The sequence below is a fragment of the Xenorhabdus cabanillasii genome, from assembly GCF_003386665.1.
In the GTDB taxonomy this organism is placed as follows: domain Bacteria; phylum Pseudomonadota; class Gammaproteobacteria; order Enterobacterales; family Enterobacteriaceae; genus Xenorhabdus; species Xenorhabdus cabanillasii.
The window spans coordinates 2,708,250-2,823,592 of the sequence record NZ_QTUB01000001.1; the positions used below are offsets into that span (position 1 = coordinate 2,708,250).

At 41.4% G+C, this 115,343-nt stretch carries 98 protein-coding genes, 1 tRNA gene, 2 pseudogenes and 1 riboswitch (2 of these 102 cut by a window edge); of the genes and pseudogenes, 52 read left to right on the forward strand and 49 right to left on the reverse strand.

What is annotated here, in order from left to right:
* On the reverse strand, positions 1 to 114 hold the 5' portion of the coding sequence (locus BDD26_RS12710) for a glycosyltransferase family 25 protein (protein WP_115826729.1). Its footprint begins 636 nt before the window's first position; only the first 114 of its 750 coding nucleotides appear in the window; its start codon is at positions 112 to 114; the stop codon falls past the left edge of the window.
* Positions 115 to 163: 49 nt separating this feature from the next.
* On the reverse strand, positions 164 to 1,246 hold the full coding sequence (locus BDD26_RS12715; protein ID WP_115826730.1) for a glycosyltransferase: 1,083 nt from the start codon (positions 1,244 to 1,246) through the stop codon (positions 164 to 166).
* A 250-nt stretch (positions 1,247 to 1,496) separates the two neighbouring features.
* On the opposite strand from BDD26_RS12715, the gene BDD26_RS12720 reads away from it, so the two are divergent.
* Both BDD26_RS12720 and BDD26_RS12725 read left to right on the forward strand, forming a co-directional pair.
* The gene (locus BDD26_RS12720) at positions 1,497 to 1,973 is read left to right on the forward strand and encodes a helix-turn-helix domain-containing protein (protein ID WP_115826731.1); all 477 of its coding nucleotides are present in this window, start codon (positions 1,497 to 1,499) and stop codon (positions 1,971 to 1,973) included.
* Complete coding sequence (locus tag BDD26_RS12725; protein WP_099119571.1) at positions 1,963 to 2,499, forward strand: IS630 family transposase; 537 nt, start codon at positions 1,963 to 1,965, stop codon at positions 2,497 to 2,499. Before BDD26_RS12720 ends, BDD26_RS12725 begins: the two co-directional genes overlap by 11 nt.
* Positions 2,500 to 2,941: 442 nt before the next feature.
* On the opposite strand, the gene BDD26_RS12730 is transcribed toward BDD26_RS12725, so the two are convergent.
* Positions 2,942 to 4,107 (reverse strand): IS3 family transposase gene (locus BDD26_RS12730; protein ID WP_170140405.1). Its coding sequence is split into 2 segments (ribosomal slippage): positions 2,942 to 3,861 and positions 3,861 to 4,107, totalling 1,167 coding nucleotides; the frame shifts between segments, so codons are not numbered across the junction.
* A gap of 313 nt (positions 4,108 to 4,420) precedes the next feature.
* Here BDD26_RS12730 and BDD26_RS20235 point away from each other — a divergent pair.
* A complete protein-coding gene (locus BDD26_RS20235; protein ID WP_244922732.1) occupies positions 4,421 to 6,319 on the forward strand; it encodes a phage head-binding domain-containing protein in 1,899 nt (632 codons plus the stop codon).
* Positions 6,320 to 6,348: 29 nt separating this feature from the next.
* On the opposite strand, the gene BDD26_RS12740 is transcribed toward BDD26_RS20235, so the two are convergent.
* From BDD26_RS12740 to BDD26_RS12765, 6 genes are all read right to left on the reverse strand, one after another.
* The gene (locus BDD26_RS12740) at positions 6,349 to 7,998 is read right to left on the reverse strand and encodes a DUF6056 family protein (RefSeq protein WP_115826732.1); all 1,650 of its coding nucleotides are present in this window, start codon (positions 7,996 to 7,998) and stop codon (positions 6,349 to 6,351) included.
* Complete coding sequence (locus tag BDD26_RS12745; protein ID WP_115826733.1) at positions 7,995 to 8,918, reverse strand: glycosyltransferase family 2 protein; 924 nt, start codon at positions 8,916 to 8,918, stop codon at positions 7,995 to 7,997. The genes BDD26_RS12740 and BDD26_RS12745 overlap by 4 nt, the downstream gene beginning before the upstream one ends.
* Positions 8,918 to 9,280: a GtrA family protein gene (locus BDD26_RS12750; RefSeq protein ID WP_115826734.1), complete on the reverse strand. Its 363-nt coding sequence runs from the start codon at positions 9,278 to 9,280 to the stop codon at positions 8,918 to 8,920. Before BDD26_RS12750 ends, BDD26_RS12745 begins: the two co-directional genes overlap by 1 nt.
* Positions 9,281 to 9,694: 414 nt before the next feature.
* A tRNA-Pro gene (locus BDD26_RS12755) sits at positions 9,695 to 9,771 on the reverse strand.
* A gap of 75 nt (positions 9,772 to 9,846) precedes the next feature.
* Positions 9,847 to 11,589, reverse strand: coding sequence for an LPS biosynthesis-modulating metalloenzyme YejM (gene yejM, locus BDD26_RS12760; RefSeq protein WP_115826735.1), 1,743 nt, complete (start codon positions 11,587 to 11,589; stop codon positions 9,847 to 9,849).
* A 31-nt stretch (positions 11,590 to 11,620) separates the two neighbouring features.
* Positions 11,621 to 11,848 (reverse strand): YejL family protein, encoded by a 228-nt coding sequence (locus tag BDD26_RS12765; protein ID WP_038260378.1) that lies wholly within the window; start codon positions 11,846 to 11,848, stop codon positions 11,621 to 11,623.
* A 277-nt stretch (positions 11,849 to 12,125) separates the two neighbouring features.
* Here BDD26_RS12765 and yejK point away from each other — a divergent pair, with 277 nt between their 5' ends.
* Entirely contained in the window at positions 12,126 to 13,133 is a 1,008-nt protein-coding gene (yejK, locus tag BDD26_RS12770) for a nucleoid-associated protein YejK (protein ID WP_115826736.1), read from the forward strand.
* A 112-nt stretch (positions 13,134 to 13,245) separates the two neighbouring features.
* Here the strand turns inward: yejK and rplY are convergent, their stop codons facing one another.
* The gene (gene rplY, locus BDD26_RS12775; protein WP_038260376.1) at positions 13,246 to 13,527 is read right to left on the reverse strand and encodes a 50S ribosomal protein L25; all 282 of its coding nucleotides are present in this window, start codon (positions 13,525 to 13,527) and stop codon (positions 13,246 to 13,248) included.
* Positions 13,528 to 13,691: 164 nt separating this feature from the next.
* Positions 13,692 to 15,449, reverse strand: coding sequence for a DNA repair helicase RadD (radD, locus tag BDD26_RS12780; protein ID WP_115826737.1), 1,758 nt, complete (start codon positions 15,447 to 15,449; stop codon positions 13,692 to 13,694).
* Positions 15,450 to 15,730: 281 nt separating this feature from the next.
* Here radD and rsuA point away from each other — a divergent pair, with 281 nt between their 5' ends.
* The 3 genes from rsuA to BDD26_RS12795 all read left to right on the forward strand — a co-directional run bounded on the left by rsuA (position 15,731) and on the right by BDD26_RS12795 (position 18,666).
* A complete protein-coding gene (gene rsuA, locus BDD26_RS12785; protein WP_115826738.1) occupies positions 15,731 to 16,438 on the forward strand; it encodes a 16S rRNA pseudouridine(516) synthase RsuA in 708 nt (235 codons plus the stop codon).
* 36 nt (positions 16,439 to 16,474) lie between these two features.
* Complete coding sequence (locus BDD26_RS12790) at positions 16,475 to 17,662, forward strand: Bcr/CflA family multidrug efflux MFS transporter (RefSeq protein ID WP_038260373.1); 1,188 nt, start codon at positions 16,475 to 16,477, stop codon at positions 17,660 to 17,662.
* Between the two features lie 659 nt (positions 17,663 to 18,321).
* Positions 18,322 to 18,666 (forward strand): YejG family protein, encoded by a 345-nt coding sequence (locus BDD26_RS12795; RefSeq protein ID WP_115826739.1) that lies wholly within the window; start codon positions 18,322 to 18,324, stop codon positions 18,664 to 18,666.
* 89 nt (positions 18,667 to 18,755) lie between these two features.
* Here the strand turns inward: BDD26_RS12795 and mepS are convergent, their stop codons facing one another.
* Positions 18,756 to 19,343 (reverse strand): bifunctional murein DD-endopeptidase/murein LD-carboxypeptidase, encoded by a 588-nt coding sequence (mepS, locus tag BDD26_RS12800; RefSeq protein ID WP_038260371.1) that lies wholly within the window; start codon positions 19,341 to 19,343, stop codon positions 18,756 to 18,758.
* A 341-nt stretch (positions 19,344 to 19,684) separates the two neighbouring features.
* Positions 19,685 to 20,389: a phosphatase PAP2 family protein gene (locus BDD26_RS12805; protein ID WP_115826740.1), complete on the reverse strand. Its 705-nt coding sequence runs from the start codon at positions 20,387 to 20,389 to the stop codon at positions 19,685 to 19,687.
* 927 nt (positions 20,390 to 21,316) lie between these two features.
* Here BDD26_RS12805 and BDD26_RS12810 point away from each other — a divergent pair.
* The gene (locus BDD26_RS12810; RefSeq protein ID WP_038260369.1) at positions 21,317 to 21,634 is read left to right on the forward strand and encodes a type 1 fimbrial protein; all 318 of its coding nucleotides are present in this window, start codon (positions 21,317 to 21,319) and stop codon (positions 21,632 to 21,634) included.
* A 79-nt stretch (positions 21,635 to 21,713) separates the two neighbouring features.
* On the opposite strand, the gene yeiP is transcribed toward BDD26_RS12810, so the two are convergent.
* Positions 21,714 to 22,286 (reverse strand): elongation factor P-like protein YeiP, encoded by a 573-nt coding sequence (yeiP, locus tag BDD26_RS12815; RefSeq protein WP_038260368.1) that lies wholly within the window; start codon positions 22,284 to 22,286, stop codon positions 21,714 to 21,716.
* Positions 22,287 to 22,420: 134 nt separating this feature from the next.
* Positions 22,421 to 23,665: a tryptophan permease gene (gene mtr, locus BDD26_RS12820; RefSeq protein WP_115826741.1), complete on the reverse strand. Its 1,245-nt coding sequence runs from the start codon at positions 23,663 to 23,665 to the stop codon at positions 22,421 to 22,423.
* Positions 23,666 to 24,193: 528 nt separating this feature from the next.
* Between mtr and fruK the strand changes: the two genes are divergently transcribed.
* On the forward strand, positions 24,194 to 25,132 hold the full coding sequence (fruK, locus tag BDD26_RS12830) for a 1-phosphofructokinase (RefSeq protein ID WP_038260364.1): 939 nt from the start codon (positions 24,194 to 24,196) through the stop codon (positions 25,130 to 25,132).
* Here fruK and nfo read toward each other — a convergent pair whose 3' ends face one another.
* Complete coding sequence (gene nfo / locus BDD26_RS12835; RefSeq protein ID WP_038260362.1) at positions 25,133 to 25,975, reverse strand: deoxyribonuclease IV; 843 nt, start codon at positions 25,973 to 25,975, stop codon at positions 25,133 to 25,135. It abuts the gene before it with no gap.
* 125 nt (positions 25,976 to 26,100) lie between these two features.
* Positions 26,101 to 27,183, reverse strand: coding sequence for a YeiH family protein (locus tag BDD26_RS12840; protein ID WP_115826742.1), 1,083 nt, complete (start codon positions 27,181 to 27,183; stop codon positions 26,101 to 26,103).
* A gap of 191 nt (positions 27,184 to 27,374) precedes the next feature.
* Between BDD26_RS12840 and yieE the strand changes: the two genes are divergently transcribed.
* The 8 genes from yieE to dld all read left to right on the forward strand — a co-directional run bounded on the left by yieE (position 27,375) and on the right by dld (position 39,261).
* Positions 27,375 to 28,238 (forward strand): DNA-binding transcriptional regulator YeiE, encoded by an 864-nt coding sequence (gene yieE / locus BDD26_RS12845; RefSeq protein WP_038260360.1) that lies wholly within the window; start codon positions 27,375 to 27,377, stop codon positions 28,236 to 28,238.
* A gap of 157 nt (positions 28,239 to 28,395) precedes the next feature.
* Positions 28,396 to 29,883, forward strand: coding sequence for an amino acid permease (locus tag BDD26_RS12850; protein ID WP_115826743.1), 1,488 nt, complete (start codon positions 28,396 to 28,398; stop codon positions 29,881 to 29,883).
* A gap of 228 nt (positions 29,884 to 30,111) precedes the next feature.
* Positions 30,112 to 31,245, forward strand: coding sequence for an ABC transporter substrate-binding protein (locus BDD26_RS12855; RefSeq protein WP_115826744.1), 1,134 nt, complete (start codon positions 30,112 to 30,114; stop codon positions 31,243 to 31,245).
* A 19-nt stretch (positions 31,246 to 31,264) separates the two neighbouring features.
* Positions 31,265 to 32,347: a FecCD family ABC transporter permease gene (locus tag BDD26_RS12860; RefSeq protein WP_115826745.1), complete on the forward strand. Its 1,083-nt coding sequence runs from the start codon at positions 31,265 to 31,267 to the stop codon at positions 32,345 to 32,347.
* Positions 32,344 to 33,132 carry an ABC transporter ATP-binding protein gene (locus tag BDD26_RS12865; protein WP_115826746.1) on the forward strand — a complete coding sequence of 263 codons (789 nt, stop codon included), beginning with the start codon at positions 32,344 to 32,346 and terminating at the stop codon, positions 33,130 to 33,132. Before BDD26_RS12860 ends, BDD26_RS12865 begins: the two co-directional genes overlap by 4 nt.
* Before the next feature lie 143 nt (positions 33,133 to 33,275).
* Complete coding sequence (locus tag BDD26_RS12870; RefSeq protein WP_115826747.1) at positions 33,276 to 35,270, forward strand: ligand-gated channel protein; 1,995 nt, start codon at positions 33,276 to 33,278, stop codon at positions 35,268 to 35,270.
* Positions 35,271 to 35,940: 670 nt separating this feature from the next.
* On the forward strand, positions 35,941 to 37,323 hold the full coding sequence (locus tag BDD26_RS12880; protein ID WP_115826748.1) for an APC family permease: 1,383 nt from the start codon (positions 35,941 to 35,943) through the stop codon (positions 37,321 to 37,323).
* Between the two features lie 180 nt (positions 37,324 to 37,503).
* Positions 37,504 to 39,261, forward strand: coding sequence for a D-lactate dehydrogenase (gene dld, locus BDD26_RS12885; protein WP_115826749.1), 1,758 nt, complete (start codon positions 37,504 to 37,506; stop codon positions 39,259 to 39,261).
* A gap of 65 nt (positions 39,262 to 39,326) precedes the next feature.
* Here the strand turns inward: dld and sbcB are convergent, their stop codons facing one another.
* A complete protein-coding gene (sbcB, locus tag BDD26_RS12890) occupies positions 39,327 to 40,754 on the reverse strand; it encodes an exodeoxyribonuclease I (protein WP_038260348.1) in 1,428 nt (475 codons plus the stop codon).
* Positions 40,755 to 41,013: 259 nt separating this feature from the next.
* Here sbcB and tmaR point away from each other — a divergent pair, with 259 nt between their 5' ends.
* Positions 41,014 to 41,334: a PTS system regulator TmaR gene (tmaR, locus tag BDD26_RS12895; RefSeq protein WP_038260346.1), complete on the forward strand. Its 321-nt coding sequence runs from the start codon at positions 41,014 to 41,016 to the stop codon at positions 41,332 to 41,334.
* A 35-nt stretch (positions 41,335 to 41,369) separates the two neighbouring features.
* Here tmaR and BDD26_RS12900 read toward each other — a convergent pair whose 3' ends face one another.
* Together BDD26_RS12900 and rne are read right to left on the reverse strand one after the other, a co-directional pair.
* Positions 41,370 to 42,014 (reverse strand): SDR family oxidoreductase, encoded by a 645-nt coding sequence (locus tag BDD26_RS12900; RefSeq protein WP_038260345.1) that lies wholly within the window; start codon positions 42,012 to 42,014, stop codon positions 41,370 to 41,372.
* A gap of 150 nt (positions 42,015 to 42,164) precedes the next feature.
* Positions 42,165 to 45,401 (reverse strand): ribonuclease E, encoded by a 3,237-nt coding sequence (gene rne / locus BDD26_RS12905; protein WP_115826750.1) that lies wholly within the window; start codon positions 45,399 to 45,401, stop codon positions 42,165 to 42,167.
* 569 nt (positions 45,402 to 45,970) lie between these two features.
* Between rne and rluC the strand changes: the two genes are divergently transcribed.
* Positions 45,971 to 46,921 carry a 23S rRNA pseudouridine(955/2504/2580) synthase RluC gene (gene rluC, locus BDD26_RS12915; protein WP_115826752.1) on the forward strand — a complete coding sequence of 317 codons (951 nt, stop codon included), beginning with the start codon at positions 45,971 to 45,973 and terminating at the stop codon, positions 46,919 to 46,921.
* Positions 46,922 to 46,940: 19 nt separating this feature from the next.
* On the opposite strand, the gene BDD26_RS12920 is transcribed toward rluC, so the two are convergent.
* Positions 46,941 to 47,534: a Maf family protein gene (locus BDD26_RS12920; RefSeq protein WP_115826753.1), complete on the reverse strand. Its 594-nt coding sequence runs from the start codon at positions 47,532 to 47,534 to the stop codon at positions 46,941 to 46,943.
* Between the two features lie 144 nt (positions 47,535 to 47,678).
* On the opposite strand from BDD26_RS12920, the gene yceD reads away from it, so the two are divergent.
* From yceD to umoD, 19 genes are all read left to right on the forward strand, one after another.
* Complete coding sequence (yceD, locus tag BDD26_RS12925) at positions 47,679 to 48,203, forward strand: 23S rRNA accumulation protein YceD (protein ID WP_038260339.1); 525 nt, start codon at positions 47,679 to 47,681, stop codon at positions 48,201 to 48,203.
* Between the two features lie 12 nt (positions 48,204 to 48,215).
* Positions 48,216 to 48,386 carry a 50S ribosomal protein L32 gene (rpmF, locus tag BDD26_RS12930; protein WP_038260337.1) on the forward strand — a complete coding sequence of 57 codons (171 nt, stop codon included), beginning with the start codon at positions 48,216 to 48,218 and terminating at the stop codon, positions 48,384 to 48,386.
* Between the two features lie 29 nt (positions 48,387 to 48,415).
* Positions 48,416 to 49,453, forward strand: coding sequence for a phosphate acyltransferase PlsX (gene plsX, locus BDD26_RS12935; protein WP_072021985.1), 1,038 nt, complete (start codon positions 48,416 to 48,418; stop codon positions 49,451 to 49,453).
* A gap of 6 nt (positions 49,454 to 49,459) precedes the next feature.
* Positions 49,460 to 50,413, forward strand: a complete 954-nt coding sequence (locus tag BDD26_RS12940; protein WP_038260335.1) for a beta-ketoacyl-ACP synthase III — start codon at positions 49,460 to 49,462, stop codon at positions 50,411 to 50,413.
* Positions 50,414 to 50,431: 18 nt separating this feature from the next.
* Positions 50,432 to 51,361: an ACP S-malonyltransferase gene (gene fabD, locus BDD26_RS12945; RefSeq protein WP_115826754.1), complete on the forward strand. Its 930-nt coding sequence runs from the start codon at positions 50,432 to 50,434 to the stop codon at positions 51,359 to 51,361.
* Positions 51,362 to 51,372: 11 nt separating this feature from the next.
* A complete protein-coding gene (fabG, locus tag BDD26_RS12950) occupies positions 51,373 to 52,107 on the forward strand; it encodes a 3-oxoacyl-ACP reductase FabG (RefSeq protein ID WP_115826755.1) in 735 nt (244 codons plus the stop codon).
* Between the two features lie 150 nt (positions 52,108 to 52,257).
* Positions 52,258 to 52,494: an acyl carrier protein gene (acpP, locus tag BDD26_RS12955; RefSeq protein ID WP_012989255.1), complete on the forward strand. Its 237-nt coding sequence runs from the start codon at positions 52,258 to 52,260 to the stop codon at positions 52,492 to 52,494.
* A gap of 74 nt (positions 52,495 to 52,568) precedes the next feature.
* On the forward strand, positions 52,569 to 53,810 hold the full coding sequence (fabF, locus tag BDD26_RS12960) for a beta-ketoacyl-ACP synthase II (RefSeq protein WP_115826756.1): 1,242 nt from the start codon (positions 52,569 to 52,571) through the stop codon (positions 53,808 to 53,810).
* A 173-nt stretch (positions 53,811 to 53,983) separates the two neighbouring features.
* Positions 53,984 to 54,808 carry an aminodeoxychorismate lyase gene (gene pabC, locus BDD26_RS12965; RefSeq protein WP_038260331.1) on the forward strand — a complete coding sequence of 275 codons (825 nt, stop codon included), beginning with the start codon at positions 53,984 to 53,986 and terminating at the stop codon, positions 54,806 to 54,808.
* Between the two features lie 72 nt (positions 54,809 to 54,880).
* Entirely contained in the window at positions 54,881 to 55,906 is a 1,026-nt protein-coding gene (gene mltG / locus BDD26_RS12970; protein WP_115826757.1) for an endolytic transglycosylase MltG, read from the forward strand.
* Complete coding sequence (gene tmk, locus BDD26_RS12975; RefSeq protein WP_115826758.1) at positions 55,903 to 56,544, forward strand: dTMP kinase; 642 nt, start codon at positions 55,903 to 55,905, stop codon at positions 56,542 to 56,544. The genes mltG and tmk overlap by 4 nt, the downstream gene beginning before the upstream one ends.
* Positions 56,541 to 57,530: a DNA polymerase III subunit delta' gene (gene holB, locus BDD26_RS12980; protein ID WP_038260328.1), complete on the forward strand. Its 990-nt coding sequence runs from the start codon at positions 56,541 to 56,543 to the stop codon at positions 57,528 to 57,530. Before tmk ends, holB begins: the two co-directional genes overlap by 4 nt.
* 22 nt (positions 57,531 to 57,552) lie before the next feature.
* Positions 57,553 to 58,329, forward strand: coding sequence for a metal-dependent hydrolase (locus tag BDD26_RS12985; RefSeq protein ID WP_038260327.1), 777 nt, complete (start codon positions 57,553 to 57,555; stop codon positions 58,327 to 58,329).
* Positions 58,330 to 58,360: 31 nt separating this feature from the next.
* Entirely contained in the window at positions 58,361 to 58,711 is a 351-nt protein-coding gene (gene hinT / locus BDD26_RS12990; RefSeq protein WP_038260326.1) for a purine nucleoside phosphoramidase, read from the forward strand.
* A 142-nt stretch (positions 58,712 to 58,853) separates the two neighbouring features.
* A complete protein-coding gene (gene lpoB, locus BDD26_RS12995) occupies positions 58,854 to 59,423 on the forward strand; it encodes a penicillin-binding protein activator LpoB (RefSeq protein WP_115826759.1) in 570 nt (189 codons plus the stop codon).
* The gene (locus BDD26_RS13000) at positions 59,410 to 60,273 is read left to right on the forward strand and encodes a phosphotransferase (RefSeq protein ID WP_115826760.1); all 864 of its coding nucleotides are present in this window, start codon (positions 59,410 to 59,412) and stop codon (positions 60,271 to 60,273) included. Before lpoB ends, BDD26_RS13000 begins: the two co-directional genes overlap by 14 nt.
* Before the next feature lie 56 nt (positions 60,274 to 60,329).
* Complete coding sequence (gene nagZ, locus BDD26_RS13005) at positions 60,330 to 61,349, forward strand: beta-N-acetylhexosaminidase (RefSeq protein ID WP_115826761.1); 1,020 nt, start codon at positions 60,330 to 60,332, stop codon at positions 61,347 to 61,349.
* Positions 61,350 to 61,758: 409 nt separating this feature from the next.
* On the forward strand, positions 61,759 to 63,060 hold the full coding sequence (locus BDD26_RS13010; RefSeq protein WP_115826762.1) for an NAD(P)/FAD-dependent oxidoreductase: 1,302 nt from the start codon (positions 61,759 to 61,761) through the stop codon (positions 63,058 to 63,060).
* A 471-nt stretch (positions 63,061 to 63,531) separates the two neighbouring features.
* Complete coding sequence (umoD, locus tag BDD26_RS13015; RefSeq protein WP_038269887.1) at positions 63,532 to 63,999, forward strand: UmoD family flagellar biogenesis regulator; 468 nt, start codon at positions 63,532 to 63,534, stop codon at positions 63,997 to 63,999.
* 114 nt (positions 64,000 to 64,113) lie between these two features.
* Here umoD and mfd read toward each other — a convergent pair whose 3' ends face one another.
* Complete coding sequence (gene mfd, locus BDD26_RS13020; protein WP_115826763.1) at positions 64,114 to 67,554, reverse strand: transcription-repair coupling factor; 3,441 nt, start codon at positions 67,552 to 67,554, stop codon at positions 64,114 to 64,116.
* 563 nt (positions 67,555 to 68,117) lie between these two features.
* Between mfd and lolC the strand changes: the two genes are divergently transcribed.
* From lolC to lolE, 3 genes are read left to right on the forward strand one after another with little or no spacing between them, the layout of a single operon-like run.
* The gene (gene lolC / locus BDD26_RS13025) at positions 68,118 to 69,320 is read left to right on the forward strand and encodes a lipoprotein-releasing ABC transporter permease subunit LolC (RefSeq protein ID WP_038269882.1); all 1,203 of its coding nucleotides are present in this window, start codon (positions 68,118 to 68,120) and stop codon (positions 69,318 to 69,320) included.
* Positions 69,313 to 70,014 (forward strand): lipoprotein-releasing ABC transporter ATP-binding protein LolD, encoded by a 702-nt coding sequence (gene lolD, locus BDD26_RS13030; protein ID WP_115826764.1) that lies wholly within the window; start codon positions 69,313 to 69,315, stop codon positions 70,012 to 70,014. The genes lolC and lolD overlap by 8 nt, the downstream gene beginning before the upstream one ends.
* Positions 70,014 to 71,261 carry a lipoprotein-releasing ABC transporter permease subunit LolE gene (gene lolE / locus BDD26_RS13035; RefSeq protein WP_115826765.1) on the forward strand — a complete coding sequence of 416 codons (1,248 nt, stop codon included), beginning with the start codon at positions 70,014 to 70,016 and terminating at the stop codon, positions 71,259 to 71,261. Before lolD ends, lolE begins: the two co-directional genes overlap by 1 nt.
* 37 nt (positions 71,262 to 71,298) lie before the next feature.
* Here lolE and BDD26_RS19575 read toward each other — a convergent pair whose 3' ends face one another.
* Complete coding sequence (locus BDD26_RS19575; RefSeq protein WP_170140349.1) at positions 71,299 to 71,514, reverse strand: hypothetical protein; 216 nt, start codon at positions 71,512 to 71,514, stop codon at positions 71,299 to 71,301.
* Between BDD26_RS19575 and cobB the strand changes: the two genes are divergently transcribed.
* Positions 71,449 to 72,267: a Sir2 family NAD+-dependent deacetylase gene (gene cobB / locus BDD26_RS13040; RefSeq protein ID WP_115826766.1), complete on the forward strand. Its 819-nt coding sequence runs from the start codon at positions 71,449 to 71,451 to the stop codon at positions 72,265 to 72,267. The two genes, BDD26_RS19575 and cobB, sit on opposite strands and share 66 nt — an antisense overlap.
* A gap of 148 nt (positions 72,268 to 72,415) precedes the next feature.
* On the opposite strand, the gene BDD26_RS13045 is transcribed toward cobB, so the two are convergent.
* From BDD26_RS13045 to rluE, 8 genes are all read right to left on the reverse strand, one after another.
* Positions 72,416 to 73,537: a ribosomal protein uL16 3-hydroxylase gene (locus BDD26_RS13045; protein ID WP_115826767.1), complete on the reverse strand. Its 1,122-nt coding sequence runs from the start codon at positions 73,535 to 73,537 to the stop codon at positions 72,416 to 72,418.
* A 122-nt stretch (positions 73,538 to 73,659) separates the two neighbouring features.
* On the reverse strand, positions 73,660 to 75,189 hold the full coding sequence (gene phoQ, locus BDD26_RS13050) for a two-component system sensor histidine kinase PhoQ (protein WP_115826768.1): 1,530 nt from the start codon (positions 75,187 to 75,189) through the stop codon (positions 73,660 to 73,662).
* 4 nt (positions 75,190 to 75,193) lie between these two features.
* Positions 75,194 to 75,865, reverse strand: a complete 672-nt coding sequence (gene phoP, locus BDD26_RS13055; protein ID WP_115826769.1) for a two-component system response regulator PhoP — start codon at positions 75,863 to 75,865, stop codon at positions 75,194 to 75,196.
* Positions 75,866 to 76,156: 291 nt separating this feature from the next.
* A complete protein-coding gene (purB, locus tag BDD26_RS13060) occupies positions 76,157 to 77,527 on the reverse strand; it encodes an adenylosuccinate lyase (protein WP_115826770.1) in 1,371 nt (456 codons plus the stop codon).
* Between the two features lie 35 nt (positions 77,528 to 77,562).
* Entirely contained in the window at positions 77,563 to 78,189 is a 627-nt protein-coding gene (gene hflD / locus BDD26_RS13065; RefSeq protein WP_038269864.1) for a high frequency lysogenization protein HflD, read from the reverse strand.
* Positions 78,190 to 78,191: 2 nt separating this feature from the next.
* Complete coding sequence (gene mnmA, locus BDD26_RS13070; protein WP_115826771.1) at positions 78,192 to 79,295, reverse strand: tRNA 2-thiouridine(34) synthase MnmA; 1,104 nt, start codon at positions 79,293 to 79,295, stop codon at positions 78,192 to 78,194.
* Positions 79,296 to 79,406: 111 nt separating this feature from the next.
* Positions 79,407 to 79,859, reverse strand: a complete 453-nt coding sequence (locus BDD26_RS13075) for an NUDIX hydrolase (protein ID WP_038269898.1) — start codon at positions 79,857 to 79,859, stop codon at positions 79,407 to 79,409.
* A complete protein-coding gene (rluE, locus tag BDD26_RS13080; RefSeq protein ID WP_038269859.1) occupies positions 79,852 to 80,481 on the reverse strand; it encodes a 23S rRNA pseudouridine(2457) synthase RluE in 630 nt (209 codons plus the stop codon). Before rluE ends, BDD26_RS13075 begins: the two co-directional genes overlap by 8 nt.
* Before the next feature lie 139 nt (positions 80,482 to 80,620).
* On the opposite strand from rluE, the gene icd reads away from it, so the two are divergent.
* Both icd and BDD26_RS13090 read left to right on the forward strand, forming a co-directional pair.
* Positions 80,621 to 81,874 carry an NADP-dependent isocitrate dehydrogenase gene (icd, locus tag BDD26_RS13085; RefSeq protein WP_115826772.1) on the forward strand — a complete coding sequence of 418 codons (1,254 nt, stop codon included), beginning with the start codon at positions 80,621 to 80,623 and terminating at the stop codon, positions 81,872 to 81,874.
* Positions 81,875 to 82,201: 327 nt separating this feature from the next.
* Positions 82,202 to 82,600, forward strand: coding sequence for a VOC family protein (locus tag BDD26_RS13090; RefSeq protein WP_115826773.1), 399 nt, complete (start codon positions 82,202 to 82,204; stop codon positions 82,598 to 82,600).
* A 204-nt stretch (positions 82,601 to 82,804) separates the two neighbouring features.
* On the opposite strand, the gene BDD26_RS13095 is transcribed toward BDD26_RS13090, so the two are convergent.
* Complete coding sequence (locus BDD26_RS13095) at positions 82,805 to 83,182, reverse strand: hypothetical protein (protein ID WP_038269852.1); 378 nt, start codon at positions 83,180 to 83,182, stop codon at positions 82,805 to 82,807.
* A gap of 113 nt (positions 83,183 to 83,295) precedes the next feature.
* Entirely contained in the window at positions 83,296 to 83,775 is a 480-nt protein-coding gene (locus BDD26_RS13100) for a PliI family lysozyme inhibitor of I-type lysozyme (protein WP_115827561.1), read from the reverse strand.
* A 58-nt stretch (positions 83,776 to 83,833) separates the two neighbouring features.
* Between BDD26_RS13100 and BDD26_RS19580 the strand changes: the two genes are divergently transcribed.
* Complete coding sequence (locus BDD26_RS19580) at positions 83,834 to 83,989, forward strand: hypothetical protein (RefSeq protein WP_170140406.1); 156 nt, start codon at positions 83,834 to 83,836, stop codon at positions 83,987 to 83,989.
* Positions 83,990 to 84,176: 187 nt separating this feature from the next.
* Here BDD26_RS19580 and BDD26_RS19585 read toward each other — a convergent pair whose 3' ends face one another.
* Entirely contained in the window at positions 84,177 to 84,392 is a 216-nt protein-coding gene (locus tag BDD26_RS19585; RefSeq protein WP_170140350.1) for a hypothetical protein, read from the reverse strand.
* 782 nt (positions 84,393 to 85,174) lie between these two features.
* Here BDD26_RS19585 and BDD26_RS13105 point away from each other — a divergent pair.
* Positions 85,175 to 86,647 (forward strand): alanine/glycine:cation symporter family protein, encoded by a 1,473-nt coding sequence (locus BDD26_RS13105; RefSeq protein WP_115826774.1) that lies wholly within the window; start codon positions 85,175 to 85,177, stop codon positions 86,645 to 86,647.
* A gap of 180 nt (positions 86,648 to 86,827) precedes the next feature.
* A pseudogene (locus BDD26_RS13110) lies at positions 86,828 to 87,659 on the forward strand (N-acetylmuramoyl-L-alanine amidase).
* Positions 87,660 to 87,766: 107 nt separating this feature from the next.
* Here BDD26_RS13110 and BDD26_RS13115 read toward each other — a convergent pair.
* The gene (locus BDD26_RS13115; protein ID WP_038269896.1) at positions 87,767 to 88,153 is read right to left on the reverse strand and encodes a helix-turn-helix domain-containing protein; all 387 of its coding nucleotides are present in this window, start codon (positions 88,151 to 88,153) and stop codon (positions 87,767 to 87,769) included.
* A 464-nt stretch (positions 88,154 to 88,617) separates the two neighbouring features.
* Between BDD26_RS13115 and BDD26_RS13120 the strand changes: the two genes are divergently transcribed.
* The 3 genes from BDD26_RS13120 (at position 88,618) to thiD (ending at position 92,036) form a co-directional block, all read left to right on the forward strand.
* A complete protein-coding gene (locus BDD26_RS13120) occupies positions 88,618 to 89,979 on the forward strand; it encodes an amino acid permease (RefSeq protein ID WP_038269843.1) in 1,362 nt (453 codons plus the stop codon).
* A 779-nt stretch (positions 89,980 to 90,758) separates the two neighbouring features.
* On the forward strand, positions 90,759 to 90,968 hold the full coding sequence (cspE, locus tag BDD26_RS13125; protein WP_038269841.1) for a transcription antiterminator/RNA stability regulator CspE: 210 nt from the start codon (positions 90,759 to 90,761) through the stop codon (positions 90,966 to 90,968).
* A gap of 134 nt (positions 90,969 to 91,102) precedes the next feature.
* Positions 91,103 to 91,195: riboswitch (TPP riboswitch) on the forward strand.
* A gap of 40 nt (positions 91,196 to 91,235) precedes the next feature.
* Entirely contained in the window at positions 91,236 to 92,036 is an 801-nt protein-coding gene (gene thiD, locus BDD26_RS13130) for a bifunctional hydroxymethylpyrimidine kinase/phosphomethylpyrimidine kinase (protein WP_176551308.1), read from the forward strand.
* Positions 92,037 to 92,136: 100 nt separating this feature from the next.
* Here thiD and fbaB read toward each other — a convergent pair whose 3' ends face one another.
* The 8 genes from fbaB to BDD26_RS13170 all read right to left on the reverse strand — a co-directional run bounded on the left by fbaB (position 92,137) and on the right by BDD26_RS13170 (position 105,428).
* Positions 92,137 to 93,186, reverse strand: a complete 1,050-nt coding sequence (fbaB, locus tag BDD26_RS13135; RefSeq protein ID WP_038269837.1) for a class I fructose-bisphosphate aldolase — start codon at positions 93,184 to 93,186, stop codon at positions 92,137 to 92,139.
* Between the two features lie 608 nt (positions 93,187 to 93,794).
* Complete coding sequence (gene trhP / locus BDD26_RS13140; protein ID WP_115826775.1) at positions 93,795 to 95,186, reverse strand: prephenate-dependent tRNA uridine(34) hydroxylase TrhP; 1,392 nt, start codon at positions 95,184 to 95,186, stop codon at positions 93,795 to 93,797.
* Between the two features lie 182 nt (positions 95,187 to 95,368).
* Positions 95,369 to 95,713 (reverse strand): YegP family protein, encoded by a 345-nt coding sequence (locus BDD26_RS13145; RefSeq protein ID WP_038269833.1) that lies wholly within the window; start codon positions 95,711 to 95,713, stop codon positions 95,369 to 95,371.
* 86 nt (positions 95,714 to 95,799) lie between these two features.
* A complete protein-coding gene (baeR, locus tag BDD26_RS13150) occupies positions 95,800 to 96,498 on the reverse strand; it encodes an envelope stress response regulator BaeR (protein ID WP_115826776.1) in 699 nt (232 codons plus the stop codon).
* An 11-nt stretch (positions 96,499 to 96,509) separates the two neighbouring features.
* Complete coding sequence (baeS, locus tag BDD26_RS13155) at positions 96,510 to 97,910, reverse strand: envelope stress sensor histidine kinase BaeS (protein ID WP_115826777.1); 1,401 nt, start codon at positions 97,908 to 97,910, stop codon at positions 96,510 to 96,512.
* A gap of 8 nt (positions 97,911 to 97,918) precedes the next feature.
* The gene (gene mdtC, locus BDD26_RS13160) at positions 97,919 to 101,014 is read right to left on the reverse strand and encodes a multidrug efflux RND transporter permease subunit MdtC (protein WP_115826778.1); all 3,096 of its coding nucleotides are present in this window, start codon (positions 101,012 to 101,014) and stop codon (positions 97,919 to 97,921) included.
* Entirely contained in the window at positions 101,011 to 104,193 is a 3,183-nt protein-coding gene (locus BDD26_RS13165) for an MdtB/MuxB family multidrug efflux RND transporter permease subunit (protein ID WP_115826779.1), read from the reverse strand. Before BDD26_RS13165 ends, mdtC begins: the two co-directional genes overlap by 4 nt.
* Positions 104,193 to 105,428, reverse strand: coding sequence for an MdtA/MuxA family multidrug efflux RND transporter periplasmic adaptor subunit (locus BDD26_RS13170; RefSeq protein ID WP_115826780.1), 1,236 nt, complete (start codon positions 105,426 to 105,428; stop codon positions 104,193 to 104,195). Before BDD26_RS13170 ends, BDD26_RS13165 begins: the two co-directional genes overlap by 1 nt.
* A gap of 657 nt (positions 105,429 to 106,085) precedes the next feature.
* Here BDD26_RS13170 and BDD26_RS13175 point away from each other — a divergent pair.
* A complete protein-coding gene (locus BDD26_RS13175) occupies positions 106,086 to 106,565 on the forward strand; it encodes an Hcp family type VI secretion system effector (protein ID WP_038269821.1) in 480 nt (159 codons plus the stop codon).
* A 72-nt stretch (positions 106,566 to 106,637) separates the two neighbouring features.
* On the opposite strand, the pseudogene mgtE reads toward BDD26_RS13175, so the two are convergent.
* The 6 genes and pseudogenes from mgtE to purM all read right to left on the reverse strand — a co-directional run bounded on the left by mgtE (position 106,638) and on the right by purM (position 114,517).
* Positions 106,638 to 108,102 (reverse strand): annotated as a pseudogene (gene mgtE / locus BDD26_RS13180) (magnesium transporter).
* Between the two features lie 122 nt (positions 108,103 to 108,224).
* Complete coding sequence (gene ppx, locus BDD26_RS13185; RefSeq protein WP_115826781.1) at positions 108,225 to 109,781, reverse strand: exopolyphosphatase; 1,557 nt, start codon at positions 109,779 to 109,781, stop codon at positions 108,225 to 108,227.
* Between the two features lie 3 nt (positions 109,782 to 109,784).
* Positions 109,785 to 111,854, reverse strand: coding sequence for a polyphosphate kinase 1 (ppk1, locus tag BDD26_RS13190; protein WP_115826782.1), 2,070 nt, complete (start codon positions 111,852 to 111,854; stop codon positions 109,785 to 109,787).
* A 28-nt stretch (positions 111,855 to 111,882) separates the two neighbouring features.
* Positions 111,883 to 112,446 carry a spermidine N1-acetyltransferase gene (gene speG, locus BDD26_RS13195; RefSeq protein ID WP_115826783.1) on the reverse strand — a complete coding sequence of 188 codons (564 nt, stop codon included), beginning with the start codon at positions 112,444 to 112,446 and terminating at the stop codon, positions 111,883 to 111,885.
* A gap of 348 nt (positions 112,447 to 112,794) precedes the next feature.
* Positions 112,795 to 113,433, reverse strand: a complete 639-nt coding sequence (gene purN / locus BDD26_RS13200) for a phosphoribosylglycinamide formyltransferase (RefSeq protein ID WP_038269810.1) — start codon at positions 113,431 to 113,433, stop codon at positions 112,795 to 112,797.
* 43 nt (positions 113,434 to 113,476) lie between these two features.
* Positions 113,477 to 114,517, reverse strand: coding sequence for a phosphoribosylformylglycinamidine cyclo-ligase (purM, locus tag BDD26_RS13205; protein WP_115826784.1), 1,041 nt, complete (start codon positions 114,515 to 114,517; stop codon positions 113,477 to 113,479).
* Positions 114,518 to 114,747: 230 nt separating this feature from the next.
* Here purM and upp point away from each other — a divergent pair, with 230 nt between their 5' ends.
* A protein-coding gene (upp, locus tag BDD26_RS13210; protein ID WP_038269806.1) for a uracil phosphoribosyltransferase crosses the window boundary here: on the forward strand, positions 114,748 to 115,343 show its 5' portion. 31 nt of this gene lie beyond the right edge of the window; only the first 596 of its 627 coding nucleotides appear in the window; the start codon lies at positions 114,748 to 114,750; the stop codon falls past the right edge of the window.

The following is a 115,343-nucleotide window of genomic DNA, read 5'->3' on the forward strand; positions in this document are numbered from 1 at the left end:
AGCACCGTATACTGCGTCTATAAACTCGATATTTAAATTTAGTCTGTCAGCCTGTTGTTGCATGACTAATCTACGCTCTGATTCGCTCTTCAGATTAATAACGAAAATCTTCATAGTTCACTATCACCATTAATAATATTATTGGTTACATGCATGGTACTTTTTATACCTTATTTAATGCAGAGATAACTCTGTCATAATATTTATCATCATAAAATTCAGTTATAGATTCTTTTATTGTTGAATAATCAGGAAGTTGCTTTCCATTTGCAATTGCTTGCAATTTATTAGATAAGGCATCTATATTATTTAAAGGATATAATTCTCCATTGATACCATCTTTAATTATATCAGATGGCCCTGTTTGACAATCTGAGCTAATCACATAAATTCCATAGGATATTGCTTCGCATAGAACCATTCCAAAACCTTCATAAGATGAAGTTAGCAACAAACAAGTTACGTTTTTAATATTTTCTATTATATACTTCCAGGGATTTTGTTGCCATCCATGCCATTTAATTTTATCCTCAATTTTATGATTATGTGCTAATCCCTTTAGCTTGTTAATTTCTTGGATATCGCCGGAACCAACAATATTTAATAACCAATTTCCTTTTATTCCAGAAAGTGAAAGGAATAATTCTTTTAAATTCTTCTGTCCATCGAAATTAATTCTTCCTAAATATAAAAAAGAATATTCATTTTCTGAGCGACTGATTATTTCATATTTTGGTGTGATAGGATTATAAATAGTATATACAGTATTGGGTTTGGCTCCCATATTGTAAAGTTGTTTAGAAATTCCTGAGCTTATGGACAAATGTTTATCTGCTAATAACGTATATTCTGTTTTATAGAATCCATGCAATGTAAAATGATGCCAAGAAAAAATTTTCGTATTTTTAAAACAAAATCTTCTTGCCCATAGGGATATGTAACATGTTAAAGAATCGTAAGAAATGATATTTTTCGGTTTATGCTCTGATATTAACTTTGAAAATTTATATGCAAAATGTATTCTTCTTAATTTTGTGTTTCTAATATTCGATTTAATTCGAATGAATTTTTTCTCACCAAGCCATTGATCATCAGGATTTTTAAATTCATCTTCAAAAAATACGAACAATATATCATAATCATCTTTAGATGATGACATTATCCTATGAAAGCTATTAAAAACAGTTTCCATACCACCGAATCCGCCTACATTATACCCAGCAATAAAAATTTTTTTCGGATTCATTTTCATCTCAACAAGTTAAACGTTTATTATTGTAGGGAGTATACCAACGTTAATCTCATTTCAACAGAGTAGTTTGGTGTGCTTATCGACTTCACTTTCATTAACGGAGTCGGAGGTTATTTTATCTCCGATATTCTGTTGTGGTATGAAAATTGGTTAGTAAAGGTGAATAAAAGATAAGTTGATCAGATAAACTATCTGCATTTTGTTATAATAGACAATACGATAACCTGACTGATAGCTTCCACTCATGAAATCAAATATAGTCCTTTCTGAGCCTGAACGGATCACGTTACAACAACTTGCCTTGAATCATCAGCATCGGGACATCCGTACGCGAGGGACGGGTTTGCTCATGCTGGACAGAGGAATAAAACCGCCCCAGATTGCTGCTGAAATAGGATGCAGTGTCCGGGTTATCTATAATTGGGTTCACGCATGGCATGATTTCGGTATCGCGGGATTATTAGGCGGCCATGTCGGAGGACGGTATCCGGCCATGACGCCTGAAATGATTGCCACGGCGGTCGAAGCCGCCAGCGCAGAGTCCCTGACGTTGGCCCGGATAGCCCGGTGCGTTGAGGCCAGGCATGGTCTCTTGCCCTGTACGTTTGAAACGCTGGCGAATACCCTGAAAAAGCAGGGACTCACCTATAAACGCACCCGCCTGTCGCTTAAAAAAACGCGACGAAACGGAATTTGCTCACAAATTCGCCTTGCTGAGTAAAATTAAGGCTGGAGCCCGGTCAGGCCACTACCGTCTGGTCTATTTTGATGAAGCCGGTTTTGCTGCGTCTCCGCCGGTGCAATACGGTTGGAGTCCACGAGGTAAACCCCATGAAACTGAACCGAAAGAGCATGTCAGCCGGTCAGTTCTGGGCGCCTTAAATTACACGGACAACAGTCTGTTTTACCAGACGGTGTCAGGCAGTACAACGCGGGCTAACGTGATTGATTTTTTAGAGCAGGTCGCCCAACAGGGGGACGATCGCCTGACATTTGTCGTGTTAGATAATGCGCCTATTCACCATGGGATAGAGGAAGAAATTCAAAAGCGCTGGTTATACGAACACAACCTGTTTTTATTTTACCTTCCCGCCTACAGCCCAGAGCTGAATCTGATTGAAATCGTCTGGAAGCAGGCCAAGTACCACTGGCGACGTTTCATCACTTGGACTCAGGAGACAATGGAGAATGAATTAAATACGTTATTGGGCGGTTATGGTAACCGATTTGCAATTAATTTCTCTTGAGTACTTAGTTTTTCTAATGAGTTTCAAATGGAAGTAATCAAGGAAACCAACAAGAAAAAAAGAAATTTCATACTTTTTGACCAGCAATAAAACTTTTCTCAAAATTAGCTCACTTCTGTTATTTCTCATTGGTCATTTTACACCACGCGAATTTCAGGCGTAAAAAAACCAACCGCAACAGGTTGGTTTTTCTAGGGAAATTTGGTCGGCATGATAGGATTTGAACCTACGACCCCCGACACCCCATGAATGCGATTGATTTACTCTCAAGGCCTTGTTTGATGCGGGTTTAAGGCGTTTTTACTGGTTTTGCAAACAGTGCATAATTTGCAAAATTCGTACTTTATACATCAATGAGTTAGGTTCTATTTTTCCACACTAAATTGCTATCTCTCCATGGGGGACTTCCACCCATTCAACATGATTTTGAGTATTGAAGTGGTCAACTAAAATTGGTCACGACCTTAGCGTTTTTCCAAAATAATCGCTCTGATTCATTGGGTGTTAATCCATTATTATACCAATGAGGACGAAGCTGGCTGTAATAGCCTGTTATATAATGGGTGATTGCGCGAAAAGCCTCTCCAAAATTGGGATACCCTTCTTCAGGCACCCATTCACTCTTTAAACTCCTGAAAAAGCGCTCCATAGGGCTATTATCCCAGCAGTTTCCCCGGCGGCTCAGACTTTGTTTAATACCATAACGCCCCAATGACTGCCGGAACGCTTTACTGGTATAGTGACTGCCCTGATCGCTGTGAAACATCACACCCCGTGGTCTCCCCCTTGATTCAAATGCCATTTCTAATGCTTTCTTTGTCAATTCAGCGTCCGGAGAGAACGACATGGCCCAGCCAATAGGCTTACGGGCAAACAGGTCGAGGACCACCGCCAAATAAGCCCAACGTTTGCCTGTCCAGATGTAGGTCACATCGCCACACCAAACCTGATTGGGCTCGATGACCGCGAACTGACGATCAAGAGAGTTCGGAATATCAACCGGTTCTTGCTCCCGATGCGAATAACGGTGTTTTTTCTGCTGGCGACTGACCAGTCCCATCTCAGCCATTAACTTTCCGGCCCGCCATCGGCCTAATGGGATGCCTTTTGCGGTTACTATGGCCGCGATGGTTCGTGCACCGGCTGAACCCTTGCTCTCGTTAAAAGCTTCCCGAACCAGACTTTTTAATTTGACGTGTTCAGCATCCGGTGTTTTCTTCCGATGACGCCAGGCCTGATAGCTACTGCGATATACGCCGAACAGTTGACAAAGGACAGCCACTGGATAAATCACTCTGAATTGCTCGATTAACGAGAACTGTTCAGGTAGTCGGACATCAAGAGTGCTGAAGCCTTTTTTAATACTTCATTTTCCATTTCAATCCGTTGCAGTTTCTTTTTTAATTCGCGAATTTCAATTTGCTCCGGCGTGATGGGCAGGGCTGTGGGGGCCTTGCCTTGCCGTTCCAGACTCAACTGACGAACCCAGCTCCCCAGGGCTGATTTACTGACATTCATCGCTCTGGCAGCTTCTGCAATACTGTAGTTTTGGTCAAGCACTAATTGAGCTGACTCTAATTTGAATTCGGGGCTGAAACTTCTTTTCATTATGTCACCTGTTGAATTGTCGAAGTGAGAGTATCACCTCTATTACAGTGACCAAAATTAGTGTGCCACTTCACCCGGCAGTGGAGGGTATTTTATGACTCATTGCCTGATGTCGATAAACGGGTGATTGCCCGCATAGGGATAATTGGCTGGATTAATCAGCAAGAGCAATCTGAAAGCACTGAATAGGCATCACGTCAAACAGTATGCCGCTTAACTGCGGTTTTTTTACATCCAAATTTCAACAAATTTCAACACATAACACCAATACAGCAATTTCCTGCTGGGATTTAGCACGTCTGGAGTAAAACACATGTCAGATATAACGCCGAATATCGTCGTCTCAATGCCGAACCAATTATTCACTATGGCCCGTTCCTTTAAGGCGTGTTCAAACGGCAGGATATACATTGGCAAAATCAATACCGATCCGACTCTACCGGAGAACCAGATTCAGGTTTATCTGGAGCGTGAAGATGGTTCATATATACCCGCCATGCAGCCTATTATTATCAATACTGCGGGCTATCCTGTTTATGCTGGGCAAATTAGTAAATTTGTGACTGTCGAAGGTCACTCCATGGCTGTTTATGATGCGTATGGTTCACAGCAGTTTTACTTTCCGAATATTTTGAAATATGACCCTGATCAGGGGATTATTCAGTTAAAGGAGCAACTTGCCAGCACAACAACTACGAACTCAGGCTCAAATTTAATAGGCGTCGCTACTGGTGAGACTCTAACATCATATCTTTCAACTGGGCGTGGAATCGATCCGCGTATGCCGCCATATAATTACCGTGATTCCGACGATTTAGAGACGAGAACGGCGTCAATTCAGGCCGCATTTGAAGCAGCTAACACATCCAAGAAATCTGTATCAATGGCCGGTTTTTATTATATTGATAGCCTGACCATTGTAGGACATTCAGATTATTCTGTAATTGGCTTTGGTGGAATTATTGCTCAAGGGAATGGTGGTGCAGGTAGGTTCTGTATTGAAATGAAAAACTGTACGAATATTAACTGGGTTGGCACTTTATCACTCAACGGTAAGGCCGGGTTTGATGGCGGGGTGAAGGTCTGGGCAGATAAAGATGGCGGCACGTCACGTATGCAGTTGAGCATTAGCGTGGTTGGATCTGCAATAGCATGGCAATTTGGTGATAAATCCCAGCCGGACCGCCTTGTCAGTGAAATACGTGTGTTTGGTTGCCAGACGTACAACGTGCGCGAAGTTGTGAGAATTATCGGTTCGCAGGCCGTAATTGAGTTTAACGGCTGCCAGATGGTAGCAACTGCTGGAGCGATAGGAACAAATATAGTCTGTATTGGTACGCTGTATGGTGGGGCGTTACGCATCAATGGCGGTGAAGTAATGATGCCCACTGAGCCTACAGGTCAACTGTTCAGATCTTTCCCGATAGACTCACCTGCATACGCGAAGGCATATGGTATTGTAACTATTACTGGTGCACCAATAGAATCGGCTGGTTTGTGGTTTAATGCTTACAACATTGACGGTATAACTTCTCCTGCTGCAGAAACTGGCGGATTTGTTCTGTCCGCCTGTTCTGGATATACTCCATTCTCACATGTCAACATTCAGACTAGTGGAAACTTTAGCGGAAAAATCGATATTGATCACACCTGTTACTTCCATCGACTTGATGTTAAAACATCACAAATTGTCGTTTGTACTTCAAATTCTCATCCAATAGTGAGACTCCATGATGATGCATTCGACTCCAATTTCCCTAAAGGCTTTAGTGCTGTAACTGGTGGCGTGCTAGCGTTTCCTTTCCGACAAATTACACAGGTGACAAACCTGGGTGGAGTTTCATATCCATCAAATTCAACCAATAATCTTATATTCCAATCAATGCACGCTGTTGGAGAAAACCCTTATTACGGTGTGAATTACAACACATCAACAGGGGAGTTCATCGTACCAGTAGGAGGCCTGAAATCGGTTAGGCTTCATGTAGAGATAAGCTTCAGCGCAGCCATGCCTGGTGGTACAATCAGTGTTATCGTAAGCACGGTCATGAAAAGCACTTGTGGGATTCCTTCGGCAAGGCTTTCTGCAGATTTTGATCTGGGAAATATTGTAGCTGGAGACGTTATATCACTGAGAATATTCAATCCGAATTCTACAGTAACAACCACATCAAGCAATCTTGACATGCTTGTATTTAGCGCATCCAACTAGCAAAAAGTCCGCCGAAAGGCGGACAATCGTCAGAAGTTAACGGTGTTCTGAGAAATGGTTTGCAGCGGGCTTATCTGGTATATGCCGGTGCTTATTGATTCTATATCACTCAATTCAACATTCTTATCACTTGCATCACTGTACGTGTACCACGATCCAGATATGTTAATGGCAGGATTTAAGGTATCCATATTCACGAATCCATCCTTTCCTTTCATCTTCGCATGAACAAACAGAGCCTTGCCTTGCGCGAACAATTTGTTCACATCATCATTAATCTGGTAAATGATAAATTTCTTGCCTGACAGCCTTTCATGGTAGAGATAAACCTTCTGAAGAATGAAATCACCATCGATTGAAAATCCTGCATTTTTAGACGGTATTTCATCCAGCGCTGAGTAATCAAAGAACGCAGGGAATTCGGTGAATGAGTTGACTTTATAGAAGTTTTTGACCATTGGCTGCTTATACGTTGGGTATGTATCAGTGGCCTTAAGTAAACGAGTAAAGTAATGGTCTGGAATTGAAATATCCTTAACGCCTGCCTCCAGCTGCTGGTTGATCATGTATTGACGGATCTGCTCCTGTTTCCATGTTCTGTCTACAGCATAAGTGAACATCAGGTAAGATGGCACAAAGTACACCAAGCCAAACGTGAAAATCGTTACCAGAACACAAGCCTTTTGCCAGCTCTTCGATTCGCTGACAATTGCATGGATAAGGAATGAAGCTGATATCAGCATGAAGCAAAGCGCACCGTTATATGCGCGTGTAGGCATGAATGGAGCGCCGATGAATGCCATGTTGGACATAATCGCGGCCACAAAGAATATCGCTGCGTAGGTAACGTTCTTGCGGTTTACAATACCAAACATAGACACGCATATAGCCAGTACGATAAGAAGCAAATAAGCTAGCCAATAGGTCTGCATTGCTTCTGGCATCCGGTTAAACATCTGCTCGTCAATCTTGCCGGCCAGTGAAAGACCATGCCACCATGTGAATACAGCAGAACGTGCCGCACCGCCTGGGCTGAATAACAGCACTGCGGCGCCAGTTAACAGGCCGACAAAATAAGGCGCAACGATACGCAGGTTCTTGTTGTAAATGATGTGAGCGATCGTCAAGAGTATGACGATGATGCAGGTGTTTTCGTTAGAGCATCCTGCGAGGAAACCAATAACAAAACATCCGGCCATTTTCAGAACAGAAGGCTGTTCTTTCTGCCGTAACAGCATGACCAGATAGACAGATACAAAGAAGTTTGGCCAGACGTAGTTTGCGGCTCCAACGAACCAGAAAGACGTTTGCCCCAGAGCAGGGTTAGCGATCCAGTAGAAAATAAATACGATGAAAACTGCGGCCCAGTGTGGCTTTAATTTACGGTCCTGAGCAACAGATGGAAGGCATGCGTAAAGATATAGCATCGTTGAGAAAGCAATCGCAGTTAGACCTTCGTACACTGCATGCGGCAACCAATTCATCATATAGCTGCTAATCATGTTTGTTACGATGCGCCCGCTCCACCACATATAATGCTGGTACTGCCCAAGTAGAGATGAACCAACAGCATGGTAATAATAAAAGTCATCCGACAGCATTGGCACATGAAGTGATGGTATCAGTATCATCACAAACACAATGCCGAACGCCATCAGTCCGGCGTACTTCTTGCTCATTTACTACTCCTTTTCTTTAAAAGATATCGAGGTCTATTTTTGACCTCGACATAAATCCTTCCAATATATTCACCCAAAACGCCAATGCCGATAAGCTGAATGCCGCCGAGGAAAAGAATTGATACCAGCAGTGAAGGGTATCCGCGAACTGGGTTACCAAATGCGATGGTGTCGATAATCATCTGGGAACCATAAATGAATGACACCCCAGCGACGAATGCCCCAATGTAACTCCACATACGAAGCGGGAATGTGGAGAAGCCAGTAATCCCTTCTAGGGCCAGATTCCATAGCTTCCAACCATTGAATTTTGTGCTGCCAGCTACACGTTTCTCGCGTGTATACTCAGCAACATCAGTGCGTCCTCCAACCCACGACAGTACACCTTTCATGAATAGGTTACGTTCCGGCATCTGTTTGATATTTTCCACAACCTCGCGCGACATCAGGCGGAAGTCGCCTACATTTTCCTCTATCTGCGGATTGCTTATTTTGTTGTGGAGCTTATAGAACCATTCTGCGGTCTTGCGTTTCATTCTGCCGTCAGTCGAGCGATCTGTGCGTTTTGCTAATACAATATCAGCCCCTTTTTGCCATTTCTCTATTAACAGGGGGATAACTTCTATCGGGTCTTGCAAATCAACGTCAATAGGAATGACAGCATCACCAGTAGCATGCTCAAGACCTGCAAATAGAGCGGGTTCTTTCCCAAAATTTCGAGTAAAACTGAGAGGAACAACTAGCTTATCTGATACAGCAAGAGCGTTAATTATGCTTTCTGTCGAATCTCTACTGCCATCATTAATGAATATAATTTCAACATCATATTTTTTTAGTTCTTCATTTTCTCTGACGGTCTTATAAAAAATTGGTATTGCTTCCTCTTCATTGAAGACAGGTACGACCAGTGAGATCTTCATTATTCATTACCTTTAAATACAAAAAATTTTGAGTACACAAACCCTAGCACCAAGCTAATCGTAGAAAACGCAATCAATGTTGCTATAGGTTGTATGTTCATCGCATCAGATAGATGTCCTGTAAGGTAGCTCAACAGCCCCATAAATGAAATAAATGCAATATATCGCCCTCCAGTAGCTTTTTTCTGGAAGGTAAATTTAGCGTTTGCATAAAAAGAGAATGTTACAGCTGCGCAGAAACCAACTAAGTTACTGATTGCTTGAGTTGCACTAAATAGATACATCAGAACGGCGAACAGTAACCAATGGATTAGCGTGTTGATAGCACCAATTGACACGTATTTTGTGAATAGCTTTATCATTTTCGGTAAGTTATATGAAATTTAACGCGTAAGCATATCAGTTTAGGAAGCATGTATCACCTGTTCCAGCTTACTTTCCCACCTCTTTACAATCCCCCACTTTTCTTTCAGGTAGTCGTAGCGGTCGATATCTCATCAATGTAGTCAGCGGACCATTGTATCATTGGTGGGGTGTATGGGAAAGGTATCAATGAATATTTTTTCTAATAAATCCCAATTAGGAACTATCGAAAAAAACAGCAAGAAAAAAGGCGTATCACGTCCCTTTAACCAACAACAAAATTCACCCTAACGTTAGCGCACTTTTGCCACTTTTCGTCGGCCATTTTACCCTCATTTTACCCCCATTTTACACCAAGCAAATTCGAGGTATAAAAAAACCAACCGCAACAGGTTGGTTTTTCTAGGGAAATTTGGTCGGCATGATAGGATTTGAACCTACGACCCCCGACACCCCATGACGGTGCGCTACCAAGCTGCGCTACATGCCGATGACTTTGCTTATAGTACCTTTTTTTATCCGCAAAGCAAGCCCCTTGTTTAGTGAGTGATTGATTTTTCAACAATTAGTTTGCTAAAAATCGGTTAATTTCGGTTAGTATTTGTAACAACTGGGTCAGATTGGGTTTGGTATCTTGGATCTCATTGCCATCTAGGTCATACAGATGGTATTCGCCATTCTTAGAAAGATAGATTGTGTTTTGAGCTGTTGTCACAATTAATGAACCATTTTCACCAGTAATCAGCCAAGGAGTATTTCTTTGAGCTCTGAAAAGATCTTCTCCTTGCGAATAATCATCGGGGATATTACTGACATGCAATAAACGTTGCATTAGTGTTGTCATAATATCCTGATGGCTAGTCAGTTTGTTAATGGTTTGTGCTGGTGTACCTGGCCAATGGATAATCAGTGGAACATGCATCTGTTGGCGATTAAATTTATCGCCTATAAACCATTTTGATGAATAGTTTGTAATGGTGCTGCCATGTTTAGCAGTAATCACAACGATAGTATTGTTTAAGGCACCTTTATGTATCAAGGCTTCCAAAACATTATTGATTTCAACATCCAGTGTTTTCCTGTCAACTTTATCTGATGAAGGTGGAATACCATTCAGGTTCAAGAATGAAAACCATGGTGTTGTGTTATTACGTAAATTTAGCCACCGTTGCCATTGTTCTAAGGTTAAGCTGTCATTTGGTTTATCAGCATTGGGGAGTGAATAGTCAGTTAAAATAGCTTGGCGGTAAAGTGGGGTATTGAATCCATCTGATGAGTATAAACCAAACTGATACCCTTGATGAGTCAAGGCATCGATAAGTGCCGAAGATTTTCTGCTGTAAAGAATACCATCCAGATAGCCAGATGATATGCCGTAGAATAACCCGAATAACGCAGTATCGTTCTGCATACCAGTGCTGAAATGCTGGGTGAACTGGATGTTATTCTTTGTGAAGCGTTCAAGGAATGGCATCTCATTAGCGGTAATGTCATCATTATCCAAACCATCCACAACTAATAACAATAAATTATAACCGCGTCCGCTATCACGATAAGATAACGTATTCAACGGATATTCAACTGTCAGAGCAGCAGGATTGCCTTGCTGGATTATGCGACGCTGGTACTCTTGTTTATCCAGCAGACCATGCTTTTCAAGAAACTTACGTGCTGTCATTGGGTATGAAAGTGGTAAGTTCGAACGCTGCATGGTAATAGGCCGATAGAAATTGGCATCTGCCCAGATATATATCATATGAGAAGCAACAAAAGCTGTGATAAATACAGCGGCTAATGGTTTGCCGAACCTTTGTCGATTCAGGCTGCGTAATTTTTGCCAGCTCCACGTACCGTATAGCATCTGTACCAGAAAAATAACTGGTATGCAGATGAACATCAGTTGCCATTCTCTTGCCCGTTCACCTTGTTCCGGGTTGGTTACCAGATCCCAAACCAATGGTGTCAGATGTAGGTGAAAACGCACATAGATGGAGGAGTCAAGTATCAATAGTGTTAACCCTGCCGTTGCTATGGTGGCAGAAAGAAATCGTAGCAATCTCTGTGACATAACAATAAATGTCAGCGGGAATAACACCAATAAATAAATGGTGAAAACAATGAAGCTGAAATGACCGAGCCAACTGACCAGCGCATAGATGCGACCAAAAAGTGAACCCGGCCAATCCGATGCGAATAAATAGCGACTGCCCAGCACAAGACTGAACACAATATTGAACAGAGCGAACCAGTGTCCCCAACTGATCATCTGAGAAACTTTTTCGCGGTAATGCTGGCGGCTAGTCACCATATTTTCTTATGTTAATTTCTTAATGGAAAAATTAATGCGCTTTATCTTCATTGATTGAAGATTGTAACGCGTGTGCAAACGAGTTTGCGATATGTCTGCGTTGGGCAGGAGCAATACTCGTGTTGATTAAATTCGTGACCATATTGCCTAAAACCATTAATGAAAGATCGGTAGGAATATGGTTTTTCTCGAAAACGTTTACCAGTTCAGTTAGTAAATGTTCAACTTTTTCATCGCTGTAGCGAGATGACTGTGGCATGACTCAAATATCCTGAATATACAAAGCTTCATATATTACCGTATAGAAGGGGTATTTTCTGCTTTTTTATGACAATTTAATTTCATTATTGTGCAAATTGTTGCCATTCTTTTAGCTGTTGCATCATTTTAGTCTTTGAAATGAGTAACGTTAATAATTAAATTGTGAGCGCTTTTCCACCAGTGGGATTTTTGGTTGCAGCAGAAAGGTAACAGTGTTTGAATACGCCGTTAACTGCAAGGCCCCGAAGGTCAAAGCTGTAAAAGGAGTATAAATAATGAGTCTGGAAATTACCCAGATCGCGTTACATCAGTTGATTAAACGTGACGAACAAACACTGGAAGTGATTTTGCGGGATTCTCTGCTGGATACCAATGAGGTAGTGGAAGAGATGATGGCAGAATTACATCGTGTGTATAGCGCCAAAAGCAAAGCTTATGGTGTGTTCAATGATGAAAGTGAACTTGCTGAGTCACTCCGTCATCAGCGTAAGGGGAATGAAGATTTTTTAGGTTTTAGCCGAGCTGCAACCGTTCGTCTGAAAGATGAGCTGACAAAATACCCGTTTGCAGAAGGTGGTACTGTGTTGTTTTGTCAGTACCGATATTTGGCTGTGGAGTATTTGTTAATTGCGGTTCTTAACAGTTGTAATAGTACTTCTGTCAATGAAGAATTAGATGTAAATACAACGCAGTATCTTGATATTCCTCATGCTGATATTGTTGCCAGAATTGACTTAACTGAGTGGGAAACCAACCCTGGCTCCTGTCGCTATTTGACTTTCCTGAAAGGGCGAGTAGGGCGCAAGGTTTCTGACTTTTTCATGGATTTTCTGGCTGCCAGTGAAGGAATGAATGCTAAAGTACAGAATAAAGGGTTGTTGCAGGCAGTAGATGATTATTGCGAATCTGCTCAGTTAGATAAAAATGAGCGACAAGCTTATCGCCAACAGGTTTACAGTTATTGTAATGAGCAGCTACAGGCGGGCGAGGAGATTAAATTGCAGGAACTGTCTCAGGAATTACCACCATTGGGTGAGCATAACTTCCAGCAATTTTCACAGCATAAGGGATACGAGTTGGAAGAAAGTTTCCCGGCAGATCGCAGTACATTGCGTCAGTTGACTAAGTTTGCTGGCAGCGGTGGCGGATTGACAATTAATTTTGATGCTACGTTATTCGGAGAAAGGATTTTCTGGGATCCGGCAACAGATACATTAACGATTAAGGGCACTCCTCCAAATCTGCGTGATCAATTGCAACGTCGTGGCAGTGGTAATCACTAATATTTTTCGACTCTGAGATTGAAACATTTAGTAACGAAATGACAAAAATAAATAACGCCGCATTTGCGGCGTTATTTACTCGGCGTCCCGATAAAAGCTCGATTGTGGCTAATTAAGCACGCAGGAAATCAATGTGCGTCAGTTTAGGTTTAAACGGATGACGTTGTACTGCCTGCACTTTAACTTTAGTTTCTTTACCATCAACAATCAGAGTCAGAACTTCGTAGAATTCTGGCTTGCTTTCGTGGTTGATAACTGCATCGTGATCCAGCTCGATAGAAACTGGCTCTTGGTTACCACCATAAATAATTGCTGGAAACTTGTTAGCTCTGCGCAGGCGGCGGCTCGCACCTTTGCCCTGCTCTTTACGTATTTCTGCATTAATAGTTAACATTATTTTTTCTCTATAAAAGAAGAAAATAAATCCTGCTACAGGCGACCCAGCAGCAGGTTCGATACTTGGCTTAATATTATGGATTACGCTAAGCGGGCGGCATTTTAACGAAAAACCTATATGACAGCAAATAGAAAGTACTTTGTCGTGAGTAATTACACAGCTTAATACAGGTCATCAGCTCGTCGGAAGCGGCCTTGATAATCAAAAATTTTTTCCCGGATCTGCCAGAACTGCCCCTTTTTCCGCGCAACAACAAAATCAGGATGTCGTAGTAAAGGCAGTTGATGAGCAATATCTCCAGCTGTTTTCCAATGTAAAGGAATACCCGGTGCTCGTTGGTGATGGCGCATAAATTGCAGTTCAAATACTTTTTTCTGACCGGGGGTTGTCAAACGGAATAATTCAGATACGTTTGCTCCATCTTCATCGTAATAAGTGATTTTGAGCCATTCGCCTTTATTGTCATTACCTGGAGTTAATTGCATACCACCACAACGCAGTACAAGAGCATCTTTGAGTTTAAGAGCTGCTTTCAGCATATCATCAGGATCGACCAGCACTTCTTGACAGCGATGGCAACGTCGGGCTGCGATATCGTTTTCTGCTCCGCAATGCGGGCATGATTTGAAACGAAAGCGAAAATCACATTGGTATCTTTTTCCTGTTTCGTCTTCTTCCCATCTTTGGCAACGGCGTCCAAAGTGTTCAATGATGTCACCCTCTGTGGTGCATTTTCCCCAGAAGGTATTGGCAAACTGACAGATTGGGCAGAATACTTGTACAGGCTGGTTTTGTGAATTGGGTTTGTGGCTGCCGACTTCTGGCGTATAAAGGTCGTGAGGGTTGCCCGCATAGTCTAAAATTAGGCACTCTTTCTTATCAGGAAATAGGCGTAATCCACGGCCAACAATCTGCTGATAGAGGCTCACGGACTCTGTTGGGCGCAATATCGCGATGAGATCGACGTGAGGTGCATCAAAACCTGTTGTCAGAACAGCAACATTAACCATATAGCGTAGTTGCTGTTTTTTGAAGGCGCTGACCAGAAGATCCCGTTCAGTACCCGGTGTATCGGCGCTGACTAATGCTGCCTGTCCTGCGGGAAGTAACAGGAAAATTTCTTTTGCATGTTCAACTGTGGCAGCAAAAATCATTACACCTTTTCGATCTTCTGCATATTCAACGATCTGCTTGACAATATGTGGCGTAATACGTTTCTGTCGTTTAATTTCCCGGCTCAAGTCAGCTTCATTGAAAATGCCTTGCTGGCTGGTACGTACTTGACTGAAATCATATTGCATTACGGGCATATCTAACCTTTCTGGAGAAACCAGAAAGTGGTGTTTGATCATATACCGTAATGGAAGTTCATAAATACAGTCACGAAAAAAGCAATTTTCGTCACCACGTATCATGCCATGATAGTGATACTGATAAATCCAGCCAGTACCTAAACGGCAGGGTGTCGCGGTTAAACCGAGGATCCTGATCTCGGAATTGTTTTTCTGGAGTTGCTGGATAATTTGCTGATACTGACTGTTTTCATCATCACTAATCCGGTGGCATTCATCAATGATTAGCAGTGAGAAGTTATGGTCAAAGCGGTCTAAATTGCGGGCTACAGATTGAATACTGCCAAAGACAACTTTTCCTTCACTCTGCTTTTGATGCAGCCCGGCAGAAAAGATATCTGCTTTCAGGTTATAAGAACAATATTTACTATGGTTTTGTGCAACCAGTTCTTTAACATGTGCCAGTACTAAAACCCGGCCGTGAGCCAGTTTAGCCAGTTCAGCAATGACAAGGCTTTTGCCTGCACCAGTAGGTAAAACAATAACTGCTGGTTCTTTATGTTTGCGGAAATGACGAATGGTCGCATCTACCGCTTCTTGTTGATAAGGGCGTAAAGTAAAAGCCATTGTTATGTTACTGTCACGAAGATCGAGTAAAAGGTTGTTGCTGGAGAGGATAACATTTTTCCTTCAACCTGCCGACGAGAAAATATTATCAAGATCAGTGTGCTGTAACAGATAGTTTATGGTTATTATAGTTATTCTATATACTATTATTCTGCAAATTATCTGCTTGATCTTGTATTCAAAGTGGTTTTGAAATTGCCTGTAGTATCAAAGGCGTTTTCATATTTATTTTCTGTTAGATTATTTTTTGTTAGGTATTTTTTAATTAGGTGTAGCTATTCATGCGATTGGATAAATTTTTATCACAACAATTGGGTATTAGCCGTAATGATGTCGGGCGTGAATTACGTGCTGGGCGAGTTACTGTTGATGACGAAATCATCAAAACAGGGGCATATAAGTTGAAACCTGAGCAGGTAGTTGCCTACGAAGGAACAATATTGGAGCAATTGGGCGGCCCACGTTATTTTATGTTGAATAAGCCACAAGGGTATGTGTGTTCGACTGATGATCCATCAAATCCAACTATTTTGTATTTTATTGATGAGCCTGTTGCCCATAAACTGCATTCAGTAGGGCGATTAGATATCGATACTACAGGCTTAGTGTTATTGACGGATGATGGTCAGTGGTCACATCGTATTACTTCACCCAAGCATCATTGTGAAAAAACCTACCTTGTAACACTGGAACATCCAATATCAGAGGATACTGAGGAACAATTTCTTGTAGGTGTTCAACTGAATGGAGAAAAAACACTGACAAAGCCGGCAAAATTAGAGTTCATCGAACCTCAGCTCGTTCGTCTGACTATCAGCGAAGGACGATATCACCAGGTAAAACGGATGTTTGCTGCCGTGGGGAATCATGTTATTAAGCTTCATCGTGAACGTATTGGCGAAATTTATTTGGATCCCAAATTAGAGCCAGGGGAATATCGTGCGTTGACGGAAAACGAAATTAAGAGCATACACATGCCAGTAGCTTAATTTTTTATCTATTCATAGTTGTTTTGGGAAAAAAGCGTGCAACAACAACGATTATCTTATTTGGGATTAGTCCTCATTCTTGGGCTGCTCTCTATGTTAATGCCATTGGCAATTGATATGTATTTGCCAAGCATGCCAACAATAGCCATTGATTTCGGTGTCAGTGACGGCAAAGTTCAAATGACATTGAACAGTTACATGCTAGGGTTTGCCATTGGTCAAATAATTTATGGGCCAATGTCTGATAGCCTGGGACGTAAGCCCGTTATTCTGGGTGGCGTGATTGTTTTTGCAATATCATCTGCTGCATGTGCTTTGGCACAAAATATAGGCACCTTCATTTCCATGCGGTTTTTGCATGGTTTTGCTGCTGCGTCGGCCAGTGTTGTGATTAATGCTTTGATGCGTGATATGTTCACGAAAGATGAGTTTTCACGCAGTATGTCGTTTGTGACACTGGTGATGATCATAGCTCCACTATTAGCTCCCATGTTAGGCGGGATGGTGATGATATGGTTCAACTGGCATGCTATTTTTTGGTCTATCACGATTGCTGCGGTAATAGCTGCATTTTTATTTGCCGTTTTTATCAGGGAAACACTACCTAAAGAGAAAAGGCAGCGCTTCAATCCAAAGGTCACTTTAGGGCAGTTTGTTATGCTGTTCAGGCAGCACCAAGTGCTGTGTTATATTTTGGCCAGCGGTTTTTCTTTTGCTGGAATGTTTTCTTTTCTGAATACCGGGGCATTTGTTTATATCCAATTGAATGGTGTTCCTGCACAGCATTTTGGTTATTACTTCGGATTGAACATTATCTTTATGTTCATTATGACAACCATCAATAGTCAGTTTGTCCGCAAATATGGCGCATTGAAGATGCTGAATTTTGGCATATTTGTCCAATTTGTCATGGGATTATGGTTGTTATTCAGCACTATGCTTGATTTAGGTTTTATTTCTTTGGTGTTGGGTGTTGCAATTTATATCAGCAGCATTTCTTTGATTACTTCCAATGCGATGGCCGTTGTGTTGGATGATTACCCTCATATGGCTGGAACAGTAGCTTCATTATCTGGAACCATACGTTTCAGTATTGCCGCCCTGGTTGGGGCAATTTTATCTTCAGCTCCTGAAAAAAGTGCATGGCCAATGGTTGGTTCGATGGCCTTGTGCGTAATATTAGCGATGATATTGATTGTCTATGCACGTAAAGCCAAGACATAAAATAATCAAAGAAGCCACTTGTGTTTTCAAGTGGCTTCTTATTCTTTTTTATTATGCCTATATCGTTGCTGGAGTTTATAGCGATATTAAGTGTATCAATGCCTCAGTTTTCTTTTCTCAGGAAATATAGTTTCCATCCGTAAAAAATCAGAAGAATACTCATATAAATTAACAATAGTTTGTTTATTAGATAAACAGGAAATATCGAACGATTAGCAGGAAAATATCGATGATTGTTAATTTGATGATATTAGCTGAATCTTCTGTGTTGGTTTTTTGTTAACTTTAAAATGTTAAATATATGAACCCAGAGGGGGAATACTATGTTGATAATTAACATTTTGTAAAACAAGGATATTGTGAGATCTCTATTGTGTAGCACAATTCATGAAAATATAAATTTGTAAATAAAATTTGAACATAAAGTTGCTGTTTTGCATAAAAATAAGTTGAATTTTTTACCAAAACAGTATAAATATATACAAAGTGCGAGTTTGATCTCATTTTTTTCCAAATTGAAGATGAAAAGAGTGTGATATTGTAATTTTTATTTTAACTTTTTATTTACTTTTTTGTTGGGTGGTTATTCGGTTTTGACGAGTCGATAGCCTACAGCTGGTGGTTAGATGTATTAATGTTGTTTCTGATAGGAATAATACGTGAATAATATCCAACTTTCGGTAGTGCACAGACTGCCGCAAAGTTATCGGTGGTCATCTGGCTTTGTTGGTACAAGAGTTGAAATCTTGCCAGAGGAAGAAGCAGATACAGGGAATAGCCTGATGGGGCTGAAATTGTTAAGCCATGAAGGCGAACATGCATGGAGTATTTTGCATGATATAAATCAGTCTATTTCTGATATGCAGATAGTAAGTGCGGTGATTGAGTGGGAAGGTGAGCCATGTTTGTTTTTTGCTCGAGAGGATGAAAGTGCTGTGATATGTCGGCTCAAGACATTAGGTGCTGCAATTGCGGAAAATATCACCGCATTTTACCCGCTTTAATAAATAATAACCGGATAAAAAACGCTTCCTGATGGAAGCGTTTTTTATATCTGCAAGGGAAAAATAGAAAAAAGAAGTCAGGTTAAGGATTATATCGAGGCGTTAATGCTGTCTGATAAAATACGTCTGGCACCATAATAACGCTTGCTCCAGTAGGTATCATTTAATCTGGAAACAATGACTCCACTGCTGGTTGATGCATGTACAAATTGATTATTACCGATATAAATGCCAACGTGGCGCCTATAAACACCTGTTTTGAAGAGAACCAAATCACCCGCTTTTAACTTGGAACGATTGACTGTCTGGCCTATCTTCTGTTGCTCTGAGGTAGAGCGTGGTAATTCCATACCAAATTGATCATGAAAGGTGCGCTGAACAAAAGCTGAGCAATCAATGCCACGTTTTGTACTTCCTCCAAGCCGATAGGCAACGCCTTTCCAATCTGCATATTGGTTAAGGAGCTTGGATTTAATATCCAGATTTTTAACTAAAATTTCAAATTCATCCTGAGATGTTTGCAGTAGAAAATGTTTTTGACCATTTACTGCATGAGTTTCAGTTTTTTTGCTACGTATTTGGGAATCTGGAGAACTACATGCGGTCAGTGCCACTGCCGCGATAATTGCGGGGATTAACCGCAATATATATCTCACTATTGGTTGAGATTTGACCATTATATCGATTTTCCCTTGCTGTCCTTAATGTGACTTATCGCCATCATTAAAATATTAAACGCTTTAAAGCCTAGTAGAATATGGCGAATTGACAAACATTCTGTCCCTAAAGTGTGTGAAGCCACACATTTTATTAATATCTTTACAAAGCGACTATTTTAATAAAAGGACTCGCGGAAGAGTACAGAAATTATGAGAAAAAAGCGAGAGATAAAAAGAGTTATTTACAAAAAATTAGATTATAAACTAAGAGGTTAGAATGATCTTGGTGATTTTACTCTCATTCGAGAAAAGTTGTGTGGTAGTAGGGAAATAGATCATATCTCCCTACTAATATTGTTTTAATGAGTACGGCCGATATGAGGTAATTTTTTATCTAGCCATGCAGCCATAATGTCACTGAGTGGGGTTAATAACACCCAGCTCATTCCAATTAATGTGAGTGATAATGAACCGACAGCAATATCTGTAAACCAATGAGCTCCTGCCATGATACGGGGAAGGGCAAAAGTAATCATAATGAGTAAAGCAATGAAGAACGCGCCGCGAGAAATATAGCGAAGAATAAAGCAACTAAAAATGAGTAGCATTAAACCATGATCCCCCGGAAAACTATCGCCGGAAGCATCTTTGGTATGCAAACTTGTCATTTCGTTTACGCGGTTAACGTTTTCAAATGTTAAGGTCGGGCTTGGACGGCTGACGGGGATCTGATGGCCGATCTGATTTATGATCACTGCCGTTATTAACATGACCAGACCAAGCATAAAAAGACGGCGTTTTCCTGCATAATCTTGTTTGCGAAATGCGCTGTAGTAAAGCAGTCCCATACATAAGAGTGACATAACATCAAATGCCCTCACATTTACGATAGCGACAAATAACGCAAATTTTGAATTCGGCAATAATTTTTCATTAAAGTAATGAAAAATAGCAGAATCAATGTAAAACCAAAAGCCGTGATTCTCAGGTAAATACCATGAGAGAAACAGGGTGATACCGAGCAGATTGAGTATAAGTATAGCGAGTAGATGGCTACGGGTCATGGGTTACCTATCTTAACGCGAAAATGGATTTGGTAGTTAAATTGGTTGATGGTGCACTATAACAAAATTTACAAAAAAGGGTAATCGCTCAACGGTATAGTATGTAATCAGCAGAAGTGTCTATCGCCATGATCCTTCAAGTTGTAATTTTGTTGATCTTTACCGCTATTTTTATGGCTGTATACATTCATATCATTTATTAGTTATCATCAATGTTATTATCATATGGATAATTGTGAGCTATCGTAAAAATAGCTAGATCATTAATACAGTAACGATAATATGTATTTGGCGCAATTATTGAGCACTGACTATTATTAAATAGTTAAAGGTTGATTTTTTCATATCCCAATTTGATAGTATATTATGTCGAATTGTGGTTGTGATAAATAAAACATATAAAGAAATTGTTTCATTTTCCGTTATATCGTTATATAGATAGCTGGTCGTTAAACCACTATCTGGTTTTGAGATTGGCATGGAGTTAAAACCGAAAAAAGGTAATGATACCTGTCGTGGAGGTTAACTGCTTATGTTAAGAAATATGATTGTTTTTCTGTTTATATTTTTATCTTATCCTGCAATGGCTCATTACCCTCTGGATTTTAAATCTGGCATTCTTCAATATTATGGTGCTATTGCCGATTCCCCTTGTCAGCGAACATTTTCTTGCATATCTAATTTAAAGCCCATAATGACTAATTTTAAACTTTATTTATGATATAACTCAAATAATGGTTTTTTATAACAGTATTTTAAATTAATTAATAAAATTAACGTCAGTTTTTTAACTATAAATTCACCTTTGATATAAATCAATAAAAGGTATTAATGTCGTATTATTTTTACATGAAATATTTATTATGGAGATTGAAGGAATAAAAGGTAACTGAGTTTTGTTAATGGAAAAACGAAAGTGAGGTGACCATGCAAGATTATTTTAAACTATTAATTAGCTGTTTGCTGTTTTCATGGATTTCTTATGGATACGCACAATCTACAAGTGGGCAGATACAATTTTCAGGCTCTATTGTTGATCCGGGATGTCAAGTGGTTGTATCAAACACTCAGGCTAATATTTCCTGCTATCGATTAGGAAAAAATATCACCATAAAGCAAATTGTTTCAATGTACAAAACAAAAAAAACAGGGGATGTCATACTTCCCGGAAATATAGGTGTTTCCAGAGTGAAATGGACGGATAATAAAAAACGTTTGGCGATTATTCATGTTGATTATTTTTAATTTAAATTGGTAAGAAGTTGCTCTTTTATCGAATAAGAAAAGAGCAACCTATATATACGAGAGTATAGAAACTACAGAATTAATCGCAACGTCCCATGTAACGGCGTTCTGCAATATGAATACGGATTTTTTCTCCTGAACTGAGATACTCAGGAACTTGGACCGTGAGCCCTGTACTCATTCTGGCTGGTTTTGTGCGGGCACTTGCTGATGCGCCTTTAATTCCCGGTGCGGTTTCTTCAATAATCATATCGACAGTTTGTGGTAATTCCAGAGCCAGTAGCTGACCATCCATTGTCATAACTTGCATTCCCGGCAGACCTTCATCTGGAATGAACAAAAGTTCTTCTTCAATTTGCTCTTTCTTAAAGTGATAAGGGGTGAAGTCTTCGTCATCCATGAAGATATATTCGTCACTATCAATATATGAGAAGCTGACACTGCGACGGGTTAATGTAATAGTTTCGAGAATATCATCACCTTTGAAACGTTCTTCCACTTTCTGACCAGTGCGAATATCAGTAAAACGCATCTTATACAGTGTACTGGCACCACGAGCGCTGGGTGATTGAATATCGATGTCTTTGACTAATAATAACTTTCCATTGTGGCTGATCGCGGTTCCGCGTTTAATTTCATTGGCTTTAGCCATAAATACCTTCCGTAAAAACAGGGTAATAGTGGAATGAATGTTAAGGTGGCGACAAAATTACTCGCAGTCAGTGGATTAGGCAAGAGATGAATGAAAGCCCCGGTTAAAATACCAGGGCAGAGGAAAACCAAAAGTCAGCGGTAGGCAGGTAACAGATCAAATAAAGAGAAGATGTGAACTACCGCATTTATTAAACCAAACAGGATAATAAATACTATCAGGAAGTTACCACCGGGGGTACGATAGTTGGCTTGTGGATAACGCTGGCGGCTGGCCCGGGCCATAAGTGCTGGTATGATAACAGCCCAAATAGTTGCTGCCAATCCGGCAAAACCAATCGCATACAGAAAACCATTTGGAAAAATTAACGCAAGTACAGTAGGCGGAATAAATGTTACTAAAGCAGTTTTTAAACGCCCCGTTTTACTGTCATCGAATCTGAAAAAGTCAGCCAGATAATCAAATAAACCGAGAGATACACCTAAAAATGAGCTGGATAATGCCATATATGAAAAGGCATTCAATAGCTGATTTATTGTTGCATTGCCGGATGTACTATCCATTTGGTTCAGTAAGTCACTAACGTTACCACCATCAGCAATAATCTGTTTGAATGCTACACGGGGAATATTTCCCTGAATGGCATACTGCCATAAAATGTAGATAGTCAGTGCAATCAAAGAGCCATAGAGCAAACTGCGTGCAACGGCTTTGACATCTTTATTATAGTATTTCACTAATCCCGGAACGTTGCCATGATAACCAAATGACGTCAGCAAATATGGCAGAGCCATTAAAGCATAAGGTAAGTAACTGGTTTCAGTATTTGAATGATCAAATAAAATAGCAGATTTAACTTCCGTAAACATACCTCCCACTGACATGATAAATGTGATTGTCATGCCACCGATTAAAATAGTGCTTAAGCGATCGACTGCTTTGGTTGATAACCAAACAATAAAGGCAACAATAAATGAGAAAATAAGACCTGTTCCTGTTTGTGACAGGGGAATAATATCTTTTATGTTACGCATAATAATTGAGCCACCGGCTGAAATATAGGCGTAAGTCAGAATATATAAAACAAAGGTAATAGATAACCCTGTGAGTGTATTCCAGCCTTTCCCCAGTAAATCTTTTGTAATGGTGTGGAAACTGGCTCCACTGGGATAATTCATATTGGCTTCCAAAATCATCAGACTGGAGAAATAGATACAAACCCAGGTGTATACCAGCAAAATTATCGATCCTGTAAACCATACGCCAGAGGTGACAATAGGAATGGAGAACATACCCGCACCGACGGCAGTACCGGCAATGATCATGGCTCCGCCTAATATGGAGGGGCGTTTCAAATTTTGCGTTACCTCAATGGTCATATAGACTCCTGATGAATCAGTGTTACCTTTGTACTAGCTCGACGATACAGTAATGAATGACATGTGTAAACAGTTAATTATGGGAATGTGCAAATCGCTATTGTTTTATTCTGTGTACATTGATAGAGAATCAATTTATCAAACAGATAAATAGCATTTTTTCTCTTGCCACAGTTTAATGGCGGTACAACTGGCTTCGAAATGGGGTTCAGGAAGATTATTGGGGTCGCACCAAATTAATTAGTCACAATAATGATGATGACATCAACTCCTACAACAACTGACATGTGTTATTCCTTTGCTTATGAACTATCCACGCAGTGGAAGTGAAATTTCAAATTAGATGTGGTGACTTTTTTCGTCATTTGCCAAAAAATTTTCTGTCGGGCGTATTTTTACTCTCGGATCGAGATAACACAATGATCAATCTGATAGTAATTTTAACTGAAACGATTCAATTTTGATGTTATAAATAATAGAGGATTTTAATATGATTTATGATTATTTATTCAGGAGAAACTGGGCAAGATGAGCCGTCGAGTTGCCACAATAACTTTAAATCCAGCTTATGATTTAGTTGGCCTGTGTCCAGATATTGTTAAGGGAACCGTTAATCGCGTAAAGACAGCAGGGCTACATGCTGCTGGTAAAGGGAATAACGTTGCGAAGGTACTGCGCGATTTAGGTATTGATGTCACAGTCAGCGGTTTTCTGGGAAAAGAAAATCAGGAAGGTTTTCAACATTTTTTCAATGAGAACCAAATGGACAATCGTTTCCACTTAGTTTCTGGCAGAACACGTATTAATGTGAAACTGACAGAAAAATATGGTGATGTAACGGATTTTAATTTTTCTGGTTTCCATGTAACAGAAAATGAGTGGAATCAATTCATTGATGACTCTCTTTCATGGCTAGGGCAGTTTGATATGGTCGTGGTTAGTGGCAGCTTGCCGGAAGGTGTTTCTCCAGAGTCTTTTACGGACTGGATGAAACGATTACAGCAATGTTGCCCTTGTATTATCTTTGACAGCAGCCGGGAAGCATTTGTGGCTGGGCTTAAGGCAACTCCCTGGCTGGTAAAACCCAATCGTCATGAATTAGAAATTTGGGCGGGTAAATCTCTACCTGATTTAGATAGCATAATTGATGCGGCTCATGCATTGCGTCATAAAGGGATTGCTCATGTTGTTATTTCATTAGGAGAGCAGGGAGCATTGTGGGTTAATGCTTCTGGTGCATGGCTGGCAAAACCACCATATTGTGAAGTGATCAGTACGGTTGGGGCGGGAGATTCCATGGTTGGTGGGCTGGTTTATGGCTTATTGATGCGTGAATCCAGTGAACATACATTGCGTCTGGCAACCGCCGTCTCTGCACTGACGGTTAGCCAGCCGAATGTAGGGATCAGAAACCGAACTGAATTGGCATCAATGATGTCAAGGATCCAGCTGACTTCTGTCAGGTAATCAAATTTGCTGTGATTTTAACCAGGCAATTTCTTGATCCCAAATATCTGGATTGATCGTTTCAAGTACTATCGGAATGCCATTGAAACGGTTATCCTTCATGATATAGCTGAAAGGTGTTTTACCAATGTTTCCTTCACCAAGGCTGTGATGGCGGTCAACACGGCTGGAGAATTCGCTTTTGGCATCATTAAGGTGCATGGCTCGCAGATATTTGAATCCCACAATTTCATCGAATGCTTTAAATGTGGCATCGCAATCTTTCTCGGTACGTAAATCATAACCTGCTGCAAAAGCGTGGCAGGTATCAATGCAAACACCGACCCGGCTTTTATCTTCGATACCCTCAATAATGGCAGCTAACTGTTCGAATTTAAAACCAAGATTGGTTCCTTGCCCGGCAGTATTTTCAATCACAGCTGTTACACCCTGTGTTTTGTCTAACACAATATTGATAGATTCAGCAATGCGGGCAAGGCACTTATCAATATCAATTTTATTAAGATGACTGCCGGGGTGAAAATTAAGTAAATCAATACCTAACAGTTCACAACGCTGCATTTCATCAAGGAATGCAGAACGGGATTTTTCCAGCCCTTCTGCTTCAGGGTGTCCCAGATTAATCAGATAACTGTCATGAGGAAGAATTTGTCGGCTGCCGTAGCCGTAGTGCTCACAATTAGCTTTAAATTTATCAATCACTTCTGTTGATAACGGTGGGGAATTCCATTGGCGTTGATTTTTTGTGAACAGTGCAAAAGCGGTTGCTTTTAGTTCATGAGCTCGAATTACAGCTTGATCAACGCCACCAGCCGCGCTCACATGGGCTCCAACAAATTTCATATCTTTCTCCTGTTTTGTTTCATTAATTATGCATTGTTCTTGTTGTTAATGAAATTCTGTAAGGCATGAGCCCAAACAGTAGAGCAGCACCTGAAATATAAAGCCGAACTTTTGGGCAAATAATGTTAATCAAATAAATGATGAATGCTTTTATTGATGATTAGTCCTCCAACCATCAACCAGAGAAACAAAAGAAAAGCTAACAAAATAGGTTTGGTGCCAGCCTGACGAATTGCATTGACATGGGTTGTTAATCCTAAAGCAACCATAGCCATCGTTAGCATGATAGTATCAACAGTAATGATATGGCTGACAATGGATGCAGGTAACAACTGGAGAGAATTGAAACCTGCTGTAACAATAAAAAATACCGCAAACCATGGAACGATAATTGACGCTTTTCCATGATCGTTGGCACAGTTTTTAGCTTTTGTACGGCTAATATAGCCAGAAAGCAGTAATAAAAAGGGAGCCAGCATCATGACGCGGATCATTTTGCTGATAACGGCCGTATTTTCAGCATCATTTCCTTGTGTATGACCAACAGCAACGACTTGAGCAACTTCATGAATGGTAGAGCCGGAAAACATACCAAATTCTGTTTGAGAAAAAGAGAACCACTGATGTTGGCTGTTCAGTTGATAAAACCAGGGATAAATAAAGATGGCAAGTGTGCCGAATATCACAACTGTAGAAATGGCAACGGCGACTTTGTCAGAAGAGGCCTTAACGACAGGTTCAGCAGCCATAACCGCAGCGGCACCACAAATGCTGCTTCCTGCGCCAATCAGCATGACTGTCTGGCTATCCATTCTGAAAAAAACGTGCCCAAGCCATAACGCAATAAAAAAAGTAGAGGATAACATAATGACATCAATCAATATGCCTGTTACTCCAACATCGGTGATTTGCTGGAATGTCAATCGAAAGCCATAAAGAATAATACCTGCTCTCAACAGATAGTGTTTGGCGAAATGGATCCCTTTGCCACAAGTTGATTTTAATGAAGGATATAGCGTATTTCCGACAATAATCCCCAGCAGAATTGCGATGGTCAAAACACTGAATCCCAGATTGGTAAACCGTGGGATATGGCTCAGATAAGTGGCAATTGTTGTCAGTATTACAGTTAATACAAACCCGGGAATGAAATGCAGTGCAGGGTGACGGGGAGCTGTGCCAGTTGTATCAATTTTACTTTCAGACATTATTGCCACTCATATTACTTATATATTTTAGGAATAAGCATATAGCAAATAATTTAATTATTAAAATTGATTATTTTTATATGTTTAACCATTAAATTGGATTAATAAAAGGTGACTTTTGTTAAGTTGCGTAATAGTGTCTAAAATCAAGATTATCTTATCATTTTATTTTTTGCTTCCCGCGAGGCCATATGCGTATCACTCTGAGACAGCTGGAGATTTTTGCAGAAGTTCTGAAAAGTGGTTCAACGACACAGGCTTCTCAACAATTAGCGTTATCACAATCTGCGGTAAGTGCTTCATTAACAGATCTTGAAGGGCAGTTGGGTGTACAGCTTTTTGACAGAGTAGGAAAACGACTGGTTACTAATGAGCACGGTCGTTTGCTCTACCCTAAAGCATTGGCACTGCTTGAACAGGCTGGTGAGGTGGAGCAGCTTTTCAAATTGGATTTGGGAGCACTGCGACTGGCAGCCAGTAGCACGATTGGTAACTATATGTTGCCTGAAATGCTGGCGAAATACCGTCAGGATTATCCTGATACACCATTGGAATTGAATATCAGTAACACTGAAGATGTTATAAAGTCGGTTGTAGAATTCCGGGTTGATTTGGGATTGATTGAAGGATTATGTCACAATCCTGAGTTAATTAGTCAACCGTGGATGAAAGATGAACTGATTGTTTTCGCTTCACCAGGAAGCCCACTGGCGAACACTAATTTAACGGTGGACGATCTGATTAAGGCCCCCTGGATATTAAGAGAGAAAGGCTCAGGAACAAGGGAAGTTCTCGACCATCTTCTGTTCTCGCAGATGCCCCGGTTCAATATTGCAATGGAATTGGGCAATTCGGAAGCGATCAAACATGCCGTTCAGTATGGAATGGGAATTAGTTGTTTGTCGCGTCGGGTTATTCGAGAGCAGGTACAGAATGGTACATTGATTGAATTAACGACACCGGGGCTACAACTTTATCGTACGCTTTATCTGATTTATCACCGACAGAAACACATGTCTAACGCGCTACAAAAATTATTGAGTTATTGTCATTAGCATCAATTTAATACCATATGGAATGACATATAATCGTGTAGCTTATAATTGGCGGCTGATCATGAAGGTATCTTATAACCGCCAATCGCCGCTATTCTGGAGACGAAGATTTGTTACAATCCTGCACTAAAATTATTCTCGATGATATAGGAATAAAATGTCTCAAGAACAAAGCATGCCACGGGATCAGGCTCCAGGAACCCTGCGACGTGAATTAAAAGCACGACATATGGCGATGATTGCCATTGGTGGATCAATTGGCACAGGGTTGTTTGTTGCTTCCGGAGCGACCATTTCGAAAGCTGGCCCAGGTGGGGCCTTACTTTCATATGCATTGATCGGCCTGATGGTCTATTTTCTGATGACCAGCTTGGGTGAATTGGCTGCTTACATGCCGGTATCAGGGTCGTTTTCCACCTATGGTTCCAGGTATGTTGATGAAGGCTTTGGTTTCGCATTAGGGTGGAACTATTGGTACAACTGGGCTGTTACGATAGCAGTTGACCTTGTTGCCGCTCAATTGGTGATGGGATATTGGTTCCCGGATGCGCCGGGCTGGATATGGAGTGCTATATTCCTTAGCTTGATTTTCCTGTTGAACTTTATTTCAGTTAAAGGGTTCGGAGAATCGGAATATTGGTTCTCCCTAATCAAAGTCTCTACAGTTATTGTTTTCATTGTTGTCGGCATTCTGATGATTGCCGGTATCATGAAAGGCGCTGAAGGAGCTGGCTGGCATAACTGGACTATTGGTGATGCACCATTTTCTGGTGGATTTGCGGCCATGATTGGGGTGGCAATGATTGTTGGTTTCTCATTTCAGGGGACTGAACTTATTGGTATCACAGCAGGGGAATCAAAAGATCCCGCGAAAAACATTCCCCGTGCTGTACGTAAGGTATTCTGGCGTATCTTATTATTCTATGTGTTTGCCATTTTAATTATCAGCTTAATTATTCCTTATACAGATCCGAGTTTGTTACGTAATGGTGTGAAGGACATTAGTGTCAGCCCATTCACACTGGTATTTGAAAATGCGGGGTTGTTATCAGCAGCAGCCGTGATGAATGCAGTAATCTTAACCGCTGTATTATCTGCGGGGAACTCGGGAATGTACGCTTCTACCCGCATGTTGTTCACATTGGCACGAGAAGGTAAGGCGCCTAAGATTTTTGGTTATCTGTCAAAAGGTGGTGTTCCACGTAACGCGCTTTATGCTACAACCGTGGTCGCGGGATTATGTTTTCTCAGCTCAATGTTTGGCAACCAGACGGTATATTTGTGGTTGCTGAATACCTCAGGTATGACAGGTTTTATTGCATGGCTCGGTATTGCGATTAGTCACTATCGTTTCCGTAAGGGCTATATTGCTCAAGGGCGAGATCTCAATGAACTGCCATATCGCTCCGGCTTTTTCCCTATCGGGCCGATTTTTGCGTTTATCCTGTGTCTGCTGATCACATTGGGCCAGAACTATCAGGCATTCCTGCAAGAGACTATAGACTGGTATGGTGTTACGGCGACTTATATCGGCATTCCATTATTCTTAATTATTTGGTTTGGATACAAACTGAAAAAGAAAACGCGTTTTGTTAAATACAGTGAGATGGAATTTCCATCATTAAAGAATACAAATTATGAATAAATTGTTAATAGAAAACCGATAGAATGATGCTTTTTTATTAATGTATTATTATTTGTATTTTAAAAAAACTGCCTGTTCTGTCATGGAATCGGCAGTTTTTATTTTTTATGGAATGAAAGCAAAATTATAACAATTAAATTTCGGATATATCGATTCAATTGAATTGATAATTATTCTTATTTGCTTTATTGTTAACGACAAAATTATTGCATGAAGAGGCTAACTAAAGTGAAGTTTGGATTTCAAACAATCGTGAAAGGCGTGAGTATCAGTCTATTGGCAGGCTCTGCGATGATGACAAGTTTTGCATCTTGGGCTGAAACAGTCACGGATGTTGCTGGACGTACTGTAGAAGTGCCTGAAAAAGTCAATCGTATCTTGTTGGGTGAAGGTCGTTTATTCCATGCAATCGCATTATTAGAAGGAGATAAACCTCTGGCCCGTATCGCGGGTTGGCAGGGGGATTTCCGTAAACTTGACCCACAAACTTACTCTATTTATAAAGCCAAATTCCCTGAAATTGATAATATTCCGCTGATAGGTAACACCAGTGCTGATAGTGTCAGTTCTGAAAAAGTGCTGACATTGAATCCTGATGTAGCTATCTTCGGTTTGTCTGGTCATGGCCCAGGCAAAAACAGTGAATTGGTTAAACAATTAGAAAAAGCAGGTATTCCTGTTGTTTTTGTTGATTTCCGCAACAATCCACTGAAAAACACACTACCGAGCATTCGTATGTTAGGTAAGGTGCTGCACCGCGAGGAGCAAGCGAATGCTTACGCTGATTTTTATGAAAAAAATCAGAAACTGGTAACTGATATTACTGACCGTATACCAGCAGAGCAAAAACCTTCTGTATTTATTGAGCTGAGAGCAGGCTCTATCGAAGATTGCTGTGGTACGGCAGGCAATGGCAATATGGGCAATTTCATTGATCTGGCTGGTGGTAAAAATATCGCTAAAGATGTTCTGCCAACTCCACTGGGTACAATGAACCTGGAAAAAGTGATTGCTGTTGATCCTTATATTTACATCGCCAGTGGTGCGCAAGATCCTGGTGAGAAGAGCGAAGGTATTCAGATAGGCGCTCAGACTTCCGCAGATATTGCCCGCGCTGGTTTGAAATCCATTACTGAACGCAGAGGTATCAATAACCTGACCGCAGTGAAAGAAGGTCGTACCCATGCTATCTGGCACCATTACTACAATTCACCTTATAACGTTGTAGTTACCCAAGTTTTTGCCAAATGGTTCTATCCTGAAAAGTTCGCTGATTTAGATCCACAGCAAACATTGAAAGAACTTCATTCTAAATTCTTAGCTATTGAACCAGCAGGCACATATTGGGTCAGTGAAAAATAAGCAGTAACAGGTAATAAAAATGAGCGTTACTACCGAGCCTATGCCAATGGTGAAACAACAAGGTGAGTGTGATATCAAAGCACACTATCGTCGCATTCTGCATCGACGTATTGCATGGATTTTATTGATAGTTTTGGTTATCGGCATCTCTTTAGTATTGGACTTTACACTGGGGCCATCAGGGTTGTCTTTGTCTGCTCTCTGGCAGACACTGATTTCGCCGGAGAGTATGGATGCAGGAACCCGGGTGATTGTCTGGGATATTCGATTACCTTATGCCTTGATGGCGGTAGTGGTTGGCTTATCTCTGGGGCTGGCGGGAGCTGAAATGCAGACCATTCTGAATAACCCGCTGGCCAGCCCATTTACATTGGGCGTTTCCAATGCCGCTTCTTTTGGTGCGGCACTGGCAATCATATTGGGTATTGGTATTCCGGGAATACCTGATCAGTGGCTTATCTCTGTAAATGCTTTTATTTTTGCTTTGTTAGCTGCTTTGATGCTTGATGGAATTACTCGTTGGACAAAAGTTGCCACTTCTGGCGTGGTGTTATTTGGTATTGCAATGGTATTTACCTTCGAGGCACTGATTTCCATGATGCAGTTTATTGCGACGGAAGATACCTTGCAGGGGCTGGTTTTCTGGATAATGGGCAGTCTTTCAAAGGCAACATGGGGTAAACTGGGTATTTTGCTACTGGTATTCCTGATGCTTATGCCTGTTTCTATGATGAATTCCTGGAAACTGACCGCACTGCGTCTAGGGGAAGATCGAGCAATTAGTTTTGGTATTAATATTCGTCGTCTCCGTTTAGGAACTTTATTGCGTATTAGTATTCTGACCGCACTGGCGGTGGCTTTTGTCGGGCCGATTGCGTTTATTGGTCTGATTGCTCCCCATATTGCCAGACTGTTGTTTGGTGAAGATCACCGCTTCTATTTGCCAGCGAGTGCCCTGATTGGTGCACTGGTACTGTCAATGGCGTCTATTGTGTCCAAGAATTTGATCCCGGGTGTCATTATACCCGTGGGAATTGTGACGTCTTTGGTTGGTATCCCTTTCTTCTTGAGCATCGTGTTACGCCATAGGGGGAGTTTATGAATCAGGGATTGAAAATCAGTCGTTTCACGGCGGGTTATCCAAAGCATCCTGTTATTGAAAATTTGGATGTAAGCCCACTACCACGTGGGAAAATTACAGTATTACTCGGACCTAATGGTAGCGGAAAATCAACGTTATTGCGTTCGCTGGCGGGTTTAAATAAAGCTAAAGGCGCTCTGCTGCTGGATGGGCAGGATTTAATGCAGATGAATTTTGCTCAACGTGCCCAGAATGTAGTTTATTTGCCTCAATCATTGCCTGCGGGAGTCCATCTGCATGTGCTGGAATCTGTGATTGTTGCTCAACGGGCATCTGGTGGTGTGAGCAGTGATCAGTGTGAACAAGAAGTCATGGAATTGCTGCGTCAACTTGGAATTGAGCATTTGGCTCTAAGTTATTTGGATCAATTATCCGGTGGACAAAAACAACTGGTTGGTTTGGCTCAATCATTGATAAGAAAGCCGACACTATTATTATTAGATGAACCATTAAGTGCACTGGATTTAAATTATCAGTATCACGTTATGGATTTAGTTGCACGTGAAACACGTCGCCGTAATATTATTACAGTCGTTGTTGTGCACGATATTAATATTGCACTGCGTCATGGTGACCATATATTAATGTTGAAAAAAGGTGAATTAATTTCTGAAGGATTACCTGAACAGGTAATAACATCGGATAGTCTGGCTCAAGTATATGGTGTTAAGGGCCGGATAGAACGTTGTTCTCAGGGAATACCTCAAGTATTGATTGATGGCCTCGTCATGGATTTGGCTGGTTAGAATAATAAAAAACATAATATGTTTTATTTAAATTAAAGAGTAATAAATATAATACTGGTGGGATAAATTATTATCCCTGTACGTTGAGCTGATGTCGATTATCCAAATTAAATAGTTTTATTCTACATATTGGAGAATCGGGAATGGTCGTTTTTGCAAAGAAAAAAATTATCTTGGGCGTTATTGCCGCTATTTCATCCAGCGCTGTTTTGACTGCTAATGCGGTTAATAATGGCGAAGATAAAATTATTGTTACCACTGCTTCGGGTTTCCAGCAAAAAATTGAAGATGCGCCAGCTTCCATTTCAGTGGTTAGCCGTAAGCAGCTGGAAACCAAAGCTTACCGTGACGTGACGGATGCATTGAAAGATGTACCGGGAGTGGTAGTTACGGGGGGCGGTAGTAGCAGTGATATTAGTATTCGTGGTATGTCATCACAATATACAATGATTCTGATTGATGGTAAGCGTGTTGACACTCGCAGCACTCGTCCAAACAGTGATGGTTCAGGTATTGAGCAGGGATGGCTGCCACCGTTGGCGTCAATTGAACGTGTTGAAGTTGTACGTGGGCCAATGTCTTCCCTTTATGGCTCCGATGCAATGGGCGGTGTTATCAATATTATTACTCGGAAGGTTCATAAAGAATGGAATGGCAGCTTACATGCAGATACTACTCTGACTGAACATACAAAATCAGGTAATAGCTACCAAACCAGCGCTTATGTTGCAGGGCCGTTAATTGATGGTTTACTGGGATTAAAGGTTACTGGCCTGTTTTCTCACCGTAATGAAGACAAATTTATTGATGGTTATAGAAAACAAGAAATGCGTAATGGTGCGGCGACTTTCTCTTTAACACCAGATGAGCAAAATAGCTTTGATTTTGAAGTCGGCCGTTATGAACAAGATCGTGATTCAACAATTGGGAAGACTCGCACATGCACGAAAAGATCTTGTAAAGATGATACCAGCCGTTATGCGCGCAATAACTACTCAATAACACATAATGGTGTTTATGACTTTGGTACAACGACATCTTATATTCAGCGGGATGAATCGAAGAACCCTGAACGTGAGATGAAATCCGCAGATACTATTTTTAATAATCAGACCACATTTACCTTAGATGATCATACAGTAAGCGTAGGAGGGCAATATCGTTATGAAGACCTGCGCGATAATGGAAATAAATCGGCGTCTGAAAAAGGTACAAATACAAATAAGCTTACTCGCTGGAGTTGGGCGTTGTTTGCTGAAGATGAATGGCAAATTATCAATGACTTTACTCTGACGGGAGGTATTCGTCTGGATAAAGATCAACTTTTTGGTGCCCATGTAACCCCTCGCTTGTATGGAGTCTGGCGTGCTGATGAGCAATGGACAATTAAAGGTGGTGTCACTACAGGATATCGCTCACCTAACTTGCGACATGTTGCACCTAATTGGTTGCAAGTGACGGGCGGAGGACGTAGCAATGGCGTCATCGAGAGTGATCCAAAACTGAAACCAGAAAAAAGCGTTAATGAAGAAATTAGCGTGCTCTGGAATAACCAAGAAAACTTTAATGTAGGTGTCACAGTCTTTAATACAAACTTTAAAGATAAAATCACTGAATTTAACATTTGTAGCAAAAAAGACAAATCACTTGTATCTTGTGAGTCAATTGGTAAGGGTGACTATGATTTTGTTAATGGAAGAATGAACGTTGGCAAAGCCAATATTCGTGGTATAGAGACGACCATAAATTGGGATATCATAGAAAATCTGTCGTTGGCAGCAAACTATACCTATTCCTATTCTAAGCAAAAGACTGGCAAGTTTAAGGGTCAGCCATTGAATAAGATGCCAACACATATGGCTAATGCAACCCTAAACTGGCAAACATTGCCAGAAATGGAAACTTGGGCCCGTATTAATTTCCGTGGGAAAACAAAGAACTTCCAGTACCGTTCATCAATCAGAAGTGGCACACCTTCTTATTCCTTTGTTGATTTGGGTATGACTTATAGTCTAACGAAAAATTTGAGAGTACTAGGTGGCGTCTATAACGTCTTTGATAAACGTGTGACGGATGAAATCCACGGTGCTACTCTTGACGGTCGTCGTTACAATATCGGCCTTAATTATGACTTTTAATTAATATTTCGGTTTTTTATTAATTAAAGTCATTATAGTTAACGTTTAAATGTAATATTAAATCTGCTCTTTATCGTAACTATGACTAAGAGCAGATTTTTTTTGATATCATGTTTATCATAATTAAATAGCAAATAATTTACTTCTGTGCTAAAAGATTATTAATCGCTAATCAAAGAACAAAGAATATGATAGCATCGCGTTTCTGAACTCCTCCAGTAAGAAGAGATTCCTGCGTACTCTTTTGTATTGTAAAAAATAATGAATTTTTAGTGTGATAGCACTTGCTATTTCTGGACCTGAAGTGCAAAATGCGTCCACTAAAAATAACTGGTGCGTAATTATGCATCAGTTATTTTTTTTGCATTGAGTTATTTTTTACAACACCAAGAGGCCGGATATTCTCCGGATCGATACTGACCATAAGCAGCTACTAATGAAAAAGCTGCTGTATTGAGGAACGCAATTATGGAGCAATTATTCGCTTTTGCACTTGTGCCAATTGGCGCTCGCTGCTGCAATGATGATTATGGGGCACGGCCCTCTGTCAGTTCGCTATCTTCCAACTCTTCTTTCTTTTCTGTTTATAGACAGATGCGAAGTCTACCCAGTAACTATCGATTAAGTAGTTGTAGTAATACCCAGATCGAAGTTATGGGAGGTTTCGCTCATGTCGCATAATACTACAGCCACTCTCGGCACCGTTCAGGCAAGTGCCAGCAATCGTGTTCAGCTGAGAAGAACACTGACTCTATTTCAAGTAGTCATGATGGGGCTGGCCTATATGCAGCCAATGACTATCTTTGATACCTTTGGTATTGTTTCTGGTTTGACTGGCGGGCATGTTGCAACATCTTATGCCATCGCATTGGTTGCTATTTTATTTACCGCTTTAAGTTACGGAAAGCTGGTAAAACGTTACCCATCGGCGGGTTCTGCCTATACTTACGTACAAAAATCAATGAATCCCCATCTTGGGTTTATGGTAGGTTGGTCATCTTTATTAGATTATCTATTGATGCCGATGATCAACATTTTGCTGGCAAAAATTTATCTTCAGGCACTTTTCCCAGGTATTGATCCGTGGATTTTTGTGGTGACATTGACTGTACTTATGACAGTTTTTAATTTGAGTGGTATCAATGTCGTTGCAAATATCAATGGCATAATTGTAATTGTCCAGATTGCTATTATGATGGTACTCGTTGGGTTACTAATCCATGGTGTTTATAAAGGCGAAGGTGTTGGGACATTATTGAGTATTCAGCCATTTACATCAGAAGAAGCCCGATTGATTCCGATGATTACTGGCGCAACTATACTTTGTTTTTCATTCCTTGGATTTGATGGGATCAGTTCCTTATCCGAGGAAACACCTAATGCAGGGAAAGTTATCCCAAAAGCTATCTTCCTGACAGCATTAATTGGTGGTGTGATTTTTATTGCAGTATCTTATTTCTTGCAGCTTTATTTCCCTGATATTTCTCGGTTTAAAAAGCCAGATGCTTCTCAGCCAGAAATCATGCTGTATGTTGCTGGAGCGTTGTTCCAGTACGTTATTCTCATATTCTCTTGTGTGACCGTGATGGCTTCTGGCATGGCCGCCCACGCAGGTGTGGCCCGCCTGCTATATGTTATGGGACGTGATGGTGTATTGCCGGAGAAAGTATTCGGTTATGTTCATCCTAAATGGCGGACTCCTGCAATCAATGTCATTTTAGTTGGAATTGTTGCGCTTTCTGCGGGATGGCTGGAATTAGTAACCGCAACTGCCTTGATCAACTTTGGAGCACTGGTTGCATTTACTTTTGTGAACCTGGCTGTAATCTCTCAATTTTATATACGTGAACGCCGTAATAATACTTTGAGAGATACAATCCACTTCCTGCTTCTCCCGTTGTTTGGTGCTGCGACGATCGGAGTATTGTGGGTGAATCTGGAAGCAAGCTCTATGAAACTAGGTTTGATTTGGGGCGGATTTGGTCTGCTTTATATGTTCTTCCTGACGCGCAGCTTCCGGCAGCCTATGCCACAATTCAGTGAATCTGTATAAAATTCATTGCTATATTATTTTTATGAAACAGCACCTGCGGGTGCTGTTTTTTTGTCAATAACAAATTAATTTTAATTAAAAAATAACCAATATACGTCATATAATATGGTTAAACTTTGTCCTTAATAATTTTATTAAAGGTATTTCCGTTTGATTCTACATTAAGGTAAGAAAATCATTATGAATGATGTTAAGACTCTTCAAAATCAGCAACTCATTGCAATTCTTACTCATATTGTGGGTTCCTCTCATGTTCTCACTGAACCTCAAAAAACAGAACGCTATCGCAAAGGCTTTCGTTCCGGGCAAGGAAATGCCCTTGCTGTTATTTTTCCCGGCTCATTGCTGGAGCAATGGAAAGTTTTCAAGGAATGTGTAGAAGCGGACAAAATTATTTTAATGCAGGCTGCTAATACGGGGTTAACAGAAGGTTCTACGCCCAATGGTAATGACTATGATCGCGATATTATCATTATCAGTACACTGAGAATGGATAAAATACAGGTCCTCAAATCGGTCAATCAGATCATTGCATTCCCTGGTAGCACATTGTGGAATCTGGAAAAAGTATTAAAGCCGCTTGGCCGTGAACCGCATTCAGTCATTGGTTCTTCCTGTATTGGTGCATCAGTTATTGGTGGAGTTTGTAATAATTCTGGTGGTTCCTTAGTCCAGCGTGGGCCTGCTTATACAGAAATGGCTTTATATGGACGTGTGAATGAAAAAGGCGAAGCCGAGCTTATTAATCACTTAGGTATAGAATTGGGGAACTCGCCAGAAGAAATCCTGACTTGTTTAGAAGAACAACGTTACCGTATTGAAGATATTCAGCAAAATAAAAGAGTAGCTTCTGATCATGAATATACCCAACGGGTTCGCGATATTGATGCGGATACCCCATCACGCTTTAATGCTGATGAACGCAGGTTGTTTGAAGCCTCAGGCTGTGCAGGTAAATTGATTATTTTCGCCGTTCGTTTGGATACCTTCTCGGCAGAACCTTCTACACAAGTATTCTATATCGGTACTAATCAACCGGAAGTTTTGACAGAATTACGCCGATATATCTTATCGAGTTTTCAGCACTTGCCGGTTGCTGGTGAATATATGCATAGGAATATTTTTGATATTGCTGAAGTCTATGGCAAAGATACCTTCGTTATGATTGATAAACTTGGCACAGATAAAATGCCAAAGTTCTTCAGCTTAAAAGGGCGAGCGGATGCCTTTTTCGGCAAAATTCCTTTTTTGCCAGCACATTTAATAGATCGGGTAATGCAGGGACTAAGCCGTTTGTTCCCTTCACACTTACCTGCACGCCTGAAAAAGTATCGGAATCGTTTTGAACATCATTTGTTATTAAAAATGTCTGGTGAGGGTATAAAAGAAGCGAATGAATGGTTAGAGAGCTATTTCAAACAGGCAGAGGGTGAATATTTCGTCTGTACCCCAGAAGAAGGTGCTAAGGCTTTTTTACATCGCTTTGTAGCAGCAGGAGCAGCTATTCGGTATCAGGCAGTGCACAGCAACGAAGTAGAAGATATTTTGCCGTTGGATATTGCCCTCAGGCGTAACGATCGTGAGTGGTTCGAACATCTGCCGCCAGAAATCAATGACGCACTGGTACACCGTTTATATTACGGCCACTTTATGTGTCATGTATTTCATCAGGATTACATTGTCAAAAAAGGTAAAAATATTAATGCATTGAAAGAGAAGATGCTGGAAATTTTAGAGCAGAGAGGAGCAGAATATCCTGCTGAGCATAACGTAGGTCATTTGTATAAGGCTAAGCCTCAGCTTAAGCAGTTTTATCAAAAGAATGATCCGACTAATAGTTTGAATCCAGGGATTGGTAAAACATCTAAGCTGAAAAATTGGAGAGAAGAGTGTGGAGGCCAATGTTTTGATAAATGCTCTGATCATCAGCATGACTAGAGTAATTGTACAAAGATTGAAAAAGACAAAACCTGGGTTCTGTCTTTTCCTGTTTTAACTGAAATTTATTCAGCTAATTGAACTGCATAATCGATCAATGCCTTTAATTGACGGCATTTCTCTTCATCAGATTGGTGTTCAATAAAAAGTTGTTCAATAGTTGCAAAATATTGGGTGATATTTTCTTGTGTCAGTATCTCCCGGCGATGCTGCAACCAACGCTGTTGTTCATCATAATCCAAAGTTGCCGGATAGTTTCTGGCACGGTAACGGAACAGAAGTGCTTTAATGCGTATATCTTGAAACGTTAAATCCAACGCAGGCAAGTTTTGAGGAGTGGTTTCACGAATAATTTCCATCGCAGTTTTATCAGCGTCACTGAAAAAGCCACTATATAGCTTAGCATCAACATTATCAGATTCTGGAAATTCTTCTGAATGAGAAAACAATTCGACCACTTTTTCCCTGATTTGTGGATTACTACGTAAGATAGCCAGATTTTGTGCACATTGGTTGCGATCTAATCCAACCCGCTCTGCATCTTGGGGACGCAATGTATTTTCAGGCGCAATAATCGGGCATTTGTTGATATGTACCAGTTTGATGGGAACAGGCGCTTGATCTGACTGTAATTCATCTCGGCGGGTATACAAGCGTTCACGTAATTCATCTGCACTAAGTTCCAGCAGAGGTGTGATATCGCCAGCCAAATCACACATGATAACAGCATTACGGTTTGTTGGATGCCAGGCCAAAGGTGCAATCAGGCTGATATTACTACGTAAAGCGCCAAACATGCCTGATACATGTACCAGCGGTTTCATTTGTGGAATATCAATCTGATTGCTGATTTTCTGTTTATTTCTTAACTGGAAAAAATAATCGAACAGCTTAGGTTGCGCTTGTTTAATCAGCTTCGCCATAGCAATAGTGGCGTAAACATCTGACATAGCGTCATGGGCTTGAGTATGTTCGACGCCATTGGCTTTTGTCAGCTGTTCCAGCTTAAAGCTAGGTAAACCATCATCATTTTCTGGCCAGATGATCCCTTCCGGGCGCAGGGCATAGCAGGCGCGTAATACATCAAGCAAGTCCCAACGAGAATTACCTTTTTGCCAACTATAGGCATAAGGATCGTAGAAATTGCGATAAAAGATATTACGGCTGACTTCATCGTCAAAACGAATATTGTTATATCCGAGAATACAGGTATTGGGTTTACTGAATGCAGCATGGATCAAGCGTGCAAATTCTGCTTCATTAACCCCTTTTTTCAGCGCTAATTGGGGAGTAATTCCCGTAATCATGATAGCTTCAGGATCAGGGAGGTAATCATCAGCAGGGGCACAGTACACCACTAAAGGCTCTTCGATGATATTAAAATCACTATCAGTACGAACTCCCGCAAACTGTGCAGGACGATCTAAGGCAGGATGTTTGCCGAAGGTTTCATAGTCGTGAAAGTAGAAAGTGGGGATTTTATCGTTACTCAAGGCGATTCTGCATCCATTGGTTGTTGGTTTAACTAATTAGATTTTAATGTATCATTTTTGTCTATCAGTCATGCCCGTATAATTTAGTTGTCTTACCCACGGTAAGTTAGTTTGTCATGTGGTTAGATCAAAGATATGGTAACTCATAGGCCTATTACGTCAATAAATTATCGAAACTGGCTTGTCTATGTGTTACCTGAAATTGTATTGTGTAGTCAGCATAAAAAATTATCGGTCTAATTAAAGAAAGGTGTAAAAAATGGACAACGCGAATAAACCGACATTCCATAATGTATTAGAGTTTGTGCGTATCTTTCGTCGCAAAAATAAATTACAACGAGAAATCGTAGACAATGAGAAAAAGATCCGCGACAACCAAAAACGTGTACTGTTACTGGATAATCTGAGTGATTACATTAAACCGGGAATGTCAGTTGAAGATATTCAAGGAATTATCGCCCATATGCGTAGCGATTATGAAGAGCGAGTTGACGAATATATTATCAAAAATGCTGAGTTGTCTAAAGAACGCCGCGAATTATCCAAAAAGCTTAAGGCAATGGATGGCGGAGTGAAATAAGATATTGACCACGCCGGAAAGGCGTGGTCACTTTATCAATTCCAGTGAAGTTTTAGTTCAGGATCGACCAAAGCGTAAATCTGGTAATAAGCCTCTTTATCCTCAGCCATATGTGCCAATTGCAAAGCAACATCCTCACGACTCACCATACCGTGAATTTCTCCCTGATAACGTTGGCAATGCCCTGTACCTGCTTGATTAGTCAGACCGCCGGGACGAACAATTGTAAAGTCTAAGGTACTGGTTTGCAGATAACTTTCTGCCAGTGATTTGAGCCTGACTGATTGACCGAATAATGATTTGGCACGTGGTGATAAGGTGTGCCAACTATCACCACATCCTATGGATGTAACCAAGAGCATGCGTGAAATTTGAGCCTTTTCCAGAGCATCTATGATGGCAATATTGCCGTAGTGATCTGAATTACCTCCTCCGATGGTTGAAAAAACGATGGGATTTTCTCCGGCATGTTCAATTGCTTTTTCTATACTTCGGCTGTCACAGGCATCACCTTGTATCACATTCACACCGATTGAACATAGTTCAATCGCCTGTTGTTCATTACGGATCAATGCCGTAATCGGACGTTTTTGTTTTAGTGCGATATCGGTCAGATAGCGTCCGATACCTTTGCCCGCACCGAAAATCAACCAAGGTTTCGTAGACGAAATTTTATCCATAATAATTCACCGTTTCAAATGATAACTGCCTGAGTTTATTGAAATCAGAGCTCAAAGGAAATGAAGCAGACAGCTTTTATAACGTAAATGATAAAAAAATGGCTCCCAGAAAAGGAGCCATTTGATTTTATAGGTGATTATGCTATTCGATTATTCGAATGACTGTGGCTTTGACATTCTTGATGTTGCGACGCTCGTTGCAGAATGCCCGCCTGCACCTCCTTTTCCTTTAAATGGATAAACAGGGCGTTGCCATTCAGTAATAATGACTGGCTGCGCCGCCATATCCGGTGCCGGCGCTTTAGTCATTGGGGAATAAGCGTGATGATTTTTTGCCACGATGATCTGTGATTCAGCAGCTTTTGTCTCTTTCGCTTTAACTTCCGTTACCTGAGAGCATATTTCCGTTGCGACAGTTGGCTGTTCTTTATAGTGTTCCTGTTCAGCGACAGAGGTAACGATGATCGGTTCTGCTGCGCGATGTGCTTCTTCCTCAGATTCATGTAATACCGTGTTATGCACAGTTTCAACCTGATATGCGATATCATTGCTGATAGCTGCTCCTACAGTTTCCTGTGTTGGCGCTTCAGTCAGTTCAGAGGCAGGCTCTGTAGCTGATGCCACAGGAGAATGGATCACTGACTCAGCTTTAACATCTTCGTAATTGATTATGGTTTTCTCTGCCTCTGTTGCTTCAGTAACAGTAAAGATTGAGACTGGTTCAGCAATTTTTGCAGCCGCGGGAATTTGCATAATATCAACGGATTGCTCTGATGCTATTCCTTCAACAGCAGAAATTTCAGTTGAAATTTCTGTTTCAGAAACTGTTACTACAGGTGTGACTGGGTAACGAACCCAAACTTTACCTGATGCCAATTCAGGTGAAACTACTGCCATTGCAAGAGGTACAGGTGATTGGGTCAGATTACGTTCATCGCGATAACGACGACGACGTTGCCCGCTGACACGCAAATGGCGCGGTGAACGGCGAGAACGACGTGGCATGATGTTATCTTGTTGCTCATTACCTTGCAGAGAGCTTTGTACAGATGAAACTTGCACACTTGCATTTTGCGTAATGGATTCGTCTGAAGCAGAAGACTGAGCTGTTACTTCCATTTCTGTATTGATAACAGCCGGTACAGAAACTTTTTTCTCTTCTTCTACGATTACTGGTGCAGATTCAGATGTGACTGCTGGCAAGGTAGCAATAGCAGCTACTTCTTTCACGCTATCTGTAATACGAATTTTCTGCTCAAGCTGACGACGTTGGCGCCTCGGCATAACAGGTTGACGTTCTTCGATTTCTGCCTCTGGAACTTCAGTTTTGTTTACTTGCTGCGCTTTGATTTCCAACTGTTGCTGACGTTTTTCTTCCTGACGACGGCGTTGACGCTCTGCACGCTGTTCACGGCGCTGTTGCTGCTGAGTTTCACGAGACTCGTTATCTGTTACAGTATCATCCTGCACATTATTTTTAGGCTGAGCATTACGTCCTTTACGCTGTTCATCACGCTCGCGATTATTCCGAGTTTCATTCTCATTGCGCTCACGACGTTGGTTTTGACGGCGTGAATTACGGCGCTCAGATGAACGGCGATTATCGTTACCGGAAGATTTTTTGCTCTTTTCCCGTGGTTGTTTCTCTTCCTCACCACTGAATGCTTTTTTCAGGGCTTTTAAAAGGCGGCTGAACAAACCGGGTTTGTCTGCTTTTTGCTGATTATTCGCTGGTGTTTTTTTCTCTTTTGTTTTTGCCGTTACAGGTGCAGGAGTTTCTGTAGGCAGATCGAAAGTCGAAATAGCAGGTTGTTCAGGACGCTTGCGTTCATGCTGTGCATCTTCCTGAATATTTGCCATTTCCGTTTCATGAAATTGTGGAAGCTGATAACTCAGGGCAGAAATTTCTTCACCTTTACGAACACGTAAAACAGAGAAGTGTGGGGTCTGCATTTGGTTGTTTGGAACGATAACCACTCCGACACCACCCTGACGATGTTCAATCGCACTGACAGCTTTACGTTTCTCATTCAACAGGTAGGAAGCGATCTGAACAGGAACAATGGCATGAACCTGATGAGTATTTTCTTTCAGAGCTTCTTCTTCTATCAGACGAAGAATAGACAGGGAAAGTGATTCATTATCGCGAATAGTTCCCGTACCGCTACAGCGTGGACAGACATGATGGCTGGATTCACCCAGTGACGGGCTTAAGCGCTGACGTGACATCTCCAGCAGACCAAAACGGGAAATTCGGCCGATCTGAATACGGGCACGATCTTGGCGAACTGCATCACGCAGGCGATTTTCAACCTCACGCTGATGGCGAACTGGTGTCATATCAATAAAATCGATAACGATAAGGCCACCGAGGTCTCGCAGGCGTAATTGACGGGCAATCTCATCTGCGGCTTCCAGATTCGTATTAAAAGCGGTTTCTTCAATATCTCCCCCACGGGTTGCGCGGGATGAGTTGATATCGATTGCGGTCAACGCTTCAGTGGTGTCAATGACGACTGAACCACCGGAAGGCAGTCTCACTTCACGTTGGAAAGCGGATTCGATCTGGGATTCTATCTGGTAATGGCTGAACAGGGGGACTTCACCACTATACAGTTTGATTTTGCTGGCAAAATCAGGACGGCCGAGTGCGGTGATATGTTGGCGTGCCAAATCGAGGATTTTAGGGTTATCGATCAGGATTTCCCCGATATCCGGGCGCAGATAATCACGGAAAGCTCGTACGATAACGTTGCTTTCCTGGTGAATCAAAAAAGGCGCTGGATGACTGCTTGCAGCTTTCTTAATTGCTTCCCAGTGTTTCAGGCGGAAGTTCAGATCTCCTTGTAAGGATTCTGCGGATTTGCCGACACCGGCAGTACGGACGATAAGCCCCATACCTTCAGGGACTTCAAGGGAAGAGAGTGCTTCTTTTAATTCAATGCGGTCATCACCTTCGATACGACGGGAAATACCGCCTGCTCTTGGATTATTTGGCATTAAAACCAGATAGCTGCCAGCCAGACTGATAAAGGTTGTTAAGGCTGCTCCTTTATTGCCTCGCTCTTCTTTATCGACCTGAACGATAACTTCCTGGCCTTCTTTAAGTATGTCCTTAATGTTGGGGCGACCGTGGGCATGGTAATTACTTGGGAAATATTCACGAGCAATTTCTTTTATAGGAAGGAAGCCATGCCGTTCTGCACCATAATCAACAAAAGCGGCCTCAAGGCTAGGTTCAATCCGTGTAATTTTACCTTTGTAAATATTTGCCTTTTTTTGCTCGTGTCCAGGACTTTCAATATCCAGATCATAAAGACGTTGCCCATCAACAAGGGCGACGCGCAACTCTTCCTGTTGGGTTGCGTTGATTAACATTCTTTTCATTCTAACTTACTCATTATTTTTTACATTAGTATAGAGCTGCGAGTAAAAAGAGAAGCACTACTGGTAACCGATGACCTCGTGTCTTTTACAAAACCGTCAGCCTCACGGCTATCGTTTGTATAGAGGTGCCTAATTGTCGGCAAGCCTGAATTTCATTTCTTTCATTGGAAGAAACGCAGCGCTCTTTATTGGGGGATACTGTAATAAATTAGTACAGGTTCTACCCAGTCCAGTAAGTTGCAACCCACAGCCCATAAATTGTTTGATTGAACATTACGTCTTACGCCATTGCTGCGTTTTTGTTCAAACAAACAGATAACAAACAATTTCAATCTGCCATTCATAGTTTAGTAAACTGTGGCCGGAAAGCATTATTCCATTGCTATTGGGGTGATAGCAAGGTGACTTTATCGCTTTAGGAGTTTTTTATCATGAAATGGTGATAAGTTGTTAATCTTTAGCCTTTATTCTAAGACAATTTAATAATAAAGAATGAAAATATGGATATTATTTATACATAATTTAAAAATGATTGGCACTCTGTTTGCTGGATAATTAAAATTGCGTCTATGAAAACAAATAATCAAATTGTACAGTTTGTCACTATTGATGACGATGAAGCAGGCCAGAGAATTGATAACTTTTTGCTGGCTCGCTTAAAAGGTGTACCTAAGAGTATGGTCTATCGGATCTTGCGCAAAGGTGAAGTTAGAGTCAACAAAGGAAGGGTTAAGCCTGAATATAAATTGACAGCCAATGATATTATCAGAATTCCGCCTGTCAGAGTTGCAGAAAAACAGGATGCTCCTGTTTCTGCGAAGCTGGATAAAGTAGCGGCTTTGGCAGAATGCATTCTTTATGAAGATGATTATATTTTAGTTATCAATAAACCATCAGGAACAGCCGTACATGGTGGGAGCGGACTGAGCTTTGGTGTGATTGAAGGATTGCGTGCATTACGGCCTGAAGCGCGTTTTCTTGAATTGGTACATCGCCTCGATCGCGATACATCCGGGGTTTTACTGATTGCGAAGAAACGTTCAGCTTTACGTTCACTACATGAGCAATTACGTTTAAAACAAATGCAGAAAGATTATTTGGCATTAGTGCGCGGCCAATGGCAATCCCATTGTAAAATAGTGCAGGCACCTTTATTAAAAAATATTCTGCAAAGCGGTGAAAGGGTCGTTAAGGTTAGCAGTGAGGGTAAACCATCTGAGACGCGCTTCAAGGTTGAAGAGCGATATGCATTTGCCACACTGGTGCGAGCCAGCCCTGTAACGGGACGTACTCACCAGATCCGTGTGCACACCTTATATGCGGGGCATCCGATTGCATTTGATGATCGCTACGGTGACAAAACATTTGATGAACAGCTTGCAGAAACAGGGATTAATCGGCTATTTCTGCATGCCAGTTCATTAAAATTTACCCATCCATCAACAGGAGAGACTTTGCGTTTTGAAGCGCCAATGGATGTCGGGTTACGCCAATGTTTAAAAAAATTGCGTCAAATGTAATTAGATAGTCATAAGTTGGTTATGAATATTGTGCCGTCAGGGGGTTTACCCCCTGGCGGATAAACATTTCTGTCAGTGTAATTAATGGCAGACCAATTAATGTATTGGGATCTTTACCGTCGAGTTTTTCAAATAACGTAATTCCCAAACCTTCACTTTTAAAACTGCCCGCACAATTGAAAGGTTGTTCTTTTTTTAGATAGTTGATGATTTCAGCTTCAGTCAGTGTTCTGAAATGGACATGAAACAGTTCACAACGCGTATCGGTATTTCCTGTTTTGCTATTGAATAACGTAATGCCAGTATAAAAAGTGACGCGTTGCCCACTGGCTTTTTTTAGTTGTGAGAGAGCATTCTCAAAATTATGGGGTTTTCCTGTAATTTTACCGTTTAAAACACATACCTGATCGGAACCTATAATAAGGTGACTGGAATAATGTTTTTGTAATGTGGTAGCTTTTGCTTGTGAAAGGCGCATGACTAATTGCTCAGGAGTTTCATTCTCCTGCAAACTTTCATTAACATATGGTGCGGCACAGGTAAAAGGTAAACCTATTTTTTCTAACAATAAGCGGCGATATATCGAAGTTGACGATAAAACAATCGGAAGCATCATTTTTCCATAAAATACGTAGAGAAATATTTGCAGGCATTTTAAACTATACACCGCTTATTAAGCGAATATTTGGCGAAAAGGTGCAGATGTGTGGCCTTTTTCTTTGACTATGTCTCGTTACAAAGATAATATGCGCGCCTTATGCAGAAGGTAAAATTACCCCTGACCATTGATGTACTTCGTGCAGCCCAGAAAAGATTAGACTACAAAGGTAGTTATTCTGCTGAACAAGTGTCTCGTCTCTTAGAGTCTGTGGTCAGTGTGGATAGTGATGTAGATAGCTCATTATCATTTCAGATTGATAATCAGCGTCTGGCGGTTGTAAAAGGGCATTCAGATGTGGATGTTACGCTTGCCTGTCAGCGCTGTGGCAGTAATTTCAGTCATCATGTTCACACAACGTATTGTTTTAGCCCGATCATCAACGATGAGCAGGTTGAGGCATTACCGGAAGAGTATGAGCCAATTGACATTAATGAATTTGGTGAAATAGATTTACTGGCTATGATTGAAGACGAAATAATTCTTTCTCTACCAGTAGTTCCGGTACATGATTCTGAACACTGTGAAGTGTCCGACGCGGACATGGTGTTTGGTGTTCTGCCTCCTGAAGTGGAAAAACCAAACCCATTTGCCGTATTAGCCAGTTTAAAGAAAAGTACTTAAGGAGTAAGGTCAATGGCCGTACAACAGAATAAACCAACTCGTTCTAAACGTGGTATGCGTCGTTCTCATGACGCACTGACTACAGCACAAGTTTCTGTAGACAAAACTTCTGGTGAAACTCACCTGCGTCACCATGTGACTGCTGATGGTTACTACCGTGGCCGCAAGGTAATCAACAAGTAATTTCAGCTAATTATTAGCAAGTTGATATCTTGGCCAATCTAACCTTAGCGTTAGATGCTATGGGCGGGGACTTTGGTCCTCGCATCACGGTGCCTGCTGCATTGCAGGCACTGGCATCTAATCCGCGATTAAAACTGCTGTTGGTCGGTGATCCCGAAACCATTTCTCCTTTGCTTGCAAATAAAAATGCTGAGCTGCTCGGCCGTTTGCAAATTATTCCTGCAGAACATGTTGTTGCTAACGATGTAAAACCTTCTCAGGCAATTCGTTCCAGTCACGGCACTTCAATGCGTATTGCACTAAATTTAGTGAAATCAGGTGAAGCGCAAGCATGTGTCAGTGCGGGGAATACCGGAGTGTTAATGGGGCTGGCTAAATTGATGTTGAAATCTATAGAGGGGATTGAACGGCCTGCCTTAGTAACAGTTATACCTAATCTGAAACAACAGAAAACAGTCGTATTAGATTTAGGCGCTAATATTAATTGTAATAGTCGTATGTTAGTGCAATTTGCCATTATGGGCGCTGTTATGGCAGAAGATGTTGCAGGTGCAAACAATCCACGTGTGGCATTACTAAATATCGGGGAAGAAGAATCCAAAGGGCTAGATAATATCCGCGAAGCCGCCATGATATTACGGAATAGTAATTTAATTAATTACATAGGTTATGTGGAAGGTAATGAGTTATTAACGGGGAAAACAGATGTCCTCGTGTGTGACGGCTTCGCAGGTAATGTTACGCTGAAGACAATGGAAGGCGCAATCAGAGTGATTCTGTCTCTGGTTAAATCACCAGGTGGGCAGAAGAAAAAATCGTCATGGTTGGTGAAAATATTCAGGAAGTTTTTGCTCAAACAAATAGCAAAACGCTTTGGTCATCTAAACCCTGATCAGTATAACGGCGCAACACTATTAGGATTGCGTGGTATTGTCATAAAAAGTCATGGTGCCGCGAATGAATACGCATTCAAAGCTGCTATCGAGCAAGCCGTTAAGGCGGTAGAGAAGCAGGTTCCGGAAAGGATCGCAGCCCGACTAGATGCAGTATTACCCAAGAGTGAATAAGCATAAATGTATACAAAGATCTTAGGCACGGGCAGTTATTTGCCTTCTCAGGTGCGTACTAACGCAGATTTAGAAAAAATGGTGGATACAACGGATGAGTGGATCGTGACTCGTACAGGTATCCGTGAGCGCCGTATAGCTGCTGAAGGTGAAACAGTTGCTACTATGGGATTCAGGGCAGCTGAAAAAGCCATTGAAATGGCTGGTATCGATAAAACGCAAATCGATTTGATTGTTGTTGCAACAACAACGGGAAGCCATGCTTTTCCTAGCAGTGCTTGTCAGATCCAGAAGTTGTTAGGTATTAATAGTATTCCGGCTTTTGATATTGCGGCTGCTTGTGCCGGGTTTGCATATGCATTGAGTGTTGTTGATCAATTTATTAAAACTGGTGCCGCTAAGCATGCACTGGTTATTGGATCTGATATTGTCTCCAAAATTGTAGATCCTGAAGATCGCAGTACAGTTATCCTCTTCGGTGACGCGGCAGGTGCGATGGTTGTTGGCGCTTCAGAAGAGCCGGGCGTTCTGTCAACTCACCTTCATGCAGATGGCCATTATGGCGAATTACTGTCAGTCCCTCATCAAGATCGCCAAAAATTGGGTTCACCAGCATACGTCACAATGGTTGGCAATGAAGTATTTAAGGTTGCCGTGCGAGAATTAGCGAATATCGTTGATGAAACTTTGAAAGCTAACGATTTAGATCATTCGCAGCTTGACTGGCTGGTTCCTCATCAGGCGAATTTACGTATTATTTCTGCGACAGCTAAAAAATTGAATATGGCTATGGATAAAGTTGTTGTGACACTGGATCGTCATGGCAATACCTCTGCGGCATCTGTTCCGACTGCGTTTGACGAAGCGGTACGTGATGGAAGAATCCAACGTGGCCAACTTGTTTTACTTGAAGCATTTGGCGGTGGCTTTACCTGGGGCTCAGCGCTAGTACGTTTTTAACTTAACAGGAAGATAAACATGTCTGATTTTGCAATGGTATTCCCTGGCCAAGGTTCTCAATCCCTTGGTATGTTAGCTGATTTAGCTACAGAATTTCCGCTTATAGAACAAACCTTCGCAGAAGCTTCTGAGGTTCTGGGATACGATTTATGGGAATTAGTTCAGCAGGGGCCAGCAGAAGAACTGAATAAAACGTGGAAAACACAGCCTGCGTTGCTGGCGGCTTCCGTTGCCATTTGGCGGATATGGCAGGAGCAGGGAGGGCAAACCCCTGTCATGCTGGCTGGTCATAGCCTTGGTGAATATTCTGCGCTGGTTTGTGCTGGTGTAATCGAATTCCAACAAGCTATCAAGTTGGTTGAATTCCGTGGGAAACTGATGCAGGAGGCAGTACCTGAAGGGCAAGGTGCTATGTATGCCATTATTGGCCTGGATAATGAGTCCATTGCAAAAGCATGCGAAGAATCAGCACAGGGACAAATTGTTTCACCTGTTAACTTTAACTCACCCGGACAAGTTGTAATTGCTGGCGAGAAAGAAGCAGTAGAGCGTGCGGGGGCTGCATGTAAAGCGGCTGGTGCTAAGCGAGCTCTGCCTTTGGCAGTCAGTGTTCCTTCACATTGTGCTCTGATGAAATCTGCGGCAGACCAGTTAGCAACTGCATTGCAATCTGTTGTGTTTAACCAACCGCAGTTCCCTGTTGTCAATAATGTGGATGTGAAGGTAGAAGAATCTGCTGATGCAATTCGGGATGCGCTGGTTCGTCAGTTGTATAATCCTGTACGCTGGACAGAATCTGTTGAATACTTTGCAACGCAAGGTGTTGATAAAATTTTAGAAATAGGGCCAGGTAAGGTATTAACTGGTTTAACAAAACGAATTGTTGATACTTTAAGTGCTGTAGCAGTAAATGATGTATCATCACTTACAATTGCTCTGAATAAATGACTGAGGAAAACATGGGCTTTGATGGAAAAATTGCACTAGTTACTGGTGCCAGCCGTGGTATAGGTCGAGCGATTGCAGAATTATTGGCTGAACGTGGCGCATGTGTGATTGGCACTGCGACTGGTGAAAAGGGAGCCGAGGCAATCAGTGCCTATCTTGGTGATAAAGGCAAAGGTTTTGTACTGAATGTCACAGATTCGACATCCATTGAACAAGCGCTATCGAATATTCGTGCTGAATTTGGTGAAATAGACATTCTAGTGAATAATGCGGGCATCACACGTGATAACTTGTTGATGCGTATGAAAGATGATGAGTGGCAAGATATTGTTAACACTAATCTTTCTTCGATTTTTCGTCTGTCAAAAGCAGTAATGCGTTCTATGATGAAAAAACGTTATGGGCGTATTATTTCCATTGGATCTGTTGTTGGAACAATGGGAAATGCAGGGCAGGCGAATTACGCGGCAGCGAAAGCAGGGGTCATTGGTTTTAGCAAATCATTAGCCCGTGAGGTCGCTTCTCGTGGCATTACCGTCAATGTTATTGCGCCTGGTTTTATCGAAACGGATATGACCAGAGCGTTGACAGACGACCAACGAGCAGGCATTTTATCTCAAGTTCCTGCTAATCGTCTCGGTGATGCAAAGGAAATTGCCAGTGCTGTAGCGTTTCTTGCTTCTGATGAGGCCGCTTACATTACGGGTGAAACATTACATGTCAATGGTGGCATGTACATGATTTAAAAATGAGCGAACCTACTGTTTTCGATGTATTTTTTATACAAAAAAGACAGTTGGTGGTTCGACCAGCCGGGATTTGGTTGCATCTTTTCCTGTATTTTATAAACTACGAAAACCATCGCAAAAGCGAGTTTTGATAGGAAATTTAATAGTATGAGCACTATCGACGAACGCGTTAAGAAAATCATCGTTGAACAACTGGGTGTTAAAGAGGAAGAAGTTGTAAACACAGCTTCATTTGTTGATGACTTGGGCGCTGATTCTCTTGACACAGTTGAACTGGTAATGGCTCTGGAAGAAGAGTTCGATATTGAGATCCCAGACGAAGAAGCTGAAAAAATCACTACAGTTCAGGCTGCTATTGACTACGTTGAAAACGCAGGTAAATAAGCACATATACCTAGGCGGTCGTTCGACCGCCTATGTTTTTTGTCTTACATTTTTTCCCTCCCTGGAGGATAACCGTGTCTAAGCGTCGAGTAGTCGTGACCGGACTAGGCATGGTATCTCCTGTCGGCAATACAGTAGAGTCTTCTTGGAACGCTGTTTGTACTGGACAGAGTGGTATCGGCCTTATCGAACATTTTGACACCGCTAACCATGCAACTAAGTTTGCTGGTGTGGTGAAGAATTTTAATCATGAAGATTTCAATATTTCGCGCAAAGATGCACGAAAGATGGATTTGTTCATTCAGTATGGTATTGCTGCTGGCATTCAAGCTATTGAAGATGCAGGAATCGAAGTAACAGAAGCCAATGCTAGCCGCTTTGGTGCTGCTATTGGTTCTGGTATTGGTGGTTTGGGCCTGATTGAAGAGAACCATAGTACATTGCTTTCGGCCGGGCCTCGTAAGGTCAGCCCATTTTTTGTACCTTCAACCATTATTAATATGGTAGCAGGCCATTTGAGCATTTTATATGGTCTTCGTGGTCCTAGTATTTCTATTGCAACTGCCTGTACTTCTGGCGTGCACAACATCGGCCATGCGGCGCGTATTATTGCGTATAATGATGCCGATATCATGTTGGCGGGTGGTGCTGAGAAAGCAAGTACAGAATTTGGTGTTGCAGGGTTTGGCGCTGCCCGTGCGCTATCGACCCGTAATGACGACCCTCAAGGTGCGAGCCGCCCTTGGGATAAAGATCGTGACGGATTTGTTTTGGGTGATGGTGCTGGCGTTATTGTTCTTGAAGAATATGAACACGCCAAAAAACGAGGCGCGAAAATTTATGCTGAAGTTGTTGGCTTCGGTATGAGTAGTGATGCGTATCACATGACATCGCCACCGGAAGATGGAGCAGGTGCAGCACTTGCTATGGTAAATGCTTTGAGAGATGCAGGCATTTCTCCGGATCAGGTGGGTTATATTAATGCTCATGGTACTTCAACACCAGCAGGTGATCTTGCTGAAGCTTTGGCAGTGGAGTCTGTTTTTGGTGAAGGTACTAAAGTATTAGTGAGTTCAACTAAGTCTATGACAGGCCACTTGCTGGGCGCGGCTGGAGCGGTGGAATCTATTTTCACGATTCTTTCCCTGCGTGATAAGATTGTTCCTCCAACCATTAACCTGGTTAATCAGGATGAAAATTGTCGCCTGGATTTTGTTCCTGGTCAGGCACGCAACATCGAAGGAATGGAATACGCGTTGTGTAACTCTTTCGGCTTCGGTGGAACTAACGGTTCACTGATTTTCCGTAAGATGTAAAACGCTCAATTTCCCAGAAAAAGCCTCAACTCTTATGTTGGGGTTTTTTTATGTTTTACTTCTGTGCCTTTCAGATGCACATTTTTGCACTGCTAAGATTCATATACTATTATAACGCCCCTTATAAGCTGAGGTTTTCACGCCTTTTTATTTAAGAATCAGAAAATAAGATGATGTATTGGATTAACGGCAAATTGCACGATCAACTTTCTGCTAATGATCGCTCGGTACAATTTGGTGATGGCTGCTTTACCACAATAAGAGTTGAGCAAGGTCAGGCGGCTTTGTTGTCTTTGCATATGAAACGGTTGCAAAAAGGCGTTAAAAAACTGTTTATGCCTGCACTGGATTGGATGCAACTGGAAAACCATATTAAACAAGTTGCTGCGGGGTGTGAATCAGGTGTTTTGAAAGTGATCCTCTCCAGAGGAAATGGTGGCCGTGGGTACAGCGTTGATAGCATTGATGAGCCAAATCAAATCCTTTCGTTAAGTCCATATCCAGAACAATATCGTACTCTGCGTGAAAAAGGTGTTTCGTTGGGCCTTAGCCCTGTCGCTATGGGAATTAATCCTCACTTAGCAGGCATCAAGCATCTGAACCGATTGGAGCAGGTTTTGATAAAACGGTTTATTGAACAAGCAAAAATTGATGAAGCGCTGGTACTTGATAGCGATGGTTTATTGGTTGAATGTTGTACCGCTAATATTTTTTGGCGAAGAGGTAAAAACGTTTATACACCGGATTTAAGCCAATGTGGTGTAGAAGGAATAATGCGACAGAAGATTATCCAGGTGTTGGAAGAAAGTGACTATAACTTGTCATGTGTCATGCGTTATCCTGAAGTATTGGCACATGCCGATGAGGTAATTATTTGTAATTCATTGATGCCTGTGATAGCTGTTAATCAGATCCTGGCACATAAAAATCAACCTGCGTGGAAATATCAATCCAGAGAATTATATGAATATTTATTACCTGAATGTTTAAGGCTGTAGTTGTAATTCGCAGGTATGAAACAGCGGTTATCCCGCCTCTATCATTGAAAGACAGATAAAAGTGGTAATCGGATGAAACTTAAAAAAAGCATTCTTATTTTACCTGGATTGATTATTGTTATTGCAGCAATAGCATTTTTACTTTTTGCAAAAAAAATAGAAAATTTTTCTGCTCAGAAGGTTAATCTGACTCAAGATCTTATATTCACAGTACCTGCCGGAATAGGTCGTGCCGGGCTGGAGACACTATTAATTCAGCATAAACTAATCGAAGATAACCAGTTATTGCAGTGGCTGTTTCGTTTAGAACCAGAATTAGCCGAATTTAAGGCAGGTACTTATCGTCTACAAAAAAATATGACGTTACAAGAAATACTGCAATTGTTTTCCAGTGGTAAAGAAGTTCAATTTTCTATCCGCTTTGTTGAAGGTAGTCGTCTCTCTGACTGGTCAAAGATATTGCAGAATGCGCCATACTTGAAACATGAGGCAGAAGGTAAGACGCCACAAGAGCTGACAAAATTGTTGGATATGAAAACAGGTGGATCACTGGAAGGGTGGTTTTACCCTGATACTTACCTCTATACCGCAGGTACACGTGATATAGAATTACTCAGACGTGCTCACCAAAAAATGGTCATGTTAGTAGAGCAGGAATGGAAAAACCGTGCAGAGAATTTACCGTATAAGAGTGCTTATGGGATGTTAATTATGGCATCTATTATCGAAAAAGAGACTGCGGTAGATTCTGAACGCGCTAAGATTGCGTCAGTATTTGTTAATCGTCTGCGGTTAAAGATACGATTACAGACAGATCCGACAGTCATATATGGGTTGGGAGATAAGTATACCGGAACCATTTTTCGTAGCAGCCTGACCACATTTACGCCATACAATACTTATATGATTGAGGGACTGCCACCAACGCCTATTGCCATGCCAAGTCTTGCATCGATCAAGGCAGCCGCACATCCGGCTGTGACTGATTATCTATATTTCGTTGCAGATGGCAATGGAGGTCACACATTTACTACGAATTTGGTAGCGCATAATAAAGCGGTAAATCTTTATCGCCAGAGGTTAAAGCAGGATAAATGAACAGCAAATTTATTGTTATTGAAGGGCTTGAAGGCGCAGGAAAAACTACGGCAATCCAAACTGTGGCTGATACACTGAAACAGCATGGTATTTCTGATCTTGTTTTTACCCGTGAACCGGGTGGAACTCCCTTAGCGGAAAAATTACGTCAATTGATCAAAGAAGAGATTGAAGGAGAGATATTGACGGATAAAGCTGAAGTATTAATGCTTTATGCCGCCAGAGTTCAGTTAGTGGAGAATGTGATCAAGCCTGCTCTGGCGAAAGGCAGTTGGGTTGTCGGAGATCGCCATGATCTGTCTTCTCAGGCATATCAGGGTGGTGGCCGTGGTATTGACCAGAGCTTATTGTCTTCATTGCGTGGAGCAGCGCTCAGTGATTTTTACCCTGATTTGATCATTTATCTTGATTTACCGCCAGAGGTTGGTTTACAGCGTGCCCGCGAGCGTGGTGAATTGGATCGTATTGAAAAAGAATCGCTGGATTTTTTCCATCGTACCCGCACAAGGTATCTTGAACTTATAGAACAAGATAAGACCATCAAAAAAGTAGATGCAACACAGTCACTGGAAAAAGTACAGGATGATATTCGTCAGATTTTGTTTCATTGGTTGAAACAACGGGAAATGCAGGAATGAATTGGTATCCGTGGCTTAACCATGCGTATCGCCAGTTGATTGAATCTCATCAACAAGGTCGTGGGCATCATGCCCTTTTGCTTCATGCTCATGAGGGAACAGGAGCGGAAGCATTACTTTATGGATTAAGCCGCTGGCTGATGTGTCAGGATAAACAAGGAGCAAAAAGTTGTGGTAAGTGTCACGGTTGTCATTTGATGCTGGCAGAAACCCATTCTGACTGGCATGTTCTTGCTCCCGAAAAGGGGAAAAGTATCATTGGTGTGGATGCAGTACGTCAGCTTAGTGAGAAACTTTACGAGTATTCTCAACAGGGTGGCGCTAAAATTGTGTGGTTACTATCAACAGAAGCACTAACTGATGCAGCGTCTAACGCCTTGTTGAAAACGTTAGAAGAACCACCCCGAAATACTTATTTCTTATTGAGGTGCCAACGTCCGGCGAGTTTGCTGGCAACATTGCGAAGCCGCTGTTTTTATTATTTTCTGCCTGCTCCCGAAAATCAAACAGGATTGTACTGGCTGCAAAATCAACTTCCGGCAATATCATCGCAGGATATTCAGACGGCATTAAAGTTGTCACAGGGAGCTCCACTGGCTGCAAAACAGTTACTCCAAACTGAAAAATGGCAACAGAGAACTGCATTTTGTCAGGCCATTATACAGGCATTATATGACTATGATACTTTATCACTTTTACCATTATTGAATCGTGATGATGTACAGCAACCGTTATATTGGCTGATTAGCCTGCTGTCTGATGCGGTGAAATGGCGGCAAGAGGCACAAAATTACTGTATCAATCAAGATCAGCAGGCGTTAATCCACCATCTGGCTACTGGCCAAAGTGTGGAAAAATTATTAAATATGGTTGATGATTGGACGCGTTGTCGTCATCAATTAATATCCGTAGCGGGCATCAATCGGGAATTGTTACTGACTGAACAATTACTCAATTGGGAAAGTCAGCTTTGCTCCACTCGCTAACACATTTAGATACGGGCATATTATGTTTTTAGTGGATTCACATTGTCATCTCGACTGTTTAGATTATGAAACACTGCACAAAAGTGTAGATGATGTAGTGGCTAAAGCCGCAGAAAGGGATGTGAAGTATATGCTGGCGGTAGCGACTACGTTGCCTGGTTTCCAGCAAATGAAAAATAGGGTTGGTAAACGTGAAAATGTCGCGTATTCCTGCGGTATTCATCCATTAAATCTGGATGAAGGTTACGATTTTGATGAACTTGCTCGATTAGCTGCGGACAATGATGTGGTCGCACTGGGGGAAACAGGGCTGGATTATTATTATCAGAAAGAAAATGCGGAATTACAGAGAACTTCATTTCGCCAGCATATCCGTATCGGTCGTGAATTAAATAAGCCTGTGATTGTTCATACCCGTGAAGCAAGAGATGATACTCTGACGGTTTTGCGAGAAGAAAACACACAGGATTGTGGCGGAGTGCTGCACTGTTTTACAGAAGATAAAGATACAGCAAGGGATTTACTGGATCTCGGTTTTTATATTTCTTTCTCAGGTATTGTTACATTTCGTAATGCAGAACAAATTCGTGAAGCTGCAAGATTTGTCCCTCTCGATCGTATTCTGGTAGAAACTGATTCACCTTATCTGGCTCCGGTTCCTCATCGTGGTAAGCAGAACCAGCCTGCTTATGTACGTGATGTTGCTGAATATATGGCAGTACTGAAAGGGGTCAGTATTGAGAAGTTGGCAGAAGTAACGACAAGAAACTTTTGTGACCTGTTCCATATTAATATTTAAGAAAATTAAATGATAAGAAAGGAGAAGTGAGATGGCAGAAGAAACTATTTTCAGCAAAATCATTCGTCGTGAAATTCCATCTGATATCGTATATCAGGATGATTTGGTGACGGCATTCCGGGATATTTCACCTCAAGCCTCAATTCATATTCTGATTGTCCCTAATGTACTTATTCCAACAGTTAATGATGTTACTCCAGAGCATGAACCTGCATTGGGGCGTTTGTTCACTGTTGCAGCGAAAATCGCCAAACAAGAAGGAATTGCAGAAGATGGTTATCGCCTTATCATGAATTGTAACCGCCATTCTGGACAGGAAGTGTTTCATATCCATATGCATTTGGTGGGTGGACATCCATTAGGCCCGCTATTGGCAGGGTAATATTATACGTCACTATTTTTGCTAATAAGTTTTCGTTAATGGATTTATGTTAATGGAACTGTGTATGACCGATTCGTATGATAGTTGTGCATGATGTTGTACATGATTCTGTGCACGATAGTGTTGTAACTGGAGTAGATTAATGAAAAGAGTTCTCTTAGTTATATTATCAGCAATACTGCTGGCGAGTTGTTCATTAATACCACCACAGCCGCCTGCTCCTGTTACTCCTGCTGAACCGGAGCAAAAAACAGAACCTCCGGCAAAGCCACTGGAGAAAGTTCCTCAACCTCCAAAGATTCCGTCGATTAGCTGGAATAGCATTATCCAGCCATTAATTGAACAATTGGCCAAAGCTCAGGGCGTAGAGGCGGGAAAAGTATTGCTTGTTGATACAGTTAAAAACAACACAAATGGCTCACTGAGAACACTTCAGGCCACTGATGCGATTACAGATATGGTCAGTAAAACACAGGTTTTTCAGATAGTACCGAAAAAACAGGTGTATTACGCTCGGCAGACATTAGGGTTGTCATCAGAAGATAGCCTGTCATTGCGCAGTAAATCTATCGGCTTGGCGCGTTATCTGAATGCTGATTATGTACTCTATTCTGTCGTGTCTGGTAATAATGAACAGCGTAAGATAGAGATGCAGCTTATGCTGGTCAAAACGGGCGAGATACTTTGGTCAGGTAGTGGTGATATTGACTAATAATAAAGCCTTACTTGAGGTATTGCGTCAGAAATGGCCTGACATTCCTGCAAAAAATTGGGAAATCAGGCCATTAACAGGTTTGACCCAGGGAAGCCACTATATTACGGATGGTGTGCATCAGATGGTAGGGCGCAGGCAAACGTGGCATGGTGGAACTCTGGGGGTGAATCGTCAACGGGAAAATCGGATCTTACGCAAGCTCTCTTTTGTCGGTATTGCACCTAAAGTCATCGCTATGCGTGGTGATTGGCTGTTATTAGAATGGCTGAGCGGAACAAAAGTTACGGCTGAAGCATTTGGTTTACCGTCATTTCAACAATCGTTGGCGCAAATAGTTGCTAATCTCTATCACCATTCGCCATTGGGTTATTCTCTCCAGCTTAAACAACAAATCGCATCCCAGTGGCAGCAGATTGATAAGCATCGGCTTTCACCGGATTGGTTGCGGCTACATAAATTATTTATGACAGCAAAAATGCCTGCTCCCTTGAAAATAGCACCCGCTCATATGGATATTCATCCCGATAACCTGCTTATAACTTCAGAAGGCCTAAAATTGATTGATTGGGAATATGCAACGGATGTCGATATTGGTTTTTCATTGGCAACCTTATTTAAAGGTAATCAATGGGATGAGATACAGCAGAAGACTTTCTTGAATTATTATTGTACCTACGCATCAGGCTACATTGATATCGTTTTATTGGAGCAAAAAATTAAGCAGTGGGAGCCGTGGGTGAGATACATGATGCTGATGTGGTATGAAGTACGCTGGCAGCGGACAAAAGAGCCACAATTTTCAGCATTGGCTCATCCTTTGCGCTTGAGCTTTAATCTGGCGTTTTAGTCCGCTGGATGGTGATATCTAATAGATAACCAGTACAAATAGAAGTGAGGAAAGTTATGGGCTCAGTAATGTTAGATGTTGTTGGTTATGAGCTGGATAGTGAAGAACGTGAAATTCTGCAACATCCATTAGTGGGCGGTTTGATCCTGTTTACCCGCAATTTTCACGATACTCAGCAGTTACGTGATTTAGTTCGTCAGATCCGCGAAGCCTCCCGCCATCGTTTAGTTATCGCTGTTGATCAGGAAGGGGGACGTGTACAGCGTTTTCATGAAGGTTTTACTCGCTTACCTGCTGCACAGTCTTTTGCCTGTTTGAATGATGAACTGTTGGGGGGACATTTGGCAGAAGAGTCCGGTTGGCTGATGGCATCAGAAATGATCTCAATGGATATTGATATCAGTTTTGCTCCTGTACTGGACTTGGGACATAAGTGCACTGCGATTGGTGAACGTTCGTTTCATGAAGAGCCTGAACCAGCGATGATAATGGCTGAGCGATTTATCAAAGGCATGCATTCAGCAGGAATGAAATCAACGGGTAAACATTTTCCCGGACACGGAGCAGTAACAGCAGATTCTCACAAAGAAACGCCATTGGATGATCGTTCAATGGATGCGATTAGCTGTCACGATATGTTGATCTTCCGTGATTTCATTCAACGAAATTTGCTTGATGCAATTATGCCGGCTCATGTGATCTACTCTCAGGTTGATCATCGTCCGGCAAGTGCTTCTCCTTACTGGTTGAAAAACGTTTTGCGCCAGCAGCTAGGATTTACTGGCGTTATTTTTTCTGATGATCTGTCAATGGAAGGTGCGGCAGTTATGGGCGGGTATGCTGAACGTGCGAAAGCCTCACTGGAAGCGGGATGCGACATGATTTTGGTGTGCAATAACCGTCAAGGGGCAACGAATGTCTTGGATAACTTACCAATGATTAACTCGGATAAAATAACACGGTTATATCATCAGGGAGGTCAGTTCAGTTTGGAAGAGTTGAAAAAATCAGAACGTTGGCAGCAAGCAAACAAGCAATTGAATAATTTATGTGACCAGTGGCTAAGCTGCGGCTGATCATTGAATTTGTCTGATTGGTTGCTATCAAATCTGGGATAGGGTTACTGCCTGGTGATCCTATCTCTTTTGTCCCTTTTTATTTATTTCTCCCTAAAGTTGGTTCCAGAATATCGTTTTGTCAGAAAATTTCCATAAATCACACAATATTAACATTGTAAATTACAAATTTTCATAAATCAGATTTAAGTTGGATTAATTAAACTAAGAACACAAATTTTGTGATTGGTGTCTAATTAATCAAAAGAATTTGATAGGGGCTATTTTTGGTATGACCTGCTGACTAGCCATGATATTCTGGAGATATTTTCAGTGCGAAATTTATTATGCCTAATGTTATTTAAGAACGTTATCCAAAAATTGTTTTAGCACTTTACATAACATTAGTTGTATTTTCAGTGGGGTAGTCATGACAACGCCAAAGACAAGAATTGTCATCATTGGTGGGGGTGCTGGTGGTTTAGAGCTGGCAACACGTTTGGGACATAAATTAGGGCGTAAGCAAAAAGCCGAAATTACTTTGGTGGATCGCAACAACAGCCACTTATGGAAGCCATTGTTGCATGAAGTCGCAACAGGCTCTCTTGATGATGGTGTTGATGCATTAAGTTATCTGGCCCATGCCAGTAACCATTACTTTAACTTTCAGTTAGGTACACTCACCAATATCGATCGTGAACGAAAGAAAGTCACACTGGCTGAGATCCGCGATGAAAATGATTTACTAGTACCAGAGCGTGAGTTGGCTTACGACATTCTTGTTATGGCATTGGGTAGCCAATCGAATGATTTTGGTACGGCAGGTGTAAGAGAAAACTGTATTTTCCTTGATAATCCACAACAAGCACATCGTTTCCACAATGAGATGTTAAACCTGTTTCTGAAATATTCTGCAAATCAATGTGCGGAAGAGAAAGTTAACATTGCGATTGTTGGTGGTGGTGCAACAGGTGTTGAGCTTTCAGCAGAGCTGTATAACGCCGTTAAGCAGTTGAACAGTTACGGTTTTGAAAGCCTGAATTCAGACGCATTGAATGTTACTTTGGTTGAGGCGGGTGAACGAATTCTGCCGGCATTGCCGCCACGTATTTCCAGTGCTGCGCATCAGGAATTAACCAAACTTGGTGTTAAAGTCCTGACCAAAACTATGGTAACCAGTGCCGATGAACATGGACTGAATACCAAAGATGGTGAACAGATCAAGGCTTCTTTGATGGTTTGGGCTGCGGGAATTAAGGCGCCTGACTTTATGAAAGAGATTGGGGGACTGGAAACAAACCGCATAAATCAGTTGGTTGTGAAACCTACTTTGCAGTCAACATTGGATGACAATATTTTTGCTATTGGTGATTGTGCATCATGCCCGAAAAAAGAGGGGGGTTTTGTTCCTCCGCGCGCCCAGTCTGCTCACCAGATGGCAAGTCGTTGTTATGACAACATTTTGGCTCTATTGAGTGAGAAACCACTGAAGGAGTATGTGTATAAAGATCACGGTTCACTGGTATCTTTATCTAAATTCAGTACAGTTGGTAGTTTGATGGGTAACTTGATGCGTGGTTCCATGATGGTAGAAGGGCGTATTGCACGCATTGTTTATATCTCTTTATACCGCATGCATCAGGTCGCATTACATGGATATATTAAAACAGGCTTAATGATGCTGGTTGGTGGAATTAACCGTGTTATTCGTCCGCGCTTGAAATTGCACTAATTGAGTTAAAGTGGTTCATCTGGATTTAAGATATCCAAAATATTTCAGATGAACCATTAAATATTTTTTTATTTTATCTTGATTATTTATTATATTTTTTGTTATACCTTTCATAATTATTTCTCTATTATTTTTTAAACCTGTTTAATCCTTGTAATAAGACTAATTTTAAATAGGTAACTATAGAATAACAATGTATGTCAATATGTTAAAGTTGAAAACATTTAGTAAAAACATTCAATCTAATGATATATAAAGAATAAGGGATATAAATTGAATGAAAAAACGCTATTCAATAGATTTTAAATCTTAATAAAAATCAAAAGGCTAAAATATAGATAACATTTATTTTAGGAACCTCATAGGATTTTTCTTAATAATGAATTGAACGCATTTTTGGTTTCTAAAAATAGTTAATGAACATGTTTAAATCCAGGAGTATATCAAATTATTAATATAACAAGGTGCTATGTGAGTAAACTAAAGACAAGGCAGTGTGGGATTTACTCTCTGATTGTTATGATTGCCGTTGGTATCGCTGCAATATTTTATTTTAAAAACCCGCAGCCTAAAATTGCACAGGTGCTCTCTTCAGAGCCTATCAAAACAATGGCTTCTGCTCCTCAATATTATTGTAATGGGGCTTTGCTACCATTTCTAATCGGATTGAGAAATATTGAGAATGACCATCTGTCTGTATATAAGAATAGTATGTTCACTCTTATTGAAATGTTAAATATAAAAAGAGAATATCATGCATTGAACTATTCTCAATTAAAAAATTGTGTCATGGTTCATGTCAAGGAAAAACGTATTATTGGGTATGACGTTATTTATATGATCGGTGATAAACCTGGTAAAGTGAGAGTGACACATAGACCAGAACAAACTATTCCTCTGGATGAAAAGGGGAGATTAATTCTCAAGCCATATTTGTAGAGACAGGCCGTTTCAAAAAGGAGCTGCACCCCAGTCACATAGTTACCTATGCTCCCGGGGATTGGTTTCCTGGCCGCAGCGACACAACTTGAAATTTATTGGGTATAGTCGCTGTTATATCTGATGTTGTTCGAATGTTTCCAATAATGTTTGGATGAACGATAAACGTGTTGCCCTTTTGGTTAAATCAGTCATGAATTTTAATTTAGAAGGCCCGTCCAGTCGGTAAATGTTGGGCTGAGTTTGCAATAAGCCGATGAGGTAATTGGTATCCACTTTGTTGTTTTGGCTAAATTCAATAAAGCCACCTTTCTCATGGGCTTCTATGCGCCTAATTCCCAATTCTTGGGCCGTCAGGCGGATAGAAGCAGATTGCAATAACTGTCGGCCGGGATCAGGTAATGTACCGAATCGGTCAATTAATTCAACCTTCAATTCTGCCAGCTCATCGTCATTTTGCGCACTTGCAATACGTTTATAGAAAGAAAGGCGCATATTCACATCAGGAATATAATCATCGGGCAAAAGTACTGGCATGCGTAGTTCTACTTCGGTTTGGTTAGTGGTGAGATCCTCAAGTGATGGCTCTCGCCCATCTTTGAGTGCATCAACTGCACTTTCCAGTAACTCCATATAGAGAGTGAAACCGATGCTCGCCATTTGCCCACTTTGATCTTCGCCCAAAAATTCACCGGCTCCCCTGATTTCCAGATCATGAGTTGCCAGCGCAAATCCTGCCCCCAGATCTTCAAGGGAGGCAATTGCTTCCAGCCGTTTTTGGGCATCTGTGGTCATCGCCTTTGGATGAGGAGTCAGTAAATAAGCATAAGCCTGGTGGTGAGAGCGGCCAACACGTCCCCGCAATTGATGCAATTGAGCCAGACCAAAATGGTCTGCGCGTTCAATAATAATGGTATTGGCTGTAGGAATATCAATACCTGTTTCAATAATCGTAGTACATATCAGCACATTAAAACGCTGATGATGAAAATCTGCCATGACCCGTTCCAGATCACGTTCGCGCATTTGCCCATGGCCGACCGCGATTCTCGCTTCAGGAACTAACTCTTCCAATCGATTTTTTGCTTTCTCAATATTCTCAACATCGTTATAAAGATAATAAACCTGACCACCACGTAAAATTTCACGCAGGATAGATTCTCGAACCACTAAGCTATCATATTCACGCACAAAAGTTTTCACTGCCAGACGACGCGCTGGTGGTGTGGCAATAATTGATAAATCGCGCATACCACTCATTGCCATATTGAGTGTTCGGGGAATGGGGGTTGCTGTCATGGTCAGAACATCAACATTGGCACGGATAGCTTTGATACGCTCTTTGTGACGAACACCAAACCGATGTTCTTCATCAACAACCAATAATCCCAGATCTTTCCAAAGGAGATCATTCTGTAACAGTTTGTGAGTGCCAATGATAATATCGACTTTCCCCTCTGCCGCCATATCTATAACTTGTTGCTGTTCTTTAGCACTGCGGAATCGGGACATAACTTCAATATGTACAGGCCAATTCGCAAAACGATCACGGAAATTGTCATAATGCTGTTGAGCCAGTAGGGTAGTTGGAACTAAAACGGCGACCTGTTTATTATTATTGATAGCGGTAAAAGCAGCGCGCATTGCCACTTCTGTTTTACCGAAACCAACGTCACCACATACCAGCCTGTCCATGGCGATGGGCTGACACATATCACTTAATACAGCATTGATGGTTTGTTCTTGATCCGGTGTTGTATCGAACGGGAAACTCTGACAGAACAGTTGATATTGCTCCCGATCGTGCTTAAAGGCAAAACCGGGTTTAATGGCACGCCGCGCATATACATCCAGTAATTCAGCCGCGACATCACGAATTTTTTCTGCTGCTTTCTGGCGTGCTTTATTCCAGGCATCACCACCAAGTTTGTGCAGAGGTGCATTTTCCTCTGCTCCTCCAGCGTAACGGCTGATTAAGTGTAGGGAGGAGACGGGAACATACAATTTATCCTCTCCGGCGTAGGTCAGGATGAGATATTCCGCTTTAATTCCGCCTGCTTCCAGTGTCGTCAGCCCTTGGTAGCGTCCAACACCATGTTCAAGGTGTACAACGGGTTGACCATGACGCAATTCTGCGAGGTTACGGATCAAGGTATCAGTATTGATTGTGCGACGGTTATCCTGACGGCGGCGACTCACTCGCTCACCAAGCATGTCGCTTTCACAGATCAGGGCTAGTTTTTTCTCCTCATCAACGAAGCCTTGTTCTGCTGCACCGATCATTAAAAAACAGCCCGGCTCCTTAGCATCCGCTAACTGTCGTATTTTTATTGGATGAATTTTGATCCGCGATAGTAATTCGTTTACAGACTCCCGACGTCCTTCACTTTCCACTGAAAAAATGATCTTACCGTTAAATTGTTCTATAAAACGGCGTACTTTATCCAAAGGGGCTTTTTGATGCACAGCAACGGATACATCGGGTAAAGGCTGGTAAGCGAGATTGATACTCCCGGCTTTTTGCGGCAGTTCTTCGTTTCTGATTTGGAGGCGGGGCCAGTTTTTCAATTCAGCGAATAGTTTATCGACAGGAAGCCAAATTCGTTCAGGTGGCAGTAATGGCCGCATTGGGTCAACTTTACGGCTCTCAAAACGTTGTTCTGTGTCCTGCCAAAAACGTTCGGTTGTCGCCATTAGGTCTTGTGTAATAAGTAAGGTGTTTTCTGGCAAGTAATCAAAGAGTGTGGATAAAGACTGCTCAAAGAACAATGGTTGCCAGTATTCAATGCCTGCCGGTAGCGTTTTTTTACTGACTTGCTGATAAATATGTTCAGCATCACGGCGAACTTCAAATTGTTCACGCCATTGGCTGCGAAATAATTCGATAGCTTCTTTATCTGTTGGGAATTCATGGGCGGGCAGTAAGCTGATTTTTTCCACTTCCGCGAGAGTACGTTGGCTATCCACGTCAAAAGTACGCAGGCTATCGATTTCATCATCAAAAAAATCGATACGGTAAGGGTGTTCACTCCCCATAGGGAAGAGATCAAACAGGGCGCCGCGTGTAGCAAATTCACCATGCTCAAGCACTTGATCCACACTGCGATAGCCAGCTTGTTCCAGGTCAGCACGTAATTTGTCACGGGAAAGTTGTTGCCCCTTACTCATGATCAAAGCATGCCCGCTGAGATATTCATGCGGGCAAACCCGCTGCATCAATGTATTTACAGGCAAGATAAGAACGCCTTTCATCATGAAAGGTAATTGATACAGCGTAGATAAACGGTTTGAAATGATTTCTTGATGGGGTGAAAAACTATCGTAAGGCAATGTTTCCCAATCTGACAGCATGTTTATTGGGGAGTGGGTGAATTGTGGAATTTCATCACGCAACCGTAAGGCATTCTGCATATCTTTTGTAACTAGCAGAACAGGCCCTGAGTGACGTTCAATGATTTCGGCGCATTCGATGGCACAAGCAGCGCCGATCAGGTGGCCTAATTGGCGGATATCACCGCGACGTTCAGGAAGTTGATAACGATATTTTGCGGACATAAGCGTTTAATGTGTTCTCTAAGATTCAGTCCATTCCCAACACATTTTTAACCCAGTAGCCTTTACAATAAATATGCCGGCAGGTTGAGAGGCAGGTTGAGAGAAAGTAAAAAACACAGAACCGAAGTATGAATGGCTCCATGAAGGTACAACTCCCCTTTATTATCCCCGAACACTTTGCTTTGGCAACAGGGGAGTAACAGATTTAATATTTGTATTGAGGCGATATATTAATTCAATGAATATGGAAATTTTGTTACCAAAGGTAATATTTTTTCAGAAAATTAAAATAATTAAAGTGATCGATGGTTGATGAATAATTGATAAGAAATTTGAGCCGGAAAGGAAAACCACGATTTTTATCTTCAACCTGAAAGGGTGATAAGCAAATCTCAGTTAAACGGTGATAATATGTAATCAGTAAACTATGTGGGTTGAATTTTGTACAGAGTGTGTGTGTAAAAAATACAGATGTAAAAATGAATACGCAAAATAGAGATAAGATATGACCTTTCCTATTAATTTATTGTTTTTAAATAATTCCCTTTGATACGGCGGATTCCATGTTTCAGTCTGTCTCATTATTTATCGGATTGCGCTATATGCGTGGACGAGCGGTCGATAAGTTTGGCCGCTTTGTTTCTTGGTTATCAGCCATTGGCATCACTTTGGGAGTGGCTGCATTGATTACTGTGTTATCAGTGATGAACGGTTTTGAGCGTTCATTGGAAGCCAGTATTCTGGGTTTTATGCCTCAGGCGATCATTACTTCAGAAAAAGGTTCGATTAATCCTGTCAAATATCCTGATAGCCAGCTTTCAGGGTTAAAAGGTGTCAGCCGTATCGAGCCGATTGTTCAGGGGGATGTTGTACTGCAAAGTGCCCGTAATGTTGGTGTCGGAGTGATGTTGGGTATTACGTCAGGTGAATATACCCCATTAGCAGAATATACGGTTGATGTTGATCTGAGCCAATTACAGCCTGGTCGCTATTTTGTGATCTTAGGGGAAAAACTAGCGGCAAGATTGGGAGTCAAACGGGGTGATCAAATTCGTGTTATTGTGCCGAGTGCCAGCCAACTCACCCCAATGGGCAGGATCCCCAGTCAGCGTTTATTTACGGTAGCCGGAACATTCTTTGCTAACAGCGAAGTTGATGACACAGAAATGTTGGTTAATCAGCAAGATGCAGCACGTCTTTTACGTTATCCCATAAATAATATTACGGGCTGGCGTTTGTTCCTCAATGAGCCATTGAAAGTGGATGAATTGAGCCAGCAACTGCTGCCAAAAGGTCTAATCTGGAAAGATTGGCGCGAACGCAAGGGAGAGTTTTTTCAGGCTGTGCGAATGGAAAAGAATATGATGGGATTATTGCTTAGTCTGATCATTGCAGTAGCTGCTTTCAATATTATTACTTCCCTTTCTTTATTGGTGATGGAAAAACAGGGAGAGATTGCTATTTTGCAGACACAAGGGCTGACCCGTTGTCAGATAATGGCTATTTTTATGATCCAAGGGGCAGGAGCGGGCATCATTGGTGCTTTACTGGGAACGGGATTGGGAATACTGTTTTCCAGTCAACTCAATAAATTAATGCCCATTATAGGCTTGCTGACTGAAGGTATGCAGTTACCTGTCGCCATTGAGCCTGTTCAAGTGGTGATCATTGCCATTATTGCCATACTGATCTCATTGTTATCAACTTTATACCCTTCCTGGCGCGCGGCTGCCATTCAACCTGCTGAGGCTTTACGTTATGAGTAACCAACCTTTATTGCTATGTCATCATTTGTGCAAAAAATATCAGGAAGGGCAGGTTTCTACAGAGGTATTAAAAAACGTCACTTTCTCTATGCAACAAGGAGAAATGATGGCGATTGTCGGGAGTTCTGGTTCTGGCAAAAGTACTCTGTTGCACTTACTTGGTGGATTGGATTCACCGACTGCTGGTGAAGTTCTTTTCAAGGGAAAATCTCTTAATAAGATGTCTGCTTCCGGGCGAGCGGAATTACGGAACAGTGAAATTGGTTTTATTTACCAGTTTCATCATCTGTTACCTGATTTCAATGCACTAGAAAATGTCGCTATGCCATTACTTATCGGAGGTAAAACGCGTCAGGCTCAACAAAAGTCGCGGGATATGCTGGCGGCAGTCGGATTGGAAAATCGGGCACACCACCGACCTTCTGAATTATCAGGAGGAGAACGTCAAAGAGTTGCCATTGCCCGTGCATTAGTCAATGAGCCGTCATTAGTACTGGCTGATGAACCGACAGGCAATCTTGATCAACGTAATGCTGACAGTATCTTTGAGCTTTTGAAAGAGCTGAATCAACGGCAAGGTACGGCATTTTTGGTAGTAACTCATGATCTGAAATTGGCTGACCGATTGGCACGTCAGGTAGAAATGCGCGACGGATATTTACAGGATGAATTAACCCTAATGGGGGAAATGTAATGGCAAATTTGCCTCTTGCATTGTTTACTGCATTACGTTTCAGCCGGGGTCGTCGTCGTGCGGGAATGATTTCTCTTATCTCAATTATTTCGACAATGGGGATTATGCTTGGTGTTGCGGTGTTGATTATCGGACTGAGCGCCATGAATGGTTTTGAACGTGAACTGAAAAACCGGGTACTTTCTGTTGTACCACATGGGCAAATTTTTGCAGTGGAACAACCTTTTCAGCATTGGGAACGCGCACTTGAACAAGTAAAACGAACGCCGGGCATTGTAGGAGTATCACCTTATATCGAATTTACCGGGTTGATGGAGCGAGGTGATAAACTCCATGCTGTTCAAGTACGTGGTGTAGATCCTGCCACTGAGACTGATGTCAGTGCTTTGCCTCAGTTTGTTAGCAACGGTTCCTGGCAGACATTTCAGGCGGGAAAACATCAGGTGATTTTGGGACAAGGAGTAGCAAATTCACTAAATGTGAAGAAAGGTGATTGGCTGACAGTCATGATACCTAATAGCGATCCGAGTCTGAAATTATTACAACCTAAACGGATCCGTTTACAGGTTACTGGAATTTTTCAGTTGAGTGGTTTGCTGGATCACCGTTTGGCTTTGGTTCCATTATCTGATGCACAACAATATCTGGATTATGGTGATGCTATTACCGGCATTGCCATCAAAGCTGACAATGTTTTTGCCGCAGAACAGCGCGTTTTGGATGCAGGTAAAGCAACAGGAAGATATGTCTATATCAGTACATGGATCAAAGATTACGGCTACATGTATAACGATATTCAGATGATACGTGGCATCATGTATCTGGCTATGATCCTGGTTATTGGGGTAGCTTGTTTTAATATCGTTTCAACGCTGATTATGGCTGTCAAAGATAAAAGCAGTGATATCGCTGTCCTGCGTACATTGGGTGCCAAAGATGGGCATATCAGGGCGATCTTTTTATGGTATGGATTATTGACTGGCATGGTTGGTAGTATCATTGGCGCTATTGCCGGAATTTTCACATCGTTTAATTTGACGGCTATCATTAAATGGGTGGAGAGGCTGTTCGGGCATCAATTCCTATCCGGGGATATCTATTTTATTGATTTTCTGCCGTCAGAGTTACATGCCATAGATATTTTCTATGTGTTGTCAACAGCTCTGATCTTGAGTTTGTTGGCCAGTTGGTATCCTGCTCGTCGGGCCAGTAAACTTGATCCAGCGCGGATTTTGAGTGGTCAATAATATTCCATAGTATTAACTATTACCTAAGCGCGTTATCTTACGGAGTTAACTGAGCAGAAAAGATGGCTTGAACATGTCCCGGATAGAACAGCGGTAAAATTAACAGAAGCTGAGGGAATGTTCCTAAAGAAGCTGATTTTAAAAAGCCACTGTTCTTCAAAAAGGAATAATTTAAGGAGATGGTCATATGCGTGTTATTCATCGGCTCAGTAAATTCTGTAAGATTAGGCGACTGCGGCGTCAGCGATTTCATAGGCAAATTTTTTACAGGGATATTCGCTTGGTAAATAAAATAAAAAATCCCCATGTGGTGGTACTGACCGGAGCGGGTATTTCCGCTGAGTCAGGGATCAGAACTTTTCGCTCTTCTGATGGCTTATGGGAAGAGCACCGTGTTGAAGATATTGCTACACCTGAAGGGTTTAAGCGTGATCCTGAATTAGTTCAGGAATTTTACAATGCACGTCGAGAGCAGCTACAACAGCTGGAAATCCAGCCCAATGCTGCACATTACGCTTTGGCAAAACTTGAGCAAGAACTTGGTGATAACTTTCTGTTAGTGACACAAAATATTGATAACCTGCATGAACGAGCGGGAAGCCAGCGTATTATTCATATGCATGGTGAACTTCTGAAAGTCCGTTGCTGTCAATCTGGGCAAGTCATTGAGTGGACATCGAAACTGTCTATGGAAGATCGCTGTCATTGCTGTCAATTTCCCTCGTTACTGCGTCCCCATGTTGTGTGGTTCGGGGAAATGCCACTAGGGATGGAACAAATTTATTCTGCTTTGGCTAAGGCAGATATTTTTATTGCTATTGGTACTTCCGGTCACGTTTATCCCGCGGCAGGTTTTGTGCATGAAGCGAAGTTATCCGGTGCTCATACTGTTGAGCTGAATTTGGAGCCTAGTCAGGTTGAAAGTATGTTTGATGAAAAACATTATGGTAATGCCAGCCAAATAGTCACTCGATATATTCAATCACTACTCCAGCAGATGGATTGATATTTTCTCAGTTACACATCTTGGTTACATTCATCAGCCATGTTCTCCCAGCCACATTGTTAGCTATGTGACTGGGGCATTCACTGGTACTGCTTTTTCACCGATACTGCTTTAATAAAACTTAAAATTCAATTTGGTCATTGATCAGTTAATCATCAAAATACCAATAACCGCTATTAACTAAGGCGGTAAGCAAGCTGATAAAACATACATCATCAATGGCATCGCCCAGAGTATCAGTATTGACACTATCATATTGGCAAAGTGCATCAGCCGCTTGCAAATGAGGTGTATCCATCAGTTCGCCATTAACGAAACATTTATCACCGACGCGCAGAGTACGTAATCCGCTCAGACGAATCAGGTTTTCACCCTGTTTGAGTAATTCATAGATTTCGTCACTTTCATAGGGTGGCTCTGGTGGAGCAATATCCAGCTCATGACGTGACTGAGAAATAAACTCCCCAAACCAGTTTTGGAATGTTTCAGGTTGTTCCAGTAAATCCCGCATCATGGCACGTAGGGTGGTCAGTTCATTTTCCTGAATTAGCGCGGGGTTATCACGGAATGTCAGTTCAGGATCACTATAACGATGGCTTCCTAACTCGTTCGCCAGAATATAGTCGGCAAACCCACTAAATAATTCACGGGCATTCGGTGCGCGGAAGCCTACAGAATAATTTAGTGAATCTTCAATTGAATAACCTTCGTGTGGATAGCCAGGTGGAATATAAAGGATATCTCCCGGCAGCATTTCTTCATCAATAATGGCTTCAAAAGGTTCAACTTGTAATAAATCGGGATGAAGACAATGCTGTTTCATCGGGATCTTGTCGCCAACACGCCAGCGTCTGCGACCTTGCCCTTGGATGATAAATACATCATATTGATCAAGATGAGGGCCGACACCACCGCCCGGAACGGAGAAAGAAACCATCAAGTCATCCATCCGCCAGTCAGAAAGTACACGGAATGGTTTCATCAGTGCAGAGGAGGGGTGATGCCAATGATTAACGGCTTGTACGAGTAGTGACCAGTTTTTATCGCCCAGATGGTCATAGTTTTCAAATGGCCCATGAGAAACTTCCCAGCGACTGTTCTTCTGGCTGACTAAACGGCTATCGATTTCGTTTTCCATTGCCAATCCAGCCAATTCATCGGGAGAAAGTGGGTCGATAAATTGCTGGAAACCCTGTTTGATCAGCAGTGGTCGTTTTTGCCAATGGTTCTGCAAAAACGCCTGCCAGTCCAGATTCAGCTGATAATTCATGGTGATATCCTGAGTGACAAGAAAATTTCTGGCTATTATAACGGATAGTCAATGGAGTTATCAGATTTGGATGAAATATTTCGAGCCTGCTCCCATTAATCATTTGTTGTTAATGAAAACTGTCAGGGAGTGTTGTTCGTTATCCGTTGGTTTCGGAAGGTTACACTCACTCTGGCACCTCCCAGACGGCTATTGCCAATGCTGATATCACCGTCATATTGTTCCACAATTTCTGATGCGATCGATAATCCCAATCCTTGTCCCGGACGTAATGTATCTGCTCTTAGTCCTCGTTCGAAAACGATACTGCGTTTATTGGGAGGAACACCTGGCCCATCATCATCAATAATAATGGTAATGAAATTTTCACCTGTCAGAGCAGTCACTTCGACAAACTCCAGACAATATTTACAGGCATTCTCCAAAATATTCCCAATGACTTCTAAAAAGTCATTTTTTTCACCTAACCAAGTCAGTTCAGGGGAAATGTCTAAAGTGATGTTGACCCCTTTGTGTTGATAAACTTTGGTCAATGCATTGATAAGGCTATCGAGTAAGGTTGGAACTGAAAAAACTTTTTTCAGAATGAGGTTGTGATCGTTGTATATATTGGCTCGATGTAAATAATAACCAATTTGTTGGGAAATCCGGTCAATTTGTTCAAGCATGATTGGTTCAGCGTGCTCAATGGTCATCTGTTCACTTAAACGAAGGGAGCGGAGTGTGGATTGCAGCACTGCCAGAGGTGTTTTCAGGCTATGTGTCAAATCAGATAAGGTTGTTCGGTACTTTGTATAACGCTGACGTTCATTGTCCAATAATGCATTTAAGTTTTTAATCAAACCTTTTAATTCAGATGGAGGGTTTTTGTCTAATTCTTCACGTTCACCTTTTTCCAGAGAACTTATTTGAACAATTAACGATTTAATCGGATGTAAACTCCAGTCAGCCGCCAGCCAGATCAATGGGACAACTAAAATCAGGTTGGCAATCAATACATATCCAAACCATTCCCAGATTTTTTCTGACGGCAGTATATTCTGTGGAATGGTATTGATAACAGCAATGGTCATTGCTGGAAGAGTATCAGTTGCCGGATAAATATTGATAGCAACAGAATAAGTTAACAGCTCTTGCTCATCTATGTCATCACTACTGGTAACAACCTTGTTGTTAGTGCCGCTCTTTTTGCTGATATTGTTCTTCTTATTGGCGTCAGTATGGTTATTTGTTGTGTGTTTATTGTCTGATTCAGAATATAGCTTAGAATTTATATCTGTATAATAATCCTCTAATTCATATAGGCCATTTTTTTTCAGCCAGCCAGAGGGGATTTTTTTTTCAAGTTCTGGTGCATAATGCTGACGCCAGAGGATTTTATTTTTATCATCATAAATCAGGGTTAATGAGCGATTACCTGTATGGAAATTTTCTGGGAAAAGAATATCCAGCTTATTTTCTTTCCATCTGGCAAGGGAGTAAAATAAATTACTCTGGTTACTGAGTATAGCATAAGTATCATTATCAAAACGCAATAAATACCCGACAATTGCGACAATTCCATATGGCAAAGTCAATGCGAGAATAATGACTGTCGTCGCCATGAGAAATCGTGTTCTCAGAGAGACATGCTTTCTCGGTAATTTAAACATTACGCTATTTCACATCAAAACGATAACCTTGGCCACGGACAGTAACAATAACCTCATCCGGCCATTCGTTCAGGATTTTTTTTCTTAAACGCCCCATTAATACATCAATTGTATGACTTTCACGTAATTCAGCGTCAGGATACAACTGCCTCATCAATAAATCCTTACTGACAACTTTGCCATTATTACGCATCAAGGTTTCAATAATCGTATATTCGAAGGCGGTCAATTTTATCTTTTTACCATTAACAGAAAACTCCTTACGTGAAAGATCGATTAAAAACGGTGGTAATTCGGCAACTTGAGATGCTAATCCGCTATTACGACGCATCAGGGCTTGTATACGCGCATTAATTTCCTCTAGTTGGAAAGGCTTGGTAACGTAATCATCTGCTCCGGCATTCAGCACAGTCACTTTTTCTTGCCAGCTTTCACGGGCAGTGAGAATGAGAATGGGGATATTAATATGATCGCTACGCCAGCGTTTAATTAAGCTCAAACCATCTTCTCCTGGTAATCCCAGATCAATGATTGCGACATCAGGATGGTTTTCTTTCAGGTAATAATCTGCCTCCTTTGTATCTTCGGCAGCATCAACCTGATGGCCAATATCCCGGAGCTGTACTTTTAGGTGATGGCGAAGTAACGCATTATCTTCAACTATTAATATTCGCATAATGATTCCTTATGCTAACTAGTAAAATTTATCAAATAAATCTTAAATAGCCAGATAGTCAAATTAATCAGTGGATTTAAATAGATTATAGATATACTGTTATGATTAAACCAAGTATAGTAACTATTCAGTCTATTGTTGGTATGTTAATGAATGAATTGTCAAAAACAATAAGTTGATTCAATAATAGCTTATAACTTTACAACTTATTTATATTTCATATAAGGTTTGACTATTTTGCAATACGTGAACGGGAATTTTCCCGTTCACGATTATATAAATAAAAGAGCTTTATTTTAATTTATTGACCAGTAATTCAGCATAGCCGATATAATTTGCAGGGGTCATAAATTTAAGACGTATTTTTTCTTCTTCAGGAAGTTCAAGGTTATCAATAAAACTTTTCATTCCCTCGGCATCAACACGTTTACCACGTGTCAATTCTTTTAATTTTTCATAAGGTTTCTCAATACCATAACGACGCATGACAGTTTGAATTGGCTCTGCCAGAACTTCCCAATTCTGATCCAATTCATCCAACAGGTGTTGCTCGTTGACTTCCAGCTTACTCAGACCCTTCATGGTAGATTGATACGCGATTAATGTATATCCCAGACCAACTCCCAGATTACGTAACACCGTGGAATCAGTCAGATCACGTTGCCAACGTGAAACCGGAAGCTTGCTGGCAAGATGGCCAAATACTGCATTTGCCAACCCCAGATTTCCTTCAGAATTTTCAAAATCAATTGGATTGACTTTGTGTGGCATAGTGGAGGAGCCAATTTCGCCAGCAACTGTTTTTTGCTTGAAATGGTTAAGGGCAATATAACCCCAGATATCGCGATCGAAATCAATCAGGATGGTATTGAAACGCGCGATACAATCAAATAGTTCGGCAATGTAATCATGTGGTTCGATCTGAGTGGTGTATGGATTCCATTGAATACCCAGAGAAGTCACGAATGATTCACTAAACTGGAGCCAATTAACCTCAGGATAGGCTGACAGATGAGCATTATAGTTGCCGACCGCGCCGTTGATTTTACCCAGAATTTCAATTTGACCGAGTTGACGGAACTGACGTTCCATACGGTAAGCCACATTCGCAAATTCTTTACCAACAGTGGAAGGTGTTGCAGGTTGCCCGTGTGTACGTGACAACAAAGGTAAGTCACGGTAGCTATGAGCCATGTGCTTAATAGTATCGATCAACTGACGCCATTGCGGTAGCAGTACTTCCTCACGGGCAGTTTTAAGCATCAATGCATATGACAGATTATTAATATCCTCTGAGGTACAGGCAAAGTGAATAAATTCAGCAACCTGATGTAAAGCAGGAATGTGAGCTACTTTTTCTTTCAGAAAGTATTCAACGGCTTTAACATCATGGTTAGTGGTACGTTCAATTTCCTTGATGCGTAATGCGTCCTGTTCCTTAAAATTTACAACGATTTCATCGAGGTAAGCGTTTGCGTTTGCATCAAAAGCAGGGACTTCTGCGATTTCTGTTGTGGCAGCCAGTTTTTGTAGCCAACGTACTTCAACCTGCACGCGGAATTTCAGTAAGCCGAACTCACTAAAAATAGCGCGCAGTGCGCTAACTTTATCGCCGTAACGGCCATCAATAGGAGAAACAGCGGTCAGTGAGGATAATTCCATTAGTAGAAACTCCCGGATCTTATTTAACGATTTATTTAACAACGAGCAAGAATGTCTTTTGCCTGTCGGATCAGGCGCTGACGTGAAAACATAAATTGCAGACGACTACCGCCTACTTGTTGCCATAATACGGCGCTACGTATACCTGCCAGTAATGCAGCACGGACTTTTGCCTGAACTAACGTATTGCGCAAAACTTCAGGAGAACCCATAACCTGAATACGTGGCCCCAATGGGCTGATGACATCGATATAAATGCCAGCGAGAGCATTGAGCATTCCTTCGGACATAGGCTCAAAATACGCCTGTTGGCGTTCCAGCTGTGAGATACGCTTAGCCAGTTCATTTGTTGCCGATGAATTTTTGCTTAGACGACGTTCCAGTGCCATTATGCTCAAAACGTAGCGGGTAAGCTCAGCCGAAACTCCGCTGTTTGTGCCATTGAGCATCCCCATAACAGCTTCAAGGCCAACGCGCAGGTTGCGCGTTTCATTGCCAAAGACATCCAATGTGGAAGCCGGACTCATGTTCAGGATACTGTTGAGTGTTATTTCAAAGGCACTGGCATCACATTGCCCTTCGTGAGCCAGTTGCTGTACCAGACGAGCTGACTGGCATATACCCGCCAAAGCTAATGTAATGTCGTAATAATTTTTGGCCACGATTACTCCTGTATACGTTGTTCGATTACACCACCGCCGAGACAAATGTCTCCCTGATAAAACACAGCTGATTGGCCGGGGGTGACAGCGGCAACGGGGCTATCAAAATGAACCTCAATTTTATCTTCACTCAAAGGAATGACGGTACAAGGGATATCCTGCTGACGATAGCGTGTTTTTACCACGCAGCGGATTTCTGTTTTCAATGGCTGGCGATCAACCCAATGAAGTTGTTGTGCAATTAAGCCGACAGACATCAGGCGGGGATGCTCATGCCCCTGAGCAACAATCAGCGTATTATTTTCAACATTTTTATCAACAACATACCAGGGTTCTTCATTGCCATTTTTAGTTCCTCCGATACCTAACCCTTTGCGCTGACCGAGTGTATGGTACATCAGGCCGGTATGTTGCCCGATAGTTTGTCCATCAACGGTAACAATCTGGCCGGGTTGGGCTGGCAGATAACGCCCCAGAAAATCACGGAACTTACGCTCACCAATAAAACAGATACCTGTGGAATCTTTTTTCTTTGCTGTAACCAGCCCGATTTCTTCGGCAATGCGGCGAACTTCAGGTTTCTCAAGTTCCCCGACTGGAAATAAACTTTTTGCAACCTGCTGGTGACTCAGGGTATATAAAAAATAGCTTTGATCTTTATTGCCATCTAGGCCACGAAGCAATTGGCTGACACCAGCCACATCCCGACGGCGGACGTAATGACCAGTTGCAATGTAATCAGCACTTAAGTCTTCTGCGGCAAATTCTAAGAATGCCTTGAACTTAATCTCTTTGTTGCAGAGAATATCTGGGTTTGGAGTTCTGCCTGCTTTGTATTCGGCAAGAAAATGTTCAAATACATTATCCCAATACTCGGCTGCAAAATTGATGGTGTGTAGTTCAATGCCCAATTTGTCACACACTGCCTGAGCATCGTTAAGGTCAGTGGCGGCTGAACAATATTCTTCATCGTCATCTTCTTCCCAGTTTTTCATAAACAGGCCAGCTACCTGATAACCCTGCTTTTGCAGTAAGTAAGCGGAAACGGATGAATCAACACCGCCGGACATTCCGACGATGACTTTTTTCTGGCTGTTATCTGGCATGGATATATCTCACTGCGGAAAAAAAATAAACGTAACACTGTAGCACGTTGGCAGGCAAGGTGCACCAAACGTCTTTACGCTCTTGTGATTTGCTTTCCATTTAATAAGAAATTATTTGGTAAAAGGTGGCCCATAGCTACCCAATATTGTTAATGGATAAACCTTATTTTCTAAATAACTCCGCACACTTTCAGCAACCAGCGGTGAGCGTAGTTGTGAACTATTGATGATTTCTTCTGCGCTGAGCCAATGACAGCAATGAATATCACTGTCCTGGGGAGCCGTGTTCACGGTTTTTTCCAGTTCAATCAGAAACAGAAAACGAATAAAAGGTATTCCATCAGGAGCGACCCATTGATGTAATTTCAGTAATGCTTGTGGCTTAGCACGAATACCGGTTTCTTCCCACAATTCGCGTTCAGCAGCTTCCAGTAACGTTTCATCAGCTTCAAGATGACCGGCAGGCTGATTCCAGAGAGGTTTACCATTGATAAGCTCTTCAACAACTAAGAATTGATTTTTTGCATGTACTATGCAGGCAACAGTGATATGTGGACTAAACAAAATCAATTTCCCTCCATTCTCCAGGGGACAGATCCCCCAATTGTAATGAACCCATACTGAAACGGATAAGACGTAATGTTGGAAAACCAATATGAGCTGTCATTCTACGTACCTGGCGATTACGACCTTCAAAAAGCGTAATTTTCAGCCAGCTCACCGGAATGTTTTTCCTTTCCCGAATTGGCGGTGTTCGTTCCCAAAGCCAGACGGGTTCCTCTACTAATTCCGCTCCGGCAGGGAGTGTTGCACCATCTTTCAGAATAATACCGTTGCGTAGCTTGTTAAGTACGGCTTCATCGGGTATTCCTTCTACTTGAACATAATAAACTTTGGCAGTTTTTTCCCTGGGCTGCGTTAATTTAGCTTGTAATTTTCCATCATTAGTTAAAACCAACAACCCTTCACTATCGCGATCCAGACGACCTGCTGCATAAACGTCATTAAAAGGAATAAAATTTTTTAACGTTGTTCTTCCCGTTTCGTCTGTGAATTGGGGGAGAACATCATAAGGTTTATTAAATATCAACACCCGACGGGGATCAGTAATGCTTTTTGAGGGAGCGCTATTTTTTCTTTGACTGAATCGATTAAGTTTGCGTTTTTTAATAGAGAAATTTGTCATGATAAGTTATTGCTCGAAATGAAGGGGATATTATACCTGAAATCTGTGCCCGTTGGCGTTTGCAGAATATTCAAGTAATATTGACACGTCCCTTACAAAAAATTAACAAGGCATTGCGCTTACTTGAAAGGAGAGGTTAATGGAAAGCAAAGTAGTTGTTCCGGCGGAAGGTGAAAAAATTACCATTGATACCAAAGGTAAATTAAATGTTCCGAATAACCCGGTAATCCCTTATATCGAAGGGGATGGTATTGGTGTTGATGTAACGCCGGTCATGCTGAAAGTTGTTGATGCTGCGGTTCAGAAAGCGTATAGCGGTGAGCGCAAAATTTCCTGGATGGAAATCTATACAGGAGAAAAATCTACCCATGTTTACGGTAAAGATGTTTGGTTACCGGATGAAACTCTGGATCTAATCCGTGAATATCGTGTTGCAATCAAAGGCCCCCTGACAACTCCGGTTGGTGGCGGCATTCGTTCTCTGAATGTTGCATTGCGTCAACAGTTAGATTTGTACGTCTGCCTGCGCCCGGTTCGTTACTATCAAGGTACGCCAAGCCCTGTTAAGCATCCTGAATTAACTGACATGGTTATTTTCCGTGAGAATGCGGAAGATATTTATGCCGGTATTGAATGGAAAGCGGGATCTGCGGAAGCTGATAAGGTCATCAAATTCTTGCAGAATGAAATGGGTGTTTCTAAAATCCGCTTCCCTCAGCAGTGTGGTATTGGCGTGAAACCATGCTCAGAAGAAGGCACTAAACGTTTGGTACGTTCTGCGATTGAATATGCGATTGATAATGACCGTGAATCAGTGACTTTGGTTCATAAAGGCAACATCATGAAATTTACCGAAGGTGCCTTTAAGGATTGGGGTTATGAATTAGCGCGTACTGAATTTGGTGGTGAGCTGCTGGATGGTGGTCCGTGGGTGAAGATCAAGAACCCTAAAACCGGTAAAGATATTATTATCAAGGACGTAATTGCAGACGCGTTCCTGCAACAGATCCTGCTGCGTCCTGCTGAATATGACGTTATCGCTTGTATGAACCTGAATGGTGACTACATTTCTGATGCGCTGGCGGCACAAGTAGGCGGTATCGGTATTGCTCCTGGTGCAAACATTGGTGATGAGTGTGCTCTGTTCGAAGCAACACATGGCACAGCACCTAAATATGCAGGGCAGGATAAAGTAAATCCGGGTTCAGTAATCCTCTCTGCTGAGATGATGCTGCGCCATATGGGATGGTTCGAAGCTGCTGATTTAATCGTTAAAGGAATGGAAGGTGCGATTGCCGCCAAGACGGTGACTTACGACTTCGAACGCCTGATGGAAGGTGCTAAGCTGATGAAATGTAGCGAGTTTGGTGATGCAATTATCTCTCATATGTAATAATTAATTATTTAACAAAATAGATAACGGGGGCTTAGTCGCTCCCGTTATCCATTTAACTAACTGAAAGCTACATCCTGTGGGCTTGGCTTTCAGTTAGTAATAAGTTGATAGTAATAAATTGATTGTGAAATGTATGGAAATATGACTTGAACTCAAGTTAACTTGAGGTTTTAGAGTATGCATATTCGTTAACGAAAATAAATAGGAAATATATTTTAATTTATTGATGAACTATTGAATTATATATAATTTCAAAATAAAAATAATCATCAGGCTGAAAATAAAATGCATAAATATTTTAAGTCAAGTCATAAGGAGAATGTAATGATCCCAAAATCAGCGGTATTAAGAGTTGCCAGGCCTACTGATAATCTTAAAGTTATTACTGATATGTATATTAATGGCTTAGGCTTTAAATTATTAGGTGAATTTCAGGGGCATAATGATTTTGATGGTTCTATAATTGGGCACGAAAAACATAATTATCATTTAGAATTTACTCATCATCATGGAACTACAGTCGGGCGCGCACCAACAAAAGATAATCTGCTGGTTTTTTATTTCAGTGAAAAGGGGGGTTGGGAGCAATGTTGTCAACGCATGATAGATGCTGGTTTTAAGGAGGTTTCATCGTACAATGATTATTGGGATATAGTTGGAAAAACTTTTGAAGATGTAGATGGTTATAGGGTTGTTCTTCAAAACAGTGAATGGACTGACTAAGAATTTTCTTTCACTAATGTAATTATTATTGAATTCACCGTTTAATAAATTTACACAAGCTAGTAGCAATTTTCATCATACTTGGAATATGATTTGCAGGCCGTACATATAAATATCAATTAACCCCGTTATAATTTTTCTCGCGATTAATATTCCAAAAGTAAATACTCAGAGAGCGACGAATTTTCGTCGCTCCAGAGATAATTACCGGGAATGCTGAGATAAGGTATGTTTTGTTTGGATCTTACAGTTTTCGACTGATTTAACGAGGGATTCGTCAAAGTGGCGGCTAGTTGGGAATGTTTGCTTATTCTTTCTGACTCCAATAACTGTTTGTTTGATTGATGCAACGAATTCATCTTTATTGGAATGAATTTCTTTAAGGTTTAATCCTTTTTTGTGTAGTAGATTGAGACTTTTCTGGGCTATTACATCTGGTGAATCATTAGTTTTGAATGCCTCAACAGAAGCCTTGCCAAACAAATCACAATAAGTTTCTGCGATCTTATCTATATTTGCCTGTGCGGCATAAGAAAAGAGTGAGAATAGGATCAAAAAAAGTGGTAATAAAAAACGTTTCATAAATTCCCCTATATCAGCAATACCGTGATAGCAGCGATAACATTAACAATAGTACATTATCTATCGTTTGCCTTGTATCTTTATGGTAACAGTGCGTATTGATTCGAACATGATCAGCGTTTCTGTTCTGTACACCGTTCTTTCTTACAATGGGTACGGAGTAATTTAATGAGATCATTTTTGCTATCAGTATTGATGCGAGTGAGTAATTTGACATTTTTATCAGTAACCTTGAGTGCATCAACTTCAAGATAGTTTCCTGAACCTGCGGTGAGTTTGGAGACGATTAGCTCCTTGGCTCCATCACCATCAATGTCTGCAAACATCACTCTTGGCTTACCATTATCTTCGAATAGCGAACCATTACGGGAAAAAACTGCGCCAGTACTAAAATCTGTCAGCTCCTGATCTTCGAAAACGGCAATGGAATAACTACCAATTGATGCACTTTCCAAGTCACCCGCTGAGATAACCGCAAATTTTTTATCAGGTAAATTAATCAATGTCCCATCTTTCGCAAAGGTTGTATGTGATAAAAATAGAGTGAGCAGAGTTAAGAGCACGGAAAACTTTATTCTCTTATCTATAATCATAGGTAATACCTCATTGATCATTGATTCGTGTCTTGCTTCAATGTGCAGATAGCAGAAGTTGAGAGTAGAAATTTATATCGTAGCATGGATTTCAAAAGCCGATAGTGTTGATGAAGAAAAGATAAATCGAGAAAATTATGCTGAGGAAATAGAACCAGAAGGGAAGGAGTTTAATATTAATTATTATTTTTTCTTATGTTTTATTGGGTTTTAAAAGATATGATTATGGGAATAAACGGGTGGGAAATATTTCATAATATAGGTGAATTTTACTGTAATTAATAAAAATTATTCTAGTGAAGATAGACTGTTATTTTATAAATGATTGCCTGAATATTATACTTTGATTGTTTTTAATTTGAAAATAGATAAAGTTAACGGGAGCAGAAACTCCCGTCTTATTAATTTTGACATATATCAAGCTCTATGTACTGTTTTTTTTCAATTTTTTCTACAATTTTGTTGTATTCTTTCCAGATAACAGATAATGGTGAGTTTAAGCAGCAAATAGAGATAGAACCGCCTGTTGCTGGATGATACTCATATTTCGACTTTCCTCTATATACCCGTTTTGGCAGAATATTGTCCGCTGGATTTTTTCTTTTTCTTTTTAACATCAATCATAACCTCACTAGCAGATTATCTGATGGCCAGATAGTGGAATATTAATATCTTACTAACTTGTTGTTTTTGTTTCCAATGTAAAAATAACAATTGAAAATCTTAATATGTAATGGTGGTTTTTTCCAATTATCACAGCATTAAAATTTAATAATCTCATTTGAAGAAAAATATTGCTGTATGTTTTCGCAAATTCAAGAGATTTCAATATTAAATTTTGTAATTATTTTAGTGTTTTTAATGAATGTTGTTATGGCTACGCGGGTAGAATAGAAGTATGGAGTGAGTTAAGAATAAACAACACACTTTGTGGCTGGCGTGAGTAACAAGCATCAATGAAAACATATTATTATGGGAGTTTTGTATTGCATTACGTTTTAAAATCTTTGTTGCCTTGTTTTTTAATTGTTGTGCTTATGTATAAAATTTGTTGATTATTATATGTGCATTAAATGTATTTGAGAGTACTGTAATGGGCAGTTTATCAATCGGGAATTGTGATTAAGAGGCTTAAAATTGGGCTGCGGGAACTAATGTAACTTAATGTTAATGTTCATAATTGCTAAAGTAAATGTAAAAAATTCATTAAAAGTTACCCATTGAAATAGATATTGTGTTACATTCTTTACGTTTTACTGGCTAGTATCTCTGTGTTTCATGCACAGAATTGTGTTACTTGTTAATTATTAAAGAATATTAAGCACAATAAATTCTCTATGGATACTACATTTATGGTCAGCTAATCTAATGTTTGCTAACTACGTAAGGGGAAAATATCTTGATGGATCTGATTAACAGCATTAACAGCATTCTTTGGGACTACGTATTAATATATTTGCTTTTGGGGGTTGGCCTTTACTTCACACTACGCTCTGGCTTCATACAGCTTCGTCATTTTGGTCACATGTTTTCAGTTCTGAAACATAGTAATAAATCAGATAGTTCAGGTATCTCATCTTTTCAGGCTTTATGTACCAGCCTTGCGGCACGTGTAGGAACAGGTAATCTTGCTGGGGTTGCAATTGCAATAACTGCTGGTGGCCCGGGGGCTATTTTTTGGATGTGGGTTGTTGCATTTATTGGTATGGCAACTTCTTTTGTGGAAAGCACGCTTGCCCAGTTGTACAAGACGAAAGACGATCAAGGAAATTATCGTGGTGGCCCTGCCTATTATATGGAGAAAGGGTTGAAGCAGCGATGGATGGGAATATTATTTTCTATTTTCCTTATTATCGCGTTTGGTCTTGTATTCAATGCTGTTCAGGCAAATTCAATTGCGGAAGCGGCTTCCTTTGCCTTCGATATTAAACCTTTGTATGTCGGTATTGTCTTAGTCATCATTAGTGGCATGATTATTTTCGGCGGATTGCGTTCAATCGCACGAGTTGCTGAATTCGTTGTGCCATTTATGGCGGGGGCTTATTTAATATTGGCATTTTGGGTTGTTGGCCACAATATTGAACGTATTCCTGATGTATTTGCATTAATTTTTAAAAGTGCCTTTGGTCTTCAGGAAGCGATAGCAGGAACATTGGGATATGGTATTTCCCAAGCTATGCTGCAAGGGGTGCAAAGGGGGCTGTTCTCGAATGAAGCGGGAATGGGTTCTGCACCAAATGCAGCGGCTTCTGCTTCTCCATATCCGCCACATCCTGCTTCTCAGGGATATGTACAGATGTTGGGGGTATTTATGGATACGATTGTTATCTGTAGTGCTACAGCAATCATTATCCTTTCTTCAGGTATCCTTAATGAGAATGTCACAGCTATCAGTGGAATTGAATTGACTCAACGCGCATTGTCATCTGCAGTTGGGCATTGGGGAACAACATTCGTTGCCATTGCTATTTTCTTCTTTGCCTTTACATCTATTATTGCTAACTATGCTTATGCTGAAAGTAATATGATATTCTTGGAGCGTAACCACACTGCAGGTTTGTTCATCTTACGTCTGGCTGCATTAGGTATGGTGATGTTTGGTACAATGGCAGATGTGCCATTAGTTTGGAATATGGCGAATATATCCATGGCTTGTATGGCTATTGTGAACCTGGTTGCTATTCTCTTGTTATCAGGCATTGCGATGAAATTGGCGAAGGATTATAACCAGCAAAGGAGAGCGGGTCAGTTGCCAACTTTTGATATCAATATGTATCCAGAAATTCAAAAGCAAGTTGAAGAAGGTATCTGGAATAAAGACTCAGTTCAGAATAACCAGAAGCGAGTTGAGATTAAGGCAGATATTCATTAATCAGTGTTGCTTACAATAACGAAGATAGTGGATATCGCTAAAAGCAGTAATTTATAAAATTAAGAAAATAAATGTATTAGCCGGATATTCTGTATTTAATTGATATCCGGCTTTTATTTTTATTGTAATTTCATCTACTATACGTAGCACATCATTCAATTTTTTTATTGTTTTAATATGATGAGAAAAATCTTAATAGGTGTATTCCTTACACTATTGGTTGGTTGCAGTCATAAAACCCCATTAGAAGAAAGAGATAATTATCTTATTGATCATTCTTATTCGTATTCGACCAGGCAGGACCTTGAATCGGTCAAATTTCTTGTGTTGCACTATACGGCACTGAATGATAGGAACTCTCTGCGAGTTTTGACGAATGGTAATGTCAGTGTTCAATATCTGATCCCATCTCAACCTAATTATAAGAATAATGAGCCGATTATCTTTCAATTATCCTCTGAGAAAGAAAAAGCCTGGCATGCAGGTAGAAGTGAGTGGAGAGGGTATAAGAATTTAAACAGTTATTCTATTGGCATAGAAATTGTCAATTGTGGTTTTAAGCAATATTTTATTAAAAAAAGAGTGGTGCATATATCACCCATCACAAATTGATGCCTTGATCAGGTTGGCAAAAGATATCATTCGCAGGAATAAAATCGAGGCAGTAAATGTGGTTGGTCATTCTGATATCGCACCACTTCGGAAAGAAGATCCCGGTCCTGTTTTTCCGTGGCGGGAGCTTTATGAGCAAGGTATTGGTGCTTGGCCTGATCTTACTACAGTAAATAGATATTTAGCTAACAGATTGCCAGATACTCTGGTTCCTGTTATTGGAATACAAAAAGCCTTGGCTGCTTATGGCTATTCCATTCCCCAGACAGGTTTTCTGGATGAAGATACTCAGAAGGTAATTCAGGTGTTTCAGATGCATTTTCGTCCGTCAGATATTCGGGGTAATCCCGATGCAGAAACTGAAGCGATAGCTTTGGCATTAATCGAAAAATATAAATGAAATGATAATGAATGTAGTAGCAGTACCACGCTCTCTTACGACTGAGAGAGATTAAGGCTGGTAATATTGCGGCCTGACGTCAATATCTGGCCGCAAAATAGCGTGTTTCATGATTGGCAATTGTAAGTCAGATGCAGAGGAAGTTTAACTTCAAGCTCTGTATCTGTACTTTGACGAAAGTCGTAAGGTGTAATGCCATATTCTTTACGGAACATATAAGTAAAGTGAGATTGAGAGCCGAAGCCAAAATCCAGGGCGATATCAAAAATGGGTAGGGAGCTGTTCTTCAGAAGGTGCACAGCACCCGCTAATCGACGTTGGCGTATATATTTACCAAGCGATATTCCGGTGACTTCCTTGAATATTTTCTGCATGTGCCAAAGCGAATAGCCAGAGTAAGCAGCAAGTTCTTCAAGATGGATGACTCGCCCAAGGTGATTTTCTATCCATTTACTTAGTGCGCATACAAGTGCTAAGTGATTATCCTGTGGCATTACAATTATAAATTGGTTAAAGGTGAGAGGAAGTATACACAACTTTTTTTCAAGATTTTAGTTTTATGCTTAATAGATAATAATACGCCTAATTTTATGCTTATTGGATCTGGATATGTATTACAAGCATTGTGATAGAAGATTTGAATTAGAAAGCTGCACTATTATCCAATATTTGCTTTTTTGATATACATCCCAATAATTCTCTTGCAAGTATGTATGTAAACATTCATTTTCGGTATTCATTCTTCGTAAATGATGCTTTAATATTCACTTGATTTGAATGAGTAAACTAATTATTGGATTAAAATCAGAATCTGTCTTGGTAGCAACCACACCAGGGTAGTTTGGCTACGGCAGATCACATAATGATAGAGGAAATATAAGGTTTCTTCGGTCTGTTCAGGTCCACAACAACAAATAAAACAGTTTAAACCGGTTCCAAGCATCATAAAGAGGACTAGATGACAGGACAAATAGAACAATCTACGCTTAAGCGTGGTTTAAAGAACAGGCATATCCAGCTTATTGCTCTCGGTGGCTCAGTAGGAACAGGGTTATTTTTGGGCATTGCTCAAACGATAAAAATGGCCGGGCCTTCGGTTCTTCTTGGGTATGCCATTAGTGGATTTATTGCATTTTTGATAATGCGTCAATTGGGTGAAATGGTTGTTGAAGAGCCGGTAGCGGGTTCGTTTAGCCACTTTGCTTATAAATATTGGGGTAATTTTGCGGGTTTTCTGTCCGGTTGGAATTATTGGGCAATGTTTATACTTGTCGGGATGGCGGAACTCACCGCTGTTGGTATGTATATCCAGTATTGGTGGCCTGAAACTCCAACATGGGTTTCTGCTGCGATATTCTTTGTGCTGATTAATGCCGTAAATCTGATTAATGTCAGGTTATATGGGGAAGCTGAGTTCTGGTTCTCTATTATCAAAGTTGCAGCTATCATCGGAATGATCCTTTTTGGTTCTTATCTGCTCATTTCCGGCACGGGAGGGCCACAGGCCAGTGTAACCAACTTATGGCAGCAGGGCGGTTTTATGCCTAATGGCGTTGTCGGCCTGATTATGGCAATGGCCGTTATCATGTTTTCATTTGGTGGCTTGGAAACTGTCGGGATCACTGCGGCAGAGGCTGAAAATCCAGAAGTTAATATACCAAAGGCAACTAATCAGGTTGTTTATCGTATTCTGCTATTTTATATCGGTTCGTTGTTCATTTTGCTCTCTCTCTATCCGTGGAAGGATGTTGTGGAGGGAGGCAGTCCATTTGTTTTGATTTTCCATAATCTGAATAGTTTTTGGGTCGCAAATGTTCTGAATATTGTTGTATTGACTGCGGCGTTGTCTGTTTATAACAGTGGTGTTTATTGTAATAGCCGGATGTTGTATGGTCTGGCGAAACAAGGTAATGCACCGAGTATTTTGACTAAAGTGAACAAGCGTAGTGTTCCCGTTTTGTCAATTGGATTGTCGGCGTTGGCTACATCAATAGGCGTATTGATTAACTATATTATGCCTGGTAAAGCATTTGAGCTTTTGATGGCATTGGTAGTTACAACGCTGGTGATTAACTGGATTATGATCTGTATATCACACTTGAAATTTCGCGCTGCAAAAAATGCAGAAGGTGTTAAGACAAAATTCCAGGCATTTTGGTATCCATTTGGTAATTTTCTCTGTTTGATTTTCTTGGCTTTCATTCTTGTTATTATTCTGACGATGCCTGATATACGTGTATCAGTTATCCTGATGCCGTTTTGGATCGGAATATTATGGGTAGGTTATTTATCTTCCAAATCAAATAAGGTCAAGGCATAAATTGTTTTGCTGAAAATGCGTACACTTTTCCAGCCGGGCATTATGCTCGGCTGATTTTTATAATGAAACCAATTTTATTAGAGCGTTATGACAAAGTGTTATTTAAGCAAAAGAAAATCGTTTAAAAAAATACCTACAAAATTGCATATAAAATGAATGTTATCCTATAATGATATTTACTGTAGGTTGATATCTGGACAATTTGTTATTTAAAGTTCAGTCACTCCGGTGTTATAAACATTATGTAATCATCTGACATATTGCTAGAATAGCTGGAGTTTAAAAGTTGAAGTATGAGTGTTTTAATTGAACAATATTTAATAAAGGCTAAACAAAACGTAAACTAGCCAAATTTGGAGTAATCATATTTTACTTTCAGGCATTAACATAAAATTAGCTATCATTTTATTGCTTCTTCAATTTATTTTAAAAGTTATAACTCTCTAGAGTACCTCTTAATAGGTGTAGAAAACAGAATTATATATTAAATAAGTAAAAATCATTTCATTAAGTTAATGTTTTATTTTTCTGCTAATTCATGTGGTTATGTAATATAAATGCTTTCGGACAATATTAAATCAGAATAGATATTAAGAATTTAAAATATGTGCGTTAGCTCGTGCACCTGAAAAAAATGGCTTGCGATTATATAAAGAGTATGTAATAAAACACCTGGGTAAACGAAGTACTGTTTCTGTTAATGAATAGCAGCAACGAATACTGGTTTGTTTCTTTTTATGTCAATCGGCGAATAAAGTGATTCAAAGGAAATTTTTGAAATGGCAAAAATCACTGGTACTGTGAAGTGGTTCAACGAGTCTAAAGGTTTTGGTTTTATTACTCCAGCTGATGGCAGCAAAGATGTATTTGTACATTTTTCTGCAATTATGAAAGATGGATTTAAAACATTGTCTGAAGGCCAACAAGTTGAGTTTGAAATTCAGGATGGCCCTAAAGGTCCAGCCGCTGCAAATGTCACGACTTTATAGTAAGAAGTAGTAACAAATTTATTTTAGCTGGTATGTTGGTGGCTGGCTGAATATATCTATCGTTAACCTTTTCCATTCATTAACGATAACGTATTGCAAATATCACTCTATTGGGATACTAATAGAGTGATTTTTATTTTGGCTCGGGGCGTTCTTAAATGAACTGAGAAGTACCCGTATTACCTGATCTGGATAATGCCAGCGTAGGGAAGTCTTGGTATCTCTGGTTTGATATCCGCTTTTCTTGGGCTGGTGGCAGGAACTACCATCATGAGAATTAATTCATTGACCATTGCAGGAACCGATCCTAGCGGTGGTGCCGGCATTCAAGCTGATCTAAAAACATTTTCTGCACTTGGCGTATATGGAACGACTGTAATAACAGCTCTTGTTGCGCAAAATACAACAGGAGTGCAGACAGTTTACAATATTGAACCCTGCTTTATTTCTGCTCAACTTGAATCTGTACTTTCAGATGTCAGAATAGATAGTGTTAAGATCGGCATGTTGTCTAATTCTGCCAACGTTCATGTCGTTTCAGAAGTTTTCCACCGTTATCCGGTTCCTTATATCGTGTTAGATACCGTTATGCTGGCAAAGAGCGGTGATCCTTTATTATCGCAGGAAGCGGTAAAAGCGATGACGGAATTATTGTTGCCAACTGTCTCTTTGATTACACCAAATTTACCCGAAGCCGCAACATTATTGAAATGCTCTCTTGCTGAAACAGAAGCTGAAATGTTGCGACAAGGACGCGAGCTATTATCAATGGGATGCCAGGCTGTTTTATTAAAAGGAGGGCATTTGGACAATGGAGAAAGTCCGGATTGGTTGTTTACGTCTGAAGGGGAGTGGCGTTTTACGGCACCCAGAGTTAATACACGCCATACACACGGAACTGGTTGTACGTTGTCGGCTGCTCTTACAGCACTGCGGCCGCGTTATGCCGATTGGCAGAGTACAATACCCGTGGCAAAGGCCTATTTGCAGAATGCTTTAATGCAGGCAGATACGCTAAATGTCGGGAAAGGAATAGGGCCTGTGCATCATTTTCATCAGTGGTGGTAAGAAATAGCCGTAGGAATTATCACAATAATATCGTGGTAGTGTGATTCAAAATGGGGATATGAAATCCCCATTTCTAATACAGTAAATTAAGCAAATTCTATCAGGCGATGGTGACGCTCTTGTCAAGATAGACATCCTGAACAGAATGGATCAGTGAAACGCCTTCTTTCATTGATTTCTTAAATGCCTTGCGTCCCAGGATCAGTCCCATACCTCCGGCACGTTTGTTGATGACTGCGGTACGCACAGAATCACTCAGATCATTCACCCCCGAAGCTCCGCCAGAATTGATCAGGCCTGCACGTCCCATATAGCAGTTGGCGAGTTGATAGCGAACCAAGTCGATAGGGTGATCTGTTGTTAGATCAGTGTAGACACGTTTATCTGTGTGCCCGAAACTGATTGCGGTATATCCGCCATTGGTTTCTGCCATTTTTTGTTTAACGATATCTGCGCCGATAGTCGCTGCCAGATGGTTTGCCTGACCAGTTAAGTCGGCACTTGTATGGTAATCAACGCCATCTTTTTTGAAAGCTGAATTGCGTAAATAAGCCCACAGCACAGTTACCATACCTAATTCATGCGCTCGTTCGAAAGCGGCAGAAATTTCCTCTATCTGGCGGCGTGATTCGGGAGAGCCGTAATAAATCGTAGCACCAACTGCAACTGCCCCCATATTAAACGCTTGCTCAACGCTGGCATACAAGGTTTGGTCATATTGAGCTGGATAGGTCAGCGTCTCGTTGTGATTAAGTTTCACCAAAAACGGAATCTTATGGGCATAGCGGCGGGAGACAGATGCCAGAACACCATAAGTTGAGGCAACACAGTTACATCCTGCTTCGATTGCTAATTCAACAATATTTTTAGGATCAAAATAGAGTGGGTTGGTTGCAAAAGAAGCACTTGCCGAGTGTTCAACACCTTGATCGACTGGCAAAATTGAAAGATAGCCAGTTCCAGCCAGGCGCCCGTGATTAAACAAAGTTTGCATTGAGCGCAACACAGAGTTTGGCCGATTATTTTCAACCATTACACGATCGACAAAATCTGTGCCTGGGAGGTAAAGATTTTCATGTGAAATGGTATTGCATTGATGTTGCAATAAACTTTCTGCGTCTTTTCCTAACAACTTCACTATATCAGTCATGTTTAACTCCAGTTTGCAAAAGGCGCTACTGATTGTTGTTTATATTTGTACTGAGTACAAGATAAGCAGAGAGGGAAACTGTAGTGGATCGCTTCAGTCGAAGCTATTTTTTACAGTTAATGCTATGTTTATTAAAATTTCACTATTCCATACCCGTTATGCAGGTGTGTGCAATGAAATAATGTTGGGGCAATCTGTTGTGAATAAGTATTTCAGCGCGTTTTTGGATCTGCCAATCGAAAATATATTTCTCTAAAAATGCCTTCAGTAATTTGAATAATATTTATCTGAGATGGTTTTTTTATTTACAATTAATTTTGTTATTAAATATGCGTCAATTTTGGCAAAAAGAAATCCAATAATTATTAATTTAATCAATGATTGCTGATGTTTGATGTTATGGTTAATTGTTTGAATTTAAATCATTTTATATAAAAGAAAAAGGCTAGCCCAAGGGAGATTGAGCTAGCCAAGGAGGTGGTTCCTAGTCTTACAGTGAAACTTTTTTAGTTCTTCATTTTTCAGAGCTGATAATACGAGAAATAAAATAGTATTGATGTGATCTGTTTCTAAAAAAATGGAACTATTTCTTTAAAATCCATGCCAGATTATTTTAAAAGATCCGTTTTCACATGCGGTGCTCTGGTATTACCTCCTTTTAAATTGCGGATCAGCAGAGCATAATTCAGTTCAATTTCTACAGGAACAGGCAGATAAACGATGTGACCATCCCCCGGCGCGACTTCGATGGGCTGGCCTTTTTTGTTTGTCATTGATGTCAGCATAAAGTTGATATTGCCCGCTGGGGTCATAACCTCAAGGCTGTCACCAACGAAAAATTTGTTTTTTACTGCCACCTCTGCCAGACCATTGACCCGGTTGCCGGTAAATTCTCCGACAAATTGCTGTGTGTCTGATACTGAATAACCATATTCATAAGTCTGGTAAGCATCGTGAGTATGACGGCGCAAAAAGCCTTCTGTATAACCTCGATGTGCCAAACCTTCCAGTGTGCTCATCAATGTAGGATCGAAAGGTTTTCCAGCCACTGCATCATCAATGGCACGGCGATATACCTGAGCAGTTCGGGCACAATAGTAGAAAGATTTTGTGCGGCCTTCTATTTTCAATGAATGAACGCCCATTTTGGTCAGTCGTTCTACATGCTCAATTGCACGTAAGTCCTTAGAGTTCATAATATAGGTGCCATGTTCATCTTCAAATGCACTCATATACTCACCGGGACGTCTGGCTTCTTCGATCATGAATACTTTGTCTGTCGGGGCACCTTCTCCCAGAGTTGGCTCAACATTTTTAACCGGAATATTTTTAACCATAATAGGATCATGGATATGGACGATATTTCCGACTTCATCTTCTTTTCCTTCCTGCACATTATATTCCCAGCGGCAGGCGTTGGTGCAGGTGCCCTGATTGGGATCACGTTTGTTGATATAGCCTGATAACAGACAACGTCCAGAGTAGGCCATACAGAGTGCGCCATGAACAAAAACTTCAAGCTCCATTGCAGGAACCTGTTGACGGATTTCGGCAATTTCTTCCAGTGAAAGCTCACGGGAGAGAATAACTCGTGTTAATCCCATTTGTTTCCAGAACTTCACCGTCGCCCAGTTAACGGCATTCGCTTGTACGGAAAGGTGAATATCTATCTCAGGGAAGGCTTCACGTACCATCATAATTAAGCCGGGATCGGACATAATCAGTGCATCAGGCCCCATTTCAATGACAGGTTTTAAATCGCGAATAAAGGTTTTTAGTTTTGCATTATGCGGTGCGATATTAACTACAACATAAAAACGCTTGCCCAATGCATGTGCCTCTTTAATTCCTTGAGCCAGTGTTTCATGATTAAATTCGTTGTTACGAACACGAAGGCTGTAACGGGGCTGACCGGCATAAATGGCATCCGCGCCATAGGCAAAAGCATAGCGCATGTTTTTCAAGGAGCCGGCGGGAGAAAGTAGTTCTGGAGTAAACATATTGTTAACGTTCTCAGTCTGAGTTCAAATCAGACCTCACCCTATCTGTTTATCATTACTAAGGGTAAGGTTAAAGGAGAAGGATTTTAGCGCTTATTCTGCTGATGACACAAACTTATTGTGGAGATGGGGAAACAGAAATGGGGAAAGAAGCAGAAACGCGCCGGTAACGGCGCAGTTAATTAATTACGTTTGGTCAAATCCCGCACTTTATCTGTTGCCCCGATCTTCATGACAGACTGTATGCCTTTCTTCATCGCGGTTTCATTACCGTAAGATTCACTGATTCCAATAATCTGGTGATTTCTTGCCTTTAAGACAAAATAGCTTTTGCCAGACTTATTCTTTCTTACTTCATGACGAGTTTTGTCCGGAGAGTTGACCTGTACCGAGTAGATACCTTTATTAGCAGCAGCTTTAGTGGTGTACATTTCACTGCTGAGAATAATGTCACCGTTTGCTGCTACCAGATTGAAATAAAATTGCCCGTTCTTTGCTTTCTTAAGATCATAGTGCCCAGTAGCCATAAGAAATTCTCCTGATTGGGTAATTATCAGCTTAAGTTTAGCTTGAAATTTATTCAGGTGGATTTTTTTTAACAAAAATTAGGTAGTCACATCAGACGGCAAATTTCGGCTTCCCAGCGGTATCCCAGGCCATAAATTGAGCGAATAAAAGATTTATCTTCGTCTAATTGTTCTAATTTTCTGCGTAAGTTTTTGATATGGCTATCGATAGTACGATCATTAACAATACGATGATCGTTATAGAGATTATTCAGTAGCTGATCACGGGAAAAGACCCGCCCAGGCTGGCTGGATATTATCTTAAGTAACCGGAATTCAACCGGTGTCAGATCCAGAACCCGTTCAAGATAGCGAGCTTGAAAATGATTTTCATCAATTGTCAGAGCTCCTTGTTCGCTAATGATATCTTGTGGGCGATAACAGCGACGTAAAATCGTTTTCACTCTGGCAACTATTTCTCGTGGGCTATAAGGCTTACAAACATAATCATCCGCACCGATTTCCAGCCCTAACAGGCGGTCAATCTCCTCTGTTTTGGCTGTCATCATGATGATGGGAATATCAGAAAATTTGCGGATTTCCCTACAGACTGACAAACCATCAAGCCCGGGCAGCATAAGATCGAGCAGGATGATATCGGGTTGGTGTCGCTGGACATGAGCAATCACTTCATCACCACGTACCAACCATTGTGTTTGATAATTTGCAGTTTGTAGATAATCAACAAGTAACTGCCCCAGTTTGGGTTCATCTTCCACGATCAGAACGGTATATTGTGCACTCATTATTCTTATATTCAGTGTTTTATATTCAGCGTCTTATGTTCGGAAAATTTGGTCAGAGGTAATTCTACGTGAATTTTAAGACCACCTAAAGGTGATATTTCTGCTTGGATAAGACCATTATGTGCTTCAATGATGTTATAACAGATCGACAGACCTAAACCCGAACCACCGCTGGCACGGTTGCGGGAAGATTCGCAGCGATAGAACCGTTCAAAAATACGTTGGCATTGCTCAGCAGTCAAACCGGGAGCACTATCCTGCCAGTTCAGTACCCATTTTTGCTGATCTATATGTCCGCAAATAACTACTTTTCCGTAATCAGCGGTATAACGTAGGCTATTTTCCAGTAAATTCTGAAATAACTGTGTTAATCGCTTGGGATCGGCAAACAACACGGTGTTTTCTGGTAAATGTAGTTCCGGCGTAATCTGTTTATCAGCAAAACGTCCCTGATAAGCAGCCACAACTATTTTCAGTAGTTCATCGACATTCATTAGCTCTTTCCGGTAAGCCAGAGAGCCTCGATCTGACAGGGACAACAAATGCAAATCATCCACTAGTTTTGTCAGGATAGTAACTTCGGTCAGTAAGGAATGGATAGTTGCTTGTGTCGGTTGTCGAACACCATCTTGCAAAGCTTCCAGCTCACCACGCAGAATAGCGAGTGGAGTACGTAATTCGTGAGAGATATCTGCCATGTGATCCTGACGCATCTGTTCATTTTTTTCTAATGTACAAGCTAGAAGATTAAAATCCGATGCCAGCTGGCCAATCTCATCTTTGCTGGATACTGCTACACGAATACTAAAATCACCGGAAGCCAGTTTATGTGTTCCTTCGACCAGTCGTTTAACAGGTTTCAGAAATCCACGGGATAAGAAGAAAGTTGCTATCAAAGCCAACATAGTGGAAAAGCCGGCGATAATCCAACTGGTCACTTGTTGCTGGCTGGCGAAACTGATATCGGCCTGACGGGTAATTTTGTCAGAGGCACTGACAATTACCCAACCAACAACTTCATTTTGATAAATCACAGGCTTGCGATAAGTTTCTTCAGACATATTATCTGCATGGCCCACCAAACGATTCATATGGCGATCAACAACCCAGAACTGAGTACGCCAGTCATGGGGGGATGGCCCCTGATGATTGTTACTGCTCTGCTCAATATCACGGATAATCTGAAAAATAACGCGATCATTTTTGGTCAGGAAATCCCAATGACCGTATTGCTGGTACTGCTCTGTCAATGCTTCTGCCAGCATGTTGGCACGCATTTGGCTATTTTGTTTGATATAACCAATGAATCCATATTGGAAACTGAGGCGAATCCCCCAGTGCATTGTTACTAGTACCAGCATACAGGTAGCAAAAATTGCCAGAAATAATTTTCCGCTGATCCCTGCTTTCATCCTGAATTTCACGATGGCTTGATTCTCTGAAATTTTGCTGCTCTGCGTTGACGCCATTTTTCACGTAGTTGGTCAAAAAACAGATAGACCACCGGTGTGGTATATAACGTGAGAAGCTGGCTCATTACCAGACCACCAACAATGGTAATTCCCAGAGGATGACGTAATTCAGCGCCATCACCGTTATTCAGTACCAAAGGCAGAGCCCCGAACAAGGCTGAAAGCGTAGTCATCATGATTGGCCGGAATCTTAACAAACTGGCCTGAAATATTGCTTCATGGGCACTTAACCGGCCATTTCGTTGAGCTTCAAGAGCAAAATCCACCATAATAATGGCATTTTTCTTTACGATACCAATCAGCAGCATAATCCCAATCATGGCGATCAGACTAAACGGAGTATTGGATAGTTCCAATGCCAGCAAGGCTCCAACTCCCGCAGAAGGCAACGTGGAAAGAATTGTCAGAGGATGAATATAACTTTCATAAAGTACGCCCAGCACCAGATAAACAGTAATAATCGCTGCAAGGATCACCAGTAACTGAGAACGCTGACTTTCTTCAAAATTTTGCACTGTACCAGTAAAAGAAAGACGTACTGTTGATGGAACACCGAGTTCTGTCATCGTGCGTTCTATTACTCTGGTTGCATCAGACATCGTATAACCTTCTGCAATGTCGAAGGAGATCATAGAAGCGGCTGAAAGCCCTTGGTGATAAACATCTAATGGGGCATTGGTTGGTCGCCAGCTTGCAAAATAAGAGAGTGGGATACGCTTTCCCTCTTTATTGATAACAAAAATTTTCTCTAATGAGCTGGCATCCTGATTATATTCAGGCGCGACTTCCATCACTACTTTGTATTGGTTCAGTGGTTGATAGATGGTTGAAATCTGTCGTTGTCCGAAAGCGTTGCCGAGCAAACTATTGGCCTGGGCGACACTAATACCGAGGCGAGCTATCAGATCACGATCATAGGTGATTGTGAGTTCGGAACCTTTACTGTCATCGTCCGAATTTACCCCTGTCAGTTGTGGTACTTTTTTCAGGGCTTTTTGGATAATAGGTGTCCACTTACGAAGTTCAGAAAAATCATCTGACAGCAAGGTAAATTGATAAATGGATCTGGCGTTACCTCCGCCTCCACCAGGGTTGAGATCCTGAATAGGTATCAAATAGAGTTCCGCCCCCGGCTCGTGGGATAATTTTTTCCTTAAACGGGTTATGACTTGTTCGATATTTTCTGTTCGTTCATTCAATGGTTTTAAGCCCATAAAAAGAAAACCGACATTGATGTTGTCCCCACCTGTAAATCCTGTAATATTTTCAACAGTTGGGTCTGCATTGATAACCCCTATGAAATATTCCATTTTTTTACGCATGGCCTGAAATGAAATGCTTTGATCAGCAACAACGAAGCCTATTAATTGGCCTGTATCCTGTCTGGGGAAAAAAGTTTTCGGAATACTGATATAAAGCCAGACATTCAGCGCAATAATCCCAACCAGTGTCAATAAAACCCAACGAGTATGGTTGAGTATCCATTTTAATGAGCGTCCATAGTATTGCTGGAGTCTCAGTAAAACTTTGCCGAAACCGCGGGTTTTCTTCAGTGATTTTTCCGGTGAAGACTTCAATAAATGAGCGCACATCATCGGCGTTAAAGTCAGGGAAACCAGCAGTGAAATACCTATCGCGGTTGCGAGCGTAACGGCAAAATCAAGGAATAGTCTGCCAAGTAACTCATCTATCAGTATCAGGGGTATAAAGACAGCAACGAGTGAAAGGCTCATAGCAAGAACAGTAAAACCAACTTCTCTTACTCCCTTGAGAGCGGCTTGTGCTGGTTTCAACCCGGCTTCCAGATGGCGGGAAATATTTTCCAGTACCACAATGGCATCATCGACAACGAAACCCGTAGCAATGGTCAGTGCCATCAATGAGAGGTTATTCAGGCTGAAACCACATAAGTACATAGCCGTAAACGTACCAATCAATGATACCGGAACTGCAATTGCCGGGATAAGTGTGGCACGTCCTGAACGCAGGAATAGAAAAACAACCAGGATCACCAGAGCAACGGCAACGGCAAGTGCCCGTTCCACTTCATGCAGGGACGCCCGAATAGGGGGAGAGCGATCCTGTACGACATTCAGCTGAATATTAGCGGGTATTGATGCTCTCAGGGCCGGGAGTTCAGCACGAATTTTCTTGATGGTTTCAATGATATTTGCACTTGATTCCCGCCGGATAACCAGTGCAATAGCAGGTCCATTGCCGGACATTCCCGCTGCCTTGGTATCTTCGACGGAATCTTTGACAGTTGCGACATCTTTTAAACGAACCGGTGAACCATTACGATAGTGGACAATAATAGAGGCATAATTGTCCGCTTGCTTGATTTCATCGTTAGTTTGTATTTGCCAGCTTTGTTTATCTGTATCAACGTGTCCTGTTGGGTGTCTGACATTAGCCTTGTTGATAGCTTTTCGAACATCATCAAGAGATACTCCCTGATTGAATAGGGCATTGGGATTCAGTTCGACCCGTATTGCGGGTAGTGAACTACCTGCAACCCTAACTTGGCTGACACCTTCTATTTGTGAAATTTTTTGGGCAAGGTGTGTTGAGGCGATATCATACAATTGCCCTCTACCATAGCTATCTGATGTCAAAGTCAGAATCATGATTGGGGCAGAAGCAAGATTTGCCTTTTGATAGGTTGGGCGGCTTGGCATCCCCGAAGGTAACAGGCTTTCCGCTGCATTTATAGCTGCCTGTACATCTCGTGCAGCGCCATTGATATCCCGGTTCAGCTCAAATTCCAGATAAATATGGGAGGAGCCTAATGAACTGCTGGAACTCATCTCTTTAATACCAGCAATTCTACCGAGTGAACGTTCTAATGGGGTGGTAACGGAAGAAGCCATAGTTTCCGGTGATGCTCCGGGCATTGAAGCAGAAACTGTAATCACCGGAAAATCAACCTGCGGTAATGGTGATACTGGTAACAGGGTAAAGCTAAGAGCACCAAATAGCGTAATGGCTACGCTTAATAGTGTGGTTGCGACAGGCCGCTGGATAAATAAGGCGAAAAATTTCACAGCGGCTCCTGATGGTCAGTAGAAGAATGAGCTAATTTTGTTTGAGTGTCGTTCTGTCGCTTATGATTACTCTTATACTTGTATTTACACTTATAATAGTGCCCTAGCCGATCAAATAGCAGGTAAATAACAGGGGTTGTAAACAAGGTCAGGATCTGGCTCATAATCAACCCGCCGACCATACTAACCCCCAGTGGACGGCGCAGTTCAGCTCCAATTCCGTTGCTGAGCATTAATGGTAATGCCCCCAATAGTGCAGCCATCGTTGTCATTAATATTGGCCTGAAACGCAAGAGGCAGGCTTGAAAAATGGCATCATAGGGTGACATTCCGTTTTCCCGTTCTGCTACCAGGGCGAAATCGATCATCATGATGGCGTTCTTTTTCACAATACCAATCAGCAAAATAATCCCAATGATGGCAATAACATCCAGTTCATAACCACCCAGCATTAAAGCCAATAATGCTCCGACGCCAGCAGTGGGGAGTGTTGACAGGATAGTTACCGGATGAATAAAGCTTTCATACAGTATGCCAAGCACAATGTACATCGCAACGACAGCAGCCAGTATCAGCAATAAGGTATTATTCAGTGAATTCTGAAATGCCAGCGTTGCTCCCTGAAATTGTGTGTTGATATCTTTTGGTATATTTATTGCGTGTTCTGTTGCCTTTACTGCATTAACTGCTGCTTCCAGAGAAGTATTTGGTGCAACATTGAATGAGAAAGTGGTAGCAGGAAACTGTTGTAGATGATTGATGGATAAATAACCTAATTGCTGTTTCACTGTAGCGATAGCAGTCAGGGGCACTGTCTTGCCGTCAGTGCTAATAAGACGGACATCATTGAGCGCATCAAGACCGGGTGAATTAGTTGTATCCTGTTCCAGCACGACTCGGTACTGATTCGCTTGTGTGTAAATGGTCGAAACCAACCTTTGGCCGAAAGCGCTATACAGTGTGTTATCAATATCAGCCATGGAGATACCCAACCGACTGGCCATATCGCGATTCACATCAATATAAGCAACTAATCCCCTGTTTTGCCAATCATTACTGATATCAACCAATTCAGGACGTTTTTTTAGTGCTTCCTGTAATTTGGGAACCCAGACATTAAGTTCATCAAGAGAAGCAGCCTGTAAAGTAAATTGATATTGGGTACGGGAAACCTGAGTATCAATAGTCAGATCTTGCATCGGTTGTAGATACAAGGTTACATCGGGCACTTTGGCTAACCGGGCTTGCAGGCGGGGAATAATTTCTTCAATTTTATCGTTACGCTGATCAAAAGGTTTAAGCGTAATTTGCAGACGCCCATTATTCAATGTTGGGTTACTACCATCAACGCCAATAAACGTAGTTACATTCTTTACAGCCGGATCCTCCAGTAACAATGAAGTTACCTGACGCTGCTTGTCTGCCATAGCGCTGAAAGAGATGGATTGTGGCGCTTCCAGTGTTCCCTGAATTAATCCATTATCCTGCAAGGGGAAAAATCCTTTTGGGATCATGATGTAGAGCAGGGTAGTTAAAGCCAGAGTGCTGAGTGTAACACCGAATGTTATCCAGGGATGATTCAGAACGCGTTTCAGCCATGTGCCATATATCGCAATCATCCACTCGAAGAAACGTTCACAGGCTTGTTCAAAGCGGTTGTATTTAATATCCGTTTCTGCTTTCAGCATTCTTGCGCACATCATTGGTGTCAATGTCAGTGAAACTACGGCTGAAATTAAAATCGCTACCGCCAGCGTAATTGCAAACTCCCGGAATAAACGACCGACAATATCTCCCATAAACAGCAGAGGGATCAGAACGGCAATCAAAGAAAAAGTCAGTGAAATAATGGTAAAACCGATTTCACCGGCTCCCTTCAATGCAGCAGCCAGCGGTTTTTCTCCTCGCTCAATATGGCGGGAAATATTTTCGATAACCACAATGGCATCATCAACTACAAAGCCTGTTGCGATGGTTAATGCCATCAAGGTGAGGTTATTGACGGAAAAACCACAAAAGTACATTACCGCAAATGTGCCGATCAGGGAAAGTGGCACGGAAATGCTCGGGATCAGGGTGGCAATTGTATTGCGTAAAAACAGGTAAATCACCATCACAACCAATGCAATTGCCAGCAACAACTCAAATTGCACATCCTTGACTGAAGAGCGGATCGTAACAGTTCGGTCAGTCAGAACATCTACATTAACTGACTTGGGTAGATTGCTGATCAACTCTGGCAACATGGAACGAATATTATCAGTAGTTTCAATAACATTAGCACCCGGCTGACGTTGGACATTGATAACAATAGCGGGTTTTTCATTTGCCCATGCACCCAGTTTGGTATTCTCTGCACCTCGCTCAATTGTTGCAACATCCCGCAGGCGAATCGGAGCCCCATTTTTATAGGCCACAATTAAATTGCGGTATTCATCAATGGATTTCATTTGATCATTGGCAGACAAAGTGATCGAACGGGTCGGGCCATCAAAACTACCTTTTGGTGAATTTACATTCGCATTTACAATTGCATTGCTAATGGTACGACTGTCTAACCCTTGTGCAGCGATAGCCTGCGCATTTAACTTCACACGCACAGCAGGGCGCTGTCCTCCAGCCAGAGTGACCAAACCTACACCACCGATTTGAGAAATGCGTTGAGCAACGCGAGTTTCCACCATATCCTGAACTTCTGTCATCGGCAGGGAATCAGAGGTTACGGCCAGTGTTAAGATAGGCGGATCAGCCGGATTGACCTTACTGTAAATTGGCGGATAAGGCAGGTCATCGGGTAATAAATTAATGGTTGAATTAATGGCGGCCTGTACATCCTGCTCTGCTACATCCAGTGGCAAGGAGAGCTGGAATACCAGTGTAATAACAGAAGCGCCCCCGGAGCTTTGTGATGCCATCTGCTTCAAACCGGATATTTGCCCGAATCTGCGTTCTAATGGTGCAGTTATAGCAGAAGTCATTACGTCTGGGTTGGCACCGGGATAGAGCGTAACAACCTGAATAGTAGGATAATCTACTTGAGGCAATGCAGAAACTGGTAACATTCGGTAGCCGATGATACCAGAAAGCAATATTGCAATCATAAACAGTGTAGTAGCTACCGGACGCAGAATAAACAAACGAGACGGGCCGCCCCCTGTTATTGGAGAATCAGAAAGCATTAAGTATTCTCCACTTTACTGTTTGACTGGTCAGACTTATCGCTGTTGCTGTTATCTGACTCTGGTTTCAGGGGCTTAACAACCTCGACAATAGCACCTTCTGTCAATTGATCAGTACCATCTGTAACAACCCGGTCACCGACAGACAAACTGTTGTTAATGACAACCAGGTCGGTGTTTTGTAATCCGATAGTCACTTTATGTTTGCTGACTTTATTATCTTTATTCACCATCCAGACAAAATAACCTTCACTACTCATCTGTAATGCGGCGCTTGGGATCACAATGGCATTGTTGAGCGTATTTACTTTGATCTGAATATTGACAAATTGATTGGGGAACAATGCATTATCTTGATTAGTGAATTGTGCTTTCATTTTGATGGTGCCAGTAGCAGCATCAATCTGGTTGTCAATACTGAGCAGTTTGCCTTGTGCCAATTGCAGCTGGTTATTGCGATCCCAGGCGATAACAGCAAGTTCTTTATTGCTCTTTTGTGCCTTCAATATAGTGCTGAGATCGTTTTCAGGCAGGGAAAACACCACATTGATAGGATCGACACGTGTAATGACTACAATCGGATTTTCTCCCCCGGAAGAGACATAATTACCAACATCTATTCGTTTCAGACCGACACGACCTGAAATAGGGGCAGTAATGCGACTATAGGTTAATTGCAGTTTCTGTTCATCAATATCTGCCTGATCAGTCTTTAAGGCGGCTTGATACTGGCGCACTAAGGAAAACTGCTTATCCAAATCTTGTTGAGTAATTAATTTGTTTTTCGCTAATTGCTGATAGCGAGCTAAATTCTGTTTAGCATCAGCCAATATTGCCTGATCTTTGACATATTGCCCTTGTGCTTTCGCTAGTTTGACCTGAAAAGAACGGGGATCAATTTCCGCCAGTAAATCGCCTTTTTTGACATGTTGGCCTTCATTAAAATGCAGGGCAATTAATTGCCCATTCACAAGGCTGGTAACATTGACTGTATCAGCGGCCTGAACTGTTCCCAATCCTCCCAGATAATGGGGGACAGACTCCATTTTAACGGTGGCCACCTGAACGGGTTGGGGGGGGATAAGGTGCGAATCTTTCTGCGATTCTGACACTTGTGCTGATTTTTCTCCCGGTGTGGCTGATTTTTTAAAATAGTTCCATGTAAAAAAAGCAGCCGCGGTGATAACGGCTAATACAGCAAACCCAAAAAAGTAGGTACGACATTTATTGCTCATATAATCGATATTCTCTTCATATTGTGCCGATAATCAGTCACACACATCTTATGCTAAATCAGTGTAAATATATATTTAATTAGTGTACTCGGAGAGAAATAGCCAATCATGGAGAAAATGTGGAAATTATGTCAATGAAATAAATACTATTGTCAGCTGAATGTAAGAGCTGAATTTTTAAGTTTTCATGAGAGGCGCTAAAGGGTCTGATGTAACCTGCTTTCATAAGGGAGACTTGTCAACCATTTAGCTGGTGGATGGGGCAGTCATTAATCCGACAATTGAAAAAAGGTAATAGAGAATGGGCTTGAAAAATATTGTATAAAAGTAAAATCGTCACAGAAAAAGCTAAAAGGTAAATACAAATATGACATTCAGAAAATAAAAATGATCGAAAAATACGATATATAGATATTAAGGAACTCCTTGGTAAATTTTTAAGTAAAGGGCGTATCTTGTCCTGTTTTTCGTTGATATAATATTCCATAATCGCTGATAAAATGAATGGTTAAAGTTAACAGCAATAAATAGGGTTTGGCTGTAAACGTTATTGTTTAGTAACTTCAATCACATTTTCCCTTGAAAAACAATAGTTTTTCAAAATATGCCAGACGCGATTAATAGTACTTTCAAACTTAACCAAAACAGGAAGTTATTATGGCGAATATGATCTATTTAACCTTGCAGGGAGACAAACAAGGGTTGATTTCACAAGGTTGTTCTTCGATTGAGTCCATCGGCAATAAATATCAGGCTGGTCATGAAGATGAAATCTTTGTGTTGAATCTGCATCATTCTATTCATAGAGAACAAAATGTTAACCATAGTCCAATTGTATTTGTAAAACCACAAGATAAATCATCGCCGTTATTAATGATGGCAATTTCAAATAATGAAAGTTTGAATCTGAAATTTGATTTTTATCGCACCTCACAATTAGGATCTCAGGAACTCTATTATTCAATTGAATGTCGTGATGCAACAATCATTGAATTGTCACCAAACTATCCGCATAGTATTAACCATGCAGAATCACAACCGGAAGAAATAGTCTCTATTAAATATAAAGATATTATCTGCCGTCATCATATGGCAGGAACATCTGGATATAGTGTCTGGGACGAGAGAGTGTATTGATAATTTGCAAAAACGCCGATTATTTAATCGGCGTTTCCTGAATACAGAGTTTCTTAAATATTGGTGAACTCATTAAACCAAAAACAGCGTTGCCAATCCCAAAAAGATAAAGAAACCGCCAGTATCAGTAATTGCAGTGATCATAACACTGGAACCAATCGCAGGATCTCTGCCTAACTTCATCATAATAAAAGGTATCAATACCCCCATTAATGCAGCCATCAGCAGGTTTAGTATCATTGCCATTGTCATTACGCCCCCCATTGCAAGGTCATCATAGAGCACATAAGTGACAATACCCATAATACCTCCCCAAATGACACCGTTTATCAGAGCAACACCAAGTTCCCTCAATAAAAGATAAGAGAAACTCCCTGTTTGGATCTGGTGGAGAGCCAGTGCCCGTACGATCATGGTGATAGTCTGGTTACCGGTATTACCCCCGATGCCTGCTACAATAGGCATTAAAGTGGCAAGAGCGACGAGTTGGGAAATAGTATGTTCAAACAGGCCGATAACACGTGAAGCGACAAACGCTGTGCACAAATTAATGGCGAGCCAAGTCCAGCGGGTTTTTACTGCCTGCCCAACCGGTGCGAAGACATCTTCTTCACGGCTCAGGCCGCCCATACGTCGGATATTGGTATCCGTTTCTTCGCTTAAAGTATCAACGATATCTTCGACAGTCAGACGACCCATCAACCGCCCGTTACTATCCACTACCGCAGCAGAAATCAAGTCATAACGTTCGAACGCACTGGCAGCATCTTCGCCTTTTTGCTCAGGCAGAAAAAGTGACGGTATCTATGTTCATCACCTCAGCTACAAGTTTATCCGGTGCATTGGTTAGCAAAGTCGTCAGTAGAAGTTCTCCCTGAAGGCGATTTTTACGATCAATGACAAAGATTTTATCCGTTGTTTCTGGAATAGAGCCGCGGGAACGCAGGAAACGCTGAACAGTACTGAGTGTGACATTACCTCGTACTGTCACAAATTCGAAATCCATCATCTGGCCGATACTGTCCTTATGGTACTGTAATACTTCCCGGATGCGGTTACGCTGACCAGGTTCCAGATAGGTCAGTAAACGGCGTGTTGTATCCCTGGGAAGGTGTTCAGCAATATAAGCCTGTTCATCTACGTGTAGTGTTCCGATTGCTCTGAGCAGTTCCAGATCAGACATGTCTTTGATTAAGTTATCCCAGACTGGAATAGAGGCTTCCACCAGCACTCCACCACGCTGGTTATTATCAATGAGCCGCCATAAAGCAAGACGTTCATCATAAGGTAATGCTTCCAGAATATCGGCAATATCTGCTGTATGCAGATTGGTCAGAAGGGATTTGACTTCTTCAATCTTCCCTGATAATTGGTCATCGCTAATTTTTGCATGTGCATCAGCTTGCCCCAATAACGAATCAACAAATAGCTTATCGTCAATGAGCAGCGAAAACAGGTTCTGGCGAATTAGAGCCAGCTTTTGGGAATGTTGGCTGGTGACATTCCCATTATCAGGTTTAAAGGCTGGTTGTAACATAGTCTACCTTTAATTTATGCAAATAGTTTTTGCAAAAATCTGTACAAAGCTACCCGGTTTGGGAGGATATGGTGCTATTTTGTCTTAGGATTGCCATTTTGTTCCATCATATTTTGCTGTTTTTACTGATGATGTTCCAACTCCGCAGTTGGTGATTCCTCCTGGATATGTAAGTGCCAACCCGTCACATCACCCCAGTAAACCTGTTCTTTCTCTAAGTCTAACTGCATCAGTACATTCTGAATTAGATAGTTTTTGGGAAGATAAAGTGTCCAGTGACCATGATCTGTTTCCAGCCTTAAAGATTCAGGTGTCGTCGTGGATTGGCGTTGATTATTCAGCAAGGTTGCTAATCTCAATATCTGGAGCATCGGAAGATATTGTTTTTTCTTGAACAGATAGAAACGGGGGTGTTCATGAACTTTAACTGCTTTGCGGTGATAGTGAACCAATGTTGCTAACAATAATTGCTGTTCTTGATTAAAGCCGGGTAAGTCCGTGTGTTGCAGGATATAGGCAGAATGTCGCTGTAAACCACTCAGGTTGATGCTTAAGCCAACTTCATGAAGCATCGCTGCCCAGAGCAGAATGGCTTCCAGTTGTGGTTGTACTCGTTTGGGATTTTGTACCGCCCATTGGTCATAAAGTGTTTTGGCTGTGTTCCAGACACGGCTGGCTTGTTCCCTGTCAATATTATAGTGATCAGCAAGGCTTTTGGCTGTTCTTTGACGAATATCCTGATGGCGGAAGCGATCTTCCATTTCGTAAAGAACACCTTCACGTAATGCTCCGTCAGACAAACGTAATTCCTGAATATGCAAGGCATCAAATATACCGCACAGAATAGCCAGACCCGGAACAAAAGTTTGTTTGCGATCTTCGGGTAAACCGGGTAAATCCAGAGAATTGAAGTTATTGTATTTTAATACCCGTTTCACCAGCATATGGAGGCGCTCTGGTGTAATCAAACCATCTTTTTCACCAAATTCGACCAGTACTTCATGGACTGCTTTGATAGTCCCCGATGCTCCCAGAGCAAAATCCCAGCCTTTTGTGCGGAATTGCCAGATGAGATTCTCCAGTTTTTGTTCTGCCTGAAGCCTTGCTCTGCGGAAATTATGCTCATTTATTACTCCACCAGGAAAAAACTGACGGGAAAAACTTACGCATCCCATACGGCGGCTTTCAATTAATAAAGGTTCGAAGTCCTCACCAATGACCAACTCGGTGGAACCACCACCAATATCAATCACCAGCTTACGGCCCTTTTCAGGTTGAGTATGTTCTACCCCCATGAAGATCAAACGGGCTTCTTCATGACCGGAAATAATTTCAATTGGATAAGGAATAACCTCTTTGGCTCGTTTCAGGAATTCTTCCGCGTTGGTTGCTTCCCGTAGACTATGAGTACCTACAAGGCAGACATTTTCCGCAGAGAAACCCTGCAACCGTTCAGCAAATAACGACAGGCAGTCAAGACCGCGACTGATAGATTCTTCACTTAACTCATTTTTATCATTGAGGCCATCAGCAAGGTAAACCCGTTTTTTTAGACGCCCTATAACTTGTAATGCGTCATTTACAATACGGGCGATAACCATATGAAAACTGTTAGAACCCAGGTCAATGGTTGCAATTTCCAGCGGCTTAGGCGTTGGTTTATCGTGTTTCAACGGCATAAATTAGGCTCTTGGTTCCGGTTGTTCCAGGTTTTTCAGATAATCGTAAATGGCAGTTTGTGCGCGGATTTTACGCTTATTTCCCCGTGGCACATAGCGGTTGCTCAGTTCTTTATCAATATAGCGCGCCTTGACTGTATCGTTAAACTGGAGTTCTAAGATATCCAAAACTCGTTGTTTTAACAGGGGATCTAACAAACAAACTGCGACTTCAATACGATAATCAATATTCCGGGTCATCCAGTCTGCGGAAGAGAGAAAAACTTTTTCATTCCCTTGATTGGTGAAAACATAAACCCGATCATGCTCAAGAAAGCGATCTACAATACTGGTGACCTGAATATTCTCACTAAAACCGGGTTGATTGGGAACCAGAGAACACATGCCCCGGATCAGAAGACGTACTTTGACACCCGCTTCGGAGGCATCATACAGGCGATCCACTAATTCTCTGTCTACCAGGTTATTTATTTTTAAGGTAATGCCTGCTGCTTCTCCCGCTTTGGCATTTTCGATTTCTTGAGTAATTAACTTATTGAGCATTGCACGTGAATTTTGGGGTGATACCATCAAATTCTCAAATGTTACAGGGCGATAAGGATTTTCAATAAAGTTAAATACACGACGTACTTCATTGGTGACTTCTGGCTTGGCGGTTAGCAGGGAATAGTCGGTATATAAGCGTGCCGTTTTTTCATTGAAATTTCCTGTACCGATGTGGGCATAGCGGATAATTTCACTGCTTTCAAGGCGTGAAATGATAAACAGCTTAGCGTGAATTTTCAGGCCCGGAGCAGAGAAAATCACATGCACGCCTGCTTCAGTCAGGCGTTTTGCCCAGTGGATGTTAGCCTCTTCATCAAATCGTGCCTGTAACTCCACTACTACCGTCACTTTTTTACCGTTGTGAGCCGCATGGATCATAGAATCAATAATGCGTGAGTCTTTAGCTACACGATAGATATTGATTTTTATTGATAATACACTCGGATCGAATGATGCCTGCCGCAGTAATTCCAGTACATGCTCGAAAGTATGATAAGGATAATAGAGCAAAACATCTTGTTCACGGATGGCATCAAAACCGTTGCGGAAATGATCGAACCAGGTATGACGTAAGCGTGGCATTGGTTTATTCAGGAGGGTCCGGTTTCCTTCATTGGGAAACTTAATGAAATCTTTGAAGTTGTGATAACGGCCACCAGCAATGACGGAGTCATCATTAGACAACCCTAACTTATTGCGTAGTAGCTCTACCATTTCATCCGGCATATCTCGTTGATAAACAAAGCGGACCGGCTCGGCTGTTAACCGTTGTTTCAGGGTTGAAGACATCAATTCCAACAAACTGGACTCCATTTCCGTTGCTAAATCGTATTCAGAATCACGGGTCATTTTCATGGAGTAGACGTTCAGTGTATCGTAATCAAAAAAACCTTTGAAAATTTCATCCAGTGTATAACGCAAAATGTTATCAAGTAAAATCATTGATTTGCGTTTTTTTGGCATTTCTGGTGGCAGATTAACAAAACGGGGAACTTTGTCTGCTGGAATTTCCAGCAGGGCATATGTTGTTTCTTGTCCCCGAATAATTTCCACGGCCAAATAGGTGTAATCATCTTTCAAAAATTCAACCAGATTAGTCTCTGGATTGATAACGATAGGTGTAATATGCGGACGTAAATGTTGCCGGAAATATTGCCGCAACCAGATTTGTTGATTGGGAGATATCTGCCGTTCATTGATCAAGAAAATCTGGTTGCGTGCCATTTCCAATAATAAATCGTTATAGAGTTCATCAAACTCTTGATCGATTTTGGCTACTTTAGACTGGATCTTTTTGAATAATTGCCGGGCGCTGGTTGCAGAGCCCCGTTCTTCGCTAATAAGAATACGACGTTTTACATCAGCAAAACGAACTTTATAAAATTCATCCAGGTTATTGGAGTAGATCCCCAGAAACCTCATTCTTTCAATAAGTGGATTGCTTTTGTCAGCCGCTTCCTGAAGTACGCGTTCATTGAAAGAGAGCCAACTGAGTTCTTTTTCTGTATAGAGGCGGTCGTGGGACATTACGACTCCATTTGGTCCATTTATTGGGTTAACGATCTTGCTTTTTACGCTGAGAATGACGACTTTTATTAGCAAAATAGTGATGTTGGAAAGTACACATCCGAATAGCAGTATGATAAGAGCCGTTTACGAAAAATTCATCGATTAATTCACCTTCTTTATAAAACCCTAACTTATTGTATATATGAATTGCTTTTTCGTTCTCTTTATCAACGATTAAATAGAGTTTGTAGAGATTGAGTACAGAAAATGCGTACTCCATCGCAAGTTTAACGGCCTCAGTTGCATAGCCTTGCCCTTGATAAGCTGGTGCAATAATGATCTGAAATTCGGCACGGCGGTGAACATAATCAATTTCCATCAACTCAACCAAACCGACTTTAGCGTTCATGTTCTCTATAATAAAACGGCGTTCACTTTGGTCATGGATATGTTTGTCATAGAGATCGCATAATTCGACAAAAGCTTCATAAGGCTCTTCAAACCAATAGCGCATGACACTGGCATTGTTATCAAGCTGGTGGACGAAAGGGAGATCTTCCCGTTCGAGGGGGCGTAAGTTTACAGGTGGATTTCCAGAACCACTGGACATTAGATACCTCAGTGTTTTTACGATAAGGGCCGATTTAGTTTTGGTCTGTACGAAATGATATACGGATAGTTAATTATTACTAGATATCCCCGTCGCCTTTCAAGTTGCAGCTTTGGATCAGCACTGTATTGACAGAGCCAACAAATATAGGAAAAGAACGAAATATGGAAAAAGAACTTTCCGAAATAATAACATACAGCAAAGTGTCTGGTTAATTTTCATTATTTTAACATGATTAGCTTTAATACATTAGCTTTAAAGCGTATTAATCTCAATGCATTAATTTTACATGCTAACCTGAACACATTAATTCTGAACACAATGCTGTAATTGATCTAATAATATTGGTTATTCTGAAGCATAACCTTGTGGTGGCAATATCTTGCCATCCATAATGGCGGTATTGTTATCCATTCTCAGGCGCTGATCCAGGAACCAGCCGATGACCAGCGGGTAGATATTATGCTCCTGAGTTTGAACGCGTCTGATAACATCTTCTTCCTGATCGCCTGCAAAGATTGGGACTTTAGCCTGCAAGATAATGGGACCACCATCAAGCTCTTCAGTAACAAAATGGACAGAAGTACCGTGCTCCTGATCGCCATTTTCTATTGCTTTACGATGGGTATGCAGACCGGGATATTTCGGTAGCAGGGATGGGTGAATATTAATCAGGCGTCCGCGATAATGCTGTACAAAACCGGGTGACAATATTCTCATATAACCCGCTAAAACGACCAAATCGGGCTGATATCGATCAAGAGCGGTGAGTAGGGCAAAATCATAATCTGCACGATCTGAATACTCTTTCGGATTGAGAAAATGCGTGGGAATACCCGCGCATTCTGCCCGTTGCAGGCCATAAGCATTGGCATTGTTGCTGAATACTGCACAGACCTGCCCATTAATCCGGTTTTGTCGGCTGGCATCAATAATGGATTGTAGATTACTGCCATTACCAGAAATTAATACCACAATTTTTTTCATAGGATGACTTTCTATTGACAGGCTTTTATTAACTGGCTTTCTGTTAACTAATAACGACTTGCTGTTCGTTGTGACCAAGTTCAGCAATGCTGCCGATTTGCCACGCATTTTCACCCGCTGTGTTTAGCCACTCAATTGCCTGTTTTGCCTGAGATTGTGGTAGGGCAATTATCATACCGACTCCACAGTTGAATGTGCGGTACATTTCGTGATCGCTGACATTACCTGCCTGCTGCAACCATTTGAAAATCGCAGGCCATTGCCAGCTAGTCCCCTCGATTCTTGCCTGCATATTTTCTGGCAGAACACGGGGAATATTTTCCCAGAAGCCGCCACCCGTCAGATGAGAAATCGCGTGGATCTCAACATTCTCAATTAATTCAAGTAATGGTTTGACATAAATACGGGTCGGCGCAATTAAATGATCAGCTAATGGCTTATCATCCAGTTTGGTTGTCTCAGGATTGGTCTGACTGACTTCAAGGATTTTGCGAATTAATGAATAGCCATTAGAGTGTGGTCCGCTGGATGCTAATGCAATCAGTGCATCGCCGACCTGAACCTGACTACCATCAATGATTTCTGATTTTTCAACCACGCCGACACAGAAACCCGCAACGTCGTAATCTTCTCCATGATACATGCCGGGCATTTCGGCTGTTTCTCCACCGACCAGTGCACAACCGGCTTGTTTACAGCCTTCTGCAATGCCGGTAATGACACTGGATGCTGTATCAACATCTAATTTACCTGTCGCATAATAATCAAGGAAGAACAGCGGCTCTGCACCTTGAACCACCAGATCGTTAACACACATGGCGACCAAATCAATTCCGATAGTATCATGACGTTTCAGATCCATTGCCAGACGCAGTTTAGTACCAACGCCATCTGTGCCGGAAACTAAAATAGGTTCGCGATATTTTTGTGGCAGGGCACATAATGCGCCGAATCCTCCCAATCCCCCCATCACTTCAGGGCGTCGGGTCTGTTTCACTACGCCTTTGATACGATTGACTAAGGCATTACCAGCGTCAATATCGACACCGGCATCTTTATAGCTAAGAGAGATTTTGTTGGTCACTGTGTCGCTCCCAGGCGATTGCATTTGAATGAATAAAACAGAACGGAAATAATTCTAACAGTCTGGGCAAACGTTTGCGATAGCTTTCTGTAGGTTATTACGGATAAAAAAATTGAAGAAAAATACTTGTGGTTGCTAAAAATCAATAGATGGATAGTGGCGCGATATCAAAAAGGAGGTATAATCCCGCGATTTTTTTATCTGCCGGCTATATACAGTAGGAGAAACCCATGAAGATCGTTGAGGTTAAACATCCACTCGTTAAACATAAACTGGGCCTGATGCGCGACCATGACATAAGCACTAAGCGTTTTCGTGAACTGGCCTCAGAAGTGGGAAATCTTCTGACATATGAAGCAACTGCTGATTTAGAAACTGAGAAAGTGACCATTGATGGATGGTGTGGTCCGGTAGAAATAGATCAGATCAAAGGAAAAAAAATCACAGTAGTGCCTATTTTGCGTGCAGGTTTGGGAATGATGGATGGAGTTTTGGAAAATATTCCGAGTGCCCGTATCAGTGTTGTCGGTGTTTATCGTGATGAGAAAACATTTGAGCCTGTGCCTTATTTCCAAAAACTGGTTTCTGACATTAATGAGCGTATGGCGCTGGTTGTTGATCCGATGTTGGCAACAGGTGGTTCTATGATTGCTACGATTGATCTACTGAAAAAAGCAGGTTGCCCTGTCATTAAGGTATTAGTTTTGGTTGCCGCACCAGAAGGTGTTGCAGCACTGGAGAAAGCTCATCCTGATGTTGAGTTATATACCGCGTCTATCGATGAACGTCTTAATGAACATGGGTATATTGTTCCTGGCCTGGGGGA

Coding starts and splice junctions, on each gene's coding strand:
- lpoB (WP_115826759.1), top strand. CDS start 58,854: ATGAAAAGAGTTCTCTTAGTTATATTATCAGCAATACTGCTGGCGAGT.
- pabC (WP_038260331.1), top strand. CDS start 53,984: ATGTATTGGATTAACGGCAAATTGCACGATCAACTTTCTGCTAATGAT.
- icd (WP_115826772.1), top strand. CDS start 80,621: ATGGAAAGCAAAGTAGTTGTTCCGGCGGAAGGTGAAAAAATTACCATT.
- mepS (WP_038260371.1), bottom strand. CDS start 19,343: ATGGTCAAATCTCAACCAATAGTGAGATATATATTGCGGTTAATCCCC.
- BDD26_RS12865 (WP_115826746.1), top strand. CDS start 32,344: ATGAATCAGGGATTGAAAATCAGTCGTTTCACGGCGGGTTATCCAAAG.
- BDD26_RS13090 (WP_115826773.1), top strand. CDS start 82,202: ATGATCCCAAAATCAGCGGTATTAAGAGTTGCCAGGCCTACTGATAAT.
- BDD26_RS19575 (WP_170140349.1), bottom strand. CDS start 71,514: ATGAAATCGCTGACGCCGCAGTCGCCTAATCTTACAGAATTTACTGAG.
- BDD26_RS13165 (WP_115826779.1), bottom strand. CDS start 104,193: ATGCTTTCTGATTCTCCAATAACAGGGGGCGGCCCGTCTCGTTTGTTT.
- BDD26_RS13145 (WP_038269833.1), bottom strand. CDS start 95,713: ATGGCTACTGGGCACTATGATCTTAAGAAAGCAAAGAACGGGCAATTT.
- BDD26_RS12740 (WP_115826732.1), bottom strand. CDS start 7,998: ATGAGCAAGAAGTACGCCGGACTGATGGCGTTCGGCATTGTGTTTGTG.
- BDD26_RS12900 (WP_038260345.1), bottom strand. CDS start 42,014: ATGGATAAAATTTCGTCTACGAAACCTTGGTTGATTTTCGGTGCGGGC.
- rsuA (WP_115826738.1), top strand. CDS start 15,731: ATGCGATTGGATAAATTTTTATCACAACAATTGGGTATTAGCCGTAAT.
- BDD26_RS13095 (WP_038269852.1), bottom strand. CDS start 83,182: ATGAAACGTTTTTTATTACCACTTTTTTTGATCCTATTCTCACTCTTT.
- baeS (WP_115826777.1), bottom strand. CDS start 97,910: ATGAAAGCAGGGATCAGCGGAAAATTATTTCTGGCAATTTTTGCTACC.
- rplY (WP_038260376.1), bottom strand. CDS start 13,527: ATGTTAACTATTAATGCAGAAATACGTAAAGAGCAGGGCAAAGGTGCG.
- cobB (WP_115826766.1), top strand. CDS start 71,449: ATGCGTGTTATTCATCGGCTCAGTAAATTCTGTAAGATTAGGCGACTG.
- yejK (WP_115826736.1), top strand. CDS start 12,126: ATGAGTCTGGAAATTACCCAGATCGCGTTACATCAGTTGATTAAACGT.
- BDD26_RS12850 (WP_115826743.1), top strand. CDS start 28,396: ATGTCTCAAGAACAAAGCATGCCACGGGATCAGGCTCCAGGAACCCTG.
- mnmA (WP_115826771.1), bottom strand. CDS start 79,295: ATGCCAGATAACAGCCAGAAAAAAGTCATCGTCGGAATGTCCGGCGGT.
- nfo (WP_038260362.1), bottom strand. CDS start 25,975: ATGAAATTTGTTGGAGCCCATGTGAGCGCGGCTGGTGGCGTTGATCAA.
- phoP (WP_115826769.1), bottom strand. CDS start 75,865: ATGCGAATATTAATAGTTGAAGATAATGCGTTACTTCGCCATCACCTA.
- rne (WP_115826750.1), bottom strand. CDS start 45,401: ATGAAAAGAATGTTAATCAACGCAACCCAACAGGAAGAGTTGCGCGTC.
- tmk (WP_115826758.1), top strand. CDS start 55,903: ATGAACAGCAAATTTATTGTTATTGAAGGGCTTGAAGGCGCAGGAAAA.
- BDD26_RS13010 (WP_115826762.1), top strand. CDS start 61,759: ATGACAACGCCAAAGACAAGAATTGTCATCATTGGTGGGGGTGCTGGT.
- trhP (WP_115826775.1), bottom strand. CDS start 95,186: ATGTTTACTCCAGAACTACTTTCTCCCGCCGGCTCCTTGAAAAACATG.
- fabG (WP_115826755.1), top strand. CDS start 51,373: ATGGGCTTTGATGGAAAAATTGCACTAGTTACTGGTGCCAGCCGTGGT.
- BDD26_RS19585 (WP_170140350.1), bottom strand. CDS start 84,392: ATGTTAAAAAGAAAAAGAAAAAATCCAGCGGACAATATTCTGCCAAAA.
- tmaR (WP_038260346.1), top strand. CDS start 41,014: ATGGACAACGCGAATAAACCGACATTCCATAATGTATTAGAGTTTGTG.
- lolD (WP_115826764.1), top strand. CDS start 69,313: ATGAGTAACCAACCTTTATTGCTATGTCATCATTTGTGCAAAAAATAT.
- cspE (WP_038269841.1), top strand. CDS start 90,759: ATGGCAAAAATCACTGGTACTGTGAAGTGGTTCAACGAGTCTAAAGGT.
- yceD (WP_038260339.1), top strand. CDS start 47,679: ATGCAGAAGGTAAAATTACCCCTGACCATTGATGTACTTCGTGCAGCC.
- yieE (WP_038260360.1), top strand. CDS start 27,375: ATGCGTATCACTCTGAGACAGCTGGAGATTTTTGCAGAAGTTCTGAAA.
- radD (WP_115826737.1), bottom strand. CDS start 15,449: ATGGCTTTTACTTTACGCCCTTATCAACAAGAAGCGGTAGATGCGACC.
- holB (WP_038260328.1), top strand. CDS start 56,541: ATGAATTGGTATCCGTGGCTTAACCATGCGTATCGCCAGTTGATTGAA.
- mfd (WP_115826763.1), bottom strand. CDS start 67,554: ATGTCCGCAAAATATCGTTATCAACTTCCTGAACGTCGCGGTGATATC.
- BDD26_RS13120 (WP_038269843.1), top strand. CDS start 88,618: ATGACAGGACAAATAGAACAATCTACGCTTAAGCGTGGTTTAAAGAAC.
- nagZ (WP_115826761.1), top strand. CDS start 60,330: ATGGGCTCAGTAATGTTAGATGTTGTTGGTTATGAGCTGGATAGTGAA.
- lolC (WP_038269882.1), top strand. CDS start 68,118: ATGTTTCAGTCTGTCTCATTATTTATCGGATTGCGCTATATGCGTGGA.
- BDD26_RS12840 (WP_115826742.1), bottom strand. CDS start 27,183: ATGTCTGAAAGTAAAATTGATACAACTGGCACAGCTCCCCGTCACCCT.
- ppk1 (WP_115826782.1), bottom strand. CDS start 111,854: ATGTCCCACGACCGCCTCTATACAGAAAAAGAACTCAGTTGGCTCTCT.
- mtr (WP_115826741.1), bottom strand. CDS start 23,665: ATGACCATTGAGGTAACGCAAAATTTGAAACGCCCCTCCATATTAGGC.
- fruK (WP_038260364.1), top strand. CDS start 24,194: ATGAGCCGTCGAGTTGCCACAATAACTTTAAATCCAGCTTATGATTTA.
- BDD26_RS12765 (WP_038260378.1), bottom strand. CDS start 11,848: ATGCCACAGTCATCTCGCTACAGCGATGAAAAAGTTGAACATTTACTA.
- fabD (WP_115826754.1), top strand. CDS start 50,432: ATGTCTGATTTTGCAATGGTATTCCCTGGCCAAGGTTCTCAATCCCTT.
- baeR (WP_115826776.1), bottom strand. CDS start 96,498: ATGAGTGCACAATATACCGTTCTGATCGTGGAAGATGAACCCAAACTG.
- BDD26_RS12720 (WP_115826731.1), top strand. CDS start 1,497: ATGAAATCAAATATAGTCCTTTCTGAGCCTGAACGGATCACGTTACAA.
- fbaB (WP_038269837.1), bottom strand. CDS start 93,186: ATGACTGATATAGTGAAGTTGTTAGGAAAAGACGCAGAAAGTTTATTG.
- BDD26_RS12805 (WP_115826740.1), bottom strand. CDS start 20,389: ATGACCCGTAGCCATCTACTCGCTATACTTATACTCAATCTGCTCGGT.
- yeiP (WP_038260368.1), bottom strand. CDS start 22,286: ATGGCTAAAGCCAATGAAATTAAACGCGGAACCGCGATCAGCCACAAT.
- BDD26_RS12750 (WP_115826734.1), bottom strand. CDS start 9,280: ATGATAAAGCTATTCACAAAATACGTGTCAATTGGTGCTATCAACACG.
- rluE (WP_038269859.1), bottom strand. CDS start 80,481: ATGACAAATTTCTCTATTAAAAAACGCAAACTTAATCGATTCAGTCAA.
- BDD26_RS12745 (WP_115826733.1), bottom strand. CDS start 8,918: ATGAAGATCTCACTGGTCGTACCTGTCTTCAATGAAGAGGAAGCAATA.
- rpmF (WP_038260337.1), top strand. CDS start 48,216: ATGGCCGTACAACAGAATAAACCAACTCGTTCTAAACGTGGTATGCGT.
- purN (WP_038269810.1), bottom strand. CDS start 113,433: ATGAAAAAAATTGTGGTATTAATTTCTGGTAATGGCAGTAATCTACAA.
- BDD26_RS12940 (WP_038260335.1), top strand. CDS start 49,460: ATGTATACAAAGATCTTAGGCACGGGCAGTTATTTGCCTTCTCAGGTG.
- BDD26_RS13100 (WP_115827561.1), bottom strand. CDS start 83,775: ATGATTATAGATAAGAGAATAAAGTTTTCCGTGCTCTTAACTCTGCTC.
- BDD26_RS12870 (WP_115826747.1), top strand. CDS start 33,276: ATGGTCGTTTTTGCAAAGAAAAAAATTATCTTGGGCGTTATTGCCGCT.
- BDD26_RS12920 (WP_115826753.1), bottom strand. CDS start 47,534: ATGCTTCCGATTGTTTTATCGTCAACTTCGATATATCGCCGCTTATTG.
- BDD26_RS12985 (WP_038260327.1), top strand. CDS start 57,553: ATGTTTTTAGTGGATTCACATTGTCATCTCGACTGTTTAGATTATGAA.
- BDD26_RS13045 (WP_115826767.1), bottom strand. CDS start 73,537: ATGAATTATCAGCTGAATCTGGACTGGCAGGCGTTTTTGCAGAACCAT.
- BDD26_RS20235 (WP_244922732.1), top strand. CDS start 4,421: ATGTCAGATATAACGCCGAATATCGTCGTCTCAATGCCGAACCAATTA.
- BDD26_RS12810 (WP_038260369.1), top strand. CDS start 21,317: ATGCAAGATTATTTTAAACTATTAATTAGCTGTTTGCTGTTTTCATGG.
- yejM (WP_115826735.1), bottom strand. CDS start 11,589: ATGGTGACTAGCCGCCAGCATTACCGCGAAAAAGTTTCTCAGATGATC.
- rluC (WP_115826752.1), top strand. CDS start 45,971: ATGAAAACAAATAATCAAATTGTACAGTTTGTCACTATTGATGACGAT.
- BDD26_RS13175 (WP_038269821.1), top strand. CDS start 106,086: ATGGCGAATATGATCTATTTAACCTTGCAGGGAGACAAACAAGGGTTG.
- phoQ (WP_115826768.1), bottom strand. CDS start 75,189: ATGTTTAAATTACCGAGAAAGCATGTCTCTCTGAGAACACGATTTCTC.
- purB (WP_115826770.1), bottom strand. CDS start 77,527: ATGGAATTATCCTCACTGACCGCTGTTTCTCCTATTGATGGCCGTTAC.
- lolE (WP_115826765.1), top strand. CDS start 70,014: ATGGCAAATTTGCCTCTTGCATTGTTTACTGCATTACGTTTCAGCCGG.
- acpP (WP_012989255.1), top strand. CDS start 52,258: ATGAGCACTATCGACGAACGCGTTAAGAAAATCATCGTTGAACAACTG.
- ppx (WP_115826781.1), bottom strand. CDS start 109,781: ATGCCGTTGAAACACGATAAACCAACGCCTAAGCCGCTGGAAATTGCA.
- mltG (WP_115826757.1), top strand. CDS start 54,881: ATGAAACTTAAAAAAAGCATTCTTATTTTACCTGGATTGATTATTGTT.
- BDD26_RS13170 (WP_115826780.1), bottom strand. CDS start 105,428: ATGAGCAATAAATGTCGTACCTACTTTTTTGGGTTTGCTGTATTAGCC.
- speG (WP_115826783.1), bottom strand. CDS start 112,446: ATGTCCAGTGGTTCTGGAAATCCACCTGTAAACTTACGCCCCCTCGAA.
- dld (WP_115826749.1), top strand. CDS start 37,504: ATGAATGATGTTAAGACTCTTCAAAATCAGCAACTCATTGCAATTCTT.
- hinT (WP_038260326.1), top strand. CDS start 58,361: ATGGCAGAAGAAACTATTTTCAGCAAAATCATTCGTCGTGAAATTCCA.
- BDD26_RS12715 (WP_115826730.1), bottom strand. CDS start 1,246: ATGAATCCGAAAAAAATTTTTATTGCTGGGTATAATGTAGGCGGATTC.
- BDD26_RS12860 (WP_115826745.1), top strand. CDS start 31,265: ATGAGCGTTACTACCGAGCCTATGCCAATGGTGAAACAACAAGGTGAG.
- BDD26_RS13115 (WP_038269896.1), bottom strand. CDS start 88,153: ATGCCACAGGATAATCACTTAGCACTTGTATGCGCACTAAGTAAATGG.
- BDD26_RS12880 (WP_115826748.1), top strand. CDS start 35,941: ATGTCGCATAATACTACAGCCACTCTCGGCACCGTTCAGGCAAGTGCC.